The 115,343-nt window shown below is 40.0% G+C and carries 98 protein-coding genes, 1 tRNA gene, 1 rRNA gene and 1 other RNA gene (1 of these 101 running past the window's edge); 51 read left to right on the plus strand and 50 right to left on the minus strand.

All coding sequences use genetic code 11. From position 1 onward, the window contains the following. Both rrf and ACOI22_RS15240 read left to right on the plus strand, forming a co-directional pair. A 5S ribosomal RNA gene (rrf, locus tag ACOI22_RS15235) occupies positions 1-113 on the plus strand; the annotation flags it as partial. A gap of 193 nt (positions 114-306) precedes the next feature. Beyond that, positions 307-1,377 (plus strand): hypothetical protein, encoded by a 1,071-nt coding sequence (locus ACOI22_RS15240; RefSeq protein WP_420672995.1) that lies wholly within the window; start codon positions 307-309, stop codon positions 1,375-1,377. Positions 1,378-1,392: 15 nt separating this feature from the next. Here ACOI22_RS15240 and ACOI22_RS15245 read toward each other — a convergent pair whose 3' ends face one another. From ACOI22_RS15245 to ACOI22_RS15255, 3 genes are all read right to left on the minus strand, one after another. Then, positions 1,393-3,804, minus strand: coding sequence for an efflux RND transporter permease subunit (locus tag ACOI22_RS15245; protein WP_420672996.1), 2,412 nt, complete (start codon positions 3,802-3,804; stop codon positions 1,393-1,395). Then, entirely contained in the window at positions 3,797-4,702 is a 906-nt protein-coding gene (locus ACOI22_RS15250; RefSeq protein ID WP_420672997.1) for a VacJ family lipoprotein, read from the minus strand. Before ACOI22_RS15250 ends, ACOI22_RS15245 begins: the two co-directional genes overlap by 8 nt. Positions 4,703-4,799: 97 nt before the next feature. Beyond that, positions 4,800-5,441, minus strand: coding sequence for an OmpA family protein (locus tag ACOI22_RS15255; protein WP_420672998.1), 642 nt, complete (start codon positions 5,439-5,441; stop codon positions 4,800-4,802). A 222-nt stretch (positions 5,442-5,663) separates the two neighbouring features. Here ACOI22_RS15255 and ACOI22_RS15260 point away from each other — a divergent pair, with 222 nt between their 5' ends. After that, positions 5,664-5,864 (plus strand): hypothetical protein, encoded by a 201-nt coding sequence (locus tag ACOI22_RS15260; RefSeq protein WP_420672999.1) that lies wholly within the window; start codon positions 5,664-5,666, stop codon positions 5,862-5,864. Between the two features lie 15 nt (positions 5,865-5,879). On the opposite strand, the gene ACOI22_RS15265 is transcribed toward ACOI22_RS15260, so the two are convergent. Continuing rightward, positions 5,880-6,326 (minus strand): DUF3010 family protein, encoded by a 447-nt coding sequence (locus ACOI22_RS15265; RefSeq protein ID WP_420673000.1) that lies wholly within the window; start codon positions 6,324-6,326, stop codon positions 5,880-5,882. 166 nt (positions 6,327-6,492) lie between these two features. Here ACOI22_RS15265 and ACOI22_RS15270 point away from each other — a divergent pair, with 166 nt between their 5' ends. From ACOI22_RS15270 to ACOI22_RS15280, 3 genes are all read left to right on the plus strand, one after another. Then, complete coding sequence (locus ACOI22_RS15270) at positions 6,493-7,335, plus strand: DUF2797 domain-containing protein (RefSeq protein ID WP_420673001.1); 843 nt, start codon at positions 6,493-6,495, stop codon at positions 7,333-7,335. Positions 7,336-7,497: 162 nt separating this feature from the next. After that, positions 7,498-9,954 carry an EAL domain-containing protein gene (locus tag ACOI22_RS15275; protein WP_420673002.1) on the plus strand — a complete coding sequence of 819 codons (2,457 nt, stop codon included), beginning with the start codon at positions 7,498-7,500 and terminating at the stop codon, positions 9,952-9,954. A gap of 95 nt (positions 9,955-10,049) precedes the next feature. Next, positions 10,050-11,171, plus strand: coding sequence for a patatin-like phospholipase family protein (locus tag ACOI22_RS15280; protein ID WP_420673003.1), 1,122 nt, complete (start codon positions 10,050-10,052; stop codon positions 11,169-11,171). 27 nt (positions 11,172-11,198) lie between these two features. Here the strand turns inward: ACOI22_RS15280 and ACOI22_RS15285 are convergent, their stop codons facing one another. After that, on the minus strand, positions 11,199-12,371 hold the full coding sequence (locus ACOI22_RS15285; protein WP_420673004.1) for an aminotransferase class I/II-fold pyridoxal phosphate-dependent enzyme: 1,173 nt from the start codon (positions 12,369-12,371) through the stop codon (positions 11,199-11,201). Positions 12,372-12,489: 118 nt separating this feature from the next. Next, positions 12,490-12,576, minus strand: a tRNA-Leu gene (locus ACOI22_RS15290). 184 nt (positions 12,577-12,760) lie between these two features. Between ACOI22_RS15290 and ACOI22_RS15295 the strand changes: the two genes are divergently transcribed. Next, a complete protein-coding gene (locus tag ACOI22_RS15295) occupies positions 12,761-13,264 on the plus strand; it encodes an RDD family protein (RefSeq protein WP_420673005.1) in 504 nt (167 codons plus the stop codon). Positions 13,265-13,269: 5 nt separating this feature from the next. On the opposite strand, the gene lptG is transcribed toward ACOI22_RS15295, so the two are convergent. Then, the gene (gene lptG / locus ACOI22_RS15300) at positions 13,270-14,334 is read right to left on the minus strand and encodes an LPS export ABC transporter permease LptG (protein WP_420673006.1); all 1,065 of its coding nucleotides are present in this window, start codon (positions 14,332-14,334) and stop codon (positions 13,270-13,272) included. Then, the gene (gene lptF / locus ACOI22_RS15305; RefSeq protein WP_420673007.1) at positions 14,327-15,430 is read right to left on the minus strand and encodes an LPS export ABC transporter permease LptF; all 1,104 of its coding nucleotides are present in this window, start codon (positions 15,428-15,430) and stop codon (positions 14,327-14,329) included. The genes lptG and lptF overlap by 8 nt, the downstream gene beginning before the upstream one ends. A gap of 269 nt (positions 15,431-15,699) precedes the next feature. On the opposite strand from lptF, the gene pepA reads away from it, so the two are divergent. The 3 genes from pepA to ACOI22_RS15320 all read left to right on the plus strand — a co-directional run bounded on the left by pepA (position 15,700) and on the right by ACOI22_RS15320 (position 20,577). Beyond that, the gene (gene pepA / locus ACOI22_RS15310) at positions 15,700-17,205 is read left to right on the plus strand and encodes a leucyl aminopeptidase (RefSeq protein WP_420673008.1); all 1,506 of its coding nucleotides are present in this window, start codon (positions 15,700-15,702) and stop codon (positions 17,203-17,205) included. Between the two features lie 17 nt (positions 17,206-17,222). After that, the gene (locus ACOI22_RS15315) at positions 17,223-17,702 is read left to right on the plus strand and encodes a DNA polymerase III subunit chi (RefSeq protein WP_420673009.1); all 480 of its coding nucleotides are present in this window, start codon (positions 17,223-17,225) and stop codon (positions 17,700-17,702) included. A gap of 106 nt (positions 17,703-17,808) precedes the next feature. Continuing rightward, a complete protein-coding gene (locus ACOI22_RS15320; protein ID WP_420673010.1) occupies positions 17,809-20,577 on the plus strand; it encodes a valine--tRNA ligase in 2,769 nt (922 codons plus the stop codon). A 260-nt stretch (positions 20,578-20,837) separates the two neighbouring features. Here ACOI22_RS15320 and ACOI22_RS15325 read toward each other — a convergent pair whose 3' ends face one another. After that, the gene (locus ACOI22_RS15325; protein WP_420673011.1) at positions 20,838-22,109 is read right to left on the minus strand and encodes a hypothetical protein; all 1,272 of its coding nucleotides are present in this window, start codon (positions 22,107-22,109) and stop codon (positions 20,838-20,840) included. Between the two features lie 263 nt (positions 22,110-22,372). Here ACOI22_RS15325 and ACOI22_RS15330 point away from each other — a divergent pair, with 263 nt between their 5' ends. Beyond that, a complete protein-coding gene (locus ACOI22_RS15330) occupies positions 22,373-22,531 on the plus strand; it encodes a hypothetical protein (protein ID WP_420673012.1) in 159 nt (52 codons plus the stop codon). A gap of 15 nt (positions 22,532-22,546) precedes the next feature. On the opposite strand, the gene rraB is transcribed toward ACOI22_RS15330, so the two are convergent. Next, on the minus strand, positions 22,547-22,939 hold the full coding sequence (gene rraB / locus ACOI22_RS15335) for a ribonuclease E inhibitor RraB (protein WP_420673013.1): 393 nt from the start codon (positions 22,937-22,939) through the stop codon (positions 22,547-22,549). A 10-nt stretch (positions 22,940-22,949) separates the two neighbouring features. Beyond that, positions 22,950-23,546, minus strand: coding sequence for a 1-acylglycerol-3-phosphate O-acyltransferase (locus tag ACOI22_RS15340; protein WP_420673014.1), 597 nt, complete (start codon positions 23,544-23,546; stop codon positions 22,950-22,952). Positions 23,547-23,838: 292 nt separating this feature from the next. On the opposite strand from ACOI22_RS15340, the gene ACOI22_RS15345 reads away from it, so the two are divergent. Beyond that, the gene (locus tag ACOI22_RS15345) at positions 23,839-24,951 is read left to right on the plus strand and encodes an HD domain-containing phosphohydrolase (protein WP_420673015.1); all 1,113 of its coding nucleotides are present in this window, start codon (positions 23,839-23,841) and stop codon (positions 24,949-24,951) included. Positions 24,952-25,100: 149 nt separating this feature from the next. Then, on the plus strand, positions 25,101-25,556 hold the full coding sequence (locus tag ACOI22_RS15350; RefSeq protein ID WP_420673016.1) for an SRPBCC family protein: 456 nt from the start codon (positions 25,101-25,103) through the stop codon (positions 25,554-25,556). A 36-nt stretch (positions 25,557-25,592) separates the two neighbouring features. Here ACOI22_RS15350 and ACOI22_RS15355 read toward each other — a convergent pair whose 3' ends face one another. From ACOI22_RS15355 to ACOI22_RS15365, 3 genes are all read right to left on the minus strand, one after another. Continuing rightward, positions 25,593-26,111, minus strand: coding sequence for an NUDIX hydrolase (locus tag ACOI22_RS15355; protein ID WP_420673017.1), 519 nt, complete (start codon positions 26,109-26,111; stop codon positions 25,593-25,595). A gap of 2 nt (positions 26,112-26,113) precedes the next feature. After that, entirely contained in the window at positions 26,114-26,308 is a 195-nt protein-coding gene (locus tag ACOI22_RS15360; RefSeq protein WP_420673018.1) for a YwbE family protein, read from the minus strand. Between the two features lie 182 nt (positions 26,309-26,490). Continuing rightward, the gene (locus ACOI22_RS15365; protein WP_420673019.1) at positions 26,491-27,816 is read right to left on the minus strand and encodes an OapA family protein; all 1,326 of its coding nucleotides are present in this window, start codon (positions 27,814-27,816) and stop codon (positions 26,491-26,493) included. Between the two features lie 224 nt (positions 27,817-28,040). On the opposite strand from ACOI22_RS15365, the gene tyrS reads away from it, so the two are divergent. Beyond that, the gene (gene tyrS, locus ACOI22_RS15370; RefSeq protein ID WP_420673020.1) at positions 28,041-29,240 is read left to right on the plus strand and encodes a tyrosine--tRNA ligase; all 1,200 of its coding nucleotides are present in this window, start codon (positions 28,041-28,043) and stop codon (positions 29,238-29,240) included. Positions 29,241-29,281: 41 nt separating this feature from the next. Here the strand turns inward: tyrS and ACOI22_RS15375 are convergent, their stop codons facing one another. From ACOI22_RS15375 to gltB, 6 genes are all read right to left on the minus strand, one after another. Next, positions 29,282-31,057: a helical backbone metal receptor gene (locus ACOI22_RS15375; RefSeq protein WP_420673279.1), complete on the minus strand. Its 1,776-nt coding sequence runs from the start codon at positions 31,055-31,057 to the stop codon at positions 29,282-29,284. Between the two features lie 17 nt (positions 31,058-31,074). After that, positions 31,075-31,767: a 5'-methylthioadenosine/adenosylhomocysteine nucleosidase gene (locus ACOI22_RS15380; RefSeq protein ID WP_420673021.1), complete on the minus strand. Its 693-nt coding sequence runs from the start codon at positions 31,765-31,767 to the stop codon at positions 31,075-31,077. A gap of 130 nt (positions 31,768-31,897) precedes the next feature. Beyond that, positions 31,898-32,515 (minus strand): DUF2726 domain-containing protein, encoded by a 618-nt coding sequence (locus ACOI22_RS15385; protein WP_420673022.1) that lies wholly within the window; start codon positions 32,513-32,515, stop codon positions 31,898-31,900. 173 nt (positions 32,516-32,688) lie between these two features. Continuing rightward, positions 32,689-33,099, minus strand: a complete 411-nt coding sequence (locus ACOI22_RS15390) for a hypothetical protein (protein ID WP_420673023.1) — start codon at positions 33,097-33,099, stop codon at positions 32,689-32,691. 227 nt (positions 33,100-33,326) lie between these two features. Further along, a complete protein-coding gene (locus tag ACOI22_RS15395; protein ID WP_420673024.1) occupies positions 33,327-34,742 on the minus strand; it encodes an FAD-dependent oxidoreductase in 1,416 nt (471 codons plus the stop codon). 31 nt (positions 34,743-34,773) lie between these two features. Next, positions 34,774-39,237, minus strand: coding sequence for a glutamate synthase large subunit (gltB, locus tag ACOI22_RS15400; RefSeq protein ID WP_420673025.1), 4,464 nt, complete (start codon positions 39,235-39,237; stop codon positions 34,774-34,776). Positions 39,238-39,841: 604 nt separating this feature from the next. On the opposite strand from gltB, the gene arcB reads away from it, so the two are divergent. Next, the gene (arcB, locus tag ACOI22_RS15405; protein ID WP_420673026.1) at positions 39,842-42,202 is read left to right on the plus strand and encodes an aerobic respiration two-component sensor histidine kinase ArcB; all 2,361 of its coding nucleotides are present in this window, start codon (positions 39,842-39,844) and stop codon (positions 42,200-42,202) included. A 6-nt stretch (positions 42,203-42,208) separates the two neighbouring features. Here the strand turns inward: arcB and mgtE are convergent, their stop codons facing one another. From mgtE to ACOI22_RS15465, 12 genes are all read right to left on the minus strand, one after another. Beyond that, positions 42,209-43,567, minus strand: a complete 1,359-nt coding sequence (gene mgtE / locus ACOI22_RS15410; RefSeq protein ID WP_420673027.1) for a magnesium transporter — start codon at positions 43,565-43,567, stop codon at positions 42,209-42,211. Positions 43,568-43,656: 89 nt separating this feature from the next. Next, positions 43,657-43,929: an HPr family phosphocarrier protein gene (locus ACOI22_RS15415; RefSeq protein WP_420673028.1), complete on the minus strand. Its 273-nt coding sequence runs from the start codon at positions 43,927-43,929 to the stop codon at positions 43,657-43,659. 14 nt (positions 43,930-43,943) lie between these two features. After that, on the minus strand, positions 43,944-44,867 hold the full coding sequence (gene rapZ / locus ACOI22_RS15420) for an RNase adapter RapZ (RefSeq protein WP_420673029.1): 924 nt from the start codon (positions 44,865-44,867) through the stop codon (positions 43,944-43,946). A gap of 97 nt (positions 44,868-44,964) precedes the next feature. Further along, positions 44,965-45,408, minus strand: coding sequence for a PTS IIA-like nitrogen regulatory protein PtsN (gene ptsN, locus ACOI22_RS15425; RefSeq protein ID WP_420673030.1), 444 nt, complete (start codon positions 45,406-45,408; stop codon positions 44,965-44,967). Positions 45,409-45,419: 11 nt separating this feature from the next. Continuing rightward, the gene (hpf, locus tag ACOI22_RS15430) at positions 45,420-45,707 is read right to left on the minus strand and encodes a ribosome hibernation promoting factor (RefSeq protein ID WP_420673031.1); all 288 of its coding nucleotides are present in this window, start codon (positions 45,705-45,707) and stop codon (positions 45,420-45,422) included. Between the two features lie 21 nt (positions 45,708-45,728). After that, the gene (locus tag ACOI22_RS15435; RefSeq protein ID WP_420673032.1) at positions 45,729-47,255 is read right to left on the minus strand and encodes an RNA polymerase factor sigma-54; all 1,527 of its coding nucleotides are present in this window, start codon (positions 47,253-47,255) and stop codon (positions 45,729-45,731) included. A gap of 108 nt (positions 47,256-47,363) precedes the next feature. Beyond that, positions 47,364-48,092, minus strand: a complete 729-nt coding sequence (gene lptB, locus ACOI22_RS15440) for an LPS export ABC transporter ATP-binding protein (protein ID WP_420673033.1) — start codon at positions 48,090-48,092, stop codon at positions 47,364-47,366. 25 nt (positions 48,093-48,117) lie between these two features. Beyond that, positions 48,118-48,720 (minus strand): lipopolysaccharide transport periplasmic protein LptA, encoded by a 603-nt coding sequence (gene lptA, locus ACOI22_RS15445; RefSeq protein WP_420673034.1) that lies wholly within the window; start codon positions 48,718-48,720, stop codon positions 48,118-48,120. Beyond that, complete coding sequence (gene lptC / locus ACOI22_RS15450; RefSeq protein WP_420673035.1) at positions 48,689-49,249, minus strand: LPS export ABC transporter periplasmic protein LptC; 561 nt, start codon at positions 49,247-49,249, stop codon at positions 48,689-48,691. Before lptC ends, lptA begins: the two co-directional genes overlap by 32 nt. Beyond that, positions 49,246-49,854, minus strand: a complete 609-nt coding sequence (gene kdsC / locus ACOI22_RS15455; RefSeq protein ID WP_420673036.1) for a 3-deoxy-manno-octulosonate-8-phosphatase KdsC — start codon at positions 49,852-49,854, stop codon at positions 49,246-49,248. Before kdsC ends, lptC begins: the two co-directional genes overlap by 4 nt. A gap of 1 nt (position 49,855) precedes the next feature. After that, complete coding sequence (locus tag ACOI22_RS15460) at positions 49,856-50,818, minus strand: KpsF/GutQ family sugar-phosphate isomerase (RefSeq protein ID WP_420673037.1); 963 nt, start codon at positions 50,816-50,818, stop codon at positions 49,856-49,858. A 3-nt stretch (positions 50,819-50,821) separates the two neighbouring features. After that, positions 50,822-51,778 (minus strand): calcium/sodium antiporter, encoded by a 957-nt coding sequence (locus tag ACOI22_RS15465; RefSeq protein WP_420673038.1) that lies wholly within the window; start codon positions 51,776-51,778, stop codon positions 50,822-50,824. Between the two features lie 499 nt (positions 51,779-52,277). On the opposite strand from ACOI22_RS15465, the gene ACOI22_RS15470 reads away from it, so the two are divergent. From ACOI22_RS15470 to rnpB, 14 genes are all read left to right on the plus strand, one after another. Continuing rightward, positions 52,278-53,099, plus strand: coding sequence for an ATP-binding cassette domain-containing protein (locus tag ACOI22_RS15470; RefSeq protein ID WP_420673039.1), 822 nt, complete (start codon positions 52,278-52,280; stop codon positions 53,097-53,099). A 2-nt stretch (positions 53,100-53,101) separates the two neighbouring features. Continuing rightward, the gene (gene mlaE / locus ACOI22_RS15475) at positions 53,102-53,884 is read left to right on the plus strand and encodes a lipid asymmetry maintenance ABC transporter permease subunit MlaE (RefSeq protein WP_420673280.1); all 783 of its coding nucleotides are present in this window, start codon (positions 53,102-53,104) and stop codon (positions 53,882-53,884) included. Between the two features lie 7 nt (positions 53,885-53,891). Then, positions 53,892-54,416: an outer membrane lipid asymmetry maintenance protein MlaD gene (mlaD, locus tag ACOI22_RS15480; RefSeq protein ID WP_420673040.1), complete on the plus strand. Its 525-nt coding sequence runs from the start codon at positions 53,892-53,894 to the stop codon at positions 54,414-54,416. Between the two features lie 54 nt (positions 54,417-54,470). Beyond that, a complete protein-coding gene (locus tag ACOI22_RS15485; protein WP_420673281.1) occupies positions 54,471-55,145 on the plus strand; it encodes an MlaC/ttg2D family ABC transporter substrate-binding protein in 675 nt (224 codons plus the stop codon). A gap of 2 nt (positions 55,146-55,147) precedes the next feature. Then, positions 55,148-55,462: an STAS domain-containing protein gene (locus ACOI22_RS15490; RefSeq protein ID WP_420673041.1), complete on the plus strand. Its 315-nt coding sequence runs from the start codon at positions 55,148-55,150 to the stop codon at positions 55,460-55,462. A gap of 2 nt (positions 55,463-55,464) precedes the next feature. Further along, a complete protein-coding gene (locus tag ACOI22_RS15495; RefSeq protein ID WP_420673042.1) occupies positions 55,465-55,713 on the plus strand; it encodes a BolA family protein in 249 nt (82 codons plus the stop codon). Positions 55,714-55,739: 26 nt separating this feature from the next. Beyond that, a complete protein-coding gene (gene murA, locus ACOI22_RS15500) occupies positions 55,740-57,002 on the plus strand; it encodes a UDP-N-acetylglucosamine 1-carboxyvinyltransferase (protein WP_420673043.1) in 1,263 nt (420 codons plus the stop codon). Positions 57,003-57,085: 83 nt separating this feature from the next. Continuing rightward, positions 57,086-57,541 carry a ZapG family protein gene (locus tag ACOI22_RS15505; RefSeq protein ID WP_420673044.1) on the plus strand — a complete coding sequence of 152 codons (456 nt, stop codon included), beginning with the start codon at positions 57,086-57,088 and terminating at the stop codon, positions 57,539-57,541. A gap of 86 nt (positions 57,542-57,627) precedes the next feature. Beyond that, positions 57,628-58,989 carry a DegQ family serine endoprotease gene (locus ACOI22_RS15510; protein WP_420673045.1) on the plus strand — a complete coding sequence of 454 codons (1,362 nt, stop codon included), beginning with the start codon at positions 57,628-57,630 and terminating at the stop codon, positions 58,987-58,989. A 173-nt stretch (positions 58,990-59,162) separates the two neighbouring features. Next, positions 59,163-60,500 carry a glycerophosphodiester phosphodiesterase family protein gene (locus tag ACOI22_RS15515; protein ID WP_420673046.1) on the plus strand — a complete coding sequence of 446 codons (1,338 nt, stop codon included), beginning with the start codon at positions 59,163-59,165 and terminating at the stop codon, positions 60,498-60,500. A gap of 210 nt (positions 60,501-60,710) precedes the next feature. Next, complete coding sequence (locus ACOI22_RS15520; protein ID WP_420673047.1) at positions 60,711-61,796, plus strand: trypsin-like peptidase domain-containing protein; 1,086 nt, start codon at positions 60,711-60,713, stop codon at positions 61,794-61,796. Between the two features lie 71 nt (positions 61,797-61,867). Further along, on the plus strand, positions 61,868-62,965 hold the full coding sequence (gene zapE / locus ACOI22_RS15525; RefSeq protein ID WP_420673048.1) for a cell division protein ZapE: 1,098 nt from the start codon (positions 61,868-61,870) through the stop codon (positions 62,963-62,965). 104 nt (positions 62,966-63,069) lie between these two features. Beyond that, positions 63,070-63,786 (plus strand): YebC/PmpR family DNA-binding transcriptional regulator, encoded by a 717-nt coding sequence (locus ACOI22_RS15530; protein ID WP_420673049.1) that lies wholly within the window; start codon positions 63,070-63,072, stop codon positions 63,784-63,786. Between the two features lie 14 nt (positions 63,787-63,800). Next, an RNA gene (gene rnpB / locus ACOI22_RS15535) (RNase P RNA component class A) lies at positions 63,801-64,184 on the plus strand. A gap of 3 nt (positions 64,185-64,187) precedes the next feature. Here rnpB and ACOI22_RS15540 read toward each other — a convergent pair. Beyond that, positions 64,188-65,186: a LysR family transcriptional regulator gene (locus ACOI22_RS15540; protein ID WP_420673050.1), complete on the minus strand. Its 999-nt coding sequence runs from the start codon at positions 65,184-65,186 to the stop codon at positions 64,188-64,190. Between the two features lie 358 nt (positions 65,187-65,544). On the opposite strand from ACOI22_RS15540, the gene ACOI22_RS15545 reads away from it, so the two are divergent. From ACOI22_RS15545 to ACOI22_RS15560, 4 genes are all read left to right on the plus strand, one after another. Beyond that, complete coding sequence (locus ACOI22_RS15545; RefSeq protein ID WP_420673051.1) at positions 65,545-67,158, plus strand: FAD-dependent oxidoreductase; 1,614 nt, start codon at positions 65,545-65,547, stop codon at positions 67,156-67,158. Then, positions 67,148-67,762, plus strand: a complete 615-nt coding sequence (locus tag ACOI22_RS15550) for a c-type cytochrome (protein WP_420673052.1) — start codon at positions 67,148-67,150, stop codon at positions 67,760-67,762. Before ACOI22_RS15545 ends, ACOI22_RS15550 begins: the two co-directional genes overlap by 11 nt. A gap of 42 nt (positions 67,763-67,804) precedes the next feature. Further along, positions 67,805-68,332: a RidA family protein gene (locus ACOI22_RS15555; protein WP_420673053.1), complete on the plus strand. Its 528-nt coding sequence runs from the start codon at positions 67,805-67,807 to the stop codon at positions 68,330-68,332. A 106-nt stretch (positions 68,333-68,438) separates the two neighbouring features. Beyond that, positions 68,439-71,078, plus strand: a complete 2,640-nt coding sequence (locus ACOI22_RS15560; RefSeq protein ID WP_420673054.1) for a TonB-dependent receptor plug domain-containing protein — start codon at positions 68,439-68,441, stop codon at positions 71,076-71,078. A 67-nt stretch (positions 71,079-71,145) separates the two neighbouring features. Here ACOI22_RS15560 and ACOI22_RS15565 read toward each other — a convergent pair whose 3' ends face one another. From ACOI22_RS15565 to ACOI22_RS15575, 3 genes are all read right to left on the minus strand, one after another. Next, positions 71,146-73,683: an EAL domain-containing protein gene (locus ACOI22_RS15565; protein ID WP_420673055.1), complete on the minus strand. Its 2,538-nt coding sequence runs from the start codon at positions 73,681-73,683 to the stop codon at positions 71,146-71,148. 139 nt (positions 73,684-73,822) lie between these two features. Beyond that, positions 73,823-74,470 (minus strand): response regulator, encoded by a 648-nt coding sequence (locus ACOI22_RS15570; protein ID WP_420673056.1) that lies wholly within the window; start codon positions 74,468-74,470, stop codon positions 73,823-73,825. After that, the gene (locus ACOI22_RS15575) at positions 74,463-75,704 is read right to left on the minus strand and encodes a sensor histidine kinase (protein ID WP_420673057.1); all 1,242 of its coding nucleotides are present in this window, start codon (positions 75,702-75,704) and stop codon (positions 74,463-74,465) included. The genes ACOI22_RS15570 and ACOI22_RS15575 overlap by 8 nt, the downstream gene beginning before the upstream one ends. A 176-nt stretch (positions 75,705-75,880) precedes the next feature. Here ACOI22_RS15575 and ACOI22_RS15580 point away from each other — a divergent pair, with 176 nt between their 5' ends. Further along, on the plus strand, positions 75,881-76,609 hold the full coding sequence (locus ACOI22_RS15580; protein ID WP_420673058.1) for a hypothetical protein: 729 nt from the start codon (positions 75,881-75,883) through the stop codon (positions 76,607-76,609). Positions 76,610-76,652: 43 nt separating this feature from the next. Here the strand turns inward: ACOI22_RS15580 and ACOI22_RS15585 are convergent, their stop codons facing one another. The 3 genes from ACOI22_RS15585 to ACOI22_RS15595 all read right to left on the minus strand — a co-directional run bounded on the left by ACOI22_RS15585 (position 76,653) and on the right by ACOI22_RS15595 (position 79,738). Continuing rightward, a complete protein-coding gene (locus ACOI22_RS15585) occupies positions 76,653-77,093 on the minus strand; it encodes a TerB family tellurite resistance protein (RefSeq protein WP_420673059.1) in 441 nt (146 codons plus the stop codon). A 130-nt stretch (positions 77,094-77,223) separates the two neighbouring features. Next, positions 77,224-78,129: a WYL domain-containing protein gene (locus ACOI22_RS15590; protein WP_420673060.1), complete on the minus strand. Its 906-nt coding sequence runs from the start codon at positions 78,127-78,129 to the stop codon at positions 77,224-77,226. Between the two features lie 181 nt (positions 78,130-78,310). Further along, positions 78,311-79,738 carry an undecaprenyl-phosphate glucose phosphotransferase gene (locus ACOI22_RS15595; RefSeq protein ID WP_420673061.1) on the minus strand — a complete coding sequence of 476 codons (1,428 nt, stop codon included), beginning with the start codon at positions 79,736-79,738 and terminating at the stop codon, positions 78,311-78,313. A gap of 752 nt (positions 79,739-80,490) precedes the next feature. Here ACOI22_RS15595 and ACOI22_RS15600 point away from each other — a divergent pair. Genes ACOI22_RS15600 through ACOI22_RS15620 form a run of 5 tightly spaced genes read left to right on the plus strand, consistent with a single transcriptional unit; the run spans position 80,491 to position 86,131 of the window. Then, complete coding sequence (locus ACOI22_RS15600) at positions 80,491-81,708, plus strand: outer membrane beta-barrel protein (protein WP_420673062.1); 1,218 nt, start codon at positions 80,491-80,493, stop codon at positions 81,706-81,708. A 26-nt stretch (positions 81,709-81,734) separates the two neighbouring features. Beyond that, positions 81,735-82,307 carry a polysaccharide biosynthesis/export family protein gene (locus ACOI22_RS15605; protein WP_420673063.1) on the plus strand — a complete coding sequence of 191 codons (573 nt, stop codon included), beginning with the start codon at positions 81,735-81,737 and terminating at the stop codon, positions 82,305-82,307. A gap of 15 nt (positions 82,308-82,322) precedes the next feature. Further along, positions 82,323-84,593, plus strand: a complete 2,271-nt coding sequence (locus ACOI22_RS15610) for a GumC family protein (protein ID WP_420673064.1) — start codon at positions 82,323-82,325, stop codon at positions 84,591-84,593. Beyond that, a complete protein-coding gene (locus ACOI22_RS15615) occupies positions 84,590-85,318 on the plus strand; it encodes a tyrosine-protein phosphatase (RefSeq protein WP_420673065.1) in 729 nt (242 codons plus the stop codon). Before ACOI22_RS15610 ends, ACOI22_RS15615 begins: the two co-directional genes overlap by 4 nt. 15 nt (positions 85,319-85,333) lie before the next feature. After that, positions 85,334-86,131, plus strand: coding sequence for a VpsP family polysaccharide biosynthesis protein (locus ACOI22_RS15620; protein ID WP_420673066.1), 798 nt, complete (start codon positions 85,334-85,336; stop codon positions 86,129-86,131). 25 nt (positions 86,132-86,156) lie between these two features. On the opposite strand, the gene ACOI22_RS15625 is transcribed toward ACOI22_RS15620, so the two are convergent. The 4 genes from ACOI22_RS15625 to ACOI22_RS15640 form a co-directional block, all read right to left on the minus strand. Continuing rightward, a complete protein-coding gene (locus tag ACOI22_RS15625) occupies positions 86,157-87,554 on the minus strand; it encodes an O-antigen ligase family protein (RefSeq protein WP_420673067.1) in 1,398 nt (465 codons plus the stop codon). Positions 87,555-87,653: 99 nt separating this feature from the next. Continuing rightward, positions 87,654-88,259 carry a hypothetical protein gene (locus ACOI22_RS15630; RefSeq protein WP_420673068.1) on the minus strand — a complete coding sequence of 202 codons (606 nt, stop codon included), beginning with the start codon at positions 88,257-88,259 and terminating at the stop codon, positions 87,654-87,656. Between the two features lie 162 nt (positions 88,260-88,421). Next, positions 88,422-90,362 (minus strand): EAL domain-containing protein, encoded by a 1,941-nt coding sequence (locus tag ACOI22_RS15635; RefSeq protein WP_420673069.1) that lies wholly within the window; start codon positions 90,360-90,362, stop codon positions 88,422-88,424. Positions 90,363-90,471: 109 nt separating this feature from the next. Further along, a complete protein-coding gene (locus ACOI22_RS15640; protein ID WP_420673070.1) occupies positions 90,472-91,125 on the minus strand; it encodes a transglutaminase-like cysteine peptidase in 654 nt (217 codons plus the stop codon). Between the two features lie 235 nt (positions 91,126-91,360). Between ACOI22_RS15640 and ACOI22_RS15645 the strand changes: the two genes are divergently transcribed. The 5 genes from ACOI22_RS15645 to ACOI22_RS15665 are packed head-to-tail and all read left to right on the plus strand — an operon-like array spanning position 91,361 to position 97,366. Next, positions 91,361-92,203: a glycosyltransferase gene (locus ACOI22_RS15645; protein ID WP_420673071.1), complete on the plus strand. Its 843-nt coding sequence runs from the start codon at positions 91,361-91,363 to the stop codon at positions 92,201-92,203. Between the two features lie 50 nt (positions 92,204-92,253). Beyond that, positions 92,254-93,468, plus strand: a complete 1,215-nt coding sequence (locus ACOI22_RS15650) for a glycosyltransferase family 4 protein (protein WP_420673072.1) — start codon at positions 92,254-92,256, stop codon at positions 93,466-93,468. Then, positions 93,465-94,667, plus strand: a complete 1,203-nt coding sequence (locus ACOI22_RS15655; RefSeq protein ID WP_420673073.1) for a glycosyltransferase family 2 protein — start codon at positions 93,465-93,467, stop codon at positions 94,665-94,667. Before ACOI22_RS15650 ends, ACOI22_RS15655 begins: the two co-directional genes overlap by 4 nt. Then, positions 94,648-95,367, plus strand: coding sequence for a WecB/TagA/CpsF family glycosyltransferase (locus ACOI22_RS15660; protein WP_420673074.1), 720 nt, complete (start codon positions 94,648-94,650; stop codon positions 95,365-95,367). The genes ACOI22_RS15655 and ACOI22_RS15660 overlap by 20 nt, the downstream gene beginning before the upstream one ends. A 22-nt stretch (positions 95,368-95,389) precedes the next feature. Beyond that, complete coding sequence (locus ACOI22_RS15665; protein ID WP_420673075.1) at positions 95,390-97,366, plus strand: hypothetical protein; 1,977 nt, start codon at positions 95,390-95,392, stop codon at positions 97,364-97,366. 19 nt (positions 97,367-97,385) lie between these two features. Here ACOI22_RS15665 and ACOI22_RS15670 read toward each other — a convergent pair whose 3' ends face one another. From ACOI22_RS15670 to ACOI22_RS15685, 4 genes are all read right to left on the minus strand, one after another. Then, positions 97,386-98,420, minus strand: a complete 1,035-nt coding sequence (locus tag ACOI22_RS15670; RefSeq protein WP_420673076.1) for an acyltransferase family protein — start codon at positions 98,418-98,420, stop codon at positions 97,386-97,388. A 134-nt stretch (positions 98,421-98,554) separates the two neighbouring features. Next, positions 98,555-99,598 carry an acyltransferase family protein gene (locus ACOI22_RS15675; protein ID WP_420673077.1) on the minus strand — a complete coding sequence of 348 codons (1,044 nt, stop codon included), beginning with the start codon at positions 99,596-99,598 and terminating at the stop codon, positions 98,555-98,557. A 42-nt stretch (positions 99,599-99,640) separates the two neighbouring features. Next, on the minus strand, positions 99,641-100,645 hold the full coding sequence (locus ACOI22_RS15680) for an O-antigen ligase family protein (protein ID WP_420673078.1): 1,005 nt from the start codon (positions 100,643-100,645) through the stop codon (positions 99,641-99,643). A gap of 256 nt (positions 100,646-100,901) precedes the next feature. Then, positions 100,902-101,840 (minus strand): capsular polysaccharide synthesis protein, encoded by a 939-nt coding sequence (locus ACOI22_RS15685; RefSeq protein WP_420673079.1) that lies wholly within the window; start codon positions 101,838-101,840, stop codon positions 100,902-100,904. Between the two features lie 365 nt (positions 101,841-102,205). Between ACOI22_RS15685 and ACOI22_RS15690 the strand changes: the two genes are divergently transcribed. The 6 genes from ACOI22_RS15690 to ACOI22_RS15715 all read left to right on the plus strand — a co-directional run bounded on the left by ACOI22_RS15690 (position 102,206) and on the right by ACOI22_RS15715 (position 110,352). Further along, positions 102,206-103,186 (plus strand): acyltransferase family protein, encoded by a 981-nt coding sequence (locus ACOI22_RS15690; protein ID WP_420673080.1) that lies wholly within the window; start codon positions 102,206-102,208, stop codon positions 103,184-103,186. Between the two features lie 266 nt (positions 103,187-103,452). Next, the gene (locus ACOI22_RS15695; RefSeq protein WP_420673081.1) at positions 103,453-104,442 is read left to right on the plus strand and encodes a glycosyltransferase family 2 protein; all 990 of its coding nucleotides are present in this window, start codon (positions 103,453-103,455) and stop codon (positions 104,440-104,442) included. 243 nt (positions 104,443-104,685) lie between these two features. After that, positions 104,686-105,831 (plus strand): polysaccharide pyruvyl transferase family protein, encoded by a 1,146-nt coding sequence (locus ACOI22_RS15700; RefSeq protein WP_420673082.1) that lies wholly within the window; start codon positions 104,686-104,688, stop codon positions 105,829-105,831. Between the two features lie 96 nt (positions 105,832-105,927). Beyond that, a complete protein-coding gene (locus ACOI22_RS15705; RefSeq protein WP_420673083.1) occupies positions 105,928-107,028 on the plus strand; it encodes an NAD(P)H-binding protein in 1,101 nt (366 codons plus the stop codon). Between the two features lie 8 nt (positions 107,029-107,036). Continuing rightward, positions 107,037-108,602, plus strand: a complete 1,566-nt coding sequence (locus ACOI22_RS15710; RefSeq protein WP_420673084.1) for an oligosaccharide flippase family protein — start codon at positions 107,037-107,039, stop codon at positions 108,600-108,602. After that, positions 108,595-110,352: a thiamine pyrophosphate-binding protein gene (locus tag ACOI22_RS15715; RefSeq protein WP_420673085.1), complete on the plus strand. Its 1,758-nt coding sequence runs from the start codon at positions 108,595-108,597 to the stop codon at positions 110,350-110,352. The genes ACOI22_RS15710 and ACOI22_RS15715 overlap by 8 nt, the downstream gene beginning before the upstream one ends. A 317-nt stretch (positions 110,353-110,669) precedes the next feature. On the opposite strand, the gene ACOI22_RS15720 is transcribed toward ACOI22_RS15715, so the two are convergent. From ACOI22_RS15720 to ACOI22_RS15730, 3 genes are all read right to left on the minus strand, one after another. Then, a complete protein-coding gene (locus tag ACOI22_RS15720) occupies positions 110,670-111,878 on the minus strand; it encodes a glycosyltransferase (protein ID WP_420673086.1) in 1,209 nt (402 codons plus the stop codon). Between the two features lie 212 nt (positions 111,879-112,090). Continuing rightward, a complete protein-coding gene (locus ACOI22_RS15725; RefSeq protein WP_420673087.1) occupies positions 112,091-113,551 on the minus strand; it encodes an oligosaccharide flippase family protein in 1,461 nt (486 codons plus the stop codon). A gap of 318 nt (positions 113,552-113,869) precedes the next feature. Further along, entirely contained in the window at positions 113,870-114,571 is a 702-nt protein-coding gene (locus ACOI22_RS15730; protein ID WP_420673088.1) for a hypothetical protein, read from the minus strand. Between the two features lie 259 nt (positions 114,572-114,830). On the opposite strand from ACOI22_RS15730, the gene ACOI22_RS15735 reads away from it, so the two are divergent. Then, positions 114,831-115,343, plus strand: the 5' portion of a protein-coding gene (locus ACOI22_RS15735) for a sulfotransferase family 2 domain-containing protein (protein ID WP_420673089.1). Its footprint extends 225 nt past the window's final position; only the first 513 of its 738 coding nucleotides appear in the window; the start codon lies at positions 114,831-114,833; its stop codon lies off the right edge, out of view.

Here is a 115,343-nt window from a genome sequence, read left to right on the forward strand (position 1 = left end):
GGCGACAATAGCGATACGGTCCCACCTGACTCCATCTCGAACTCAGAAGTGAAACGTATTAGCGGCGATGGTAGTGTGGGGTTTCCCCATGCGAGAGTAGCACATCGCCAGACTCCTATTTAAAGAAACCCGCATAGCATACGCTAGCGGGTTTTTTTACGTCTGATGAAAAGTGACACGCATTAGCAGCGACTCATTCGGGGCATAAATAACAAATACACATTCGCTTACGATCTTAGGCATTTACCTTTGTTTATTAAACGCGTATCTTAACTACATAAATAATTATAAAAATACGGAAATTTTATGTCAAAGCACAAAAGGCAAATAAGCTATTTGTTATTAGCACTTTTATTCACCAAGGTCGTTATTGCTAATGAACAAGAATCTCAGACGCTTGCCAATGTAAACGCTCTAATGAAGCAGGAGCAACACGAAGAAGTTATTTCCATAATGGAGGAACTGCCAAGTGCTAGCTTAAGCTTTGATCATTACAAAGTATATGTAGCGGCAGCGGCCTCAATTGACCTAGACGACGCAGAAGACATTGCGATTCAAGCTGTTGAAAATCTTCCTGATGATCCCGACATCTATTTGTTACATGCTAGTATTATGGGACAGCAAGCACAGACTAGTGTATTTAGTGCTTTATCATATGCGAGCAAAGCACTCAAAAGCCTTAAAAAGGCAGTGACGCTAGCACCTTCTGAGCCTAAGTATCGCTTAGCATTAATGGGTTTCTATTTAGCAGCACCTTCCATTGCTGGAGGTGACGAAGAACTTGCCTACCAAGAAGCACAATCTATTGCTCAACTAGATAAAATATACGGCCATGTAGCATTAGCACGATACTACCAAGCTACCGGCGATTCTCAAAAAGCCATTGAAAAGTTACAAGTAGCTTCCGAATCAAATCCAGACAACGTAAATATTCTTGATACTTATGCGTCAGTGTTAGTACAAAGTGAAAAATATAGTAAAGCCATAGAAATTTACCAAAAGATTATTAACCTCCCTTTGCCTCAAATTACCGAAAATCTAGAGGAACTGAAGCCAGAGGCGCTTGAAAATGAAAAGCAACTTCGATTAAACAGTCAATACCAAATAGGACGAGTAGCACTACTTGGGGATGTGAAACACAGCGAAGGAATAACAAGCCTGCAGCAATACCTAGAGACTTTACAAGCAACAAGTGTAGACGTACGCGGCCTGCCGTCATCAAATTGGGCGCATTTACGTATGGCGGGTTTATTATTCGCCACTAAACAGTACAAAGCGAGCAAAGAAAAGCTTGATGCTCTAATTGTTGATAAGAATGATGATCAAATGAAGTCAGCCTTTAAAGAATTAAGAAAAAAATTAAAAAGCGCCTTATAGGCGCTATTTATTCAATTACGCCTTTTGCTTGTTCCCAACAAATGATTTTAAAAGTGCGGGTAAAATGGTGAGGTCGGTAATAAACGCGAACAACATTGCACAGGCAGTCAATATGCCGAAGTATACACTTGGCATAAAGTCTGAAAATACGAACATACCAAAACCCACTGCAATGAGCGTTGATGTATAAGTAATTGCCAAGCCAGTATGAGCAAATGCACTATCGAGTTTTTGTTCACTTTTACTCGTTCTATAGGCATCAATGAAGTGAATGGTATCATCTATTGCTATTCCCATAGCAATAGCCGCTATTGTGATGGTCATTAAATCCAAAGGTATCCCCAACAGTCCAATCAAGCCTAATACTGTTGTAGTGGTTAATACATTAGGTACCAAAGCGATTAAGGCTAATTTGATTGACCTAAAAATAACGAGTAACACAATCGCTAAGGCGCCATACACAATGCCTAAAGTCGCAACTTGTGAATCAAATAATTTAGATAATATATCTTGGTAAAGTACAAAAAGGTTCGTAAGTTGGTAGCTATCTTGCGTTAAGCCTGTTGCGGCTAAATCAGCCCGAAGATTTTCTAACAGTTCAGCCCTGTTCAAATCGGGTAAGGTGTCTTCAATACGAGTAGAGATTCGCATGGTGTTTGTTTCAGTATCAATATAAGCGCCTATCATCTGATTCACAATTGCTTTATCAAGCAAAGAATAAATCACATCAAGTTCATACTCAGTAAGCGGTTTATTATCGTTTAGTTGCTGCGCTAAGCTTGTGAAGTTAATAAGTGAGGTCACATTTCCCGTTGCGTCAAATGCATCAACTACGGCGTGGCCTAAGTGCAGTTTATTTACATCATCGGCGCGCATAAACAGATCACTCAGTCCTACGCTAGGGCTCATGTCTATTATTATATCAAGGGGAGTTGAGCCACCAAATTCTTGGTCAATGAAACTTAGTTCTTTATAAATAGTGGTGTCTTGGTGAAAGTAATCAATAAAACTATTTTCAACATTTAGTTTTGTAATACCCACGCTAATTGCTAACATCGCCACAAGGGGGACAAATATATACGTTTTGGTTCGTTTAATAACGCTTGCTTTCAAGCCAAGTAAAAATTTGCTAACAAAACTAAGTTCAGTGCTTTCATCTTTCTCTTTAAAAAAGCTTAACAAACTTGGAAAAACGAGCAGTGCAATAAGTAGAGTGACGCCGTTGGCAATTAACATCATTAAACCAAAGTCCATTACCGGTTGAATGCCGCTAGCCATTAGTGATGCAAAACCAATAGAGGTGGTAATTGCTGCAAAGAAGCAGGGGGCTATTTTGAGTTTCAAGGTTTCAAGTACACGCTCACCTTGTAGCATACTGGGCTTGTCGCGGCTCACTTCCCTATAGCAGGTTATAAGGTGCAACATAATAGCTAAAGTTAAAATGAGCTGAAGCGCAATAAAGTTAGCTGATATTACCGTTGCAGGAATATTTAGCAGGGCTAATAAGCCAAGTGTTATCACAACACTGGACACACATGCGAATAACGGAAATAACAACCATTTGGCCGAACGAAACAATAAGAGCAGTAAAGCACTAATTAACAAGCTTATGCCAGCTCCAAAATAGAATAAATCTTGAGTAACAATCTCAATTAAACGAATGCCAACTACGTAACTTCCCCCAATATATAAATTTGCATCTAAGTTCGCCTCTTGAATAATACTTTCTATGCTGAGCACTTCTTGCTGGCGAACTTTAGCTATCTTATCTTGAATAGTCTTAGCTTCTAATTTTAAGCTTTCCAGTTCCGTTTGCTGCGCCTCACTAAGCTCTCCATCTATCAACTTCGCCTGAATCGCTACTATCTTATTATTGAGGGAATCTAGGGCTGGGTTTTCTTTGAAAACTAATTGGATGGCCGTGGCGGTTTGTTGTTTGTTAACCAGCAAATCAGTAAAAATGGGATGATCACTTAATAAACGCTCCATGTCCGAGGGGCTATAGTTTTGCTTATAATAATTAAGTTCATCTACGGCTACATTTCCCATTAACTGATTTTTACTTTCAATCAAGGGAACTGACAACATCGAGTTAACCGTTTCTACTCTCTCTAATTGGCTAAATTTTTTGCTTAGTAATTCAATATCATTAATTGCACCTTGGCTAAATACCTTTTTACTATTTGGCTGGTAGGCGACTAATATAAACTCGGCCGGCGAGAATTTTTTATTGGCCAGTTGTGTTTTTATAAATAGTTCGTTGTTCTGCGTAAGCAAGGTGTCGGCTGAAGCATCTATTTTAAATTGCGGTGCAAATATGCCAAAACCACATAAGGCGATAGCGAATAAAGCTAATATAAACCAACGAGCCGCCAATATGGCTTTAGCAACAAAGGTAACAATACTGCTCGATTTGTTACTATTCATTTGGTCTTTCTCCAACAATGTTTACTTCGCTTTTTGCCGCTTCTCGCGCCATATCATCACGATTCATGGTTTGAATATACTGGTTACGAAAATAAACGTATGGGTCTTCAGCCTGTTCAAATAAGGTAATGTACAAATCTGATTGGCGTGAAAAATCATCCACGCCATCTACAACACGTACGGCGGTATCTTCGGGGCTGTTAAATACGTAGGTAACCGGATGAATTAGGCTTTCAGAAACAACTGAGGTGGTGCCGCGTAAGTCAGATTGCCCCAATATTGGCAATACGATATAAGCACCGCTTCCAACATCGTACTTCATTAAAGTTTGCGCAATAGTTTGAGGATGCTCTTCAATGCCAAACCAATCGCTGGCAGGATCGAACAATCCAAGTAAACCTACTGTAGAGTTAATCAAGAATCGTCCCAAATTATTTCCTGCTTCTGAAAATTCTCCGCTGAGTCCATTATTAAGCAAATTTAAAGGTTCACGTAAATTATCAAACGCATTAGCAATAGAATTTCTAGCAGGCTCTGGAATAACTGCCTTGTAGCCTTTAGCTACAGGTATTAGCACGTATTTATACGTGTAATGATTAAAGCTAAATAAGGGCCTGTTTATGAATTCCAATGGGTCATAATACTCGGTAGATGCTATTTCTAAACTTTCATTTAGCTCATCGGTAGGGGCGACTACTGTTGGTTGAACGGTAATAACACCGTTACTCGTTTGAATTTGCGTAGCTTTGTAATTGCTGAGTTCTTGCGCTTTGCTTGGTTCAGGTTTTACCGTTGGGGTTTGTTCAGCTGCTATTTCTTCATGACTGGGGGCGCTAGAACAAGCTATTACACTACTTAAACTACCGGCTATTATTATAATTCGAAAGATAGACTTCATTTTCAGGGGCCTTTGGGGGTAATAGCGTTCGCCAAATATCTTGACGAACGCGGGTATGCGCTATTTACTATAAGTACCATAGCAAATAAGTTATTAATTAACTGTTACTTACTGGGATTATATTTAGCTCAACTCTACGATTCTTTTGTCTTGATTCTTCAGAGGCATTACTTGCAATTGGTTGAGATTCCCCTAAACCCAGCGTTTGTAAACGATCAGGTGATATGTTCTGCTGGCTAAGGTAGGCGGCAACGCTATTAGCACGAGCCATTGACAAATCTTGGTTGTACATGTCACTACCGGTTGAATCAGTATGCCCTTCAATGCTTAGTTTCGTTTTTTCAAATTCTGCTAGCACTATGGCTACGTCATTTAACACGGGGTAAAAGTTAGATTGAACTTGAGTACCATCAGACGCAAATGTTAACTCACCAGGAATAATTAATCTGAGCTGTTCCCCATCTCTAATAACCTGTACACCGGTATCTGCGAGCTCAGATTTAAGTGCCGCTTCTTGTTTGTCCATATAATTACCAATTGCAGAGCCCGCCAAAGCACCTATTGCCGCACCCCAAACGTAACGACTCTTGTCATTGTCACCAGTGCCTTTACCTATAAGTGCGCCAACGGCCGCACCTATGCCTGCGCCTTTTTGTGTATTAGATGAATTTGCACAACCTGTAAATATTAGGGTAGAGGCAAGGGCAGCGATAATGTGGATAGATAATGGTTGTTTCATGTTTGACTCCAAACTTTTGGGTAATTGTTATAATTTCGTTTTTATCGGTATAGCAATTGGTATTCCACCTATTTACGAAACGGGTAAAATTTAATGCGGTACCTAATTTATAAAGGATTGAAAGGGATTTTACTAAGCCAGCAGTAGCTGCATGATGCAATTATAAAAGTAAGTGTATGTAATAATTTCCGAGTGCTTGTGTTAAAAATACATGTTGTTTTCATGATTATGATTTACACGGAAGCGGAATTTTTAGATATGTGGCTAGACCCAAACATTCAAACCCATCCACGAATAGATTTCGTGTTGAATCATCCAATGCTTTATCCTAGCGTAGAAGTACAAAGAGAAAAAACTTATAAAGACAAGGTGCCAATGAAATCACCAGCATCGGCTGTGCTGGTATTTCATATATTAGCTTAGCGGCTAAAAGCCAATTTAATTTTCGTCATGCCCATATACAATATTCATATGAATAGCATAAGCGATTTCGAACGCGCTCTTTTGGAATATTTTCAATCCGGTTTCTTCAAAGGCCACTGTAACTGGATTTCGTTTAATGGCTTCTTTAAATTCAACCGCAGTAATGACTTGTGTATCCACATCTTTAATTAACTGAATGGCCGCTTCCATTTTGAAACCTAAAGCGCCGCCTGCAAACTTACCTTTTAAAGGGCGCTCTTTTATTACCACTTTATCAATTTTATAATCTTCAATTAATTTGGCGAAGGTAGCTTGAAAATATTGGATATCACCAGTACGGTTTTGCTTATTAAATTCTACTTTTCTTACTCGGCATTCAGGTATAGAAAACAAACCGTCTTGATAAGACAATAAGCATATAATCGCCTCGCTACCTTTTAACTCTACGCCACATATTCTCATTGTCATTTCCTCATAATAATTAGTGGATTAATTTTACATGCTGGATGCATTGAATACTATCTTTGTATTGTTATTCATAAAAGTATTTAAAAAAGATGATGATTGCAGCGAGCCATCCTCAAAATTTTGTTACAATTCGCAAAAATTTTTATAAAGCGGGTAATAAATGACAACCCTTTTTGGCAACATTAAAAAGATGAAAGTGTCGGTAGACGAAAACGCACAAGCACAGTATCAACTGCCTATTGGCGAATCGCTTGTAAATATGAACGAAGCAATTGGTAAACACATAAAAGTGAGCTTTGCAGGTATTATTAACTGCGTTAATTGCAACAGGCAAACAAAGAAAAGTTTTAACCAAGGTTACTGTTTTGTATGCCTACGAAAATTAGCGCAATGTGACACCTGCATTATTAAACCAGAGCAATGCCATTATGACCAAGGTACTTGCCGCGAGCCCCAATGGGGTGAGGCCAACTGCCTCCAAGATCACTTTGTTTATCTTTCAAATACTGGCCAAATAAAAATTGGTATTACCAAGTTCATCGGCGAGGAAGTGTCTTCTCGTTGGATAGATCAGGGTGCTAATCAAGCGATTGCCATTTATAGAGTGAAAGAACGCTTACACAGCGGCTTGTTGGAAACCCACATTGCACAATCTGTTGGTGATAAAACAAATTGGCGTACTATGTTGAAAGGTACTGCAGACAAACTTGATTTGCTTAGCATGAAACAAAAAGTATATGAGTTAGCCGCTGATAAGGTAAGGGAAATGCAAGCCGAATTTGGTATTCAGGCCGTGCAAGAATTAGATACTCCTCCCGTTGAGATTAATTATCCGGTAAACCAATACCCAGTAAAAATAAAGTCTATTAACCTTGATAAAGAGGGCGAATTTGAAGGGCAACTTTTAGGTATCAAGGGGCAGTACTTGATGTTAGATGGTGATCGCGTCATTAATATTCGTAAGTATACTGGCTATGAATGGGAACTAAACATAGCCTCTTAAATGTGTAAATTAACAATCAAGGCTGTATGTAATTTTACGCGTAATTGGATTAATTACTTACAACTAATTAACTATACTAAAGTTTTGAATTACCATTTTTAGCCCTTTTAAGAACGCAATAAATGTGTTAAAAATTAACCACCGCGAAGTAAAAGGGCTAAGATGGAATTAAAGTCTGAAATAAATAAAGCTAAAGTGCTAATTGTGGAAGACTGTATAACCACAAGCGTAATTATTGCGCGCGCTATTTCTGATATGGCGCAAATAAGTGTTGCCTCTACCGTATCAGAGGGCTTGCGCCTTGCGCGTAGCATTCTTCCCGAAATCATACTTTTAGATATACAGTTGGGCACAGAATCAGGCTTAGATTTGTGTAAAATTTTAAAGCAAGACCCAATTACTGCTAATACAGTAGTTATTTTCATTACTGCATCGGGCGATGATGAAGTTGAAATAGAAGCCTTTGAAAGAGGCGGCTCAGACTTTGTTAGAAAGCCTATTAACACCAAAGTTTTGCGAGCCCGAATAGGTACGCAAATAACATTGTTTCGCAAGCATCAATCACTTAAAACGGCTACACGTTTATATAATCAGATTATAAGTAAATTGCCAAATTATGTGTCTTATTGGAATTCTGAGTTAGAAAATTATTATCACAATGATGAGCAGATGCAGTGGTTTGATTACCCGCCTAACAAGCAAAACTTGCGTTTACAAAATTTAGTCTCGGGCAAAGAATTTGGCACTCTTCAAAGGCGTATTGAAAACCTGAAAGAACGTGGTAATGATCATTTTGAGTTGAGCCTCACACGTTCTAATACGCATCGAGCAAGGCATGTCATGGTGTCGCTTATAAGCGGTAAAATGTACCAAAATAGTACCGGCTTTATTATGGTGTTGACTGATATAACTGAGCGCAAGCAACATGAACTATTGCTGGAAGAAGAAAAAGATAAATATCAAATTGCGCTGCAGTCAATTGGTGAAGGTGTAATAGCGACCAATAATCAAGCCCTGGTTACTTATATCAATCCCATTGCAGAAAAAATATTAGGCACGACATCAGAACAATGCCTAGGAAAGGGTATTGACGATGTTATGCAAGTTCTTGATGCTATTACCGGCGAGAAACTAGTTAACCCAATCCACTATGCACTGCAAGAAGACCGAGTTGTAGGCGTATCACCCGAAACATGTATACAAAGCCCTGATTATGGGCGTATTGATATAGAAGAATCATCATCCCCCATAAAAGATACACACGGTAAATCAATTGGTGCCATAACGGTTTTTCAAGATATAACTGCCGCTAAAAAGACGCAAGAAGAGCTTGCTTACGTCACCAATCATGACGTGTTAACCAAACTTCCAAACAGAGTACTGTTAATTGACCGAGCAGAGCAGGCCTTAAAAAGAACCAGCCGTTCACAGCTTAAAACAGCATTTATTGTGATTAATATTGATGATTTTCAAAAAATTAATGATATTCATGGTTATGTAATTGGCGATAGAATTTTAGTCGATATAGCGCAGTTTTTAAGCTCGTTCATTAGAGACAGCGATACTTTATCTAGAAACAGCGGAGACGAGTTTGTATTGTTATTCTCTGAAGTTAACAATTCTACGCAAGTCCGGGATTTTTGTGCAAGGCTGTTAAGTAGCTTCGGTAAAAAATGGAGTATTGGTAAACTAGAATTTAATTTAAGTATTACTATGGGTATAGCCATAAGCCCCACTGATGCAAATGATGCGCAGTCCTTATATAGGCGAGCCGATGCAGCGATGCACGAAGCTAAACGGGGAGGGCGAAATAATTATCGGTTCTATTCTCAGAAAATTGAAGAAACGTTAACTCAAACTTACGTTTCAGCAAATGAATTGCGAAAAGCCATATCTGAAAATAAAATAGAAGTGTTTTACCAAGCTAAAATTAATGATGCACAAAGTCGCCATATTTCTGGAGTGGAAGCCCTTGTTAGGTGGCGAAGGGATAATGGCGAACTCATCCCTCCAAATGCATTTATTGGATTAGCTGAAGAAACTCGCTTAATTATTCCTCTTGGTGAAAGTGTACTGCGCCAAGCCTGTACAGAAGTAAAAAAATGGTTGAAAATTCAAAAGGATCTTACACTTGCTGTAAATATTTCACCGGTACAATTTAATCCTGGTTTTATAAACACACTGTCAAAAATCTTGGAAGAAACTTCGTTCCCACCCGCTAATTTAGAAATAGAAGTAACAGAAAGTGTATTAATAAATGATTCACATGCAATTGAGAATTTTGGCATGTTGAAGGACTTAGGAGTGAAGTTATCGCTAGATGATTTTGGCACCGGTTATTCAAGTTTATCCTATGTAAAAAATTTCCCCATAGATGTATTAAAGATAGATCAGTCGTTTGTGCTTGGAATGCTAAACAACAAAAAAGATTCAAGCATAGTGAAAACTATCATAAACTTTGCTAAAGACCTGCATCTAGAGCCTGTGGCAGAAGGGGTTGAATCGCTGGAACATGTTGAACTGTTGACTAGCTTAGGCTGCAATATATTTCAGGGATTTTACTTTAGCCGCCCAGTACCAGCATCTGATATGGAAGCATTAATTAGCGAATCTCGCTAGTGAATGTTTTCCTTGTAAACATTAGCTCATAAATAATCTACAAATACTCACAATGATCCTATAGAGTAGGGTATCTTTATTTTGACGCTACTAATATGAAAACAGCTCTAATTTTATCAGGCGGCGGTGCGCGCGCTGCGTATCAGGTTGGCGTATTAAAAGCTTTAGCCGAGCTTGTGCCTGAAAGTGAGGCGAATCCTTTTCAAATCATTTGTGGTACATCAGCTGGCGCTATTAATGCGGCCAAACTGGCAACCGAAGCTGATAATTTTCATGAAGCCGTTAATGGATTAGAAGAAATTTGGAGCACTTTAAGCTCAGAGCATATTCACCAAGTGGGCTATGCTACCGTTGTTAAAAGCTTTCTGAAAATTTTGGTGTCGTTTTTTCACAGCGGGGTAGCGAAGGGGCAGCCCCTTTCACTTTTTGATAACCGCCCTTTATTTTACCTCTTAAAACGTAGCATCAATATGGCACGGCTTAATACTATGATTGCCAAGAATTATATTCATGGTTTGAGCATAAATGCCCTTGGCTATACCTCAGGACAAAATATCGCTTTTTTCCAAGGAAACGCCTCTATTAATAATTGGAATAAAGCTAGACGCTTAGGCCTACGCACACAATTACAACACAAACATTTAATGGCATCTTCTGCAATACCTGCAGTGTTTCCTTCCGTTCGAATTAATCGTGAATTTTTTGGTGACGGCGCATTGCGCCAATCCGCGCCGTTGAGCGTTCCGCTAAAAATGGGAGCAGATAAAATAATGGTAGTAGGGGTGAGCGGAAATAAACCTAAAATGGACAGGCTAAAAACCCATAGCTCACCTTCAATAGCGCAGGTGTTTGGCAATATGTTAAACAGCGCTTTTATTGATGCTATGGACGAAGACATAGCTATTTTAGAGCGTATAAACAATGTTGTGAAGTGTATCTCACCGGAACAACAAACACAGTTGGGGGTCAAGCCTGTACAAACCCTTGTAATTAAGCCAAGCGTAAAGTTTGATATCTTAGCAAGCGAGTACGAGCATCACCTGCCTAACTCAATGCGTTTATTATTGTCTATAGTAGGGGCTAACAAAAGTGGCAACGGCAGTAGTTTTGCCAGTTATTTATTGTTTGAAAAAGCTTACTGTAAAAAGCTTATTGAGATTGGTTATCAAGATGCCATGGCACAAATTGATGACATTAAACAGTTTATGGCGAGCTAAATAACGCTGATGTAGCACGCCACTACTCTAAGCTATTGAACGCATAAATGCCGCCAAACGCTCCATTCCTAAGCGTAAATCCTTTTCACTTGAAGCAAATGACAATCTTACAAAATGTTGATTGCCACACTCGCCAAAATCATTGCTAGGGGTTAATGCCACGTGAGCCTCTTGCAATACGCGCTCACAAAAATCCATAGCAGTTAAGCCTGTATGCGAAACATCTATATACACATAAAACGCGCTATCAGGCACAACCTGCACATTTAAACCGCATTGCTGTAAGCCATTAAGCACAATGTCTTTGCGTTTCACCAATGTCATTCTTCTTGATTCGCATACCGCTAAAGAGTTACTGGTAAAGCATTTGAGCGCTGCTTTTTGTGCAATACTTGACGGGCAAATATAGTAATTTTGAGCTAGATTTTCTAATACGTTTACACATGATTCAGGCACCACGCACCACCCTAAGCGCCAACCCGTCATACCAAAATATTTAGAAAAACTATTTACTACAAAAGCATCGTCATCAAACGATAATGCACTAACGGGCTTTGCGTTTGCATCCCCATGATGTAAATTTAAGTAAATTTCATCAATTATACGCCACGCACCATGGCTTTTTGCGAATTCGCACATGGCTTTGAGTTCATCAATTGGAACAGAAGTGCCGGTTGGATTTGACGGTGTAGCTAACATTAGGCCTTGAGTGTTGCTATGCCAGTGTTTTTTCAGTAAATCCATATTTAGCTGAAAGCGAGTACTCGCTTGAGTAGAGACTAGGTCTACCTGGCCGCCAAAACTTCTTATAAATTGCCTATTACATGGGTACGATGGGTCACCCATTACTACTTTGCTGCCTTCATCAACAAAAGCCGCTGAAAGTAATAACAGCGCCGCCGATGCGCCAGCCGTAACCACTATTCTATTGGGGCTTATATTTACATCATGCTGGGTTTTGTAAAAGTGGGCAATAGCGGCTCTAAGTTCAGGTAAACCTAAAGCGGATGTATAAGGTAAAGGCGCACCATTTTGTAATTCACCCAAGGCCTTTAGTACATCGGGAGTTGCCCCAAAGTCAGGCTCACCAATATTAAGTTTAACTACGTGATGGCCTTGAGCCTCTAATTTGGCGGCTTTTTCGCCAAATGCCATAGCATAAAAGGGGGCAATAGCTTGCGCGCGTTTAGAAAATTTCAATAGGGGTAAACTCAACAGCTAACAAAAACGTAATAATGCGTTAATTTGTTGAATTTTAATAGAGTTAAACACGTAATTTTAGGCTGATTGCCTTAAAGAATATTATCAAAAAGATAAATGGTACCAGAGGCCGGACTTGAACCGGCACAGTATTACTACCGGCGGATTTTGAATCCGCTGCGTCTACCAATTTCGCCACTCTGGCATTGAGGATCTTGCTGTATTGGTATTCCTCTTTCGAGGAGGGTGTGCATTATAGCGATTTGACTTTGGGTATCAAGTGTTATTTACAGCTTTATTAACAAATTTTGTGATTTTGCTAAGAAACTGATTTGTAAGCACATAGAGAATGTTATGATACAAGCATAGTGAAGAAAGATATAGTTAGTATGAGCGAATCAAATTTTAAGCGGGCGGGTTTTATAAGGCGTTTAGCCGCTATGGTATACGATGCATTAATTGCAGTGGCGGTTGGCATGTTGGCTGCGCTAATTCTTATAGGTGTACTAACAGCCTTACTTGAAAACGGCGTGTTATCTAAGCAAGGCTATGAGCATGTAAATGATCTTATTCAAGGCTCAGTGGTTTATAAAGGTGTTATTCAAGCTTGGGTAGTGCTATGGGTAAGTTGTTTTTTCTTATGGTTTTGGAAGCATGGTGGCCAAACTTTGGGTATGCGTGCTTGGCGACTGCGCTTATTCAATCTTCATTCTGATACTGAAAAGCCCATAGGTTACGGCAAGCTTATACTTCGATTACTTGCCTCATTAGGCGGGCTGGGTACCTTGTTGGTATTACTTGATTTTAAAAGTAAACTAGCGCTTCAAGATCGCGTTGCAGGTACACAAATGTTAGTGCTTAGCAAAGAAGAAAATCATCATAAAAATTGGTAATTCAACTAGTTTCGCTTCAATAACACAGCCGCAATTAACGCAAACAATACACTAGGTACTACAGCTCCTAAGACTGGCGGGAGTTGAAATACTAAGGCTACTTGGCCGAATATTTCGCTACTTACAAAAAATCCAATCCCAGCAAGTACGCCCATTCCCGTTCTTGCTCCCATGGTTACCGAACGCAAGGGGCCAAATATAAACGAGAGTGCAAGCAAAAGCATTACCGCGACTGACACAGGCTGCAAAATTTTGCGCCAAAAGGCTAGTTCATACCTTGATGAATCTTGGCCGTTGTTCTGTAAATAATCAATGTATTCGTATATACCGCCAATTGATAAGGCTTCGGGCTTTACTGCCACAATGCCTAGCTTGTCGGGCGTTATTGAGGTTTCCCACTGGCGCTCATTTATCTGACTGCTTTGAATACCTTGCTCGTTAATTAGCACTTGTTTTACATCAGATAACTGCCAGGTTGGTGAATTAAATTGAGCTGTTTTTGCACTGGTTACACGGCTTAATTTTAATGCGTCGTTAAACTCATAAACGCTCACATCTTGTAAGGTATTTTGGTCTAGCACATCACCAATACTTACAAAATTATCACCGTCTTTTGCCCATGTTAATGAGTTGGATGAAAGTAAACTCCCGCCTGACAGCGCCTCTGTTCGAATTTGTTTCGCTTTAGCTTCGCTTTGCGGGGTTACCCATTCAGCCAGCGCCATCACCGCCAATATAACTAATACTACTGATTTCATTGCACTGGTTGTAATTTTAGCTTTTGACATACCCGATGCTTGCATCACAATAAGCTCGCTACTTTGTGCGAGTAAGCCCATACCAATTAAGCCGCCTAACAATGTGGCCATGGGTAAAAATAACTCAACTTCACGGGGTAAACTAAGTAGTACGTATAAACCTGCTATGGTCATGTCGTAATCACCACGGCCAATTAATCGCAATTGCTCAACAAATTTTATTAATGCACTTAGCCCAATCAAGACTGACAAAGACATTACAATAGTACTTAATAGCGTACGGGCAATATATAAATCTATAAGTTTAAACATGTTTGTTACCCGTAAAAGCTCGCCTTATGGCTGCTCCTAAACGCCTATCTCGTACAATCAACCCCGTACCTACTAATAACATCGTTGCGTGTACCCACCACAGGCCTATAGAACTCGGCAAACGGCCATCTTCCATAATTCGCCTGCTTGCTAAGAGTAAAAGGAAGTATCCTAAATATAATAAAAGCGCCGGTAACATTTTACCAAAACGGCCTTGGCGTGGATCAACCGCGCTTAAGGGCACGGCAATAAGCACTAAGAAGGGGAGTGAAAGTGGGATAGCTATACGCCATTGTAATTCAGCTTTCGCTTCAATAGTGTCCATATTCCATAATGCTAAGGTTGGAATAGCGGCTACTTTTATGCGTTTTTCTTCTTTATCTGCTTCTTGGATAGTTACCGAGTATTCGTCAAACTGAACTATTTGATAGTCATTCGCTACAGTGGTTCCTTCGTATTGGGTTCCCTTTTCAAGCACAAGTTGTTTCGCACCTAATTCACCTTGTTGAATACGTCCGCTGTTGGCGTAAATTAGGTGGACGCCATTATCTTCAACGCTAGGCTGTGCTAAGAATACTTTTTGCAAACGTTTATTGTCAGAATCAATATCATGTACAAATATTATTGAACCGTCAGTCCCCGTTTCTTGGAAGCGACCTGATATAACAGCCGCTAAGCCTGACTTAGCGGCGGCTTCTTCCCGCAAATGATACTCTTGCTCAAGCGAAATAGGGGCTAAATAAAGCGTAACCAAACCGGTTATCAAGCCAATTAATACCGCTACAAATAGCGTAACTCGGGTGACATACCATTCACTTATTCCACAAGCTTTAAGTACTGTCATTTCGCTGTCAACGTACATGCGGCCGTGCGCAAGCATAACGCCTAAAAATAGGCTAATGGGGAGAATTAATGAGGCCAGTACGGGGCTGTATAAAGTAATAAAACCAAGTACTAGATCAGCGGGCACATCGCCATCAGTGGCGTCGCCTAAAATGCGCACAAACCGAAGCATTATAAAGATAGACATTAGGATGAAAAACACCGCTAATTGCGATTTAAATGTTTCGCGCAGTAAGTATCGAAAAATCAACATGAATAATTGATGTCTTTTTTAACCAAAATAGTGTTTTATGATGAAAACCTAGCAATATTTAAGTAAACTTCGTATTTATGACAGTTAAGTCCGCTTACTTATCTCAAAATGCCTTAGCTTTTTTGTAAGTTTAGCATAATCCTATTTGGCAGAAACAGCTATTTTAGGAATTAAGGGGTAAGGACGGCTCGTTACTTAATGAAATCTAACAGTCTTATAATAACAATAACGACAGAAAACGTGTTGGCTAGCAGCACAAAGGGGTAATAATGGAATTTGGTGTAAAGAGCGGTAGTCCAGAGAAGCAGCGCAGTGCATGTATTGTAGTGGGAGTATTTGAACCACGCCGATTGAGCACAGTTGCGGAACAACTTGATACCATTAGTGAAGGCTATATAAGCAATTTACTTCGCCGCGGTGACCTTGAAGGCAAGGCCGGCCAAATGTTGTTGCTACATCACGTTCCAAATGTATTGAGTGAACGAGTGCTATTAGTTGGCTGCGGAAAAGAGCGCGAACTTAACGAGCGTCAGTACAAGCAAATAGTGGCTAAAACTATTCAGACCTTAAATGAAACTGGCTCTATGGAAGCGGTTAGTTTCCTTACTGAGTTACATGTTAAAGGGCGTGATTCATATTGGAAAGTGCGCCAAGCGGTTGAAGCAGCAAGCGAATCGGTTTATTCCTTTTTGCAATTAAAAACCAAAAAAGGCGAGCCGCGCCGTCCTTTACGTAAAATGGTGTTTAATTTACCTACCCGCAAAGATTTGCCTCTAGGTGAACGCGCAATAGTACACGCACAAGCGATCAGCAAGGGCGTAACGGTTGCTAAAGATGTAAGCAACATGCCGCCAAATATTTGTAACCCATTGTACTTAAATCAACAAGCGGCTGAACTGGTTGAAAGCTATCCTAGTTTAAGCCTTGATACCGTTGGCGAAGCGCAAATGGAAGAACTAGGTATGCATACATACCTAGCGGTGGGCCGCGGTTCTGAAAATGAATCTATTATGAGCGTTATTCACCATAAAGGTGGAAATGCAGACGATGCACCTGTGGTACTAGTAGGCAAAGGACTAACCTTTGATTCAGGCGGTATTTCGATCAAACCAGGCGAAGCTATGGATGAGATGAAGTACGATATGTGTGGTGCGGCATCAGTTTTGGGGGTTATGCACACTGTTGCTGAATTAAACTTACCCCTTAATATCATTGGTATAATAGCTGGGTGTGAAAACATGCCCGACGCAAACGCATATCGCCCGGGTGATATTTTAACCACTATGTCAGGGCAAACCGTGGAAGTGCTAAATACTGACGCCGAAGGACGCTTAGTATTATGCGACGCGTTAACCTACGTTGAGCGATTTGACCCTGACTGCGTTATTGATATTGCTACACTTACAGGTGCATGTGTTATTGCCTTAGGTAAACATGCAACAGCGGTACTTAGCCAGCACAATCCCCTGGCGCATGAAATCATTAATGCATCAGAGCAAAGTGCTGATAAAGCATGGCGCTTACCTTTATGGGATGAGTACCAAGACCAAATTGAAAGCCCGTTTGCTGATATGTCAAACCTAGGTGGAAGACCAGCGGGTACAATTACCGCTGCATGTTTCTTGTCGCGTTTTACGCGCAAGTATAACTGGGCGCATTTAGACATTGCAGGAACGGCTTGGGTGAGCGGTGCAAATAAAGGCGCAACGGGCCGCCCTGTACCAATGCTTACGCAGTTCTTAATGAACAAAGCTAATGTGTCTATTGATGAATAATGCAATAAAGAGAAATTATGCCAACTAAGGTGATTTTTTATGCTTTGTCAGATGACAAGGCCTCTGAAGATGCAAAAAATGTAGTAGAAAATGTAGAACAGCAGGCTTTGCAAAAAGCCGCTGAACTTACCCTTGAAAGCGTATCTAGAAAAGCGCGCGTTACCGTACTTTGTGATACACAAAAACAAGCCGAAGCATTTGACGAATTTATTTGGCAGTATCCACCTGAGCGTTTTATTCCGCATAATTTATACGGAGAAGGACCTGACATGGGAACGCCGGTGGAAATCCTGTGGCAAAGTGCTTATCAGAGTATGCGGCAACTCAGAAACAAAGCCGTTTTAATCAATTTGTCGCAAGCATATATTGAGCAGCAATCAGGCATTCAGCAAATAATTGATTTTGTTCCCCACGATGAAGAATTAAAAGTGTTGGCCCGCGAACGCTATAAGCGATACAAGCAAGCGGGCTGCCAACTTGACTATCAAACGGTGTAAGGCATTGGCCTAATAATAAACACGGTTATTTATCACGCATTAAACCTTTAAATGCCGTTCAGATAAAATAAGTGCTGAACGGCATGATTATATAAAGAGCAAAGAAATGGAAAAAACATTTAATCCACACAAAATTGAACAAGCCTGTTACCAGCACTGGGAAGAGCAGGGGCTTTTTAAGCCTAGCGGTTCTGGTGACCCTTACTGTATTTTATTGCCGCCGCCGAATGTAACCGGTAGCTTGCATATGGGACATGCTTTTCAACACACTGTTATGGATGCGCTCATTCGATATAACCGTATGAAAGGCAACAATACCCTGTGGCAATGCGGAACTGATCACGCAGGAATTGCCACACAAATGGTGGTTGAACGTAAGTTAAATGCCGAAGGTAAAACGCGCCATGATTTAGGCCGCGAAAACTTTGTAGAACGCATATGGGATTGGAAAGAAGAGTCGGGCGGCAATATTACCCAACAAATGCGCCGCTTAGGTACCTCTCCTGACTGGTCACGTGAAGTATTTACCATGGATGACAATTTGTCAGAAGCGGTTCAAGAAGTATTCATTACTTTACATGAAGAAGGCTTAATTTACCGCGGTAAGCGCCTTGTAAATTGGGATCCGGCTTTATTAACAGCGGTGTCTGATCTTGAAGTAATAAGTGAAGAAGAAGACGGCTTCATGTGGCACATGCGCTACCCTTTAACTGATAACAGCGGTTCACTTGTTGTGGCAACTACGCGCCCAGAAACCATGTTAGGAGATGCAGCGGTAGCGGTTCACCCTGATGATGAACGCTATCAACATTTAATTGGTAAGACCATAACGCTGCCAATTACGGGCCGTGAAATTCCTATTATTGCAGATGATTACGTTGATCAAGAATTTGGTACTGGCTGCGTTAAAATTACGCCAGCCCATGATTTCAACGATTACGACATGGGTAAGCGTCATAACTTACCTTTGATCAATATTTTTACTGATCATGCAAACATAAATGATGAAGCGCCTGAAGAATTTAGAGGCTTAGAGCGTTTTGAAGCGCGTAAGCAAATAATTGCGAAGTTAGAACAAGATGGTTTCTTAGTAGAAGTAAAACCGCATAAGCTTAAAGTACCTCGTGGTGATAGAAGCGGTGTGGTAATTGAACCCTACCTAACAGACCAATGGTACGTAGCGGTTGAGTCACTAGCGAAACCAGCCATTGAAGCCGTTGAGTCAGGTGAAATACGTTTTGTGCCTGAGAATTGGAATAAAACCTATTTCCAATGGATGAACAACATTCAAGATTGGTGTATTTCACGCCAACTATGGTGGGGCCATAGAATACCTGCATGGTTTGATGAGAGCGGAAAAGTCTATGTAGGGCGCAGCGAAGCAGAAGTGCGCGCTAAAAACTCACTAGATGATTCAGTAAAGCTTAAACAAGATGATGACGTACTTGATACGTGGTTTTCATCAGCCTTGTGGCCATTCGCTACTATGGGCTGGCCAAAAGAAACACCAGAGCTAGATACTTTTGTACCGAGTTCTGTACTTGTAACAGGCTTTGACATCATATTTTTCTGGGTAGCCAGAATGATCATGATGACGAAAAAGTTCACAGGAAAAATTCCGTTTAAAGATATTTATATTACCGGCCTAGTGCGTGACGAAAACGGTGACAAAATGTCTAAATCAAAAGGGAACGTGCTTGACCCAATTGATGTAATAGACGGCATAGATTTAGATGCCCTAGTTGAAAAACGAACTCAAGGTATGATGCAGCCTAAAATGGCCGCCAAAATTACCAAAGCTACACGTAAACAATTTGCTGAAGGTATTGATGCTTACGGTACTGACGCACTGCGTTTTACCTTTGCTGCTATGGCCTCAACTAGCCGTGATATAAACTTTGATATGAGCCGCGTTGAGGGCTACCGTAATTTCTGTAACAAGATATGGAATGCCACGCGCTTTGTACTAATGAATACCGAAGAGTTTGACACAGGTAACAAAGGTGGCGAATTAAACTTAAGTGTATTTGATAAATGGATATGGTCACGTTTTCAAGACACCCTACAAAGCTTTGAAACCGCGGTGTCGCAGTATCGTTTTGATTTAGCTGCACAAAACTTGTATGAATTCACTTGGAATCAATTCTGTGATTGGTATTTAGAGCTTTCCAAAGCGGTACTAAACTCTGATACCACAACTGAAGCTGAAAAGCGCGGTACACGCCATACGCTTATTAATGTGCTAGAGCACATGATGCGTTTGCTTCATCCAATTATGCCATTTATTACTGACGAAATTTGGCAAAAAATTAAGCCGCTTTCAGTGAACGGTGCCACATGCAATAGCATAATGTCTGATGCGTTCCCTGTGTTTGATGCAAGTAAAAAAGATGCGGCCGCCGAAGCTGATATTGAATGGGTGAAATCATTTGTAATTGGTATTCGCAATATTCGCGGTGAAATGGATATAGCACCTTCTAAAAAGTTAGATGTATTACTAGATAACGTGAGCGAAATTGATAAACGCCAATTAGCGCAAAACCAAGTGTACTTGCTTAATTTAGCGAAGTTGTCATCAATCACTGAGTTGTTAGGTGAAGAAGCGCCAGCCTGTGCAACTGCACTAGTGGGTGAAATGGAAATTATGATACCCATGGCAGGCTTAATTGACAAAGACGCAGAATTAGCGCGTTTAAGTAAAGCGGCTGACAAGCTAAATCAAGACTTAAAACGCACCGAAGGTAAACTTAATAATGAAAGCTTTGTTAGCAAAGCACCAGCAGCCGTAATTGACAAAGAGAAAGCAAAAATGGCAGATGCAAAAATGCAGTTAGCCAAAATTGAAGAACAGGCTGCGGCCATCCGCGCCATGTAAATACCCGTAATCCTTGTAAATTCCCGCGATACAGATGTTATCGCGGGGACCTCACAAAGCGATATTCATAGTTAACATTGTGTTACTCAGCAGACAGCGAGACGCAACATACGCAATGTATACAACTTACGTATTTCAACTTCAGACTAATTTGATTTCCCGAATAGGAAATCACATATGCATTTACTGTAGCGATAGGGAAAATAAATTAAACATCGTCAACGAGTAACGATCAAAATAATTAACGCGTAAAAAGCAAGCTACTTTAGAGCCCAAAACTTTCTTACTTTTTTATAAATTTCTGAATTATTATCGACAGAAATTTGCTTGAGTTGATATAAAAGGTACTCTAATGACACACCAATTTTTAGTTTGTTGTTTAAATAGCTATCACAAACTTCGGACAAATCAGCCATAGAGTTTATTAACGGATGCTCAGTCAATTTTCCCTCAAGTTGATTGTTCACCTCTGTAGTGTTCGGGTGGAACATTGCAGTAGACACTGGAATATTGCAAATGCCTACAAACTCAGGTTTTCCACCTCTTTCCACCCACCTGAAGAAACCAGTCACCATAATATCTTGCTTGCATAATTCACTAATTAAATTTGGATTAAGATTTGACTCTTCAACTAATTCTCGTGCCATACCATATTTAACTACGTCCAATAAATTATCTGACCGCGCATTATTTACATCTAACCAATCTAAAGACCCAGAACCGGTTGCAACTAATCTATTTACGCTTACTTGAGCATTTGCATTTTGGGTCCAAAAAACTAAATGCTTATCTTTGGTTAGACCTAATAACGTAACACCAATATGGTTTGACAATTTAGAAGCTGCTAAATCTAACAAATTTCCATTTTTAATAGGCAGCATATTATTAAAGTTTATAGAACTATCTCTACAACTACTTATCAAAGATTTTCCTGCTGCTTCATTTGTAATCAAGGAAGTAAAATAAGAGGTTTTCCCTATATCCACAGCGTTTTTCCCATGGGTAAGACTGCTCAATAAAGCAACTTTTTTTTCATTAAAAAGGTAACCAGGCTCTTGTGATTTGAACACAAGAAATTTACTTAACTTTTGCTTACTGTCTTGCCAGTTTCCAAGCAAAACGGACTCAAATTCTTCTAGCTTATGAAATGTAATTTTGCTGTCTGACAAAAAATTATTATTTAATGACTCTGAGTAAGATATTTTAGAGTTGCTTGGCAGTGAAACAATTGAAAATCCTTCGGTGTTGTCGTTTACAAGGCGGTTGAATTCTTTCTTGGCTTGGGGCGTTACTAAGACTTTGTCAAACGAGGTTTGTATTTGTTCTTTATAGCTTTTTAAAAGTTGGAAGATTAAAAGCAATCCACTAAAAACCGATATCGGCGTCGCCCAAAAAGAGGAGCTAGGTAAGTGAAAAGATATGAACGCAAAAGTAATGGTTAGCAATATTAATACGATAGCCAATTTACCATATGCATTCAGATAAACATTTTTATAAAATATTACCCCTATATTTTCTTTAAAGTGACGCAATAGCTAAATCTCCTTTTTAGTATAAACATTTGTACTATCAGTCAAAATGTCATGTTCTCTGAACGGGTTTTTATTATTAAATCGTAATACCTTACAACAAGCGATGGTTCAAATAAAGCTTCAGTGAGCAAGCTTCTTTCATCACATTATGCGAAACTAAATTTGCTATGTGTAAACCTTTGCCGCAGCGCTTAGATGATACCCGTAATTCTTTCTATGTTGTAGGCAATACACCATGTATATAGTGCAAAGCCCTAAGGCAAATGCAAGTAGCTTTAGATGATTTGAGAGGTCGCGGCCTTAGTCACGATAACGAACATTTGTGCGCATTTGGCTGTGGTTTAAATGATGAGCAGATTACCGCTTTCACGGTAATGACCAATTTAGCGCCTGTGATGGCAACGACTGAGGAGGTAATGTAGAGGAGAGGTAGGCTACTACTTCTCGTCATCATCAAACTGGTCGGTATCATCTATAGCATCGTTACCTACATAGTAGGTGCCCCATCCATCGTAATGAACCTTGTGCTTATCAGCTATGGCAAGTAGCTTATCTACATCTTTATTAAATGCTTCGGCATCTAGCTTTTTTTCTAATATTGCGTCAAAGCAAAATACAGTTCCGCCGTCATCCAAAATTAATTCTTCTGCATCAGTTACTTCAAACCCAGCTTTAAAAGCATCAACCGCTGCTTTTTCAAGTACGTCAAAGTCTTTACTAGCTAAGTGATGTTCTATTATGTGATTTTGGCTTAAGTCAGTTCCATCTGCAGTAAGTGCTTCTATTGTTTCTTCGTTAAACTCGTACCATTGCAAGGCTTCTTCATTCATATTGCTGTTCCTATTTTTTTTCGCTCAAGCGCTCGGCTTCTTCGCTAATTCTTTTAAATGTAATTTCCATATCTTGCTTAAATTGTTCAGCAAGATGTTTGGCGTGTGCTTGTGGGTCAATCGATACTGGATCTAATGTTTCAATAATAACGATTCCATTATTCCAGCGATTAAACTTAATTTTTCCGTTTGTAATATCGCTACATACTACAGGTACAATCTTTTTCTTTTCCGATAAGGCAAGCCTAAAAGCGCCAGTTTTGAAAGGCTGTATGCCTTTTCCACGGCTTCGGGTACCCTCGGGGAATATCCAAATCGACAAATTTCGCTTTTTCATCGTTTTGCCAGTGGCACTAAGGGTATCGCGAGCTCTGCCTGTATTTTTACGGTCAATCAGTATGTTGCCTGATAGCCAATAAATGAGCCCGAAAATGGGGATCCATTTCAGGCTTTTTTTGCCCATGGTTACTACCCCAGGCTCAGCCGCATGGCTTACGGTCATTAAATCATACGAATTTTGATGGTTCGCAATATATACATACGATTCATTGGGCTTAATATTTTTTGAACAGCGGTATACCAATTTTACGCCTACAATGCGTGACATGGTTGAATACACTTTACCCGCTAAATTTACATTATTTCGATGTAAAGGCCTGATAATAAAAACTATTAGAAGAAAAGTATTTATCAGAATGAAATACCCTAACAAGACCACAAAACGTATAATTGCTAACACACCATTTCCTTAATAAACCTAAGGTGACCAATTATACCTACTAAGCTTTAAATACAAAGCGTTAAATATAATCAAAAGGTCGCGAAGTCCTCAGAATACCTAAGTTAGTGCCGATAACATGACATTACTCTGAACCTCACTACGGTTAAAGCAAACAACTATGGCGCTATTTAAACCAGAAGATGCTTACGATGACATTCTTCAAGACCTAAAAGAAGAAATTGTTGAGTTGTATGAAGCGAGCGAACAAACGCTAATTGAACTTGAAATAAAGCCCTCTGACAACGAATTGCAACGAAGTTTGTTTCGCAACGTGCATACTATTAAAGGTGACCTTGGCTTGGTTAGCTTTGTGCCAATGATTTTGGTTTTACAATCATTGGAAGATATTCTAGATATGCTTCGCAAAGGCGAACTGCCATATTCAAGTCTGATGAGCGACCTAGTTCTGTTGCTTTTAGACAAAGTATCAGTATTTGTAGACACCTGCATTAAAGATGGGCAGGTTGAATATGACGATGTTGCGATTGAAAATACTATTGTTGTGATTAAACAATTAACGCCACACAATGTTGAAGAGCACGATGGATTATTTCAGGACGCTATTTCAGCGCTTAGTGGGGAAGAGCCACAAGCCCGCGTAAATAGCGGTACTAAAGTGGGTTTAGGTAAAACGGGTATTCCAAAAAATATACCTGAAAATCAACAAACTGATTTGCTTTTTTTCAGAGACCTTATGCGGCCAATAGAAAAGCGCGCCGGATACAATGAGGGGCGCGGTGACAAAATAGCGGCCTTAGCTTTATACATTAATAGCTTACATGAAAACCCTATTGATGAATCTCAATTAGCGGTGGCGTGTTATGTACATGATTTTGGTATGGCATTCATGCCTGATGAATTAGTCAATAAATCAGAAGCGTTGAGCTCTATTGAGCAAAACCTTATACGCTCCCACGTGTACAAAAGCACTCGTTTAATTGAGCATTTAACCGTGTGGGACGAAGCAAGAAAGATTATTATGCAACATCATGAAAATATGGATGGTAGTGGCTACCCGCTGGGAATTAAAGGGCCTGAGATTTGTGAGGGAGCCAAGCTTCTCTCTATTTTAGACCGTTATTTAGACTTAATTAGTTCCGCTAGCGATAGTAGTGAGCCATTGAGTGAAGTTGAGGCTGTTATTGCGATCAATAAAAATTACAAAGGACAGCTTAGTGGGCCTTGGTTACGATTGTTTAACCAAGGGATGACTGAGTTTTTAAATGCCTAAGGTGTGAAAGCCATAGCGGGATTTTTTTCCTTTAAGCTTCAAGGAATTGAGCTTTAAGTTGCGCCTAAAGTATAAAAATCTGTCATGAAGTTTGGGCCAGTGCCGATAGATAATATTCAACGAAGTAAAAAGAAAAAAGGCTGATAAGTATGTATGACTTCACATTAAAAGGTTATTTAAACTCAGATGTAGCTACGGTTTATCAAGCCTTTAGTGAACCCGACATACTGTCTAAATGGTTTGCTCCAGGAAACTTGATGGTCTCTCAAATGATGTTAAGTTTTACAGAAGGCGGGCAATACAGAACGGTATTGGTTGGCCCTGATGGATTTCAACAAACTATTATGGGTACTTACCAAGAAATTGTACCCAACGAGCGCTTGAGCTTTACATGGCGCTGGGATGATACCAATGATATTACGAAGGTCGATGTGACCTTTAATACACTTCCTAACAGCACTACAAGCATTCATTTATGCCAGTCGGGATTTGCGCAAGAGCAAGATATGCTGAGTCAGCAATATGCGTGGCTTGCATGCTTAGAAAAGTTAAGCTTAGCCACACGCAATTTTTCGCCCGTTCAACACCAAGCCTACGCAGCATAGTACAAACGCTTTCAAGCTTTTACACAAATCAGCGGGCTATAAACCAAACTCTTTTACTATCCGTTTTAACAAAAAGGTTTCGCGCTCAATAGACATGCCTTTTTTGTGGCTATTCGCTATTGTGTGTTCGTTGTGAGCAATGGCCTGATGAATATCCATCCACTTTGCCACCATACCGTTTTGAACTTCGTATGACTCTAATTCCGGCTCAGACAAGTGTTCGTCAATATCGCATACATAACAATATGACTTCATATAAAGAACATCGGCATTATCTTTATACCAAGGCCGGTATTCTTCGTACAAACCAAACTCTTTTATATTCCTCACGTTTTGCGCGCCGGTTTCTTCTTTTAGTTCTCGTTTTAGCGCACAAATAAAATCTTCACCTGCATCAACACCTCCGCCGGGAAGGCTATAATCGTGATATCGCTGAGTATAAAGCAGTAAAATATGGCTACCTCTAACCACAATGCCGCGAGTAGCTATTCGAGTAATACAATGAGAAAAGTTGTTTTTTACGTCGGGGTGTTTTGTTGAATCTAATAAACGCATGTTTATTCGTGAATTTCTTTTACGCGACCCACTTGGCCATCTTCTAATTTAACTTTAATGCCATGAGGATGATTCGGAGAATTAGTTAAGATTTTAGCCACTACGCCTTCGGTTAACCTGCCGCTTCGTTGGTCTTGCTTTAAGACAATACTGACATTTAATCCAACAGAAATGTTACTTCTTAGCTTGCCGCTCATAATAAAAACTCGAGTGTATTAAAAGCTGGGCATTATATCGCGGTAAAAATATAGTGCGACCACTAAATGAATTCACTACGCAGCACCACACGAGTCATTGTAGCCATACCCGTCATTGCAGCGAAGGCTGCAAACTCCGCTACACCCGTCATTGCAGCGAAGGCTGCAAACGCCAGCTTTACCTAGTTCATGGCCAACATTATGCGTTTGTGGTTACCCAAAAGAGCCACTTGTTGTTCAGCAATCAGCATAAAAGCGGCTTTGTCAGATGAATCAATAGGCTCAGCTTTAGGCAATGAAACCGTTCGAGGGTTTCTATGTACGCCATCTACTAAAAATTCATAATGCAAGTGTGCGCCGGTAACCATGCCGCTAGAGCCTAAGTAACCTAAGGTTTGCCCTTGTTTTACGGTTTGCCCTTTGCGTACAGCTCGCTTGGTAAAATGCAGGTATTTGGTAGTATAACGCTCGCCATGTTGCACAAATACATGATGGCCATTGTATTTATCATAACCCGCTTTAATTACTTTACCGTCACCCGCAGCCATTACTGGCGTACCTACACGAGCAACATAATCCACGCCACGGTGGGGCTTAATTCGCTTTTGCACGGGGTGAAAGCGCCTAGGGTTAAAGCTAGAACTTACATATTTGAAGTTAATAGGCGCACGCAAAAAGCTTTTACGCATACTGGTGCCATCGGGGGTGTAGTAGCGGCCGTCAGTGTAACGTACGGCCGTGAATACTTCTTTTTGGTTAACAAATTCAGCTGAAATAATATTGCCAAAGCCAATGAATTCGCCGTCAGCGTATAGGGCTTCATAAACCATGTTGAATGTATCGCCACTTCGTATCTCTTGGGCGAAGTCAATATCCCAACCGAATATTCCGGCCAATTCCATAATTTGATTGTCGCTCAAGCCTGCTTCAACACCTGCGTTCCAAAAACTTGATTGGATTTCGCCTTGCGCATATCGAAGAGTTGACTCAATTTGTTTTGTATCGATGCTACTTATGTAGTTTTCATCTTGGGCAGAAATCAATAAGGTTTCTGTTGAGCTAATAGGATATTGAAGGCTAACTAATTGCTTGTTTTCATTTATATGTAAATAAAGCGTATCGCCAGGCTTCATTTTGAGTAAACGTTTTGCAAACTCTCCTGCTTTACTGACTTTTAAAGTAGTAATAGGGCTTAAATTAAAACGCTTAAAAATAAGGGCAAGATTGTCACCTGATTTAACTTTGTGGGTAACAAAATCGATTGCGTCGCTATCATCAATATCAATGGCGGCATCAAACGAGAAATCGGGCATGGGGGCGCTGTATTTTACGCCGGGCACTAGCTCGACAGGATTAGCGCTTCGTGAAGCTTTCACGCTATCCATTGGCCAAAATAACACGGTAAACAACAAAAAGGCGATGCCCACTACAATAATGCGGTGTTGTTTAGGTAAACTTTTTATGCTTTTCTTCACTCTTGCGTTCATGTTTCTTGTATTAACTACCATACACTCGTAAAATAATCGGGCAAAAATATTTGCTTATCAAATAGCAGAATATAACGATTTTAGTCAGTATTCCAGTTAAAAGGTTCACTTTAGTTCTTTATACTAAAGTTGTAGCAAAGTAATATATTCATCATAGCGCTGTTCTGACATAAAAAAATATTACAAAATTAAGTATTTATCTTACTCACGCGGTAAGGTGGGTCGACGTTCATTAAGGTGTAAAAATGACAAGTTGGGAATCAGCATTTGCTGAGATTAAACGCGGTTCAGATGAAATTCTAATAGAAGAAGAACTCATTGAACGACTTAAAAAGGGCAAAGCGCTAAAAATTAAAGCGGGCTTTGATCCAACCGCACCAGACCTACACTTAGGCCATACAGTTTTAATAAATAAACTAAGAACCTTTCAGCAATTAGGCCACGAGGTTATTTTCTTGATAGGGGACTTTACCGGATTAATTGGTGATCCAACGGGTAAAAATGTTACGCGAAAGCCTCTTACTAAAGAGCAAGTGCTCGAAAACGCACAAACATACCAAGATCAAGTATTTAAAATATTAGACCCTGCAAAAACCACCATTCGCTTTAACAGTGAATGGATGAATGAGTTGGGCGCTGCTGGCATGATAAAACTTGCGGCAAGCCAAACAGTAGCGCGTATGTTAGAGCGTGATGACTTCAAAAAGCGTTATGCTAATGGCCAACCCATTGCTATTCATGAGTTTTTATATCCACTTGTGCAAGGTTGGGATTCAGTTGCTTTGGAGTCAGACGTTGAGCTAGGAGGCACAGACCAACGCTTTAACTTATTAATGGGCCGTGAGTTACAAAAATCACAAGGGCAAGCGCAACAAACCGTACTAATGATGCCCTTGCTTGAAGGTTTAGATGGCGTGCAAAAAATGTCTAAATCATTAAACAACTACATAGGCATAACTGACGCACCAAATGAGATGTTTGGTAAAATTATGTCTATTTCTGATGACTTAATGTGGCGCTACTATGACTTACTTAGCTTTAAGCCTATAGATACCATTGCTGAATTAAAAGCTTCGGTTGATGATGGCGCAAACCCGCGCGATGTTAAGATTCTTCTAGCCAAAGAAATTATTGCTCGCTTCCATAGTGAAGCCGATGCCGAAGCAGCGCATCAAGATTTTATTCAGCGCTTCCAGAAGAACGCAATACCCGATGACATGCCTGAACTTGAAATTGAATTGCCAAGTGAAGGCGTTGCGATTGGTAACTTACTTAAGCAAGCGGAGTTAGTGGGTTCTACTTCCGACGCTATGCGTATGATTAAGCAAGGTGCGGTTAAAATTGATGGTGAAAAGGTAGCTGATACGCGCATGTTAATTTCACAAGCGGGTGAAGCGGTTTATCAAGTAGGTAAACGTAAATTTGCTCGCATTACTTTAAAATAGAAAACCAAGGCCCTTCTTAACGTTTTTTGAGTAGGGCTATTTTATTTGTACGCTTCTTCACATACTCTTTCCATTTCATTTAAGGCCCTGATCGTAAATCGATGCAAAGCATCGGGGTTAGCACTTATATACTTTCCTTCGAACACACTCGCATGCTTCCCCCAAAATGTGTTTATCTGCGCTTGGTTTGAGCCATCAGCGGCTATAAGCAGGGCCGGTTGCTTACGTAATATGTCGCTTACTTGTAATTGTGGGTAGGCTGATAAACTATCCTCATAAATATTATGTAAGCCGCATAATTGCAATAAGCTATTTAACCAAGGGTCATTGCCTAGGCCCATTAAAGGATACTGGTTTAAATAATATAAGGTAGTCAAACTACGCTGCGAATAAGCTTGTTTAATTTGTGTTATTTTGGCGCTAAGTTGATTTGCAAGTTGATTAGCACGTTCAGTTGCATCTAGAAATTTGCCAATATTGCTAATTTCACTTACAAGATCGCTTGGATGCTTAATGCTTGATTGATAAACATTAAACCCCATTGCAATCAGTTTTTGGATGTCAGCATCTTTGTTGCCGCCGCGCCAAACTAATACGTGGCTTGGCTTTAAGCGCGCAATTTGGGCTAAATTTGCACCTTGATAACTGGCTACTCTAGGCAACGACAATGCCGCTTTGGGGTAGTCACTGTAGTCACTCACGCCAACAATCGCTTGGCCTTTGTTAAGTGAATATACCAGTTCGGTTAAATGCGGGCTCAATGTAATAATGCGCTGTTCATGAGCCGTCCTACTCTTTGATGGGCCAAGCTCAGGCGTATTAGCTAAAACCGAAAAGCTAAGTGAAACTAGCACCAGCATCACGCTAGTACAAATAATAATATGGCGGAATATTAAATTCATAAGTGTATTGTATGTTTTTGCAGAAGGTTCCTTTGCTTCAAAATTACCATGCTTAGCTTTTGTGCCTTCCAGTCGCTGCCGCCTTACTTTTTGTTGAGAATACATAACCGGCCCAGCGGTTTTCACTTGCATAACTTGCGCCACAGAAAACAACAACAAGAGCTGAACACTGCGCAAATAGAGTGTCCAGTATTGTGAACTCACTAAGGCTTTTAAAGCTAAGAAAGGTGAAGTTGTTAGCATAAAACTAATGCTTAATAATGCCGACGGAATAAATTGAAACAAGGAACAAACATAACTGGCAAGTTTTCCAAAATTTGAGAAGCCTTTAAGCTTTGGACTCCAAGCATGATTTGCCTCATAACAAAGCCTATAGCTCAAGGCCAATATAGGCCCGCCTAAAAAATAGCAAAAGATAACCGTTACATATTGGTAGGCATATCTTAAAAATAAACCTTCAATACATGCTTTAAATATCCCAATTTCCGATAGTAATTGCGTGTCTCGTAGCATTACGCTTTGCAGTAAAGACTTTGCCAACAAGGTTTTGTTACTGGCTGCCGCTTTAATAGTTGCGCTAAATATTTTGGTTTGGGTGGTAAATTGCAGCAAAATCCATAAAACAAACACATCTAATAACCACTGATAACTTGCAAACTCATATATTAAAAAGCTAATAAGTACAGTGGGCGTAACTAATACAATAAGCCCTAAACTACCCGATATAAGCGCTTGTTGCTTTGAATAGTTTGTTTTAAGCACTTTATTTGCCATACGCTGGCAAATAAAACGGTACATTGAAAGAGGATTAACGCCACTGGATATAGGAATGAAACGTTCAAGTAGAAGAGCCACTAAAACGGCTAAAATGCTAGCTAATGGCTCATTAACTGAAATCGTGTTAATCCATGTCATCACAGTTTTATTAAAGCCTACAGTTGTTTAATGATATCAAGTACTAAATTTGCTGAGTTTTTCGCGGCAATATCCAAATAGGCGTCAAATGACATAGTTGAGGTTTTGCCTGCAATGTCTGACAAACTGCGAATTACAACAAAAGGGGTGTTCATTAAATGGCATACTTGGCCAATAGCTGCACCTTCCATTTCAACAGCCTTCATTTCAGGGAATAGCGTTTTAATTTCTTGCGCTGCTTCATCACTGCCAATAAAGCTATCACCACTGCATACTAATCCGCTTTTTACTTTTACGCCGTCAAGCTTGCCAATAGCGGCCTGGGCTAGCTTAACTAACTTTTCGTCACTGTTATAGTAATGAGGCATTTGAGGCACTTGGCCTAGTTCGTAGCCAAAATGCGTTACGTTTACGTCATGATGTAAAAGCTCTGTTGCTATAACCACATCGCCAATTTCTAGTTCAGGATCAAACCCACCTGCAGAGCCGGTGTTAATAACGGCATCAGGCGAAAAGGCTTGAATAAGTAATGCAGTTGCTGCAGCCGAGGCCACTTTACCAATTCCGCACTGCACTAGTTGAATTTGATGAGGGCCTATATTGCCGCAAAATACGCTTAGGTGAGCAACTTGTTGAGTGCTTAAGTCTGAAATTTGTGCTTTTAGAAGAGTTATCTCTTCTTCCATAGCGCCAATAATAACAATATTCATAGTTTGGCCTTTTAATTATTTAATTTTATTGAGGGATAAAACAAGATGAGCGCCATTTTAGGCGCTCATCTAATAAAATCAAAGTTTTAGCGTAAATTAGCTTGGTTTAGCTAGTTTGCAGCCTAGGCATTTACGCAGCAGCGTGATTATTAGGAATATTTCGTGCTGCACTCAATGGGCGAGTAGGGCGCTTAGTGTGCTTGATAATGCTTGGACGCGGCGCTTGGTTGGCAGCAAAAGGGGTTTTACCTTGGCGGCGACGCAGTGGCACAAGCTTAGACTCTATACACTCTTGTATTTCGGCAACGGTATAGCCCGAACGCGCTTTAATTCTAACGTGGGGAATAGAAGCCGTTTCAAGAGCTCCATTTACAAAGAAATCACGCTGAGTGTTGTGGCCATTCTTACCACTGCCATATACTAAATCAATTGCCATAATAGGTGTCATGTCATCTTTGTTACATAATACAAAATCTAACTGCTTGGCACCGGCTCGTATTATGGCACTTTTAGCTATTTTGCCGTCGGTATCTTTACGCAGGCTCAATATGTCTGACAATCTTACACGGCATAATACTCTAAATTCCCCTGCCACAGCATGTTCAATAAGCCCCAAAAACTGGCGCTCTGCAGCCGTAAACATTTGGGTTTTAACATGAAACGGAAACTCTATTTTGTCTTGGTTAAATTTAATAGCAATAACTGATATACAAATTAACAGGGCCATTAATATAATCGCGATTTCCATACTTACTCCACATCTAATTGGTAACAAACAATCTATTTGAAAAAGGTTTGCTAGATTGTTTAAAGATTAAACATTGCCGCTAGGGCTTGTGAAGGGAGTTTTGCAAAGGCTGTGCCAAACAAAGGATTGGCACAATGTAATTTATAAAATTACTTCTTAATACTATGACTTTATTAGCTTTTATGTAACGAAGTTACCAATATATCTACTTGGCTGCCTTGTCCATCCTTAGAAATAATTAACGTAGTGCTACTATCAATAGAGCGCAGCACATAGCGCTTTTTAATTTGCTCGCTACTGGTGAATTGCTTGGTGCCTTGCGTGTAATAGCTCAATACTTCGGTAGGAGCTTGCGGTACAAAAAGGGTAAGTGATGCTGGCAAATCAGCGGCAAACACCTGACAAAGTTTGCCGTTTTCAGGTAGCGACACGTCATAAAATTTGGCGGGGCAAGCGTCGGATTTTTTGTAAGTGCTAATACTTTGACTCTTTGGCGCAGCAATAAGCTGTGTGCTTGTAAATGTGGCTACTACTGTAAGTAATGCTAAATGTTTAGTTTGTAGCGCTTTGAACAATGGCAACATGTGAAATCTCCGGCCAGCTAATTAGGTATAAAGTAAGTAGTAACTAGTTTATTTTTAAAGTGTGAAAATACACTGGATAATGGGTGGGAAGGGTTTGTAAATTAGCTATCAAGTATTGTTAAAAATACCTTTAAGAGTGATTGCTGCAAAAAAAAAGCCACTACCTAGGGTAGTGGCTTTTTTATGTACTAAGTTAACCCTGCCTTGATGCAGAGTTAATGTATACTTTAAACATTAAGGTAGTCTAAAATACCTTCTGCAGCGCGGCGGCCTTCATCAATGGCGGTTACCACCAAGTCAGATCCTCTTACCATATCACCGCCCGAGAACACTTTTGGGTTGCTCGTTTGGAAAGGGTAAGCGCCTTGCGACGGTGCACGAACGCGGCCTTTTTCGTCAAGCATAATGCCAAACTCACCAAACCATGGCGCTGGGCTAGGCTGGAATCCAAAGGCAATAATTACCGCATCGGCAGGCATAACATGCTCTGATCCAGCTATTTCAACAGGGCGGCGGCGGCCAGCCAAGTCAGGCTCACCCATTTCTGTTCGCACCATGCGAATACCAATCGTTTTACCGTTTTCATCAACTGCAATATCTATAGGCTGAATGTTAAATTCAAACTCAACGCCTTCTTCACGCGCATTAACTACTTCGCGGCGTGAACCCGGCATGCTTTCTTCATCTCTACGATACGCACAAACCACGCTTTCTGCGCCTTGGCGAATAGAGGTACGTACGCAATCCATGGTGGTATCACCACCACCGAGTACAACCACCTTTTTGCCTTTCATATCAATAAAGTCGTCAGCCGATTTCTCAAGGCCCATTACGCGGTTAGTATTCGCCACTAAAAACGGAAGTGCTTCATATACACCTGGAGCATCTTCGTGTGCGAACCCACCTTGCATAGCCTTGTACGTGCCCATTCCTAAGAAAACACACTCGTAATCATCTAGCACTTTTTGAAAAGGGATATCCTTACCAATATCAGTATTAAGCTTAAACTCAATACCCATTTCAGTGAATATTTTACGACGCAATCGAATTACATCTTTTTCTAACTTAAATGATGGGATCCCAAATGTAAGTAAGCCGCCAATTTCTTCGTATTTATCAAAAACAACAGGCTTAACGCCATTTCTCACTAGAATATCAGCACAGGCTAAACCCGCTGGGCCGGCACCTATAATGGCTACTTTTTTATCATTCCAAACCACGTCCGACATATCTGGACGCCATCCCATTTCAAATGCGGTATCGGTAATGTATTTTTCAATACTACCAATGGTTACCGCACCAAAGTCATCATTTAGCGTACAAGCGCCTTCACATAGCCTGTCTTGTGGGCACACGCGGCCGCACACTTCTGGCAAACTATTGGTTTTATGGGATAGCTCGGCTGCTTCTAAAATTTTGCCTTCATTAGCAAGGGCTAACCATTGCGGAATAAAGTTATGTACAGGACATTTCCATTCACAATAAGGGTTACCGCAATCTAAACAACGATCGGCTTGCCCTTCCGCTTGCGAATCAGTCATGGGTTGGTAAATTTCACCAAACTCTTCTGTTCGCATAATTATTGGCTTTTTAGGCGGGTCAATGCGTTCTACGTCAACAAATTGATATACATTCTTTGCCATTTTTCTATATTCTCCTAGACCTTATACGCCTTTATTGTGCTTGAACGCGCAATTCTGCGCTTGAACGGCTTATATGGCCTAACAAATTTTTCACGTCACTGGTTTTTGGTTTAACTAAGCGGAAGCGTTTAAGCTCTTCAGCAAAGTTAGTCAGTAAATTCAGCGAGTGTGCACTACCGGTTAATTCATAATGCGAGTTGATTAAACCGCGCAAATGCTCAGACAATATTACTTTATCTGTAATATCTAACGCTTCAACAAGTTCGCCATTAATGCGTTCAGCAATATCACCAAACTCATCATATAAGTATGCGAAACCGCCTGTCATACCTGCACCAAAGTTAACGCCTACACTACCTAAAATAGCAACAATACCGCCAGTCATGTATTCACAAGCGTTATCGCCAGCGCCTTCAATAACGGCAATGGCACCCGAGTTTCTTACAGCGAAACGTTCGCCTGCGCGGCCTGCGGCGTAAAGTTTACCGCCGGTGGCACCGTATAAACAGGTGTTACCCATTATGGCACTGTTGTGAGTATCAAAGCTAACGCCACGCGGAGGATGAATCACTAAACGTCCGCCTGTCATGCCTTTACCCACATAATCGTTTGCGTCACCTATTAAGGTCATTTCCAAACCACCTGCGTTCCACACACCAAAGCTTTGGCCAACTGTTCCTGTAAGCTTCACTTTAATTGGGCTGTGTTCAAAACCATGGTTGCCATAACGCTGGGCAATAAAGCCCGATAAGGTTGCACCTACTGAACGGTCAGTGTTGCGCACCGAGTAGCTTAATTGCTTGCTCTTACGTGCCATAACAGCACCTTCGCAGTCAGTTACCATGCGTTGGTTTAGCTCGCCTTTATCAATTGGCGCATTAGTTGTTTCTGAGCAGAATAACTGAGTGTGTGACCCAGCTGATGACTTCTCAAGCAATGGAGATAAGTCTAATTTATTCTGCTTGGCAGTTTGGCCGTCAAGTAAGGTAAGTAGTTCCGTGCGGCCTACTAAATCTTGGAAACGGCTTATGCCCATACTGGCCATAATTTCGCGAACTTCTTGGGCCACAAACTTAAAGTAGTTCATTACCATTTCAGGTAAACCAATGAAGTAGTTATCGCGTAAGCTTTCATCTTGAGTTGCTACGCCTGTTGCACAGTTATTTAAGTGACAAATACGTAAGTATTTACAACCAAGTGCCACCATAGGACCTGTACCAAAGCCAAAGCTTTCTGCGCCCAAAATACCGGCTTTTACAACATCTAAGCCTGTTTTTAAGCCACCATCGGTTTGTACACGTACTTTGTGACGCAAACCATTTTCAACTAGGGCTTGTTGCGTTTCTGCCAAACCTAATTCAAAAGGGCTACCTGCGTACTTAACTGAAGTAAGTGGGCTAGCGCCGGTTCCGCCATCGTAACCTGACACGGTAATTAAATCAGCATAAGCTTTTGCTACACCCGTAGCAATGGTACCTACACCAGGTTCTGATACTAATTTTACTGAAATTAGCGCAGTAGGGTTAACTTGTTTTAAGTCAAAAATTAGCTGAGCCAAATCTTCAATTGAATAAATATCATGATGCGGCGGTGGTGAAATTAGCGTTACACCAGGCACTGAGAAGCGCAACTCAGCAATATACTGATTTACCTTATCACCCGGTAACTGGCCACCTTCACCGGGCTTCGCACCTTGTGCAACTTTTATCTGAATTACGTTAGCATTTACTAAGTAGTGTGGTGTTACGCCAAATCTACCTGAAGCAACCTGCTTAATTTTAGAATTCTTTTCAGTGTTAAAGCGTTTAGGATCTTCACCGCCTTCACCTGAATTTGATTGCCCACCTAAGCGGTTCATAGCAATCGCTAGGGCTTCGTGCGCTTCCGGGCTTAATGCTCCAATTGACATAGCTGCGGTATCAAAGCGAGGGAATAAGGTTTCTTCGCCTTCAACTTCGTCAATACTTATGGCATCACCGGTTTTAATTTGCATCAAATCACGCAAATGGCTTGGGTTTCTACCATTAACTAAATCAGAAAATACTTTGTAATCGGTGTAATCCCCGCTTACTACTGCCCGTTGTAATGAACTCACTACATCAGGGTTGTAAGCATGATACTCGCCGCCATGTACGTATTTTAGTAAGCCACCATGTGACATAGACTTACGAGCTAGCCACGCTACTCGAGCCGAGTTAATGATGTCTTGTTCGAAATCTTCAAAACTTGTACCTTGAATGCGGCTAGGAATGCCAGCAAAACAAGTATCCATTACGGCGCTGTTTATGCCAACGGCTTCAAATAGTTTAGAGCTTCTGTAACTAGCAACGGTGCTTATGCCCATTTTCGACATAATTTTAAACAAGCCTTTGTTAATTCCTTTACGGTAATTAACCATGGCTTCCATAGGCGTAAGGTCAAGGTCGCTCTTATCAACCAGTTGCTCTATTGTTTCGTAAGCTAAAAATGGATAAATAGCCGTTGCGCCTAAACCAATGAGTACGGCAAAGTGATGCGGGTCACGTGCCGATGCTGTCTCTACTACAATGTTTGCATCACAACGAAGCTGTTCATTCACAAGGCGTTTTTGTACCGCGCCTACTGCCATAGCAGCTGGAATAGGCAAGGTTTCGGGCGTAATGTTGCGATCAGATAAAATCACAAACGCTGCGTTTCTGTTGCGAACCGCATCAACCGCTTCTTCACATATACGCGCAATGGCCGCTTCTAAGCCTTCTGATGGCGAATAGTTAATATCTATTTGCTCATTGTGATACCACTTCTGATTAAACTCTTTTAGCTGTTTTAAATCGGTATACACTAATACTGGTGATTCAAATAACACGCGGTGAGCATAACCACTGGTTTCATTAAATACGTTTTGTTCGCGGCCAATACAGGTCGCCAATGACATAACATGATTTTCACGAAGCGAATCTATAGGGGGGTTAGTTACCTGTGCAAACTGCTGGCGGAAATAATCGTAAACAGTGCGAAGTTTAGATGACATAACCGCCATAGGCGTATCATCACCCATGGAGCCCACTGCTTCTTGGCCGTCTTTTGCCAGCACTTTTACAACTTGTTGAATTTCTTCATAACTATAGTTAAATAGCTTGTGGTAAGTTGCCATACGTTTGTCATCAAAAGCACGCTTACCTACAAATTCAGCATCGCATTCTTGAATAGGTTTTAATCGCGCAATATGGGATTTTAACCATTCGGCATATGGATGTTGTGATTTCAGTTCTTCATCAATTTCGGTTGAACGCCAAATTTTGCCAGTATGTGTATCTACTGCCAGCATTTCACCGGGGCCTACTCGGCCTTTTTCAATTACGTCTTGCTCAGAATAATCCCAAATACCTATTTCAGAAGCGAGTGTAATAAAACCATTTTTGGTAATTACGTAGCGTGCAGGGCGCAAACCGTTTCTATCAAGGTTACATGCTACATGGCGGCCGTTGGTCATAACAATGCCTGCAGGGCCATCCCACGGTTCCATGTGCATTGAGTTGAACTCATAAAATGCACGTAAATTAGGATCCATCGTATTGTTGTTTTGATACGCAGGCGGAACAAGCAATCGCATTGCTCTGAATAGATCCATGCCACCAGCTAAGAATAGCTCTAGCATGTTATCAAGTGAACTTGAGTCAGAGCCATGGGTATTTACAAATGGTGCCGCTTGCATCAAATCAGGAATAAGCGGAGTCGCAAATTTAGAGGTACGGGCAATTGCCCACTCACGGTTTGCTTTAATGGTGTTTATTTCACCATTATGAGCTAAAAATCTAAATGGCTGAGCTAATGGCCATTTAGGTAATGTATTGGTTGAGAAACGTTGGTGAAATACACAAATAGATGACGTTAAGTCTTCGTTTGCCAAATCAAGATAAAACTTAGTTAAATCTCGTGGCATTACCAAGCCTTTATATATAGTTACGTAGTTTGACAAACACGCTACGTAAAAATCTTCATCTTCCATAGTGCGTTTTTCAGCACGGCGACGAGCCATATATAAGCGGCGCTCAATATCAGGTGAAATCCAACCTTTAGGTGCATTTACAAACACCTGTTCAATTTGAGGGACGCCAGTTTTTGCTAAGTCACCTAATACGCTGTGGTCAACCGGCACTTCGCGCCAGCCAACAACGGTTAAGGTTTCTTTTTCTAATTCTTCATTAAGTACCTTACGAGAGGCTTCGGCTTTAACTGGGTCTTGTGACAAAAATATCATGCCCACAGCGTAGTTAGTATTTAACTGCCAGCCTTTATCTTGCGCTACTTTGCGAAAAAACGAATCAGGTTTTTGCAGTAATAAACCACAACCGTCACCGGTTTTACCATCAGAAGCCACACCACCGCGGTGTTGCATGCGATCCAAACCTTCAATTGCGGTAATCACTAATTGGTGGCTTGATTCGCCTTCTGTGTGAGCAATTAAGCCAAAACCACAGTTGTCTTTTGAATCAGATGAATGATACAAACCCATACATTACTCCTTGGCGAGTGTTGTGAAACAACTCGCACATTGCGCCCTATTAATGTAATAAGAACATAACTTCAATAGTGTGAAGCATTGATTAAACGAAATTGTGTTTCTAGCCCAACTTTTTAATTATTGTATGTGTTGGTACTATACTCGGTGCCACCTTTATACCTCTATTGGGTATTAAGAGGAGACACACTAAATTCTGCTTTCTGTCGTTGGTAAACTGAGGATACTGTTGCGTATCGAATTTTTATTCATTCCACTAAGCGGGAGGGTGAAAATACCTATTTATCACGTAAAAATCAATTATCACTTAGAATAATATGTGTATTCATCAAATCAATAATAGTTAAGCTGTTGTTTTCTATCTAAATATAAATTACGTCTTTTACCCATTGTACGCCTATTTTTTGACGCTGAAAGTTAATTATTTGTGAATAAAGGTTGTTGTGGCAACTTTATTCCACAAACTATTGAAATTTTAAACGTATTTAGCGCATAACTATTGTTGTTTATAGATATTTCTTTGTTACTACTGTTACCCCATTTGCATTCTTGCTAGTATCTTGCGTCTACCTTTTGTCATTTCTATTATGGTCATTGCATGTTAATCAAAACACCGCCCGAGTCGTGGGCCATTAAGTTCGCTCAGTTTGTTGATAAAATTGGGCCAATTAAAGTCAGTATCTTATTCGTTATATTTACGCTTCTGTTTACTATTAGCGGCTCTTACGTTGTGCGTTTAAGCCTAGGTAAAGATATTGAACTTGATGACCTCATAAGCGCTGTAGTGCTTACCATGATTAGCGCACCTTGGGTGTTATACTTTTTCAGTGAACTTATTAAACAGCTTGAGCATAGCCGAATTAACCTAGAAGAAGCCGTTAGCCAGCTAGAAAGGCTTCGTCGCCATGACGTAATTCTTAACCGCGAATTACAAAATAACATTCGCCAGCTTAATTATGAAATAGATCAGCGTAAAAATGCACAGCTAGAGCGTGAAGCAATGTTTGCAAAGCTTGAACAAGAAATGAAAGAAAAGTCAGAGCAAGAACTGCAAGCACGAAGGCTATCTACCTTAACGCGCTCTATTATTGATGCCTCTCCAGACCTTATTTATTATCGCAACGAAGAAGGGCGCTTTGCGGGTTGTAATAAGGTTGCAGAAGCACTTACGGGTAAAACCGAAGAAGAATTGTTAGGTTTGACCGCGCACGAAGTTTACGACGAAGAGTTAGCAAGGCAAGTAGCTGCGTCTGACTTAGAAATTCTTGAAACGAACGTTTCTATTACTGAAGACTTATGGTTAAAGTTTGCTGATGGTAGCCGTAAATATTTTGAAATGCGTAAAGTTCCATTCTTTGATCATGAGGGGAATCGCTTAGGAATATTGGCATTTGGCCGTGATATGACTGAGCGTAAGCAATCGCAATTAAGCATTGAGCAAGCCAGTAAAGATAAGACTAAATTTATTGCTACCATAAGCCACGAACTAAGAACGCCACTAAACGGTATAGTGGGTTTATCAAGAATGCTGCGCGATACAAAGCTTAATGCTGAGCAGTTTGAATGGGTAAGCACCATATATGCAAGTGCTATTACCTTGGGCAACATTTTTAACGACATAATAGACTTAGACAAGCTTGATCGTAATAAAGTTGAAATTCAGTATAAAACCGTAAATACCACAAACTTCGTAAATGAAATTGGCAGTATTATTAAATTACTGGCGGCAGATAAAGGCTTAGCATTTAACTGCCAAATTGTTGAACCAGTGCCAGTGGCCTTTGAAGCTGACGGCACGCGCTTACGCCAAGTACTTTGGAATATGTTATTTAATGCGGTAAAGTTTACGCAAGAAGGCTCGGTGTCATTAACTATGTCATCAAAAATTCATAGCACTACTCAAGCTGATATTATCTTCACCATCCAAGATACCGGAATAGGGATTGATAAAGACCAACTCGACAAGATTTTTGCGATGTACTACCAAGTTCAGCGTAGTGATTTTCAATCAGCTACTGGAACAGGCATTGGTTTGGCTATTTGTAAGCAAATGGTTGATAAAATGAAAGGTGATATTAAGGTTAACAGTGAGCTACATCAAGGCACCTGTTTTGAAATTACCTTGCCAGTTAACATTACTCATCAAGCTCCTGATGTGGAAGAGTTGCGTGTTAAAGACCTAAACATATTGTTAGTAGAAGACATTGAGCTAAACGTAATGGTAGCCAAAGCGCTACTTGAGAAGTTAGGACAGCATGTTTCAGTTGCTATGACGGGACAAGAAGCCATAGATATGGCGACCGAGTACAACTACGATCTGATACTGCTTGATATTCAATTGCCCGATATGACCGGTTTTGATGTAGCACGAACTTTGCTAGAGCAAGATTTAGTGCTAGGAACACCTATAGTGGCGCTTACCGCCAATGTAATTAAAAAGCGTGAAGAATACTTACAAAACGGCATGGACGATGTTATTGCTAAACCGGTTAAAAAAAGCCGCATCATTCAAGTATTCAACGAGCTTTTTGCGAATGACAACCTAGTGGAAGAAGAAAAGCCCAAAAAGCAGACTTCTGCAATTGTCATAGAAGAGACTACGCAAAAAGTGCTCGATATGGACTTGCTGTCTATGTTGATAGAAACTATTGGTGAGGGCATGGTTGAAGCAAGCTTAAGAGTCTTTGAAGAGAAAATCCCTGAGTACATGGAAGCGCTTAAAGTATCGTTAGCGGCAGATGATAAAGACGATGTTTGCTCACAAGCGCACAAAATTAAAGGGGCTGCAGGCAGCGTAGGTTTAACAAGAGTACAAAGCACCGCTAATATGATGCAACAGGGTGATCACCCAGCGTGGTGGGAAAACGTTCACGATTGGCTAGAGCAACTCGAAATGGCGATTGAACAAGACGTAAGCCATTTGCATGACTGGCTCAAGCGCCAACAAATAGAAGACTAAGCAATGTTAAATTAGGAACAGCGTTGCTGTTCCTAAAAATGCAAATATACCCACCACGTCGGTAATAGTGGTTAATATCACACTACCGGCTAGCGCTGGGTCAATCTTCAGCTTCTTCATAATAATAGGCAAGGTTGCACCCGCTAAACCTGCGGCAATCATATTTATCATCATGGCGAACGCAATTACGCCGCCAAGCACGTAATCTTGTTTCCAAATTGCTATTACTGAGGCAATTAAAAACGCCCAAATAAGCCCGTTTAAAAAGCCAATAAATAATTCTTTTCTGACTAACCATAGGGCATTAGTGGTAGCAACATGGCCCAGAGCCATACCACGAATAACCAAGGTTAGTGTTTGGTTTCCCGCAACGCCTCCCATACTCGGTACAATGGTATTTAAAATAGCAAGCACCGCCAATTGGCTTAACGTTGCTTCAAACATGTCACTTACAGCGGCGGCTAATAAGGCGGTGATTAAATTTACACCTAACCATACTGAACGGCGTTTAGTTGATTGCCCAACGGGGGCGAAAGTATCTTCTTCATCATCCAAACCGGCCATGCTCATCATTGAGTGTTCAGCGTCTTCACGAATAATATCGACCACGTCATCAATGGTAATTCGCCCCACTAGGGTCCCGTCTTCGCTTATAACCGGTGCTGATAACCAGTCGTAGCGTTCAAACATACTTGCCACTTCGCGTTCTTGGGTATCAACTAAAATGGCCTCAGGCTCATCATTCATTATTTCCGCAACGGTAACATCGGGTTTGGAGGTTAGTAGTTTTGATAGTGAAACGGTGCCTATTAAGGCATCTTGTTTGTTTACCACATAAAGGGTGTCAGTGTTTTCTGGTAATTCTAGCTTTAAGCGCAAATAGCGTATTACTACGTCAACCGATACATCATCTCGCAGAGTGATGGTGTCGGTATTCATAATAAAGCCAGCGGTTTCTTCCCCGTATGACAACGCTTTTTCTGCTCGTAAGCGGTCTTGGGCGTCCATCGATTTTAAAATTTTATTTAAAACGTTTTCGGGCAGCGTACTTAAGGTTTCGGCTAAATCATCAGTATCCATGTCTTCAAGCGCGTCTACTACGCTTGCTGGAACCATGTTGCTTATTATACCGTTTCTTACATCTTCACTGAGCTCTTCTAACACATCACCATGAAAATCTGCATCAAGCATTTTCCATAAGTCAGTACGCGTTTTGGCGGGAGATGATTCAAGTAAAAGGGCGGTATCACCGGGGGGGATGTCATGCAATAGCTTGCGTACACGCACGAATGCGCCGGCGTTTAGTGATTTACTAATTGACGCTAGTCTGTCTTGTGTTGTCTTGTTTTCAATGGTTTCCGACATGCTCGTATCCAAGTGTTTCTGCTAGCGAGTTAGCAAAAGTATAGCATTATCTTAGTATTAAATGTATGAATTGTTGTAAATTCAGAGGCTTATTCGCCTTCATCAAACTTATTCGCAATTAGGTTTTCTATGTCGTCCATTGCCGCTTGGGCATCATCTCCTTTGCACTTTACGGTAACTTCTTTGCCCATTCCGCTTCCTAACATAAGCAAAGCAAGCACGCTATTTGCTGGCGCTGACTGCTCATCTTGCTCTATAAGTATTTCACTTTCGTATTGATTCGCCAATTCTACTAATTTAGTTGCGGCGCGCGCGTGTAAGCCCAATTTATTAATAATGGTTAGGGTTTTAACTAATTCCATTTGCACGCTCCGGTTTATTCATTGTTTTGAGCCTGCTTAACTTTTTCAATAGCGGCCTCTTCTATAGCCTCTTTTTCAGCTTGGGCTTTCTTGATTCGCTTAAGCTCTCGATGTTTAACTTGAACATCACCGTGGCTTTTTTTGAATGCTTCACTTAAGGCTTGAGAAACAAACACCGAGCGATGCTGGCCGCCCGTGCAACCAATAGCTACCGTTACATAACTTCTGTTATTCCTTTCCAAATGTGGCAGCCAGGTGGTAATGAAATTTTGGATTTGCCAAATAAGCTTCATCACTAAAGGTTGGCCTGACAAAAACAATTCAACTGGGCTATCTAAACCCGTATAAGGGCGTAAATCTGGGTCCCAATGAGGATTGGGTAAAAACCTTACATCAAATACGTAGTCGGCGTCTTTAGGTAAGCCATATTTAAAGCCAAATGATTCGAACACAATCACCAAATCAGAACTCTTCTTGCCTAGCACTCGTTCACGAATAGTTTCTGCTAAATCATGTACTGACAAATTATCGGTATTTATATGGAGGTCGGCTTTTTCGGCCACTGGCACTAAAATGTCACGTTCAGCTGCAATGGCGTCAACTAGTGAATTGTTAAGTTTGAAAAGGGGATGTAAGCGGCGAGTTTCGCTATAACGCTTTATTAATACATCATCGCTAGCATCAATAAATATAATGGTAATGTCCCAAAACTCGGGCAAATATTCTAGCAATTCGGTGATTTCATTTTCCGAATCGGGCATGTTACGCACATCTATACTTACGGCAACAAGTTCGTGTTGTTCGACTACCGTATTGGTAAGTGTGGGCAGCAGTGAAACAGGAATGTTATCTACGCAGTAATAGCCTAAATCTTCAAGTGCGCGAAGTGCAATTGATTTACCTGAACCTGAACGCCCGCTAATGATCAATAATTTCATAGTGTAAAACTCGCGTTAAATAAAAGGTGTTGCAGAGTGAGAAATTACGTGTTTTCAGTATAGAGTGCTTTTTGCAGGTAGTGAATCAATTTCACTCTTAAGCTAGGGCAGCCACTATTTCGTTTTTGTTTTCAGCTTTTCTTATTGCTTTTACAATGTCTTTATTGCTTAATTTTTTTGCTATGCCTGATAAAGCCTCAAGGTGCTGGCTAGTTTGTTCTTCGGGCACTAAAATCGCAAAGAATATATCAACGGCTTGACTATCAATTGCGTCAAAATCTATTGGAGAATTGGTTGTGAGTATTACTGCAATCATATGACTCAGACCTTTTATTCGGCCATGTGGAATAGCAATGCCATTTCCAATACCAGTACTGCCCATTTTTTCTCGACCTAATAGACTTGAAAGCACTTCTACTTGGTCAAGCTCAGGTGACTGCAATACAGCAATTTCAGAAATTTTTTCAAAAATTCGTTTTTTGCTATGGCACTCAACCGAACATTGAGTTCGGTCAAGTGAAATTATGTCATTTATGATCATAGTTAGTTAGCTTAGTGACGCTTAAGTTTTTCTTTGTGTTTAATAACTTGGCGATCTAGCTTATCAATTAAGCCATCAATAGCCGCATACATATCGGTGTGTTCTGAGTTAGCAAATACTTCACCACCACTCATGTGTACAGTGGCTTCCGCTTTTTGGTTAAGTTTTTCAACGTTAAGTATTACATGCACATTATTGATATGGTCGAAATGTCGTTCGAGTTTTTCAAACTTAGTGTCAACATAAGTGCGCAATGAGTCGGTGATTTCGACGTGATGACCGGTAAGGTTAATTTGCATATTGATGGTCCTCTTTGCCTTTTAGACAAGGCTTTTTCGTTGATTAGAAGGGGGAATGTTTAACGATTCCCGGTATTTTGCAATTGTTCGCCGGGCCACATTAATGCCCTGATCGGCAAGCAATTGCGCAATCTTGCTATCACTTAACGGCTTGTTCGATGGTTCATCAGCAACTAATTTTTTGATGAACGCACGAATAGCAGTAGAAGAACAATTTTCGCCAGACTCTGTAGATACGTGTGACGAAAAGAAATACTTAAGCTCAAATATGCCTCTTGGGGTGTGCATGTACTTTTGTGTTGTAACACGTGAAATAGTTGATTCGTGCATGTCTACCATTTCAGCCACATCGTTTAATACCATGGGCTGCATTTTTTCAGGACCTTGCTCAAAAAATTCACGTTGTTTAGCAACAATACAATGCGACACCTTCAAAAGGGTTTCATTTCTGCTTTCCAAACTTTTAATAAACCATTTTGCTTCTTGTAAATGAGACTTTATATATTGCGAATCGTTCGAATTACTGGTTTTCGATAGTTTCGCGTAGGTTTCATTTACGGTAAGGGCGGGTAGGGCTTCGTTGTTTAATTCAACTGTCCACACGCCTTTATTTTTGTAAACATTAACATCGGGGATAACATATTCAGGCTCTCTTGATGAAACTGCGCTACCCGGGCGAGGATTCAAGGTTTTCAATAAGCGCATGACTTCACGCAGTTGATCTTCCTTTAAACGCGTTTTACGCATAAGTGTACGGTAGTCTTTGCTGCTTAATAAGTCAGCGTGTTCTTCAATCAGTGAGCGGGCTTGCTCAAGCCATGGTGTATCGTTATCAAATTGTTGCAATTGCACCAATAAGCATTCTTGTACTGAACGTGCGCCTGCACCAATAGGGTCAAAACGTTGAATACGTTTAAGTACGCATTCTACTTCGTCTAAATCAATGTCTTCGTTATCTAAGCTATCTAATATGTTTTCACACGAACTGGTTAAATAGCCTGATTCGTCAATTGAATCAATTATGGCAATCGCTATTGACATGTCATTATCGCTAAAATGCGTCATTTCAGCTTGCCATAGCAAATGGTCTTGAATGTTTTCGGTAGTTTCGCCTTGGAATATGTAGTCGTCGTCAGGGCTTGAGCCGGTCATTTTAGTGGGGGCTGATGTAGAACCTAGGTAATCTTCCCATGAACTATCAAGCGGTAAATCATTGGGTAAATCGCGGTTTTCAAGTGCTTCATGTGCATCCATAGGATCAGGAACATCTTTTTCGCCACTACTTAAAGATGCATTCGCTTCGTTTACGCCTTCTATATTCGCTGAAGCTTGTTCTTTGTCAGTTCGGGAATCGAGCGTTTCGCCTCGGTCAGCGTTTTCATTGCTATAGTCTAATTCTACCGTCTCCAAAAGGGGATTGGATTCAATGGCTTCTTGAATTTCTTGTTGCAGATCAAGTGTTGACAGTTGCAGCAGCTTAATAGCTTGTTGCAATTGGGGGGTCATAGTCAATTGTTGACTGAACTTCAGTTGTAACGAGGGTTTCATTACTATCCTTCTACTGCGCCTATCTCAAGTATGTAAAACATCTACCTTACCTAGCGATTCCTATCATTAATGCTTATCATACTCCCTAATTAGGAAAAAAAAAGAGGTTTATAATGCAAATTGTTCGCCAAGATAAACATCTCTTACCGTTTGATTAGCAAGAACTTCTTCAGACGTGCCGCTAGCTATCAATTCTCCATGGCTCACAATGTACGCAAGCTCACATACATCAAGGGTTTCCTTTACATTATGGTCAGTAATCAAAACCCCAATGCCACGTTCTTTTAATTGGTAAATTATTTTTTTAATGTCATTTACTGATATTGGATCAACCCCTGCAAAGGGTTCATCAAGCAAAATAAACTTGGGATCAGCTGATAATGCCCGCGCAATTTCAACGCGGCGTCTTTCGCCACCTGATAAACTCATGCCAAGGCTGTTACGAATATGATTAATATTAAAATCATCAAGCAGTTCATCAGCTATGACTTCGCGCTGGTCTTTTGAAATATCTTTGCGAGTTTGCAATATGGCCATTAAATTTTCATACACAGTGAGTTTTCTGAAAATAGAGGCTTCTTGAGGTAAATAACCAATGCCATTTCTTGCACGCTCGTGCATAGGAAGGTGGCTTAAGTTCATTTGATCAATAAAAATATCGCCTTTATCTAGTGGTACTAAACCCACTATCATATAAAAAGTAGTGGTTTTACCTGCACCATTGGGGCCTAACAGACCAACAATTTGTCCTGTTGATACTTCAATGCTTACATCGCGCACAACTTGGCGAGATTTATACGATTTAGCTAAGTTTCTGGCGCACAGCGTACTGGTCACAAATACAATCCTTCAATAGCGTTGTTTATTGTTGTTCTGAATCAGACTTTTCTTGCGAAAATGCACCAGGGCTTATTACTGTAGTAACGGGGCCACTGCTGTTTTCATCAGATTCAGCTAAGATTTGCTCTTTCGCCATATCAAACAAAATAGAATCACCATCTACTTTCACATCGTTTTGCACAATAACGGCTTGGCCGCGAAGCGAAAGCGTTCTAGACGCTACGGTATATACAATTTTGTTAGCTCGTGCTTCTACTATAGTACCGTCTTCTAAGCGCTGCTTGTAACTGGCGGGGCTGCCGCTTGCTATAATGACTTCTTGGCGCTTGCCATTGGTAGCATCAAGTTCAACGCGGTCAGCAAGTAATTCTAGACTGCCTTGGCGAATAACCACATTTTCAGTAAAAATAGACGTTTTTTTCTTGCCATCAATTGCTTGGTGATTTGACGTAAGCGTAACCGGCAAATCAAAATCTTGTGCAATGGTTGATGTAGCACTGCTATCTTCTGCAGTTTGTGCCGCCATAGCGGGTAGGGCATGTGCGTGAAAAGTCAGCGCACAGGCTGCTGATATAAAAAGTAGCCCTAGGTGCTTAAAACTGGGGGTTAACTTGCGTTTTAACATGTTCTTTTAACTCGTATTGTTGGGTAACTAAATCACCAAATAAACCCACACTGGTAACTAAATAATCTTGCCCTTTAATTTCTACCACTTGGTCAGAAAACAGGGTCTTACTCTCTAAATCAATTTCAATAAATTCGGTAGCAATGGCTTTAACATACTCTTCACTGCGCAAATTAACAATTTTTACGTTTTTCTCAAGTTGTATTCTATTGTTGTTATGCAAGGTGCCTTCTTGAGCCGTAATTTGCCACGGTTGTCCATCATCTAAAAATAGCGTGTATACAGGGTTTTCAAAAATTGCAAAGCCAAGTTCTTCGTAATGCTCCATTTTATCAGCCGCTACTTGGTGACTTAATTTGCCGTTTTTATCGTATAACTTACTGTTTAAGTTTAGGGCACTATAATTTGGAATAAGTTCACGGTCGCCTTTTTCGCTGCTTTGTTCTTTGGGATCTTGAAACAAAATAGACACGTACAAAGCTACCACGGCTGCAAATATGAATAACACACTCCAGCCGGTTCTATTCATACGCTGGCACCATGTTGCATATTTAATTTACCGTGTGCTTGCAAAAGCAAATCGCAAAACTCGCGAACCGCACCTTTGCCACCACCAAGGGTCGTTATAAAGTTAGCTTGTTGTTTTACATATGGGTGCGCATCATTTACCGCTACTTTAATAGCCGACAACCTATACATACCTACATCAGGCATATCATCACCCATGCTCGCCACTTGGCTAGTTTCAAGCTTAAGTTGATTTAGTAAGTCAGTTAACGCCGTGTGTTTGTCTTCACGTCCTTGCACTAAATGTTTAACGCCTAAGGCGCTCATTCTGTTTTTCACAATAGCTGAATCGCGCCCAGTTATAACAGCCACATCAATGCCACAGCTTTTGAGTGCTTTCACCCCATAACCATCTTTAGTATTGAAGGCTTTATATTCTTCGCCATTGTTACCTAGGTAAATACTGCCGTCACTGAATACGCCATCTACATCAAACACCACTAATTTAATTTGCTTGCATGCATCAAAAATTTTAGAAGGAACTGCTTGGTATAAAGTCGCTACACTATGAGCGGCGCCTTCTTGGTTAGCACTAGGTATGTTTTCATCAATAATGGGTTGAGCCATGTTATACCACTCCTGCTTTTAACAGCATGTACATATTAAGTGCGCCGACCGCTTGGTTTTCTTCGTTAACTACAAACAGGGCACTAATACGCTTACTTTGCATTAAGTTAAGGGCGTCTATTGCTAACGCGTTAGCGTTAATATGAACGCCGCCTTTGGTCATTACACTTTGTATTGACGTGGTTTGAATATCAATCGGTGAGTTAAGGGTTCTGCGCAAATCACCGTCACTAAATATCCCTACTAAGGTATTTTGCTCATTTGTTATGCCGGTAATACCTAAACCCTTTGATGAAATTTCAAGTAAGGCTTGTTTTAATGAATCATTTTGCGATACAAGAGGAATGTCATCGCCACTAGCCATTATGTCATTTACGGTAAGTAACAAACGCTTACCTAAAGCACCGCCCGGATGAGAAAACGCAAAATCTTCTGCGGTAAATCCTTTCGCTTCTAAAAGCGCAACGGCTATAGCATCTCCTAGTACTAGGGTAGCAGTAGTGCTGGTTGTGGGAGCCAAGCCTAAAGAACACGCTTCTTTGGTTACGCCAAGCAACAAACTAACCGCTGAGGCTTGCGCTAAACTACTTTTCGCATTGTTGGTAATAGCCACAATGGGTACACCAATTCTTTTTATTGACGGGAGTAAACCTACTAGTTCGGCGGTTTCGCCTGAATTAGAAATACCAATCAAAACGTCATTTGGGCTTAACATGCCAAAATCACCATGATTCGCTTCACCCGGGTGCATAAAAAATGAGGGAGTGCCAGTGCTTGCGAGCGTAGCTGCAATTTTGTTGCCTATGTGGCCCGATTTACCCATGCCACATACCACAACCTTGCCTTTGCATTGCAATAGCAAATCACAGGCTTCGGTAAAGCTACTGTCTAAATTGTTGGCTAGCGATTGAAGCGCATCGGTTTGAATCGAAAAAGTTTGTTTAGCAGAGCTTAAATAAGTCATAAATTATGAAAACAACACGTATTGATAGCCTAAAAATATGAGTATAAAGATACCCGCTTCGGTTCTGTTAATTTGCCGTGTGCCGCGAAAGTTAAAACAAAAAACAAATAACAACACTGACAAGCCTAACATAACCAATGAGTCTCTGTTTGCGGCAGCACCATCTATCACTGAAGGATGAATTAAGCCTGGCATCGCTAATACGGCCAGTAAATTAAATATGTTTGAACCAATAATATTACCTAGCGCTAAGTCGTCTTCACCTTTTAATACGCCTGCCACACTCGCGGCAAGCTCGGGCAAACTGGTACCAATGGCAATAATAGTTAAGCCAATGACTAAGTCACTAATGCCGTAGTAGCGAGCAATGTAAACGGCTGAATCAACTAGGAAGTGGGCGCTTAATGGCAGTAATATTAAGCCAACAATGACCCAAAATACTGCATTAGTGGTCGGTACGTTACTCGGGACTTCCGTTTCAGTTTCGGCAACTAGTGGGTCATTCTTTTCTACTTTAAATGACAACACCGCCATACCCGCAATAACAAAAACAAATAGGGAAATAAGAATAATCCCTTCGATTCTTGTTAGTTCGCTATCAGACAAAAAATACACGGCAATAAGGGTAATAAGCAGCATCACTGGCAACTCGCGGCGCAGCGTAGTAGATGATACCAATAAGGGTTTTATCATTGCAGTAATACCTAACACCAAAGCAATGTTAGTAATGTTAGAACCTAAGGCATTGCCGACAGCGGTATCGGAGCTACCAGAGAGTGAGGCAGTCGCAGCCACAACAATTTCAGGCGCAGATGAGCCCATTGCCACAATTGTTAAACCAATCATCATAGGCGCAACGCCTATATTTTTTGCTAAGGCCGATGCACCATAAACGAAACGGTCAGCGCTCCAACTAAGTACCACTAAACCCACTAAGAAAATTACTAAATTTATAATCACTAATGATTCTTCTTGCAATTGACAACAACTTTATTGTCTCAAATTGTAGCGATTTCAGCTAACGAAATCACATAAAATCAAAAATAAATAAGATATATAATTAAAATGTACGTTTTGTTACGATTTTTTAGGGCGCGAAAGCTTGAAAAACGCTACAATGTACCAATATTGAAAGGCTTAACAGAATATGAGCACAAGTGTTTATAAAACAAGCTGTTAAGCAAAAAAGTGAGCGCATTAGATTCAAGCTGAAATTTCTTTGTAAAGATAGAGGTCTACTAATTTGCGTTTATATGGTAATTACGTAAGCCATAATGCTAGTTCGTTGCTTTATTGAGCACTATGATCAAAAGCCGTGAGCGAGCGTATTCATTACGTTAATAGTACGGATGGAGGCAAGGATGAAGTTAAATAATATGAACTTTGTGACTTTTAGTTGCGTCTCAATCAGGTACAACAAAAAATTAGAAATATCATTCCTCAACATGGCCAACTGTTAATGTCTGAAAACCACACCACTTCCGATCTCGTAGTCAGCATAAATGATATGCTGTTTTCTCGTGGCGATCGTGAAATATACAAAGACATCTCTTTATCGGTCAAAAAAGGTGGCATCACTGCCATTATGGGGCCAAGCGGGATTGGTAAAACTACCTTGCTAAAAATCATTGGCGGGCAATTAAGGCCTAGTTCAGGCGAAGTGTTGTTTCAAGGCGAAAATGTTCATGAAGTATCACGCACCCGCTTATATGAAATGCGCCGCAAAATGAGCATGTTATTCCAAAGCGGTGCCTTATTTACCAATATGTCGGTATTTGACAACGTGGCATTCCCCCTACGTGAACATACTCAACTAAGTGAAAGCGTTATAGAAACCATTGTTACCTTGAAACTTGAAGCAGTTGGCCTTCGTGGTGCAGCGCAGCTTATGCCAAGTGAGTTGTCAGGCGGAATGGCGAGAAGAGCTGCTCTTGCAAGGGCAATCGCCCTTGACCCTGATTTAATTATGTATGACGAACCATTTGCAGGCCAAGACCCAATATCTATGGGCGTACTTGTTACGCTTATTAAAGCCTTAAACAAAGCCTTGGATTTAACGTCTATTGTGGTAACTCATGACGTAACAGAAGTGCTCGAAATTGCTGATTACGCATATATTTTAGCGAATAAATCTATTATTGGTGAAGGCACTCCTGAGCAAATCAAAAATTCTGATTCTCCCTTAGTACAGCAATTTTTGCAGGGCAACGCTGATGGCCCAGTGCCATTTCATTTTCCTGCTAAATCAATTGCTAGCCAGCTATTAGGGGAATCATCATGAATATGATAATCAATTATTTTGCTGGGCTTGGCCGAACTACCATCAATACGATGTCGTCAATTGGGCAAGCGTCGTTAATGTTATTTGGCGCATTATTCGCTTTTCCAACGTTTAAAAATATACGTTTAACTATTTTACAAATGTATGTGGTAGGCGTGCAGTCGTTACTTATTATTTTAGTGTCAGGTTTGTTTATTGGCATGGTTATGGCTCTACAAGGCTATACTATACTAGTAAGTTATGGCGCTGAGGGTAGCTTAGGCCCCATGGTTGCGTTGTCTATATTGCGCGAGTTAGGCCCTGTTGTTACGGCCTTGTTATTTGCCGGTCGCGCAGGTTCCGCATTAACGGCTGAAATTGGCTTAATGAAGGCCACCGAGCAATTGAGCAGTTTAGAAATGATGGCTATAGACCCACTGCGCCGCGTAGTATCACCGCGCTTTTGGGCTGGTGTAATCAGTATGCCTATGCTCGCACTTATCTTTTCTGCTATTGGTATATTAGGCGGGCACTTAGTGGGCGTTGATTGGCTTGGCGTAGATTCGGGAAGTTATTGGTCTATTATGCAAGCTACTGTGGAATGGGACAAAGACATTCTAAATGGCATTATTAAATCAGTAGTGTTCGCTTTAGTCGTGGTATGGATTGCATTGTTTAAGGGGTATTCGTGTATCCCTACCTCTGAAGGTATTAGTTTAGCAACCACTCAAACCGTGGTGTATTCATCCCTTGCTATTTTGGGTTTAGATTTCGTATTAACAGCGTTAATGTTTGGCATAAGTTAGGATCATCATGACATCAAGAAAAACAGAAATTTTAGTTGGTTTATTTGTAGCGTTAGCAATTGCTGCAACCTTACTTTTAGCCTTGCGAGTTGCCAATCAAGGTATGAGCGGTAGCGGCGAAACCTACACGCTCACCGCACGCTTTGACAACATTGGCGGTTTAAAAGCGCGTTCTTCTGTAAAAGTAGGGGGCGTGAATGTAGGCCGTGTTGAGCGTATTTATTTACATAATACTGACTTAGTGCCGGTGGTAGAGCTTACCATATCAAGCGAATACCTTGATACATTTCCTGATACAAGTACCTTGTCTATTTTAACCTCTGGCTTATTAGGTGAGCAGTACATTGGTCTTCAACCTGGTTTTATATTTCCAGAAGATATTGTACGCATTGAAGAAGATAAAGTGTGCGAAACAGCCAGCTTGAACGATTGCCCATACTTAACCGATGGCGAAGAAATTATAGATACTAAATCAGCTCTTGTATTAGAAGATTTGATTGGTCAATTTTTATTTAATAAAGGAAGCGAATAATCAATGAATAACTATTTTGCAACCGCAGCTTGTGCCGCGTTTGTTTCTTGCACAATGTTATTAGGAACAAGCACTTCGGTGAATGCAGCGCAAGAACAAGCCGCGATTTCGGTAAGCGCTATACAAGGCCAAGCCGAGCGTGAAAGGGTAGCTCAAGATGACCCATATCAAATGGTGCAAGAAGCCGCATCTTTAACCTTCGCTCGCATTAAAGCTGAACAAAAAAACTTAGTTCAAGACCCTGAAATTTTACGCGTGATCATGGAAGAAGAATTAATGCCTTACATTGATTACCGTTTTTCAGCATTTAAAGTGCTTGGTAAATATGCAAGGCGCGTGGAAAAGAAAGAGCTGCTAGAATTTGTAACGGTATTTAGAGAGTATTTAATTACCAGCTATGCGGTGGCCATGGGATATTATGATAATCAGACCGTTGAGTTTGAGCCGGAACGTGATTTTTCTGACCGTAATGACGTAACGGTTAGAGCCGTAATTAAAGACAACGTACGCCCTGACATAAAAGTCGCTTTTAAAGTGCGCAAAGATCCACGCTCAGGTGAATGGCAGGCTTATGACATGATTGCTGAAGGCATTAGTTTACTTTCAAGCAAGCAAAGCGAATTCGAAAGCATACTACGTAAAGATGGCATTGCTAAGGTTATTGAGTCTATGCGTGCTAGCATTCGCCAACCTATTGTGTTGCAAAATGCTGACAAAGAGGCTTCATAGTAGTGGAACAAAACCTAGTAGTAGACGCTAGCGGTAACGCTAGCCTTAACTTATCAGGAAATTTGGATCGCGATTCATTAAGCAAAGATTTTTTTCAAGGCTTAGCTAAATCTAGCGTGCATTCCATGGCTAGCGCTAAGCAGCTATTAGTAAACCTTAAAAACGTTGAACGGGTAGACACCGCTGGCTTAGCTTGGTTAATAAATATTGTACGCGATGGCAAAGCAAAAAATATAAACGTGACCTTTGCAGACGTACCCGATAAACTACTGCACCTTGCCGACTTGAGCGGCGCGAAAGAAATTTTACAGGCGTAACTATGACCAACGAAGACATTGCCAACATGCTTACTGAAAAGCTCGCTTTAAGTGATGTGAAAGTAAAAAGCGAAGGCACCCATTTTCAAATTATTGCAATTGACGATAGATTTTCTGACATGAGCAGAGTAAAAAAACAACAATTAGTTTATGCTCCGTTGTCTGAGCTTATTGCAGATGGCACAATTCATGCCGTAAGCATAAAAACCTTTTCCGAGCAGCAATGGCAGCGCGAAAAGCTTTTCAATTGATCAACCCTCTTATTTAAGGACGCTTAGTGGACAAACTCAGCATAAAACAAAGTCCGCCTTTGTCGGGCACTGTGGTTATTTCCGGTGCGAAAAACGCGGCTTTGCCAGTATTAATCTCTAGTTTGCTTGCTAGTAGTGCGTGTACTTTTACCAATGTTCCGAACTTACGCGATATTAACACCACCCTTTTGTTACTAAAAGATTTAGGTGCAAAAGTGAATCAACTAGCCACCGATACGGTAGAGCTAGATGCAAGTAAGCTTAATAGCGTAACCGCTTCATACGAACTTGTTAGAACCATGCGCGCTTCTATATTAGTGCTTGGCCCTTTATTGGCGAAGTATGGTAGAGCAAACGTTTCATTACCTGGTGGGTGTGCCATTGGTGCTCGCCCTGTAAATCTTCATTTAACTGGCCTAGAAAAAATGGGTGCTAAAGTAGATGTTGAAGAGGGGTACGTGCGTGCTTCTGTAAATGGCCGCTTAAAAGGCGCGTTTATATTTATGGATATGGTAAGCGTGGGTGCAACAGAAAACCTTATGATGGCAGCAGCCTTAGCTGATGGCGAAACTATTTTAGAAAACGCCGCGCGCGAACCTGAAATTGTTGACCTAGCAAATTGCTTAAACGCAATGGGCGCGAATGTGAGCGGTGCAGGTACCGACAAAATTACCATTCAGGGCGTTGAAACACTGCAAGGCTGTAATTACGACATTTTACCTGATCGCATTGAAACGGGCACATTTTTAGTGGCCGCCGCTGTAACTAAAGGTAAGATTCGCTGCGAAAAGGCAGCCCCTGATACGCTTGATGCAGTCATTAGCAAATTAGAGCAAGCCGGTGCCCATATTGAAACAGGTGAAGATTGGATTTCATTAGATATGAAAGGCCAAGCGCCTAAAGCGGTGAGTTTAAAAACAATGCCGCATCCAGGCTTTCCAACTGATATGCAAGCGCAGTTTGTAACCATGAATGCTGTAGCCGAAGGCCCGGGTGTAATTACCGAAACCATTTTTGAAAACCGCTTTATGCATGTGCCCGAACTACATAGAATGGGCGCCAAAATTGAACTAGAAGGTAATAGTGCAGTAACCAATGGTTCATCTAAGCTTAAAGGTGCGCAGGTAATGGCAACCGATTTACGTGCATCCGCTAGTTTGGTAATAGCTGGGCTTGTAGCCAACGGCGAAACTATAGTCGATAGAATTTATCATTTAGATAGAGGCTATGAAGCAATAGAAGCTAAGTTGGGTGGGCTGGGTGCAAATATTCAGCGCATAAGCGAATAGCCTTACAGGTGAAAATAGATCTTGCAACTTACTTTGGCTTGGTCAAAAATTCACCCATACGCAACAGTACAAAGGAGCATTAAATGGACATAGTTACATTATTAGTAGGTTTAGGCATAGGCGCTCTAATTGGTTTTATTGTTGCTTGGTTTTGGTCTAGCTCTGTAACAAAGGCGCGCTCAAAAGCCAATACACACACTGAAGTTGAGCTTAAATCGCTACTAGAGCAACAAGCACAAGGCCATATTCAAAGCAGCAAGGGTAGCCTTAATAATATAGAAAACGAGTTAAACGCATTGCGTCAGTCTATTGCACAATATGAACAGTCATTACAGCCGTCTGAAAGTGACGGTAACAGCACGCCTTTCTTTGGCGAGCATGCTAGTTTGTTTTTGCGTAATACTGGTGAAAACGATGTGCCAGTTCACAACGACAGTAGCGAAGCGCAACCTAAGGACTTCGCGAATAACAGTTCGGGTTTATTTGCTGGAAACCCCACAGCAATAGACTCTGCAGCTGCCGCCAAATCAGGAAAATAAAAAGCAAACATTTAACTTGATTTGTGAACTAATGCCCCTAAGTTAGAGTCTATAACAGGTATTCTAATTTAGGAGTAAGTTGCTACATGAATCAAATTATACGCCAAACCTCAATTGCGCTGGTAAGCGCCGTTTTTATTGCGGCTTCATCGGCCAGTGCAGTTGCAGGTATTCCCTTTTTCTCAAAAGAAGAACTGCCCTCGCTAGCCCCTATGCTAGAAGAGACAACACCTGCAATTGTTAGTATAGCTGTGTCGGGAACGCAAACCACTAGGTCACAGCAAGTGCCTGAAATGTTTAAGTACTTTTTTGGTGAGCAAAACCAACAAGCACAAGAACGCCCATTTCGTGGTTTGGGTTCAGGTGTAATTATTGATGCTGAAAATGGCTATGTGGTTACCAATAATCATGTGGTTGATAACGCTGACAAAATTATTGTTAAGCTAACTGATGGCCGCGAACTTGAAGCTGAAAAACTAGGTGCAGACGAACAAAGCGATATTGCCTTGTTAAAAATAGCGCCTGACAACCTTGTTCAAGTTGACCTAGCAAATTCTGATAAATTACGTGTAGGTGATTTTGTAGTGGCTATTGGTAATCCATTTGGTTTAAACCAAACTGTTACCTCAGGCATTGTGAGTGCTTTAGGGCGCTCGGGCTTAAATATTGGTGGCTATGAAGATTTCATTCAAACCGATGCGGCTATAAACCGCGGTAACTCAGGTGGCGCTTTGGTAAACCTGCGTGGTGAATTAGTGGGTATAAACACCGCTATTTTTGGGCCAAACGGTGGCAATGTAGGCATAGGCTTTGCTATTCCGAGCAATATGATGAAAAGCTTGGTTGATCAAATCGCCGAATTTGGTGAGGTTCGCCGTGGCTTGTTAGGTATTTTAGGCCAAGACGTTGATTCAGCATTAGCTGAGGCGCTTGACTCTGATATAAATATTGGTGCCTTTGTACGTGAAGTAGTGGAAGATTCTGCCGCTGATGACGCCGGTATTGAAGCGGGTGACATCATCACCGAAATTAACGGTAACGAAGTAAACGGCTTTAACGAACTGCGCGCAAAAATTGGTAGTTTAGTCGCGGGCACGAAAGTTGAGCTTACCTTGGTTCGAAGCGGTGACACGAAAACCGTTATGGTGACCTTAGGTTCAGCCAGTGTAGCTAACATTGAAGCTAAAGACTTACATCCACTTCTTGATGGCGCAGAGCTTGAAAATGGCGTTGACAACCAAAGCCGTGCAGCCGTTGTTGTAGCCGAGGTAGCTAAAGGCTCTCCTGCTGCTAGAGTGGGTTTCAGAGTGGGTGACGTTATTATTGGTGCAAATAGAAACCGTGTAACAAACTTATCTGATTTAACGCGTTTAATTGAAGAAAGCAAAGGTGTAGTGGCAGTTACCGTACAACGCGGTAACACACAGCTAATGACCATACTTCGCTAGTAAGTTATTACACATACGAATATAAAGGCCGGCTTATTGCCGGCCTTTTTTTTGCGAATAATTTGTAACACACTGTCATATAAATCCCATAAAGCGTTCATTAAAAATCAAAAAAAACGTCATATTCTACGGTTACTCTTTATTTTGACTTACACTAATTAGGCAAAATAAAAATGAATAAAATGATAAAACTCGCATTATTAGGTGTAGTAGCTACTGCACTTTATGGTTGTGATGGTGACACCGACGTTATTGAAATAGAAAAAGATGTAATTGTTGAAAATACCGTTACCGTGATTGAACAAGTTGAAGTTCCGGTAATAGTGCCTGTTCCCCAGGGTACCGGTACTGATATTCAAGTGGGCACTCGGCCTTATTTTTTAGTAGATGATATGGATGAGGGAAGCCTTAAAACGGCCTTACAAGCATGTTCAGAAGGCCCGTTTTATAAAACAGACTTTTCAATAGGCCACCGCGGTGCTCCTTTGCAGTATCCAGAGCACACAAAAGAAGCATACGAAGCCGCAGCTAGAATGGGCGCAGGAATTCTAGAGTGTGATACTACTTTTACTCAAGACAAAGAGCTTGTTTGCCGTCACTCACAATGTGATTTGCATACAACCACGAATATTCTTGAAACGGATTTAGCTGCCAAATGCTCGGTACCTTTTATACCAGCGGATCCTGAAAACGGTGTTGCTGCTCAAGCACGTTGTTGTACAAGTGATATTACCTTAGCAGAATTTAAAACCTTAAAAGGTAAAATGGATGCGGCCAACCCTAATGGCACCACGGTAGAAGAATATTTAGATGGCACAGCTACTTGGCGCACTGACCTATACGACAGCCGCGGTACTTTACTTACCCACGCTGAAAGTATTGAGCTGTTTAAAGAGTTAGGCACCAAAATGACACCAGAGCTTAAATCAGCAAGCGTCACTATGCCATTTGACGGCATGACCCAATCAGACTACGCACAAAAGATGGTTGATGACTACATTGCCGCCAACGTGCCTGCTGACCAAGTTTGGCTACAATCTTTTGATTTAACTGACGTACGTTATTGGATTGCTAATGCACCTGAGTTTGCTCCGCAGGTAGTTTACCTAGATGGCCGCTACGGCGACAGCGGGTTTGATATTAACGATAGCAGCAGCTGGGTACCAAGCATGCAAGCACTAGCCGATGAAGGGCTAACCACCATTGCACCACCTACGTGGATGCTAGTAACAGAAGATAGCGCCGGCAATATTATCCCTTCTGATTATGCGATTGCTGCAAAAGATGCGGGCTTAAACATTATTACCTGGTCCTTAGAACGCTCAGGCCCTCTTGACCAAGGCGGCGATTGGTACTATCAAACCATAAGCAATGCCGTAAATAATGACGGTGACCAAATGAAGTTACTTGATGTACTGGCAAAAGATGTGGGGGTAATTGGTGTATTTTCAGACTGGCCAGCCACTACCACTTATTATGCAAGCTGCATGGGCATGGCACCAAGTATTTAGTTATTAACTTAAACCTAAAAGGCCGGCTCCGAATATTGCATCGGTTTCAGGCCTTTTTATGACATATAATATATATTTACTCATATTTAAAAAAATGTAAGCCACAAAACTATTCACATATCTCCTAATTAACATAAACACTTGGCTAACACCTATGCGAGTACTGTGCTTTTTGCTATGATCAGTGCTTAACTAGGAATTTAAAATACCATGTCAATGTTGTCTCGAATCTTATTAGCTCTATTCAAACCTATTATGCTAGGTGTTGTTGTGGCGGCTATATTACTACTATTTTTCCCTGAATTTAGAAAGGGTGAAGGTTTAGACATTACCTGGCTCAATAAAGAAGAAAAGCTTCCCCCTAGGCTCAGTTACTATGACGCCCTTGCTAGAAGCGCGCCCGCTGTTGCCAATATTTACAGTATAGAAATTGAAGAAAGTAACCGCAGATTGTTTCGCAACCGCACAACCGAGCGCACTAGCTTAGGTTCTGGCGTGGTTATGCGTGAAGACGGCTACCTACTTACCTGTTACCACGTAATCAAAAACGCTGACAGCATATATGCGGCCTTGCAAGACAGCCGCGTAGTACCCGCACAATTAATTGGGTTTGATGAAGTCACTGATTTAGCCGTATTAAAAGTAGAAGCTGAAGGTTTGCACGTTATTCCGCAGTTTCCCGACCCTGACCTACGCGTAGGGGATGTAGTAATGGCAATAGGAAATCCCTTGGATTTAGGTCAAACTATCACCTCTGGTATTGTTAGTAGAACAGGGCACACAGGTTTAGCCAATTATTTTGATTTTGTACAAACCGATGCCGTGTTAAATCAAGGTAATTCAGGCGGCGCGCTAGTTGATTCAAACGGCTACTTAGTGGGCATTACCAACGCCAACTTTAAAACAATAGATAACCGCCGCCGCATTCAAGATGTAGTGGGTGTTAACTTTGCTGTGCCATATCCTTTAGCAAAGCGCGTAATGGATGAAATAATAGAGAACGGCACTGTTCGCCGCGGCCAGTTGGGTTTTAGCGGTAAAGGCTACAATGACACGCAAGGCATATTGGTAGAAGAAGTTGCCGTAAATGGGCCTGCCCACACAGCCGGCTTGCGAGTCAATGACGTACTGTTATCTATAAACGGCGTACAACTTGACAACACCAACAAAGCGCTCGATTTAATCGCAGAAACCCAACCGGGTTCTGAAATGATAATAGTGGTGAGCCGCGACCAGCAAATGATCACCATGACGGTAATTGTAGGTGAACTACGGCCGCAAATGCTAGCGGGTTAAGCGGCAAGCATTTACGCGCTTTACAATAATTAGAATAATTTAAAAGTAGTTTTAACGAGAAAGAGAAGTTGATGGGTCCTTGGGAAAAGTATCAAGACGATTTATCGTTAATTGATTTTCAATATGACGAAGCACAAGAAAACGCAGTAAAAGAATTGCAGCGCTTGTTTGACGAAATTACTCAGCCTAAAAAGAAAAGAACTTGGCGAGTAACGCTTAAAGCTACCTTCGGTAAAAAAATGACGCGCCCAGAAATCCAAGGCATTTATTTTTGGGGCGGTGTGGGGCGCGGTAAAACCTACCTAGTTGATACGTTCTACGAGTGCCTTCCTTTTGAAGATAAAATGCGCGTGCATTTTCATCGCTTTATGCATCGTATTCACAATGAAATGAAGCAGCTTGATAAACAACAAGACCCACTTAAAATTATTGCTAAAAAGCTAGCCAGCGAAACTAAAATCATATGTTTTGATGAATTTTTTGTATCAGATATTACCGATGCCATGATTTTAGGCACGCTAATGGAAGAGTTGTTTGAACACGGTATAGTGCTTGTTGCTACATCAAACATAGTACCTGATGGCCTGTATAAGAATGGCCTGCAGCGCGCACGATTTTTACCTGCTATAGCTCTTATAAACGAGCATTGCCGGGTGGTAAACGTTGACAGCGGCACTGACTACCGCATGCGCACCCTTGAGCAAGCCGAAATTTATCATTCCCCCTTAGATGATGAAGCCCAGCAAAACCTAGATTTATATTTTAATAAGCTAGCGGCTGAAACTTTTGAAAGTAATACATTTATTGAAATTGAAGGGCGCGAAATCCCTTGCCTGAAAAAGGCTGAGAGTGTGGTAATGTTTGAATTTGAGGCCTTATGTGATGGGCCGCGCAGCCATACTGACTACATTGAGCTGAGCCGCTTGTATCAAACGGTTTTGCTAGCAAACGTTAAACAAATGAATGAAAGCAGTGATGACATTGCAAGGCGCTTCATAGCAATGGTTGACGAATTTTACGAGCGCAATGTGAAGTTGATTATGTCGGGGGAAGTTGCGGTTGAACAATTATATACCTCGGGTAGGTTGTCATTTGAATTTCAGCGTTGCTTAAGCCGTTTACAAGAAATGCAGTCAAGAGAATATTTACAACGCCCACATTTAGCCTAAAGCCTACAGGCTATAGGCGGTAACGAAAATATTCGTTACAATATACGCATAATGTTGAATTAAAAATAACAAAGCACCTATTACGGTGAAGAAATGAGAGTGTTATGGGAAGAAAATTTGAAGTAAGAAAAGTATCGATGGCAAAAACGGCCGCGGTGAAAACTAAAGTATATTCAAAGTACGGTAAAGAAATTTACGTAGTAGCTAAAAACGGTGGCACAGACCCTGATGCTAACTTGTCTTTGCGCCGCTTAATTGATAAAGCCAAAAAAGACCAAGTACCCGCCCATGTTATAGACAAAGCCATTGATAAAGCTGCCGGTGGCGCAGGCGAAGATTTTGCGCCAGCGCGTTATGAAGGTTTCGGCCCAGGTGGTTGCATGGTAATAGTGGATTGCCTAACTGACAACGTTAACCGCACCATTACTGACGTACGTAATTGCTTTACTAAAACTGACAGCAAGCTAGGTGCGCAAAACTCATCAGCATTTATGTTTGATCACCTCGCTATATTTGGTTTCAAGGGCAGTGATGATGAAGTAGTACTTGAAGCGCTAATGGAAGACGACGTAGACGTAAGTGATGTAGAAGTAGAAGATGGCGCAGTTACCGTATTTGTTCCACACACTGAATTTTTCAAAGCAAAAACGGCTTTATTAGCTGCGTTTCCTGATATTGAATTTGATGTTGAAGAAATTAGCTGGGTACCACAAGACACCAAAGATATTGACGAAGCCGACATGCCCATGTTTGAAAAATTCATGGATATGCTAAATGACTGCGACGACGTGCAAAATATCTACCACAACGCTAACGCATAGTTTATACTCCCGCCCGAGTTGGCCAGACAATCGCTGCTTCATACTTGTTATGAAGGGGAGGAAAGTCCGGGCTCCACAGGGCAGGGTGCCAGATAACGTCTGGGCGGCGTGAGCCGACGACAAGTGCAGCAGAGAGAAGACCGCCTAATATGCTTGCATATTGGGTAAGGGTGAAAGGGTGCGGTAAGAGCGCACCGCATTGCTGGCAACAGTATATGGCAAGGTAAACTCCACCCGGAGCAAGACCAAATAGGTTCCCTTACGGCGCGGCCCGCGTTGGGAACGGGTAGGTTGCTTGAGCTATTGAGCGATTAATAGCCTAGACGAATGATTGTCATTCTTTTTATGAGTAATTGTAGAAAGAAAACAGAACCCGGCTTACATGGCCAACTCACATTTTCTTATTCTTGCACAAATTTACTCACTTCTATTACTGAGGTTTGTGCATATTTTTCATCTAGCAACTCACCACGCCAGTTGTTTTGTGCGTGTGCATTTGCAGTTATTTCCCTAATTAATTCATATACTACGTTTACGGCTTTTTCTCGTGATTTATTACTCGCAATTTGTAAGTAAACCTCACGCTGTAGCTTAGGCTTCACAATATTGATTGCCCGAATTTGCTTGCTACTTTCTAGATGAAATACCCCTGAAGAGGGAAGCACGACTAAGCCAAAGCCTTGCGTTACATAGTATAGGGTAGTCATGAGTTGGCCAAAAGCAGGCTTAGGTTTAAGCGGTATTTTATTCTTTTTAGCTTGGTTAAATAGCATTTTACACAAGGCATCTTGCTTGCCCGGTAAAAATATATCGTAATGCTGTAGGTCATTAAATTCTACCGAACCAAACACCGCCAGTTCACTATATGCTGGGTTTTTAGGTTGGCTCGATATATATAAATATAAGTTTTCTTTGATCAAAGGAATAGCACGTACCGCTGAAGAATGTACCGGTGCATCGAAGGTAAGCGCAATATCTATTTTCTCTTCGCTTAGCCATTTTTCAACTGAATTAGACAGCGCAATTTTAAATGTAAGTTCAATATTGGGAAAGCGATGTTCTAATTCGGTGAGTAAATCAATCGATAATACATTGCAGCATGACTGGCTCAAACCAACCACCACTTTACCTTGATACACGTCTTTACTGCCTAATAACGCCGCTTTAGCGCCATCCATTTTATCAAGAATGTCGCGGGCATATTCTTCAAACATACGCCCTGCATCATTTAACTCTACGCCCCTAAAATCACGTTCAAATAACTTTGTTTTTAGTTCATGCTCTAAATTAGCCAACTGCAAGCTTACCGCGGGCTGCGCAACATCAAGCTCGCGCGCTGCAGCAGTAATACTGCCTTGATCAGCCGTGGCTAAAAAGTATTTGAGTTGTTTAGTATTCATTGTGTAAAGGCTGCTGAAATATAAATGTAAAATTTCCTTGGCGTTTAAAATTGGTGCATTTTTTTAGAATGTTTCCATACAAACAAAAATGCTAATAAGTGAATAAGGCAAATTTAATGCCACAAAAAATTTACCGTCTTATTTGAAAATGTGAAGGCTGTAAAATAATTTTTACGATGTCTAATTTAGTCGAACATATACCGATTTTGCTACAGGGTTTTAAGGGGTATATAAAAAATATCGTTCCCCCTCTATATTTTATTGCGTTCTGTATTGCCCTAAGTATCGCTAGCATAAAGCCATAATTAAATAAGCCTGAAAACAGGCAATGGTAATTTGGGATTCGCGTTAAATACCTATGTTGAATATTACAAGAAGGCAGTTTTTATCGTACGTTGGCATAGCTGGCGGTTCATCAGCCATTATGAAAGCCAGTGTAGCTATGGGAATGATGGGGCACGACACTTACGCCGGCCCTGTAAACGTAGCACCCGCAAACAAAAAAGATAAGCAAAGCGTGGTAATACTCGGGGCAGGAATAGCAGGCCTAGCCACCGCGATTGAATTAGAAAAAGCGGGCTATCATTGCACTATATTAGAAGCATCACACCGAGCAGGTGGGCGCAACCTCACGGTTCGCCATGGTGACAAAATTGACGAAATGGGGCAGCCACAAACCTGTCGTTTTGATAACCAAGAAAACTTGTTTTTCAACTGCGGCCCGGCACGTATTCCAGGGCATCATCGCCGCATTTTGCACTATTGTAGAGCGCTTGGTGTGCCATTACAGGTCAAAGCGAATAGCTGTAAGTTAGCCTACTTTCAAGATGATGAATCATTTGGCGGCAAACCTATTCGCCAAATTGAATACAATACCGATGCTCGTGGTTTATTGTCTGAATTACTGTGGAAGTCAGCCGATGCAAGCACGTTTGACCAACTACTTAGTGAAGAAGATTTGGCCAAACTCATGCAGTTTGCTAAGTCATACGGTGACTTAAGTGAAACCGGTAAATATATAGGTTCAGAGCGCGCAGGTTCAACCACTGATCGCATGTTGCAATACCCTGAAGTCAACACGCCCATTGAGTTAAAAGCCATGCTAAATAGTAATTTTTGGCGGGGCGGTTTACTAGGTGCAGAAGTGTACGATTGGTGTGAGCCATTGCTTGAACCAGTTGGCGGAATGGATGCCGTGGTAAAAGGTTTTGAGCGCCATTTAACGTCAAAGCCAGTGTTGGGCGCGCAAGTTAAAAAGATTTACAACCATGAAGACGGCGTAGAAATAACCTACGAGCAAAATGGCCAGTTCCACACCATTAAAGCCGACTACTGCTTTAACAATATTCCTGCTTACTTCATGGCAGGCATAGAAAACAACTTTTCAGAAACGTATCAAGCAGGCTTGAACAGCATTAAGCGTGGTCATTTATTTAAAATTGCTTATCAAATGAAAGAACGTTTCTGGGAAAAAGAAGGCATTTACGGCGGTATTTCCTACACCGCTGACCCAATCGCCCAAGTTTGGTATCCCTCACATGATATTCACGCCAACAAAGGCATATTACTTGGTGCATACACTTGGGATCCAAAAGCCAGTGCCGCCTTTGAAGCCATGACGCCAAGCGAGCGCTTAGTGGTGGGAGCTAAATCAGGCGAAAAGATTCACCCTGGGTATTCTAAATATATTGAGAACGGAATAAGTATTCCTTGGGCTCGCATGAACCATCAAATGGGTTGCGGCATGCGCATGGGTAAAGAAGACTTTGATAAATACTATCACGTTTTACAAAAGCCAGAGGGGCGTCATTTTATGATAGGTGACCAAATTAGCCATCACAGTGGCTGGCAAGAAGGGGCGCTAGCTTCGAGTGATCAAGCGCTTGAGCAATTAAATAAAATGCTAAATGCCAGTGTAAAAACTCGCGTAAGCACGGGTAAAGATGCACAAGGAGCGCAGTATGTTAGTTAAATCACTAATATTAACCGCCAGTTTATTACTAACGGCCTTTACTAGCACGGCGTTAGATAAAGCCACTCCCGCTGGCCTTGAATATTGTACCGTTTGCCATGGTAGCCAACTAAAAGGCAATCCTAATATTGGTGCACCCCGCTTAAGTGATTTGTCAAAAAGCTATGTTGAGCGCCAGTTACATAATTTTAAAAGTGGCATTCGTGGCGCACATAGTGAAGATGATCGCGGTGGTGAAATGCGCCCTATGGTAAGCGCCTTAAGCGATGAAGAACTCAGTTCAATTGCACAATGGGTGGCCAACACTAATTCAAGTAAACCTAAACCCACCTTAAAAGCAAATACCTCAAAAGGTGAAGCCTTGTATCAAACCTGCGTTGCCTGCCATGGCGCTAACGCACAAGGTAATGATGCACTAGGCGCTCCAAAACTCAGTGGCTTAAATGACTGGTATTTAGCGACGCAGTTGAACCACTTTCGCCTAGATATTCGAGGCAATAAACAAAGCGATACTTATGGCCAGCAAATGAAGGCGGCTAGCAAGGTAATAGCTTCTGAGCAAGATGTAGCAAATTTAGCGGCCTATATAAGCCAGCTAAATTAACGTAAACAATTAATAAATAAAACAAACGTAGGAAACAACGCAATGAAAAAATTCAGCATGATAACTAGCACCGCATTATTAGTGGGCAGCACACTAGTTAGCACCGCATTAATGAGCGCACCTAGCGAAGCTGGCGTAAAGCGCCATGCATTATTTAACAACAGCACATTCCCTATTGCACGCGCAGTAGAAGTAACACCTGATACCACTATTGTTTATCACAGTGGTTTGGTTCCTGGCCCGGTTAACCCAGAAGCAGAACGTGGAAGCCGTGAATACTACGGCGATACCGAAACCCAAGCGCTTAGCGTGTTTAAACGTGCAGAAGAGTCTTTTAAAGAGCTAGGCCTTAGCTTTAGTGACGTCATCAAAATGCAGGTTTTCATGGTGGGTGACCCTGCTATGGATGGAAAAATGGATTTTTCAGGCTTCATGAAAGCTTACACGCAGTACTTTGGTACTGAAGAACAACCCAACAAACCTGCGCGTTCAGCTTTTCAAATTGCTGGCCTAGCCGGTGGCCCAAACATGCTAATAGAAATTGAAATGGTACTTGCTCGCCCTGAGTAAGCAAGTGCATTAAGTACTAGGAAAGTACTAGCGACAGAAGACCATAATAATAAGACCAAAAAGCATAAAAACTTACAAAAAAATCAACACGATATAGGGTAATACTATGATACAGCAAACTAAGCTAAACAAAGCTATCAAAATGGGCTTGATGACATGGGCAATTAGCTCGGTTGCGGTGTCAGCTGCTTATGCACAAGAAACAAGCGAAGCCGGTGCCGATGAATCTTACGAGAAAATTGCGGTAATTGGTTCACGTGGCGCGCCACGTTCATTGTCAGACTCACCGGTACCTGTAGATGTACTAAGTGAAGAAGATATTGCCGGCGTACCATATACTGATACAAACGACGTACTAAAAACCTTAGTGCCGTCATACTCTTTAGAAAGGCAACCAATTTCTGATGGTGCGTCATTCATTCGCCCTGCGTCATTGCGCGGCATGCCTACCGACAAAACCTTAGTGTTAGTCAATTCGAAGCGCCGCCATCGTTCTGCCTTAGTACAAATTGGTGGTTCTGGTACACAAGGGCCTGATATAGCCACTATTCCTACTTCTGCCTTAAAAGGTGTTGAGGTACTTCGTGACGGCGCTGCGGCGCAGTATGGTTCTGATGCAATTGCGGGTGTTATCAACTTTGTATTAAAAGACAACGAAGAAGGTGGCTCATTCTCGTTAGATACAGGCCAATACTATGAAGGTGACGGCACGCAGTACACGGTGTCAGGTAACTTAGGTTTTGCCTTAGGCGATGCCGGCTTTTTAAGTATTTCAGCACAGCACTCTGATTCAGATTCAACCAACCGCGGTGAGCAATACTGTGAAGATTGGTGGTGTTTAACAGACGAAAGCAACCCTTATTTAAGTGATCCGTCATTTGTAGCTGGTTTAGAAGATGCCAACTTAGGTGGCGAGAACATTGTTCAGCCTTGGGGCCAGCCAAATACATCAGGTACGCGTTTATTCTTTAACAGTGGTTACGAAATTAGCGACACTATGAAGTTTTACGCTTTTGGTAACTATTCAAAAAGTGAAGGCGACGGTAGCTTCTATTATCGTTACCCTGGCAACGGCACAATTGAAGACTTACGTGAAGAAGACGGTTCAATATATAACCCGCTAGAAAAGTTCCCAGGTGGTTTCACACCGCGTTTCTTTGGTGACATTACAGACTACTCGTTTGTAGGTGGCTTAGAAGGCGAATTTGCGAACGGTATGACCTACGACTTTAGCGGCCGTTATGGTTCAAACGAAATTTCGTACACACTTAAAAATACTATTAACCCATCAATGGGGGCAGATTCACCTACTTCTTTTAACCCAGGTGATTTAGTTAACGAAGAAATGCAGCTTTCTGCTGACTTCACTAAATATGCTGATTTAGGCGGCTACTCTGAGGTATTGTTTGCACTTGGTGTAACGTATATGGAAGAAAGCTACGAATTAGTAGAAGGTGATGTAGATTCTTACACTGCAGGCATTTATGCCGGAGCTGATCCATTCGGATTTTGTGACGATGGCGCAGCCACTGCGGCGGGTCAGGCGGTAATTACAGGCGGCTCTACATTAGATTGTGCTGACAGCAGTGACCCTGTTTATACTGTTGTAGGCGTAGGCTCTAACGGCTTCCCAGGTTATTCGCCTGAGTATTCGGGTACTTACGAACGTGACATGTTTGGTATTTACGGTGATGCCAGTACTGACCTAAGCGAAGAGCTATACGTACAAGGTGCAGTTCGCTATGAAGACTACTCTGATTTCGGTTCTGAGCTAGTAGGTAAGGTAGCCTTTAGATACACGCTAAATGATGACTTTAATTTACGTGGTTCAATTGGTAACGGATTTAGAGCACCAACCCCAGGCCAGCAAGGTACAACCAATGTAAGTACTCGCTTACCTGATGGCTTACCAGTAGCAACGGGCTTATTCCCAGCTATTAGTCCAGTAGGGCAAGCACTAGGTGCAGAAGCGCTTTCACCTGAAAAATCAATTAACTATACCTTGGGTATAACAGGTGATATTGATGACTTAAACATTACCTTAGATTTCTATCAAATTGATTTAGAAGATCGCTTCTACGCCGTATCTACTTTAGATGTTAGTGCTACTGAGCCTACAGATCCAACTGCCGATGGTTATGCGTCTGATCTAGCCGCTTACAACAACTACTTAAGCTTAGCTGCGGCAGGTGTTGAAGGTGCAAACTCTATTGGTGGTGTAAACTACTTCCAAAACGCGTTTGATACTAAAACTAGCGGTATGGACTTTGTGGCGACTTATAAAATGGATGACACCATTTTCACGGCGTCTCTTAACTATAACAGCACAAGCATCGAATCAGACGCTTCTGAGTACCTAAACGAAGAAGACCAATTTGACCTTGAAAACGCAAGCCCAGAATGGCGCGGCGTGTTGTCAGCTAAGCACAGCTTTGATGACCTTACCTTATTGGTACGTGCAAACTTTTATGGTTCATACGAAAACGCCATTGATTCATCGGCAGAAGTTATTCAAGAATACGATCCATCAGTATTCTTTGATCTAGAAGCGAAGTATCAATTAACTGATAACCTAAGCCTAGCGGCCGGTGCGCGTAACTTGTTTGACGAATACCCTGACAAAGACGGCGTGTTAGTTGATGGCGGCGTATCAAGCGATGATTGCTGTGGCGCGGTGTATTGGTCTGCTAACCAAGTTGATTGGCAAGGCGGTTACTACTACGCACGCTTAAACTACGTGTTTTAATCTTGAAGATTAAGCAGCTAGCGTAAAAAAAAGCGTAAGCAAATAAAAACCTGAAGACATAATAGCTTCAGGTTTTTTTATTTTCAGCCCACTGTTTAAATTCATCTGCTGGCATAGGGCGGCCAAAATAATAACCTTGAAATATATTACATCCCATTTCATGCAATGTTTCTACTTGCTGTTTATGCTCAACACCTTCGGCCACTACACACATTGACATATGATGCCCAATTGAAATAATTGAGCGAGCAAGTTCAGAGGTGTTCTTTTGGTCAAGCTCATTTACGAACGCACGATCTACTTTAAGGACATCAAGAGGTAAGTCTTTTAAATAAGACAACGACGAATATCCGGTGCCAAAATCATCAAGCGCTATAGTAAAGCCAGCCGCTTTTAACTGTATAAGCTTATCAATACTTTCTTCAATATTGGTCAGTAAGCCTGATTCTGTTAACTCAATTTCAATTTGCGACGAACTCACGTTAAATGTATTCACTAAGTTAATAATTTCTGGCACAAACTTGGCGTCTGCAAGTTGCAGGGGGCTTACATTAATTGCGATTCTACCAGGAACGGCAAAGCCCTGTTTTTTCCATTCGTTAATTTGTTCACACACTAGTGAAATCATGTAATTGCCAAGTAAGCCTATACTGCCTGATTTCTCAGCGCATTTAATAAACTCATCGGGTGATACATAACCAAGCTCTTTGTTGGCCCAACGTGCTAAGGCCTCGGCGCCAATCAAATTACCGTTTATATCTACTTTGGGCTGAAAAACCGCGAATAGCTCGGTTTTGTGTTCAATCGCGTAATCAAGTTGCTTTTGCACAAAAATGTGGCGGTCAGTTTCTTTCAAAATACTAATATTAAACAAAGACAAATTATTGCGTAAAGACTGCTTGCTTTGGGCCAGTGCCATTTCAGCGCAGCGCATGGGGTCAAGTGCAGTGTCTGATTTAATAGGGAACACCGCCGCGCCGCCATTACAGCTTAAACTTAAGTATTTTTTGTCTATAGGGACTGGAATGCGCACTAAGCTCTCTATTGCTTCCCAGTGCAAAGCTATAAGGCCATTGCTAGCGCTTTGGATGTTATTGATCAACACCGCAAACTTATTGCCACCCACTCTTGCGGTAATAATTTCGTTATCAGTATAGCCGCGAAGCCTAAGTGCCAACTCGTATATTGCTTTTTCGGCATTCGCAAAACCAAAGTGGCGATTTACATTAGTAAAGCCTTTTAGGTCGAGTAAAAACAATATGGATTGCGTATTGTTGTTTCTATTATATTTTTCGGCTTTTTCTATATGATCATGCAAGCAACTCAAATTTGGCAAGCCTGTTTGATAATCATAGTAGGCCATTTGGTGCAACTGGGTGTTTAAGCGTTCACGATTAAGTTCAGAGGCAATGCGCGAGGTAAATATGGTTAGGGCCTTAATGAGCATTTCATCATCTTCAATAACTTGCTTAAATATAAGCACAATGCTCCCTTCAAGCTCCCCATTTTCGTTTATCATGGGGCTGTTAATAACGCCTTGTGCTTTTATGTTAGTAAATAAAGGCACACTTGGAAAATCAACATAGGCATTGCTTTTTATAAGCACTACGTCATTTAAAGATATGAGCTCAACTGGCGTCGTTTTGGCTGGGTAAGAAAAATTTTTCGCTAGAACGCCGTCTACCAATACTACTTTTGTATGAATGAGTTTTTCTAAATACTCTTTTTCATACAAGCAAATATAAGCAATATCTGCTTTTGATAACTTTTGCAGTTCGCGTAAGGCATTTATATAGAATTCATCATTATTTTCACCCGAAACGCCTTTCGCTAGGCGAGAAAACACGGCTTCTAGTTTCTGCCTTTTATCAATCTCATCACTTAACGATTTTGTTTTTAGTTCAAGTGAAATAGCCACCGTTATACAAGCTAAAAAATTCAAAATAGTAATGGGTAGCCCGCCCAAGTATACAAAATTAAATAAGCCGGCATCCATTAACACCGCTTCTACAGAAGCCCCTATGGTGGCTAAAAGAGTTACAATAAGAATTGCGGCTTTGGTGAGTTGATTTTGTTTAAATAAGCGTGAGGCGATAATAATTAACACAACAAATAAAATAGATGCGTAGGCAAAGAAAACCGGCATGTAAAAGCTTTTATCACCTAACAGGCGCGTGGCTGATTCGCCTGAAAACATGGTGTAATGTATAAGCTCTACGTTACCAAAATAGCGCACGGTATATTCTGAATATAAGTTAATGGCGAAAAATACTAGGCTTACGGCAATTAATATTGCTACAAACCAAAACGGGTAGGCTTGCCTACTCCATTGAAGAATCACAACCGCCATTAAGGGGACTGATAGAATCACTATTGATGTTTGAATTTTAAGCCAATCTAGCGATGTGCTTACATCACCTGACGAATGGTATTGCCACGTAACGTATTGATACGCAATGGTAACTAAGCAACCCACTAACATAGTACCGAATTGGTTTTGCTTTTTATTCAACGACGGCAGCAACAAAACAGCTGCGCACAACAGATTTATGCCAATAGTGGCTGCAAAATAAATAGGAATAAACGCGAAAGTAGTGTTATCCAATACAGTAACCAGTCAATTAGAGAAGTTTGCGACCAAAATCTTCTAATCGCGCTTATGAAACTACTATTGATAAAATAAGTTTACTTGTATTGTATCTTACAAATTGCGTAAAACTTGAGCTGTTAACGCCTTGTTTGTATTAAATAATGCTCATTTCTATGGCTTTTAATACAGCTCGTGTTCTGTCTCGCACGCCAAGCTTGCTCAAAATGCTCGACACTTGGTTTTTTATAGTGCCTTCAGACTTAAACAAGCTGTCAGCCATTTCCTTGTTTGAACAGCCCGCAGCCATTAAGCGCAAAATTTCTGTTTCACGTTGCGAAAGCGGTTCAGGCATGTCAGCGGCTTCAAATTCACCGGTTTTGCCTTGTAGCCCTTGGATTAGTCGCTCGGTAATAGCCGGTTGAATCAAGGTTTCACCTTTGTGAACGGTATCAATCGTTTCAACCAAGGTTTCTAATGACACATCTTTAAGCAAATACCCTTTTGCACCGGCTTTAATAGCCTGCATTAATGATTCATGATCATCAAACGTGGTGAGCATTACTACGGGCACTTGAATATTCGCTTCTTGCATCGCAACTAAGGCTTGAATGCCCGTCATTACCGGCATTCTTATATCCAATAATACTACGTCTATGTTCGCATCATTATTGCTAAGCATATTTATGGCAACTTGCCCATTTTCAGCTTCGCCGCATACATGAATGTTATCAGATAACGCTAATAAGCTTTTAATACCGTGGCGAACAAGTGTTTGGTCATCAACCAATAAAACGTTAATCATGTTGGGGTACCGGAATAAGTATTCGAGTTAAGAATTTGCCTGATTCTAAAGCAAAATCAGCGCTTCCTTGCAAGGCGAACAAACGTTCTTTAATGCCTGTTAGGCCGTTTCCTAAAGTGATGTTGCTTGGCATTTTGCCATCATTCTGAATAGTGAGTTCAATTTGTTTGGCTTGTGTGTTTTCACTTGAGTTTGCATACTTTAAAGCAATTTCAAGGTGCTTACCATTAGCATGGCGCAAGGTATTTGTAATACTTTCTTGCACGCATTTTATAATGGTGTCGGCTACGTGCATGTCACTTACATTTACGTTTTCGTCAACATCAACGTGGGCATGCAATGTTGGAATAGCCACAAGAATATTTTGAATACTGGCGGCTAAGTCTAGTTTGCCTTTATCACGAATATCACTCACCGCTTCACGTACGTCACTGAGTAAAAGTTTTGATAACTGATGGCATTGTTCAATGTTGTCTTTTACAGTGCCTTCACTTTGCCTAGAGGCCACTTGCAAGTTAATAGTTAGCGCGGTTAAGTGATGGCCTAGCAAATCATGAATGTTGCGGGCTATTCTAATACGTTCGTTCTGTTTAACTGCCTCGTTAAGCAATGACTGCGTAGCCACCAACTTACTGTTAATCATTTCGGTTTGCATGCGCGCTTCACGTTCACGTAAATTGGAGTTAATCATTACAAGGCCAAACACGTTAAATGTCCAAAACAAGAAAGAAGATATAGCCACACTTATTAGCCCATGATCCCAGTAAAATACATGCACAAAAAATAGAGCTGAAGAGTAAACTGGCGAAAACAAAAAAGCGCGCTTTATGCTCATGTAGTAGGGCGTTATTGCCCCAAATAAGACCATAAAAATAGCAACGAATATAAAGGGGATATAAAAGTATATGGCTACTACTAATAAGAATAATACGCCGGCTGCTATTAACTTAGGTGAATATTTTGTTGTTTGCTCGTGCTCGCTTTCAGTAGTTGCATACAACCAAACAAATAAAAACAGTACACACAATACCCCAGCAATTCCTATATTTAGGTTTGACTGCTCACCTTCGCTAATCATTAAGCCTATAGAAAAACCGGAAACTACTAACCAAGTAATAATGGCTGATGCGCGTTCAAGTAACAAAGAACTGGCTTGTTGCGCGTATTTACTTTTATTCACATCAGAAACAGCAGATGCATTTGGTGGTGTAGACGAGGCAGGCGTTATAGGCATAAGAGCACAACAAGTTAGGTAATTTATAAAACGATACTAACATTACTATAGCAAGGGCACATATAGGCCAAAAGTAATATTTTACATTATGACTATAGGCACTATTTTAACACTGGCGTTGCGCTGCATAATTGGCTCTATGCTTTGACGCACTTACTCGTACAGGACGAACTAACATGAGCCAAATTCACAGTATATTATTAATATTACACATTGTTGTCGGGAGCCTAGCTATTATATTGTTTTGGGTACCCATGCTGACCCAAAAAGGCCGTTTAAATCACATAAAGTTTGGTAAATACTACACATTTGCTATGTACACCGTGGCTGCCAGCGGTGCGCTTATGGCAATATTAGTGATTGCGGCTCCGCTGCTTGTGAAACACGAATATGCCAACCATGAGCACGGCGAGCAAATAGCGTTTAATTTACGTGTGTTTTGGACGTTTTTACTTTACTTAGCGCTATTAACCTACACAAATACTAAACAAGGAGTGGTAATGCTACGAGTGAAAGAAAACCGGCACTTACTACGCACATTTGGGCATGTTGCACCATTAGTGGCCTTAGTATTAGGTGGGGTTGCATTAGTAGGTTTGGGCGTGGCGTTTAATAAGCCTTTGCATATAGTATTTGGTATATTAGGCTTTGTAATTGCAGTAGGCTCACTACGTTATATTTTCGCGGCTAAAGTAGGGGCTAAGCATTATATAAAACAACATATTGGCCATATGCTTGGCTCGGGTATAGGCGCTTATACCGCGTTTGTTACTTTTGGTGGCCGCCAGTTACTAGAATTGCCGGGTGGATTTCAGTTCGCATTGTGGCTTGCCCCCGGCCTTATTGGCGGCATAGCAAGCTATGTACTTACTAAAAAATATTCAAAAGTGTTTAACATTGCTTAATAAGCTCGCCGGTGGTGCAAGTAAAAAGCTTGCGCCACCTAGCTTACGCTACCAAGCCTTTCGCTAGCACTCTGTTTGACAATAACGACAGCAATTCTAATTCTTCTTCGTTGCGTACGCCATCAATCGCAGTAATATCCATAGCAACTTCAAGTGCGGTGGCAGGGTCTAAGTTAAGGCTAGTGCCTAAAGTAAACAAATATTCACGGGTTTGGTCAGTATCAATAGCTACACGGGCCTCATGAATAGCGCTGTTTACAAACGCTGGCAAGGCTACACCGCTTTGCCAAGGTAGCGATTCGCACAAACTTTCAAAATAGTCTTGTTCTGTTAGGGTTACAATGCCGTCAATTTGGTACAGCAACACACATAACTTGATAATTGATTCACTAAACGCTTGTTCCTGAGTTATTACTTGGCTTGGGTCATACTCAACAGCAGTGTTTTGATCATTGGTATTTTGTGCGGTGTAGTTACTATTCATGTTTTTATTCTCTGTTGCTTCTGTCACTAAGTTTGTGGCTACTGATTCGTAGCAATATGCTACATTAATATTGAGCTACACAAACATACTGCTTTAAGACCCATTCGGCTCACAACAGTTCACATTTTTGTTAAGACTTTTTAACACCTGGCGCCAATTGTGGATTTTCAATACTGGCCAATACTTCATGGTTTTTAAGTGCTAGCTGGCAGCCTTGATTCAAAATTCTATGCTCAAATGAGCAATCAACCTGCCATTGGCGAAGCACATAGGCTGCCAAGGCGGCGCGTACTTGCATTATTTTTTCACCGTTTTGCATATCAAAATCCATTTCAATGGCTTGGCGATGCTTTATGTCAGGATGAACCATTAGCACAAGGCTTACTAAGCGGTTAAATTGCTCATCAGCAATGCTTAGTTGGTTTCGCTCCGCTTTTTCTTCACCTGCGCTTACTTGGGTAAAGCGTGTACACACAAAGTCGCGAAAGCTAGCTGACTTTTCATCAAAAGCGCGTACATGCCATCTATGCCCATTGTTAATAATGGCATGGGGTACAATAATGCGCTGGCTTTCGCCCGAACTAATAGATACATACTTAACCGTGCATTTTACTTTGTTATGTATACCGCGCATAAGCGCTGCAATTATATGTACATTGGGGTGAATAAGCTGAATGGCATCAAAGCAGTGTTCTGATGGCTGCTCAGTGGCAGTAATACCATCACTAAAGCCCTTGCTTACTGACTGCAAAATAGCATCGGCCGAAAATTGAAATAATGGCTCAAAATTATGTTTGCGCAGGTACTGTTTGGTAGAATGATCAAGCGCTAAGTTATTTTGCGCTATTTCACGATAGGCTGCAAAATCACGAGTACTTGCAGCAAGGCCGGTTTTAAAACGGCTAATTAAATCGCTTCTTGATACCTTGCCAAAAAATTGTAAATTAAAGTCAATAAAGGCCAAGCGTTCGCGCTGGGCTAACGATAAACCTTCAATTAGGTCACTAGATTTTTGAAAAGCCGGGCTTATTTTCATATTGTGCACACACCAACCACTGTATTTATATACAGAGTATAATCAATACAGTAAAAGATGCAATCAATTTGATTTGAAATAACAGCCGCTTGCAACTAGTAATTAGTAACTAGTGCAGGTGTAGCGGCTAGAAGTAGTTAAACACAGTTATGAAGAACAAATGCCATGTAAAAGAGAGTGCTTAGTAAGCGTTTTTATCTAAAAAGCCTTTAAATACGGTCGCAATAATAATTTTAATATCTAACCATACTGACCAACGGTGAATATAATCTAAATCATATTCTACGCGCTTAACCATTTTATTTACGGTTTCGGTTTCGCCTCTAAAACCATTTACCTGTGCCCAGCCTGTAATGCCTGGCTTAACTTTGTGGCGAAGCATATAGCCTTCAATTAATTTGCGGTATTGCTCATTGTGGGCAACAGCATGTGGGCGCGGCCCAACAATCGACATTCTACCCTGTAGCACATTAATAAACTGCGGAAGTTCATCTAAAGATGTACGGCGTAAAAATCCACCAAATGGTGTTATGCGTGCATCGCCTTTGGTAGCTTGTTTTACACTTGGGCCGTTGTCTTGCGTAGTCATTGACCTAAACTTATACACCATAATTTTTTTGCCATCTAAGCCGTATCTAAATTGCTTAAATATTATGGGGCCTTTTGAGGTTACTTTTACCCCAATGGCAATAAACAGCATGGGAATGCTGATAAGCGCTAGTATCATTGAGCCAATAACAATGTCTTCAATGCGTTTTATTACATTGTTAGCGCCCTGAAACGGCGTATCAAACACGCTTAGTGTTTGTACAGAACCTACAGACTGCCAGCGGGCATTCAATAAGTTATAAATAAAGAAGTTAGGAATAATGTAAACGTTACAGGTGGTGTCACTGCATTGGTTAAGTATATCCATAATACGCGCTTCTGCGCTCATGGGCATAGCTACGTATATGTAGTCAATTTTACCTTCGCGGGCAGCTTCAATAACATCGGCAATGTTACCTGCTATTTGGTTTTGAAATTCATGTGGTAAACGGCTAGGGGTGCGGTCATCAAACAAACCATACAGGTTTATACCAAGCTGGCCGTTGTCTATAATTTGCATGGCCAAATTATAACCGCCGGGTGTGGCACCAATTATAGCTGCAGAACGGCTGTTGTGGCCGCGCTTGCGTTGAAAAAACAATACTTCGCGAAAACCCATGCGCCAAAGCAAAATAGCTGGGCTAACCGCTAGCAAATACAGCCATAATGTGCGGTCATCAAAGGTAACTAAGTTGGGAAAGAAGTAAACACACAAAAGCAAAAATATGGATGAAATACTCCAGCACATAAGTGCTGATTTCAATAATACGGTAGTGCTTTGCGTTCGCCATGAACGATATAAATCAAGGCCTTCTGCAATTATATTGAAACTTACAATGCTTACTAACAAGGGAAGTAATAACGACTCTTGAATAGGAATGTCACGGAAGGTAAGCACTAAAAAGAAAATAAGAGTAATAGTGATTAAATCGGCAAGCCTATAAAGCGTAGCAAAACTACTCTTGTTTGACTGAATTATACCACCACGGTTATTTTGGTTAACCTTGCTTTTCTTCGCCACGAGGCACTTCCTTTAAGTTTAATACTTTAATAACTTTTTGCCGCTGTCCCTAATTAAGCTGAGCGCATTTACGTGGGCGCATTTATTTCGATATTACGAATAATAAACACATGCAAAATACGCAAATATCAATTGTAGCATTTTGACATAATGAATAGGCTAATTAGAACTGTAGCATATAAATTTAAACTATGGCTAAATTTATATTTTTAAAATTAATAAAAGCTCTTTAGCCCCTATAATAGAAAACTTTTTATGCTTGGTCAGCTTTAATTTTGTGTTTTTAGTAAGTTTAATATTTCTTTAACATTAAACACGTAAAAACAGGCTTGTAAGTCGTTAAAATGTAACAAAATTGCTAACTACATTTGTGTAGCCTAAGAGCCTTTGTTTATTAAAGTGCCTAGTGTATAATGCTTCACCTAAAGTTTGAGTTTTTAAATGAGTTTAAAACTGGCGAAAACATGGTTTATGCACAAGGTTTAGTTGAAACGTTGTTATATAGTGGGTTACTCAAAATTTTTTAAGTAAAGTTTTGTGCATGTAACAACTAACTGTGTAAGCATGGCATAACATGTGCAAATTAAAGCAATTGTGGCAAACGTTGTTTTACGCCGTATTTTACAAATTGTACAAAGGGTATGGTTAACTAAGCTTAAAGATGCAACATATAAGCTACTGCAACTCGCTACAAATTATTTATAACTTAATCATCATTTGGTGTAACCGTACAAGGCATGTTGGAATATAAAATGGAAAATAAACGAACTAAATTAGCTGTATTAGTAGGCTTAACTCTTTCAGGTAGCGTGGCGTTTGGCCAACAATTTGAAGACGCAGCATCACTCGAATTCGGCAGTTTTGATGTAACCCCAACGCTTGACTTAGGCCTACATTTTGATGACAACATAACCAAAACTGCCACCAATGAAATTGAAAGTTGGTCACGCATTGTTGCACCACAAATAAGCATGGTGAGTAGCCTTGGTGCAAGCCAAGTAAACTTTGGCTACCGCTTAGTAGATGAAACCTTCTTTTCAAGCGATGCTGACAGCTACACTGATCACTTCTTTTTAGCCGGTGTTGACTTAGAACTGAATGCCCGCAACAGAATAAGCGCCAGCCTAGAATTTGAAGACGGCCATGAAGAGCGTGGTTCTGGCTATTCAATAGGCACGGGCACTACGCTAAGCTCACCGGATTTATACAAACAAACTGAATTAGACGTACTATATTCTTATGGTGCTTACAACGCGGAAGGCCGTTTTGATGTAAATGCCAATATTCGCACTCTAGATTATGATTTAGATACTGTTGGTTATATTACTCGTGACAGAACACTATCAGAATTAGGCGGTACATTTTACTATCGCGTAGGCGCCACTACTGACATGACCTTCGATGCATCGTTTACTGATGTGTCATACAAAGTGGCGGCTGATGAAAACAACCCGCTTGATAGCACTGACAGTTCATATTTGGTGGGTTTACAATGGGAAGCTACGGCACAAACCTCAGGTTTTGCGAAAATAGGTTACCAAGAAAAAGATTTTAAGTCTGCACAACGTGAAGATTTCAGCGGGTTTGATTGGGCTGCCGGTGTGTTATGGCAACCGGTTGATTACGCAAGCTTAGAATACACAACAGGTACTGATACCAACGAAACAAACGGTGAAGGTAACTTTATCAAAGAGAAAAACCACACGGTAAGATGGCGCCATACTTGGCTTGAACGTGTTCGTTCATCAGCCAGTATTACGTGGAATAACAACGAATACGAAGGCCAGTTAATTGATGGTTTTGATATAAGATCAGATGACAACCTACGTTTTAATGCCTCAGTGTATTATCAGTTTAGACGCTGGGTAAACTTTGAAGTAGGATACAGATTCGCCGAACGTGACAGTAACCGTGCAGGTATTGATTATGACCAAAATCAGTTCATAATAAACGCCTTAATAACTCTGTAGCGTACGTATAAAAAAGGCAGTAAAAAATGAAAATTGCAAATAATGGTGTAGCCAAGTGCTACACTGCTTGGATGAAGTACTGTTTATTTGCTTTACTTAGTTTTAATTTATTAGGCCTAAGCCACGCGCAAGTAAGCGAAAGCGAATACACGCTTGGCGCGGGTGACTTAATAAAAATAAGCGTATTTGGCCAAAGTGATCTTAGTTTAGAAACTAGGTTGTCAAACGTTGGTTATATACGCTATCCATTCTTAGGTGATATTGGCCTTGTAGGTAAAACCGTTAACGAGGTTGAGCAACTTATTGACTCAGGCCTACGGGGTGACTACCTTGTAAATCCTTCTGTATCGGTAACTGTTGAAGAATACAGGCCTTTCTTTATAGACGGCGAAGTTAAACGCCCCGGCGGTTACCCGTATCAACCTGGTTTAAATATCGATAAAGCAGCCGCTTTGGCGGGGGGCTATACAGAGCGCGCCGCAAAAGGTCAAGTTATTATCCGCCGCACCATTGGTGGCGTTGAACAAAATTTTGAATTTAATTCAAACGAAATAATTATGCCCGGTGACATTGTTACCGTTAAAGGCCGCTTTTTCTAAGGACTTCCTAGATTTATGGACAACACAAATTCGAACTCGCCTCAGCAGGCAAAGCTGTTTGATACTGACGTAATAGATTTTACCCAATATTTTAATACCATAATGCGCTATTTCTGGCGCATTCTTGGTTTATCGGTATTTTTAACTATATTGGCTATGTTATTTGCATATAGCATTACACCAAAATACAACTCAACTGTGTCGTTATTGATAGAGTCGGAACAAGCGAATGTGTTGTCAATTGAAGAAGTCTACGGCCTTGATTCAAGCCGAAAAGAATATTTTCAAACTCAGTATGAAATACTTCGTTCAAAGCAAATTGCGCGCAGAGTAGTTGAGCGTTTAGATTTGCACAATAATGAGTTTTTCAATCGTGATGTAATTCTAGAAAACAAAAGTGCTTTAGCAAGCTCGGTTGACAGCATTAAAGCCGGCGTAAAAAGCCTACTGCCTTTTCTTCCACAAAAAGAAGTAAAAGAATACACTGAAGAACAACTGCTAGAAGGGCGAATTAAATACGCTACTTCGTTGTTAAAGCGCAGCATAACAGTAAGCCCCGTTAAAAGTACGCAAGTAGTTAATATTACGGTTCAAACCCCAAGCGCCGGTTTGAGTGCCAAATTAGCTAATACCGTTGCTGATGTTTATATTGAAAGCTACTTGCAAGCCAAATTAGATATGACCGAAAAAGCCACTACTTGGTTAAATCAAAGTTTGCAGGGCCTGCGTAGTAAATTAGATGCTTCAGAAAGAAGCTTAGCGCTTTTTTATGAAACTGAAAAAGTAGTAGATATTGACGGCGTAGTAGGCTTAGCGTCTGACAAAGTTCAGCAACTAAGCAACCAGTTAATATCTTCACAAGTTGTATTGCAACGTAACCAAGCTATTTATGAGCAAGTAAATACACCTGGTGTTAGTATGCAAGACTTAGCCACTATTCCTGAAGTGCTTAATCATCCGTCTATTCAGTCAGTTAAGCGTGACGAAGTACTCGCTGAAAGCCGTATTTCAGAACTTAAAGAAACCTACGGCCCGAAACACCCTAATATGATTGCGGCCAATGCTGAACTTAGTTCAATTCGTACCAGTTTAATGAACCAAATAAATAATTTGGTTTCAGGTATCACCAACGAATACCGCACTGCAAGGCAAAAAGTGGCGTCATTAACACAAGAAGTTGAAGAGGCGAAAGCCAGCTTTAGAAGCTTGTCGGCCCTTGATAACCGCCGCAAAACGCTTCAACGTGATGTTGATACTAACCAGCAACTATATAATTCATTTTTTACTCGTTTAAAAGAAACTGACCAGCTAGGTGGCTTTGAATCAGCTAATGCTAGAGTGCTTGATGCTGCAACACCACCTGGTAGCGCAGCAAAGCCACGCAAGGGGATGATTATTGCTGCAGCATTTGTGGTCAGTTTTGGTTTTGGTTGCTTTTTAGCACTAATGCTTGAGGCACTTAATAGCGGCATTCGCTCAGTTGACGATGTAGAACGAAAGCTTTCACAACGCATGTTAGGCATAATTCCGTGGCAGCCGCACAAGAAAAAGCAAGACTTAGCCTTGCGCCACTTCTTTGATCCTAAGCACCATATGTTCAGCGAATCGGTACGTACCCTACGTACCAGCTTACAGCTACTTAATATTGATAAGCCATCACAAACCATATTGGTTACCTCAAGTGTGCCTAAAGAAGGCAAAAGTACCGTTGCCGTAAACTTAGCGTTTGCTTTAGGCCAGCTTAACAAAGTACTGCTAATTGATGCTGATTTACGTAGGCCAGCAATTGCTAAGCGTTTTGGTTTACCGGGTTTTCAACCGGGTTTAGCTAATGCGGTGTCAGGCACGCATTCATTAAACGAATGCATAGTGAAAGATGAAGAGTCAAATGTTGATATTTTGGGTGCAGGTACTTTACCACCTACACCACAAGAATTACTGGCGTCTAGTAAGTTTGCTGAGCTTATGCTTAAATTACGCGGTGAATATGACCATATTATTGTTGATAGCGCACCCACCCAAGCGGTGAGTGACGCAATAGTGGTATCTAAATTATGTGACTCTTTGGTGTATGTAGTGCGTTCTGACAGCACAAGCGCCAAAGTTATTAAAAATGGGCTTAGCCGCTTTATACAAATTGGCCACCGAATTGATGGCATAGTTCTGAACCAGGTTGATTTGAAAAAAGCGAAAAAGTCAGGCGGGTATGAAGGGTTTTATGACCAATACGGTTATAACAGTTACGACGCTACCCAGGGCGAGGCTAACTCCAGCGGAAAAGCGTGATAGATTTACACAGCCATATATTGCCGAGCATAGATGACGGCGCACAAACTATAAGTGACACGCTAGCCATAGCGCAAAATACAGTAGATAACGGCGTTACACATATGATGTGTACGCCGCATATTAATTACGGTACGTTTAACAATAGCCCCAGCACTATTGAGCCCGCATTTAAACAAGCCGTAGAAGCTATTCAAAATGCCAACATTCCGCTTAAAATTGCCATGGCCTGCGAAATGCGAATATGCCCTGAGGTAATAACTTTAGTTAAACAAACTAATTTACCCTTTATAGGCCAATGGAAAAATCGCTCAGCGGTGCTGTTAGAGCTACCGCATAGCCATATTCCCCCAGGTGCTGAAAACCTCATCAGGTGGCTTGTACAAAACAATATTCAGCCTGTTATTCCGCATCCAGAAAGAAACCGCGATATATTGGCTAACTATGCAAAAGCAAAATGGCTTAAGCAGCAAGGCTGTTTGTTTCAGGTAACGGCGGGTGCCTTTGTTAATCGTTTTTCTGATAAAGTCATGAAAACGGTATGGCAACTACTTAATGACGAACTTATTGATTACGTAGCCTCGGATACTCATAACGTAACGCGCAGGCCAAATGATATGCTAGCGGCATATAAGGCCGTTGAGCAAAAGCATGGCCGCGCTGTGGCGCAGCAGTTATTTGTTGAAGTGCCTCAACAAATAACTGCTGATGTACAGTGGCAATAATAAGGAGAGGGAAGCATGGACCAAGGGCAAAGTAGCCAGCGACGCAGGCGCCGTTCTAAAAAAGAGCCTAAACCCCAATTCAATTTAGGCAAATACTTTACTGTGCCCACATTTTTGCATGAAGAAGTTGGCAGAAAGCGCTTGTTACCTTTGTTTATTTTATTTATCGCTTTTATAGGTATTGTTAATGCGTTTCGTTTTGGCGGTGCCAGCCTTGATTACTACAGTGTAAAAAACTCAATAAGCTTATGGATTAATAAGGGCACTGCCCAGTCGCAAACTAGTTATGAAAGCGCTAAAGCGTCTATTAATACTGCCAATGTATTGCATCATTCAAATCCGCTGTATCTTGAGCTAGACGCCCAAATTAAAGAATGGGGCGTGTTGTCAGGCTTTGAAGCTGATATGGGCTTACAAGCGGCGCAAGCTAGCTATTTGTTGGCGAGTAAAAGCCGACCACTATGGCCGGTTACTTGGGCTAACTTAGCTATGCTTAAATGGCGCAAACAAGAATTTGATGATGAAATGCTAAGTTACTTAAATAGAGCACATACTTTAGGTTTGCAAAAGGCTGAAGTACACATTCTATTTACACAGTTAGGATTGAGCTTGTATCAAGCAAATCATCCGTTTTACCGAAGCATACGTGAGCAAACACAAACTCACATTAAAAAGGGCATACAGGCTAATCCTAGCCGAAATCAAATTGTGGCTTTTATTAAAGATAATGGCCATCATAGAACGGTTTGCCGTTGGCTAGACGTAAATGCCGACGAATTTGCTATTAGCATGCTAGGTTGCCAAAAGGCTTAAAAGAGAATTCCTTAAAGCCTTGCTGTTATTCAGTAGCGGGCTTAGAAGCACTTTTTCTGGGTATATGAATTTTTAAGCTGTTTATGATCATACTTAGCGCTAAAAACACCACAAAATAAGCACTATTTGCATAAGCCTGCAGCGGAAAATCAACCGTTGCATGTAAGCCCATGCCAATAATCGCCATTAAACAGGCAAAGCCCGCACCTTTAAATATAGAGTTTTTACGTTTGTATAAAGCCCTTATAGACTTGTACATACAAAACCCGACTAATACTAATAATATAAAGAAACCAATAACACCGTATTCAATGGCGAATTGCAGGTAGTCATTATGTAGATGATCATAAAAGTCACCTACTTCGGTAACTTGATAGCTAGGGAAGGTTGAGTAAAATGAGCCCGCACCTGAGCCAAACAGGGGGAAGTCAACCAGCATAGGAAATGCATCACTTAGTACTTCGTCACGGGTTTCTTGCTGTACCGATGTTTGGGCTAAACGCTCTTTTACGCGTTCAAGGCCAAAATAAGCGCTTACTATGAATAGGTCAATTATAAACATACTTATAATAAGCACCGATAAACCCCTACTGCGATTTTTAATAAGCACCAAAGCAAGTAAGCCAACCACTGCCATTGATACAAAAAACGCGGTATTGCCCATTCTAGAGCGTGACATAACCAAGCCAATTACCATAACTGCTATGCATATTCTTACAATAGCTTTACTGCCAAGCAGGGTAGTGGCTATTGAACGCATAAAGTCTTTTGGGGTCGACATTTTGCCTTTTTCGAGTGAGGTAACTAACAAGCCAATACCCGCGGCTAAACATAACATTAAAAAGTTAGCGTAATGGTTTTTATATACAAAGCTGCCTGTGGCAACTTCGCCTACGGGTAGGCCAAATACAGCACTGTTTGTAGCGCCCAATAAAATTTCAAAACTGCCATAAAGGGCTTGAAAAGTACCACTGGCTAACATGGTGAGTAAAAGCAAACGTATGCGTTTTTCAGTATTTACTAACACCAGTACACATATGAATAGGCAAAAATAGCTAAGTAACTTAATAAAGCTGATCATGCTTTGGCCGGGATCAACCGACAAATAAAAGCTACTGGCATTTACGTCAGCGAAGGCTAAATATGAACTTGGTGAAAGCATGGCTACTAACGAACTAGGAAATGGAATAATTTGCAGCGATGCAAATGCTATAAATCCAAGCCATATACATATAGCTTTAAAATAACTATTGGTGCCAAGAGCATAAATTCTTCGGTGCTTTAACACCACAATAAAGGTTAAGGCAAATATGCATATTTCAAAAAAGCTCCATGCCCAAGGGCGGTTCGCACCTAAAGGGATGGGTAATAAAAACAATATAGCGAGTAGTGTATAGAAACTCTTATTGGTTGTGATGTTCACAGAATGTTTGATCTCTATTAGTTATTAAGTATGCTGCTAGCTCAATAATCAGGTACAAAAAAGCCCCAATATATGGGGCTACTATAACAGAGTTATTTCTTAGTTGTTAGATGCTGTGGTATCACCACCGCCAGTACCACCAGCGCCAATGCCTGCGCCTAATGGAACTGTTCCAGCACCTGGGCCTGCACCCGGGCCAGCAGCCGTTGCATCAGAAACTGTAGTTGGGTCAACACCCGCCTGCAGTACAGCTACTAAAATATCTTCAGGCGACATAACGCCAGTTAGCGCTGCGCCATCAAACACTTCTTGAGCGAAGTCAGGGTAAAGTACCGAGCCTAAGGTAATTACGTGTACTGCTTTGTCAGGGTTTGACTCAACCAATACTTTTGTTACTTCAATTAAGCTGTTTGCGTTAATCATTTCATCATAAAATGAGGTAGCAATAGCTACATCAAAAGCAACGGCTGACTTAGATTCACCGTCAAGGGTGGTGTCAGACTCAGTTAACGCGCTCTGAATAGCTTCAATAGTTGCTTCGCTAGGGCGAATGCCAGCATCCACTTTTGCAATAATATTGTTATGAAGGCGTGTGCCAGGTTGGTCAGAGTCACCAAACACTGTGCCTGCACCGTCCTGTGCATAAACACTGAACGCCGATACAACTAATAGCAATGAGGCTGCTACAACGCGGCGAATACTCATATTTTTGAATCCTTCTTCAATTAGGTTTAAACGTATAAAACAAAACTTTATACAATTGCCCATATTTTAATGGTTGTTCGCTTCTTAAGCAACTTTTTATCTTTATAAATAACAAACGCTTATTTATAAGTGCTTATAATTACCGTGCTATTAGGTTAACAACTAAGGTTTAACAACGCTTTTAGGCGGGGCTATGTAATAGCCTTGTACTAAATCAACGCCGGCTTCTAGCAGCCACGTCATCTCGCTTTCGGTTTCTACCATTTCAGCAATTACTTGTATGTTAAAACCTTTTGCAATACTAATTAATGACTGTAAAAACAATTGGTTATCAAGCTCAGTATGAATGTTACGTGTAAACCTGCCGTCTAATTTTATAAAATGCGGTTGAAGCTTACGTATATGAGTTATGCCAGCAAGTTGTGCGCCAAAGTGCTCAATAGCTATTTTAACGCCTAGCGACTTCAAGGTTTCTACGTGCTTAAGCAAATTGTTGGTATCGTGAATAAGGGCGCGTTCGGGTATTTCAAGCACTAGCTTGGTGCTTAATGAACCTACATTGTGCAGTTGAGTTGTAAACCATTGCATAAACTCGGCATCAAATAACGACATACGTGACACATTTAAACCTACATCGTGTTCGGCATCTACCAAGTGCTCAAGCAAGTTTTTCACAATGAGTTTATCTATGCTTTGGGCATAATCTAAGCGAATACTGGCCGGTATAAGTTGTGCCATAGGGGCACTCGCGCTGTTTTTTTCACTGGGTAAGCGGGCAAACCACTCGCTGTAAGCTAATTCGTTGTTTTTATTTACAATATCTTGGCTGGCAAAGTCAGCTGTGCCTTCACTTAAAATATGTTGAATTTTATTGCGCCATGTTTCATTACTGTGGCTTACAGTCAAACTGCTCGCAAAGGCCCATTTTTGTTCGTTTGTATTGGCAACCGCTAGGGCGCTGTCAGCTTTTTCTAATATATCAACGGCACTTGAACCAACGCTAAACTCAGCTACGCCAATGTGCGCCATCCCGTTTTTATGCTCGGTTTTTTCTTGGCGTTTGTAGCCTTCACTTAGTTCTTTCACTAATAATTTAATTTGGGCTTCGTTAGAATATTCTACCCAAATGGCAAAATCAGCGCCTGCAATACGGTATAAGGCAAAATCAGGTAAGTGCTTAGCCGCAACAGTATTGGCTATAGTACACACGCTGCGCAGGTAGGTGTCACCTAATTCACCGCCTTGTTCTTTATGTACCGCGGCCAAGCTACTGGCGCGCACAATAAGAAGGTGGCCGTTGGGGTGGTCAACTTCATTGCGTAAGGTTCGCTCTACTGCTAATTCAAAGGCTCGGCGGTTTCCTACTTGGGTGAGTTGGTCAGAATAGGCAAACAAGCGATACTTTTCTGACTGCTCGCCTAAGTGTTTAAACATACTCTGTAGTTTTTCGCTCATTACATTAATAGCTAGCACAATGCTTTTTAATTCGCGGGTTTTGGGAATATGTTGAATAGGCGCAAATTGCTTTTGAGTAATGGCTTCGGTGTGTTCAATTACCGTGTTAATAGGTTCGCTAATTACGCGCTTAACTAGTACCCATACAAACACTAAAGCCAGTAAAAATACGGCTAGCGCAACCCAAAAGCCACTCACCGCATTATTCCATAGTTGCGAGTAAGCAAAACCCGGGTGCGTTACCACAACTAAATTGCCATAACGGTTCCAGCCGTCAGTAATTTCACTTGATGCAGCCGGCGCTTTAATACTAAACACATTACTAAACCATGCTGGTACGCTTTCAAGTTCTTCCGGATTAATGCGGGTAACAAGTGCGTTTCCGTTTAGGTCTTGCAGTTCAATTGACAAATAATACCCACGATCAAAAATTGCGTTTGTCATGGTTTCAATAATGGGGAGGTCTTCAGTGTTGCCCACATAGGGAGTTATAGACAAACCCAAAGAGGTGGCGGTGTCTTGTGCGTGCGAGCTAAGTTGTTGCTCAATAAAGTACCGTGTGTTGTTTACATTGGTATATAGGGTGCCTGCAAATACCAGAAATAACACACAGAAAAAGCCAAAGCCGAGTTGTTTCGATAATGTCATGCTATTGCCTTATTAACTTTGTTATTTAAAAATTGCCAAATACACGCAGTGCAAGGCCTATGTATTTGCTTTATATACAAGTTTACCCATTTATTCGTTAGTTTATACATTAAAAACCTTCTTTCATACGGTTTAATACATCTAGCCATAATTTATTATTATTGCCTGACTGCATTTGCCTGCCGCGCCCTTGCGCTTTGGCTAGCCAAAGGCCTTCACCATTAAAGCTATATACAGGAATAAGATCACGGCGTTTTGAAGCGGGTAAAATTCGCTTGTTTATGTTGTCAAGCACCAAGGGGACTGAGGTAGGCGTTTCGTAATATGCCAACACCATATGCGCTTGGCGAGTAGGGCGAGTAGCCGTTACGTACATAAGCCTAAGTTTTGCGTCGGGTACACCTAGTTCAAGTAGGGTTACGTATTTGGCTATGGTGAAGTCTTCGCAGTCACCCGCGTTGGTGCCTAAAAACTCAAGGGGCGTGGCCCAGTAGTCTTTTTTGCCCCAGTGGGCTTGGTCACTTTTAAATTCTATATTGTTAAAAAAGCGATTGGTTTCAAACAGTTGGTCTTCAATACTTTGGTTTGTGTTACTGGTAATTAATTGCTGCCAGTTGCGGGTGCGTTCAACAGCGCTGTTTTGGTATTTGCTGCGCATAAAATTAAATAGGGCGTCGTTAAATACCACTTGTGAATAAGCAACAGGCAATAGGCTAAATAGTATAAACCACACCAACAATTGTTTTGTTTTGTGTTTTAGCATTAGCGCGAAAGAAGCCCGTAAAAAAAGAGTATTATTAAGTAATCGCGCTATTGTCATTAAACCTTAGTTATTTAATTATAATATTTACTAATAATTGGTTTATTTAAATTAGCTTATTCTGAAACAACCTTACAAAAGTAGCTAAAACAAAATTAAATCTTAAGCCTTAAATTATTCTGGTATTATACTTGCTGAGTTAAGGTACCCATTGTTGGCGAAGGAAAAAGGAAGCAATTTGTTAGTTACCGTTTATATAACAACTTATAATCGTAGAGAGTTCTTAGAAAGAGCTATTAACTCGGTTTTGAATCAAACCCACACAAATTTAGAACTAATAGTTGCTGATGACGGCTCTACCGACGGTTCGCAACAATACCTACAAGAACTTCAAAATAATGGTGTGTTAACCGCAGTACTTAATACTACAGGTGCATCACGGGGTGCTTGCTTTGGCCGAAACAAAGCAATTGAATTAGCCAAAGGCGAATTTATAACCGGATTAGACGATGATGACTATTTTGAACCTTGGCGAGTGGCCAAATTTATTGAACGCTGGCAAGCATTAACACATGAGCAAGTAACTTTTTCAGCGCTGTTTGATAGCGTAGTCGAGCACAGAAAAGACGGAAAAGTGGCTTGCTATGATACTCCGGTTGTTTCTTACCAAACCTTGCGCACAGGCAATTTTGTTGGTAATCAAGTTTTCTCAACAACGGCACGATTTCGTGAAGTAAACGGCTTTGACGAAAAAATGCCTGCCCTGCAAGACTGGGACACATGGCTAAGGTTGTCAGACAAATTTGGTGATATGGTCAACATAAACACTTGTTCTTACATACAAATTCAAGATCATGGCGGCACACGTATAACTGACAAACCAGTAGAGAAAATTCGCTATGCGTTTGAACGCATTATGGGTAAGTTAGCGCCATTAACCTTTAAAGAAAAATCAAGATTGCTATTTATAATGTACGGGTACCATCAAATGAATATTAAATTTAATGAGGTAGTCTATTTAATTTTAGGTGGGCATGTAAGGCGCTTGGCACAAGCGGTAAAGCGCGCACTACTTAGATAATAATGATTCAAGGCTGAATTTGCCTGTAGAAGTAAATTTTAAGGAAAAAAATGATAATTACTTATTTTGTAAATCATTACCCCAAGGTTAGCCACACCTTTATTCGCCGCGAAATACAAGCGTTAGAATCGCAAGGTGTAACGGTAAACCGAATTGCCATTCATGCTGATGAAATACATGATGCAAACAACCCTGATTACGCTGAAATTCCAAAAACAAAATACATATTAGAGCCAAACTTGAGTGTGCTAATTAAAGCGTTCGGAAAGCTTTTAGTATCAGACTTTGGCAAAGTGCTTTCGGGCTTAGGGCTGTGCTTTAAAATGGCCAGAGTTTCTGACAGGTCAGCACTTAAGAATCTAGTTTACTTCTTAGAAGGCCTTCGTTTAGCGCAATTGTGTAGGGCAAACGGTTCTGAGCATATTCATGCGCACTTTGGTACTAACTCAACTGACGTAGTTATGTACTGCTCACACATTACGGGCATTCCTTATAGTTTTACCGTACATGGCCCTGAAGAATTTGATAGGCCGTTGTCTATAAACTTGGGTGAAAAAATTAACCGCTCAAGTATGGTGTTTGCCATTACTAAATTTTGTAAAAGCCAATTACAACGTTGGGTAATGCATGACCAGTGGTCAAAAGTAAGAATTATTAAATGTGGTTTAGATGAAAGCTTTTTTGATGAAAGTTTGGCTATAAGGCCGTTAGACAAAACCCAAGTAAAAGCGCTATTTATTGGTAGGCTTTGCGAGCAAAAAGGGCCATTAGTGTTAATGGAAGCTTTAAATGCGCTGCGCAACAAAGGTGTTAATTTGCACGTAACGTTTGTGGGTGATGGCGAATTGCGTGAAGAAATTGAGCGATACTCCGCGCAGCACAAACTAAATGATTCAATAACAATTACGGGCTGGGTCGATTCACCTAAAATTCGTGAGTTACTGCTACAGAGTGACGTAATGGTATTACCTAGCTTTGCTGAAGGCTTACCCGTTGCCATTATGGAAGCTATGGCAAGCAAGGTTCCTGTTGTTTCAACAAGAATTGCAGGCATTCCTGAGCTAGTAGTAAACGATGATACTGGCTTTATAGTTTCACCCGGATGCCACGAAGAACTCGCGCACGCCATTGAACGATTCATTGATTTAGACGAAAACGAACGCCAAGCCCTAATTGAACGAGCTTATCAAGCGGTTTACAAAGAGCATAATGCCAGCGAAGAAGGCAAAAAAATAAAAGCGTTTATTGAAGAGTCGTTAATATGATTATTAGCACCTTAGAAATAATATTAGCTTGCATATTGGGGGCCCTTTCAACTCTTTTGTGTATTGAATTGCTGCTTGGTGCTTTGTTTTTTTCACAAAAGCAAAAAAAACAAAGCAAAACAACATCAGTTGCCAATGTAATTTTGATACCCGCGCACAACGAGGCGCAGGTAATTGAGAAAACCTTAATTAATTTAAAAGAAAATATTAGCCCGCAAGATACAATAGTAGTAGTGGCTGATAATTGTTCTGACAACACAAACCAATTATGTGAAGCACATGGTGCAACGGTGCTTGAACGGTTTTCAGATACAGAGAAAGGAAAAGGCTATGCCCTTGATTACGGTACAAAGTGGATATTAAACAATTTAAAGTTTGATAACTTAATTTTGTTTGATGCCGATTGTGTTTTCACACCAGGCAGTTATGACCAGCTGGTGTTAAGCGTAACAAGCAGTAATAAAATTTGCCAGTCAGTTTACTTAATGCAGGCTAATGAAGGCAACACAAAAGCTAAAATTGGCGAGTTTACCTGGTGGCTAAAAAATGCAATAAGAGCTACTGGCTTAAACATGTTACATATTGGCTGCCATATTCAAGGTTCGGGTATTGCTTTCCCTAAAGCAAGTTTAGCTTCCGTTGATTTTGCTTCGGGCTCAATTGTTGAAGATCTTGAATTGGGTTTAAAGTTAAGTATTAATAAAAATAGAGTGTTATTTTGTGCAAACTCCACTGTATTAAGCACTTTTCCTGAAAATGAAGAGGGCTTAAACGAACAGCGTAAAAGGTGGGAGCACGGTCATTTAGATACAGTCATGAAGTCACCTCAATTTATATTCAAAGCAATTGAGAAAAGAACGCCTAGGGCAATTTTATTAATATTAGATGCTACCATTCCACCGTTGTTCGCATATTTAAGCTTGTTAGTTGGCTTGTTAGGCCTTGGGTTTGTATTAAGCTTTTTTGACCATTACATTTTGTTCAATGCGATGCTAACTAACCTTTTTGCTCTTGTCTTTTCCTTAATAGTAATTTGGTTAATTAAAGGCCGGCAAATACTCCAGATTGGCGACATTCCTAAAATAATGCAGTTTGTTAGAGATAAATTTAGTATTTATTTTTCATTTGCAACAAGTAAACAAACCACTTGGGTTAAAACCACCAGAGACGAAAATAAAGATGAAAAAAATAAAGACTAATCTTGTTGAATTTCACGACTTAACATTAGAAGAAAGCGCTGAATGGGTGGCAAACAACTCAATTGAAGATGGTTTTAAATATGTTGTAACGCCCAACGTTGATCATTTGGCGCGGCTTTTAGATAACACAACTGACTTAATGCCTATTTATGAGTCAGCCGATTTATGCCTATGCGACAGCCGAATATTAAAAATAATGTTTCATAAAAAAGGGTATCCGTTGGAGTCGGTAGTGCCGGGTAGTGACTTAACCGCAACATTGTTTAGCAAAGGCTATTTAGAAAACAAGAAAACACTGGTGTTTGGTGGTGACAACGAAATTTTTAACACATTAAAAGGTAGAAACCCTACGCTAGATTTACATCATATTAATCCTTCAATGGGCTTTATTAAGCGTGCTAATGAGGTAGAAGCATTAATAGATGAAGTTAAGCAGCTAAATCCTGACGTACTATTTTTGGCTGTTGGGTCACCGCAACAAGAAAAATTTGCCTACGCCCTGCAAACAAAGCTAAACCATGGTGTTGCACTTTGTATTGGCGCATCTATATTGTTTATAACGGGGGAAGAAAAACGTGCCCCTGTTATTTTCCAAAAATTGCATATAGAGTGGCTATTTCGAATGATAGTAGCGCCAAGATTAATAAAACGTTATTGGCAAAACTTTTTAACCTTAGGGCGTTTGTACAAGTCAATTTAAGTAAACAAGGCGCACTAATTATATGGCCCACAGCTTCTTAAAGTTCTTATTAACCTTACTTACTTTGCTAGCCTTATGTGGTTCAAATAAGGTAATGAGTGCAGATGCCAAAAAGCCCGAGGCCATAGTGTGGGGTGGTGGTGGAGCTTATACTAGCGTTCAGGAATACAAAGGCGATTTGTATTTGTCGTCTGACGTGGCTGGCGTTTGGAAGCAGGTAAGCGGAAGCTGGCAGCCTTATGTAAAAGGCTTGAGTAACTATAACGTAACTTCTTTAGCCATTTTTAATAATTTACTTTTTGCCATAACCACTAACGAGTTACTTTATAGCAATGGTGATGGGAACTGGATAACAGCGAATATTTCGCTAAACACATATAGGGGGGTTACTGACTCCCCTTACGCAATATCAGGTGATGGAAGTTTACTGTGTATTGCTGGTAGAAAAGCGCATATTGACTGCATTAATAAACAATTAGAGCACAACAGGATTAATACTCAGGGTGAAGTAATAACAGGCGTGTGGTTTTCAAATACGGCAAACCAACAGCTTCATTATTATTCAGGCAACAAACTCTTTCTATTAGATGTAAGTACTCAAAAAAGCAAACTGCTTCATACTTTTAACAACAAAGTGGTGAGCATGTTTGAAGTAAACAGCCGCAAATTACTAGCCACTAGTAAAAGTGTATTTGAACTTAATAATTTAGACGCCCCCATTTACAAAGTTCATTTTTCAAAAATAATAACTGCGTTTGCAGCAAAAATTGATTCGCAAAATAGAGTGTTTTTAAGCTTAGGTAAAAATAAGTGGAACACTTCGCTTAGGCAATATACGTTTGTTGACGAAGAATTTAGTGATGAACTAAAAATAAAGCCGAGTTTTGATACAACTTTGCCCCACAGAAGCACTCAAGCAAGCCTCACCAAGTTTTTAGGTATTAATCAAGCCTTTGGTAGCATTTACCTAACTGACTACTGGGGGGTGTTTGAGTTAAGCCTAGGCGCAAAGGCCGATTTGCTTGAGGTATCAAACAATGCGTACAACCTAGTAAGCACTGATTTAGTAATAGGAAATGAGCATATATACATTAGCGCCATGGACACTGGCGTGTTCAAAATAGCTAAACAAGCTGATGAAAATGGGAATAGGGAAATTGAAGCTATAAGTTCAAAACATGTAAAGGGACATGCGTGGTCAATGCTTTATGCAAACAATACCTTAAATGCGGTTATAGCACCGTGGAACAGCGCAAATGATCACCTATTTACATACTCAGAATTAGATAACACTTCACAGAGTACAGCATTAAATTCTTATAAAAGCAGGAAAGCTCGCGGTACTTTTTGGGGGCAAGCCTACGCTCGAAAACTAGCGTATTTTCATGGGATAGTTTCGTTTCGTGATGGACACAACGGCGGACTACTACTTTATGAGGCTGATGAAAAAGAAAGCTTTAGCTTTGGTGAATTTAACAAGGTGTATAAGGCGGTAGAAGAGTTTAAAGGTAAGCTTTATGCAGCAACCTGCGAATGGCCTGCCACAGTTATGGTATTTGGGGCAAACGCTGAGGCCGAGTACACTATAAGGTTGCCTAAGTCATTTTGCGCTTACACCTCATATAAACATAAAGATGATTTGTACTTTTTGGGCTCAGAGAAAAAACGCTCAGTAATATATAAGTTGAAGGGGCGCCGTGTAAGAAAGGTGTTTTCAACAGATGTAGGGAGCGCTTTTTATGCCATGGGTATAAACCCATACAATAATGACCAAATTATTGCAGCCACTATTACCTTTTCAAATAAAGCCACAAGCGGCATTTTTGTTTCTAATGACGGTGGGAATAACTTTATTGACCATAGCTGCTTGCTGACTCATAAAAATGGCGTGGTGGCTGTAAAGTTAGATGAAACTGATAGTACAGCCTATATTCTGCATAAAGTAGGCGGGCTTATTCAGGTCCCTTTAGAAACGTTATTTGATGGAAATAGTTGTTAGTACCTTAACAATGCCCGATTTAATCGGGCTTAATATTTAATGATTTTCTAGTTAAAGGAGTAAGGTATTTGCTTATTAGTGCTGAAAAAACAAACGGAATTTTTAGTTTGTTAATGATTGTAAGTGCGAGTAAAGGCAGCAATACGCCTGTAAAACATCCAATAACTAAGTGAGTTATTGCAGAATCAACAGACAGCACCTTACTTAAGATGATTCTAGCACCACTACCAACGAGTATATGCATCAAATATATAGCCATTGAAGAAGCGCCTACATACGCAAACAAGCGGTTAGGTGATTTTGCCATTGCGATTGATAAAGAAACGATAAAAAATATTGATATGATAGCTAAAAGAAGGGTATCAACTCCTTTGTTTTCATATAACTTACCTAAGTAGCCATGAAATAAAAATTGAGCCAAAATAAAGCTTATCATAGTTATTAATAGAGCAGCATTGGATGATAATTTTTTGCTAGCGTTGTACCTTGTAAAAACAATGCCCAAAGAAAAGAACACTAAGTTATTTGTTATAAAAGGAAATAGTTTAACTTCTACTGACAAAGAGCTTGCTAAATATAATACGCACGAGCCTGCGAGAACCAAACTAGCACGTTTCTCCGAAACAACAGTGAAGATAATAGAGCTGACAATGAATACAAGAAATAATGCATAAAGAAACCAGAAGTGAGCCCTAGGCTCCCATAAAGAAAATACCTCTATGAATGTTACATTCCCATTTGTATAATTTGACAGTGCAACCTCAACGGAGCCTTGCAATATTGACCAAATCAAATATGGATATATTATAGTATCGACTTTATTAAAGGTTAGCTTAACGCCGCCTTTTTTCGTAAATGAACTATAAAAAAAGAGTCCAGATAAAAAGAAAAATAATGGCATGTGAAAACTGTAAACAATACTGTCTGCTAATGTATATGCGTTTTCAGGTATGCTAATTCCAGCGTTAAATAACCCTCGGGCGACATGGCCATAAACAACTAGGATAATCCCTATAGCTTTTGCATAATCTACCCAATCTGTTCTGCTTTGCATTTACTTCCTTTTAAAATTCGGTTAATTATGTTCGTATCAAGTATATTTACACTCAATTAGGGTAAATAATTTTTAAAGCTAGGTTGCTTTATAGCTAAATTTAAATCAGTGTTGCTCACCCTACATCAATACTGTTACTTCTTACTTGCTTTATGTTTATCCCAAGCTTTAATGCCGAAGTAACTTAGTAAGCATATAATTATTAGGAATAGGGCTTCGAGTATTGCTCCCCCTCCGAAAAACGCCGCGATAGGAACGCACGCAAAAAATGTGTAGTGAACAACGTACGACACCAAGGTGTTACGTCCTAACAAGCTAAGTATATTATTAATAAATGATGGTGTTTTACTGCTAAGCAGTGCAACCAAAGTAATTACTATAAAAACTTCCCCTAAATAAAATATCATGTAACCCGGGTGAGGTGGTGCCTTGAAGTCGGCTCTTGATAATGCCGGCCATATTTCGGTTGTTAGGCTGTTTAATAGCGCAAAACCAGCCATAAAACAAATTAGCCCCAAAACTAAGCCGAACACCAGAAAACGATTTCTGTCTAAAGTATTTAAAAAATGCTTTGAAACTAACATAGCTGTAGCAACAACTATTAAGAATGGGAAAAAGGCGTAAATATCAAAAAACAAAAAACGCATTGCATTGCTGCTAGAGCGGTCAACATAGTTAGAACCAATGTAAACCGCAATAAAGTAAATAACTAACCAAAATGCAACGTACAACACTATATTGAATCGTTTCAAAAAGACAACATTTAAAGGTGCAAGAAGAAAAGCAAAAAAGTAAAATATTAGTATTTCGCCGCCAGGCGCAAATTTTTCAAACAGCAATATACTTATTAAATTATCTGCTACATGTGGGTAATGAAATGCCAATATAATAACAATAATTTCCCTTGCACATAGGATATACAGCATACGTTTAAAAACATTATGCTTGTAATAATTTAGAAGGCCATTGCGCTCTATTTTCTTTGATGCCGTTATATAAAAAGCGAGTCCGAAGGTAAACATAAAGAAAGGAGTAGCCAGTCTTAACAAGCCATAAAATACGTCTAGGGTGTGTGCAGAAATGAAGCTTCTGGATTCGAGCCCGCCAACATAATGCATTGCCACTAATAAAAGTACTGCTAAGCCTCTGCTTGCATCTAGCCAACCTATTCGATTCATTTTTCGTCCTTGCTATTATTAAATTTAGTTATTTATTGCTAGTTATACCACTGCTTTTTTATGTTCATTTGCGCGCTCTACTTTGTTATAGGCGAGAAACGCGCCAATAAAGAACCAGAAGTACCAGTTGTAAATTAGATAATCGAATACATTGTCAGAGTAATGTATTAAACAATAGGAAAGAAACAGAGCAAACACGATAATATTTCCACCTGCAAGATTTCGCAGACGCCATAATCGAATAAATGTTGGAACTAAAAGCCAAATAAGAGCAGCAAATCCAAGGGCACCAAGCTCAAATAAAAATTGAACATATGTGTTGTGTGCACCATTACCTACCTCAGTTTCAATTAAAAAGAAGGCGCCAGAATAATAGGTAAAGCTCTCGGTACCAAATCCCCATATTGGGCTGTCCCAATATTTAATCATAGCATTAGCCCAAATTATTTTTCGCCAAGCGTACGAGTTTAACTGTTCATAGTCATCAAGGAACGCATCTGGGTCATTTCCTTCAAACAAGTCAAAAACTCGATCTTGTATACTAGGTATACAGAGGGCTACAGCAGCAGCAATGGCCAAATAAACTAAATATTTCTTGTCTTTAAATAAGCCATATACAAGCACTAATAAAGCAACGGCAGCCCAAGCTGACCGTGTTTTAGTGCCCAAAATGCAAACCAAGCTAAACAGTAATACCATCCAACATTGTTTTCGGAACAATTGTTCATTATTGAACAATTCATTCTTAATAGCGTAGAAACATACGCTGACAACTGTAAGCAGGTAAAATGCAAATACATTGGGGTGGCTGAATGTTGAAAACAGGCGGAACCCGTTTCTATTTGTGCTACTTTCTGGAAACGCTATATCATAAGATACCGCAAGCAAGGGTAGAAATGATGAATATACTATTATTTTAATGCATTCTTTATAATCATACTTTGTTTTAATAAAATGAAATGGAAACAAAAAAACTGCCACGTATGTAATCATCACCAAAAAGCTTCGAAAGCCTTTCATAGGGTAAGGCGAATAAAATACCGCCACTAGCATAATTGCTAATAGAGGTAGCCATTGAATTGATGCAGAGTTTAACTTGAAGTTAAAGTGTTTAAGTAGCGCTAACAAAACTACTAGCATAAATATGTTGGGTAACGCACCTAAGCTTAAGCCACCAACGTTTAGTACTGCAAATACAGGATCTAATACTGGCCTTATAAAAAGTAATATCATCAATAAGGGACTGTATAAGTACAAACGGGGTAATTTAGACATTTCTTATGTGTTCTCTATTGCTTTCATTCTAACTCTGTAATTGGTTATTAGCCAATTCAGTTGGCAACTTTGAATTCAATACATGTGACAAATAAGTATGTTCACGCAAATTATTAGTGTTTGAACGCCAATTTAGCTTAAATAACTTAGTGTTTTGTACAACATTTTTAAATGTAAATTCATTATACTCAGTTGCCCTGTTACGCTCTAAAAAGTAAATATCGGGGTTGTTAACGGGGAGGGCATTAATATCTTGTTTCACGCAAGGTATGTTTTCGTAAGCTAAAGATATTAAATAGTCCATTAGAAAATAATCGATTAATGAATCATATTTTTCAAAATATTGATTTAGTGAATCAGACAAAAATTCAAACAAAGGATGGTTTTGTCTTCCACCAATACAAAATACTGACCAAGCACCATTAGACACGAACTCTGATGTTTGCCCATGCTTTACTGTATAAAGTTTGCCAAACATTTCATTGGTTAAATCAGATGCTAAAAGTATTGTAGCGTCTAACCACAATCCACCATGTTTTTTAAGCAATTCAACCCTTAATATATCGGAAAATTGTTGAATTGGTATTGAACCGGCTTCAAATTTTGACTTAATAGTAGGTGATAAAGAAACAAATTCTGTAAAGTTCGTTTTATCGATAATATTAACATTCTTTTCACCAACATTCTCTTTAACAGACTCTAAACATTTATTGCAAATTGCAGGCATATTTTCTACGCCGTCCCACCAAAAATACCACACCTTGTTTGAAGGTTTTGCTGTACTAAATGTTTTGTAGTTGTCAAAGTTTAGTTCAAGCATATTTAACAAAGCTTCTTTAACTGCTTTATGCTTTTGCCTAACTACAAAACGTTGCAGAAACTCTAGTTTATACTTAGAGCGGTAGTTGAACAAAAACTTCCAAAACAAAGCTTTAAATCCGAAAGATTTTAATTTGTGTAAATTCATAACCTACGCTCCATTCTTACAACATTCCAAAGTGATTTTACTAGCCAGAGAGTAATTCTACTAAAGTCCACTTAAGATAGTAAGTGAAACCACGCTTTTGTCAAAAAAATTTAATTGTATAAAAATAGCGTTGTAACCCTCCCCTAAAAGGGGAATTAGAACCTAGCGGTAATTCGAGCAAAATTTTTATGTTCTATAGAGCTTGTTTTATTCCAGCTCATAGATACTTTTTAACTATTTTGTTGCTATAATCATTAGTACTATAAGTAATCAATTCTTTTAAACATATAATAAATGTTTATATTTAGCGGTTGTATCACTACTTCTGTTTATATCCGGAATTCAACCTACAATGGAGACATGACGTGGATGCACGCAGAGTAACTGAGTTAGATGGCTTGCGCGGGATTGCAGCGATAGCTGTTGTTTTATATCATTACTTTTATTACTACGATGTTCTTTACTCTCACTCTTTTACCATCCCTGAAGCTTTTCGGTTTGGTATGTTTGGGGTACATTTGTTTTTTATGATAAGCGGATTCGTTATATTTTGGAGCATTTCGAGTTCAAATAAAGTTAGTGACTTTATCAAATCAAGGTTTAAGCGGCTTTACCCTACATTTTGGGCTGCCGCTATACTTACTTTTGTAGTATTGAGTATGTTTCCGCTTCCCAATGTAACATTAGACGCAGTAACATTACTGGTCAATTTAAGTATGCTGCATCAATACTTTGGCTTTAAACACATTGACGGTGTTTATTGGACACTTACTTTGGAGCTCAGTTTTTACTTTTGGATAGTATGCATTGTTATAGTTAATCAATTAAAGCGTATTGACCAAATTTTAATAGTTTGGCTTGTGGTTTCAATATCGCTAGCTTATTCAAATTTTGAAGTAGATAGATTAGTTTCTATATTTTTTCTTCTCGATTATATTTCTTTTTTCGCGGCTGGTATCTGTTTTTACAAATTAAAAAATAAAATACACAATAATTATACGTTAGCACTTATGTTGTTAACTATATTTGCGATATTTCAAGGATATTCATTAAAACAGGCTTTGGGATTAACTTTTTTCTATGTCGTTTTCTTTTTAATCATTAAAGGGAAGGCAATACTTTTAAATCACAAGGTTTTAGTTTATTTCGGTTCAATCTCTTATGCACTTTATTTAATACACCAAAATATTGGTTATGTAATAATTAGTAAGTTTTACGAGTATAAGTACGATCCTTTTTGGGGAATAGCTGTTGCAATAATTATTTCCATTGTTTTAGCACATGCATTATGCCGCTGGGTCGAAAAACCTAGTGCACTATATTTGAAAAAATTGTTTGCGAAATAGCGATAGTTTTACATTTGACAACACCAATGATACCTATCATTTTGTTGGCGTTACTTTATGGCAGTTGCAGCCATATATTTATGCTCAAGCTAAGAAAACAGCCGTCACAAAAGGGTAGTAAATAGTCTCTATACTCCATATACTTGTACTCATTGTCCAATATCACTTATCAGACAATGAAAAAAGCTTTAAAAAACAATAAATATACCAGAAAGCATCATAGCGTATTCAAATAACAACTGCGCCAATCAAGAGAACAATTATTCATGACTAGTACCCACATTGTTTCCGGCTTTACCGTCAGTGCCGTAATCCCAATGTACAATGGTGAACAATTTATAGCGTTAGCTATAGCCTCAATTCTTGCGCAAACACACCCTGTAAATGAGATAATTGTAATAGATGATGGCTCGACCGACAACGGCGTTAGCATAGTAAACGATTTAGCGAACAGCGGTGCGGTGCCAATTAAAATCTATAAGCAATCAAACACAGGAGTGTCGGGTGCGCGAAACCTCGGTTTAATTAAAAGCTCATGTGACCTAATTGCGTTTTTAGATGTGGACGACACATGGGCGCCGACGAAAATTGAGACTCAAATAGCTGTTTATAAACAACGCAATGATGCCACTTTGTTTACGTTTACCGATTATTATATTGATGATGAGTTAGAGAAGGCTCGAAAGTTTGTAAACAGCAAAAATAAGAAGTTTCTGGAAAATAGCTATGGTAAAAAAGAATTTCAAATAGCGTTTATTCAAGAAAACTTTGTTGGAACAGCTTCTACGGTGATTTTTAATAGAGAATTAGCTCTTAAAATTAATGGATTTAATATTCATATGAATCACTCAGAGGACTTTGACTTTATATTAAGGTATTCAAACTACGCCGACGTAGTGTGTGTAAATCAAGCTTTAGCCACAAAAGTCTTTCACGGTGATAATTTAACAGGTGACTTATTTTTGCATTACTGGAGCCATATGTTTGCTTTGCAAAATAATATCATTTTTAATTCAAAGTATACTAGATACAACTATTCAAAAGACGTTGTAAATGAAATGAGGTATTCCTACGACGAATATTTAATTCGTTATTGTAATGAAGTATTTGAAAAGTCTTCGCTTAACGGAATTAAAGAGTATTTCCTGTCAATTTCAAAATTGAAGAGCGGAAAAGGCGCTTGGCGTTTTTCAATGGCCTTTGGTCGAAAATTACTTAGATTTATAACAGCAGGGTATATCAAAAGAAAATGGTAGCGTTTTTAGTTAGACTTACTAAGCAATAGGCGTTTAGTACGATAAAGGCGATTCATTTTGCATAATGAAAATTTGTTTAATTAGTTTGGTGAGTTGTCGTATACTGTTATTGGCGCATTAGGTAAGTCATTAGGTTTACAAAAAGATGGATTGAACAAACTTATTAGTGTGCTAGCAGTTCTTGATTATTCGCAAACAATAACCCACCACTTCTGATAATCTTAATAAATAGAGAGAACACTTGTGATTAAAAAAAACATCGCCACATTGACGTTACCCCTCACGAATAATTATGGGGGTATTCTTCAAGCCTTTGCACTACAAGAAACGCTATTACAGTTGGGGCATGAAACGATGTTGATTAATATTAAGTCGCCAACGCATTCCAATTTAAAAAAACGATTGGAACATATGAAGCAGCGAGTTCGTAATATTATTAAAAACACGCCAGTTTTTGAGCCTGATTTCACAAGTGAATCTGATAAGACATACATAAATCGCCACGTTCAGCAGTTTATAGATAAATACATAGCAACCACTAAAGAAGTATCGCCATATTTTAAATTTGATGACTTAAACCAATATAAGTTTGAAAGTTTTGTAGTTGGTAGTGATCAAGTTTGGAGGCCTGATTACTCTTTTTATTTAGCTAATTATTTCTTTGAATTTTTAGAAAATGTACCAGCTGTTAAAAAATTATCATACGCTGCCTCATTTGGCGTCGAAAATTGGAAGTTGACTGAGGATGAAACGTCTAAATGCAAACAACTTATCAAGTCTTTTGATGCTGTTTCAGTTCGAGAAGTAGCGGCAGCATCGTTATGTGAAAAGCACTTAGCCACCAATGCGACTATGGTTTTAGACCCAACTTTACTTGTTCCAAAAGAGACATATTGTGAATTAGTTGAAAAAGCGTCGTTAGACAAACCAAAAGGAAATTTGTTTTGTTACATTTTAGACCGTTCAGAGGAAAATGAAGCCTTCGAAAAGGATGTGGCGAAATCTTTAAATGCTCAAGCATTTGGAGTGATGCCGCGCAAAGATTTGAAAAACCTAGCGCAACACAATGTTGAGGAATTTGTTTTTCCACCTATTGAAGAGTGGCTTAACGGCTTTATCCATGCAGATTTTGTAATTACTGACTCATTTCACGGTACCGTTTTCGCTATTCTTTTTAATAAACCCTTTTTATCGATAGGAAATACTAAGCGAGGCCTTTCAAGATTTTCTTCCTTGCTTGACAATTTCAAACTTAACGAACGACTAATATTGGAACCTAAGAAATTTGAAGTGCAAAAACTTACTGATGAAATAAATTGGGAATATGTTAATAACAGGCTTGTTCAAGAACGAGAACGCTCTTTAGCTTTCTTAAGTGATAATGTATAAGCTCGTTAACTGTAAGTAAGAAAAAAATTTTGTAGTTTTAAGGTCCATGGATGGGAACATCAAAGTGGAACAATTAAATAAAGGGATAAATAAAATATGAATGTTCTACTTTTAGGCGGCACGGGCGCTATGGGAGTGCCTTTAAGTAAAATTTTATTAAAAAAAGGATTTTCGGTTTACGTAACTTCACGTAAACAAAATGGGCCTATATCAGGCATTGAATATTTGCAAGGAAATGCCCAAGACGACGGTTTTTTTTATGAAGTTTTAGAACGAAAGTGGGATGTTATTATAGACTTTATGGCATATCCTTCTGCACAGTTTTCAAAAAGAATGCCGAGCATACTCGATGCAACACAACAATACATCTTTATAAGCTCGGCACGCGTCTATTCTGAATCCTTAACTCCTATTACTGAAGAAACACCCCGCTTATTGGAAACAACAACCGACAGCGTTTACTTGAATACAGATGAATATGCTTTATCAAAAGCAAGGCAGGAAAATTCGCTGCGTGATTCTGGTAAAAACAACTGGACGATAATTCGGCCGAGTATTACATTCAACGAATCGCGCTTGCAATTGGGTGTATTGGAAAAAGAATCGTGGCTGTACCGAGCTTTAAAAGGCCGAAGCATTGTCTTTTCAGAAGATATTGCCAATAAGGTAACGGCAATGACTCATGGCGATGATGTTTCTATTGGGATAGCGAATATTGTTGGAGAACAAAAAGCCTTAGGTGAGGCGTTTCATATAACCTCAGAAGAAGCGATAACTTGGCAAGAGGTATTAAATATTTATCTTCAGGTACTCTACGAAGAGTTAGGAACAGAACCTAAGGTTATAATGACAGAAAAATCACTAAATCTTAATATAAATAAATACCAAGTCATTTATAGCCGCTACTTTAATCGTAGGTTTGACAATAAAAAAATAAAGCCGTTTGTTGATATCGACTCATTTCAGAAAACTGAAGAAGCGATAAGGGCTTGTTTAAAGACATTTTTAAATGACAAAGCGTTTAATCCTATTAATTGGAGGTTGGAGGCAATGAACGATAAAGCTTCTCGCGAATTCACTCCTTTAGAGGAAATACCAAGCTTACACGATAAAATAGTCTATTTAGCTGAGCGATTTAGTGTGACTTTTGCTTTAGAATTTGCTTATAAAGTCAATCGTTTCTTACGGAACAAATAGCGTTACTTATGGAAAAAAATAAATCTTCAAGCTCTCAAAAAAACTCGCGAATCGCTAAAAATACAATATTTCTATTTGTTCGCTCAATTATAACAATTGCCGTTGCTCTTTATACAAGTAGAGTCGTATTGGCTGCCTTAGGCGTAGAGGATTTCGGAACTTTCGTGGCTGTGGGTAGTGTAGTCGCTATGTTCTCCAGTATTTCTGGATCTCTATCATCTGCTGTTAGCCGATTTATAACTTATGAGCTAGGTCGTGGCTCAGAGAGCAAGCTCAGCTCTGTTTTCTCTTCAAGTGTGTTACTGCAAATCATGCTTTCCATATGCCTGTTCTTTTTGATACTTTTTGCTGGCGGTTGGTTTCTAAATTCAAAGATGAATATTCCTGAAGGTAGCTTGTCTGCTGCAAATTGGGTTTTAGTGAGTACAGCGGTAACGTTTGCTGTTGGGATGATCACCGTGTCGTACCAAGCCATGATTATCGCGCATGAGCGTATGAAGGCATTTGCTTACATTGGTTTAGCAGAGGTGTTCCTCAAACTTGGTGTCGCACTTTTATTAACCGTATCTACAATTGATAAGTTGAAATTATACTCTGTACTGTTGATGCTGATATCGGTAGTTATTTTTACAATTTACTTTTTTTATTGTCGATACAATTTTGCGTCAAGTCGCTTTAAGTTTGTATGGGATACAAACCTATTGAAAAAAATGTTTGGCTTTACCGGGTGGGCTTTTTTTAGTTCCTCGGTAGGAATTATTAATACACAAGGCATCAATATTTTAATGAATCTGCATTTTGGAGTATTGACGAATGCCGCGCGAGGCGTTTCCACGCAAGTAGAAAATGCATTAAATCAGCTCATAAGTAACCTTACCGTAGCAATGAACCCGCAAATAATTAAGTCTTATGCTGCAGACGAAAAAAGTTATATGCACCAACTCATTTGTAGTGGAAGTAAATTTTCTTACTTTCTCGCGCTTTTTTTCATTGTTCCTCTTTTCATTGAAGCTGAGACTGTACTAAACCTTTGGTTAAAAGATGTACCCGAATATGCTACGATTTTTCTGCGCTTAACATTGCTAACCATGCTACCTCAAGTGATGGCTGGAATTTTATTTACTGCAGCAATGGCAACCGGAAATATTCGAAAGTACGCACTGATCGTAAATGGCGTGAGTGTGTCTGTATTTTTCTTTGCGTGGGCGTTATACTTGTATGGTTATCCGCCAGAAACCGCATACTTAGTCCACTTGGTGATTAGAATAGTGCTAATAGCAATACGCTTGCAGTTGCTTAAAAGTATGATTGGTCTTAATCCATATCAATATTTTAAAAGCGTAATCTTAATAATAATTCCTGTTACCATTATCGCTTTTGCAATCCCCTTATCAGCTCTTCTGTTATCCATGCCTGAGTCGTTCTGGCGAGTTGTATTAATTGCTTTAATAAGTGCATCTACAACAGCATTTGCAGTTGCGGTAATTGGATTAACAGCGCAAGAAAAAGTATTCGTGCGGGAAAAAATAGCCCTACTTAGGAACAAATTTATGAGGTTGCAGAAAGATGCATAAACATTACTCAAACGATAAAAACGCTCAAATTTTAGTCGTTTTATTGAAGGCACATGGAATTCGAAAAATCGTAGCATCACCCGGTACCACAAACATGGCGTTAGTGGGGAGTTGCCAGTACGATCCTTGGTTTGAGGTTTATTCTTGTGTAGATGAGCGCTCGGCTGCGTATATGGCATGTGGTTTAGCTGACGAGTCTGGTGAACCAGTAGTAATTACGTGCACGGGCGCCTCTGCCTCACGTAATTATTTACCCGGCTTAACAGAAGCCTATTACCGTAAGTTACCAGTACTAGCTATCACATTTTTTGTAGGTTATTACGGTATAGGGAACCTTGTACCGCAAGTTATTGACCGCAGTGTTTGGCCTAAAGATACATTTAAGTACAAAGTTGAATTGCCCCATATCAAAGACGAAGCAGATTTTCAGTTTGCTGAATTAAAAGTAAACACTGCAATTTTAGAGTTAACCCGCAATGGTGGCGGCCCAGCTCATATAAATTTAGCGACAACGAAAGGTGACTTCTCAGTAAAAACGTTGCCTAAAGTTAGAGTGTTAAAAAGAATTAACTATAATGATCAATTTCCAGTTTTACCGAAGCCGGTTAAACGAGTAGCTATTTATATATGTTCGCATGCGGTATTCACAGAAGCGCAAACAGAAGCCATTGACGAATTTTGCAGGGCAAATGATGCGGTCGTGTTCTGCGATCATACTAGTCGTTATCAGGGTAAGTATAGAACGATGCTTGCCTTAATAGCAGGACAAGAAAAGTATGATTCTCCTCTTTGTTTTCCTGATTTGTTAATCCACATTGGTGAGTTATCAGGTGACTACATGACCTATGGTGTGATGAAGGGCGCAAAAAACGTTTGGAGACTTAGCCCTGATGGAGAGGTCAGAGATACATTCCACAGGCTAAGTCATATATTCGATATGGAAGAGCAGACTTTCTTTGAACATTATACTAAACATCCGTTAAGAGACACTGTGAACGAAGATGCGTACTTAAACGCATGTATTGCCGAATACAAAGATCTCTACAATAGAATACCCGAGCTACCATTTTCTAATAATTGGGTAGCGCAGAATGTGGCGCCTAACATTCCAGAAAAAAGTGTGTTGCATTTAGGGTTGAGTAATACTTTACGCGCATGGACCTTCTTTGATTTACCAAAGAGCGTAAGCACTAGTTCAAATGTGGGGTGTCGAGGAATTGACGGTGTTTTATCTACATTTCTTGGTGCTTCTTTAGTTCAACCTAAGGTATTACACTTTTGCGTTTTAGGCGATCTTACCTTCTTTTATGATATGAACGCGATTGGTAATAGACACGTAGGTAACAACTTAAGAATAATACTTGTTAACAACGGAAGAGGCATGGAGTTCAGGTTACACTCACATCCGGGCCAAAAACTTATGGGTGAGGACGCTGACGCCTATGTAGCGGCAGCTGGGCATTTTGGAGAAAAATCACCTGAACTCGCAAAAGGATACAGCCAAGCCTTGGGTTTTGAGTACCTAAGTGCGAATAATAAGGACGAATTTAATATAGCTATAAAGCGTTTTTTAACACCCCAGATAACTAATAAGCCTATGCTGTTAGAAGTTTTTACAGACTCAGAGAGTGAACGTCAATCATTACAAACGCTTGTTACCTTGAAATCTGAAGTGAATAAAAAAGAGTTAGTTAAGGCCGTAGTTGGAAAATCTGGTGTTAGATTGGCGAAGAGGCTATTAAATAAATAGAAAAGAATTCTGCTAAATAGCCAAACATAAGTTAAAAAAGGTTGGGGAGAAGCGACTAAACTAATTCGTCGTATCTCCTCTGTATCAGCAGTGACTTTGTAGTGACATTAGAGCTTGTTACACAAACGCTTCTAGCCGCGGTTTGGCAGCAAAAGCTCATGAGTAGCTTATGTTGATGCACTAAGATAAAGGTAGCCAATGTCTATTCTAAGAAAGGGGTGAGGTATTAGCTGAACACCATCTGAGGGTTATGATGATCTGTATAGGAAACTGCTATGATAATGCGGTAGTTTAAGCACTTAGTAGCTTTATTAATGTTAGTTGGCAGTTTCAGTTTCGATTATATTAGAGAGCTGAATATTTATTTTTGCTTGATTAAATTCATCATTCACTTTTGCGAAAGCCTGTTTTCGGATTAATTCTAAATTTGGGTGATTTACGATATTTTCTATCATAATACCAATAGCTTGCGCATCACGCTCATCAACTAAAAATCCGGTTTTACCATTTTCAATCAATTCAGGGATACCGCTGTGATAGGTTGAAAGGACTATAACTCCTGATGCCATGGCCTCCATAAGTGACACAGGAATACCTTCCATATCGCCTGTTTCGCTAGTAACAGAGGTAAGGACGAAGATATCGGAAGCCTTTAGTTGCTGCGCTACAAATTGCGAACTTTTGGGGCCATGAAACACAAAATTGTTTTTATTCTTATAGTTTGAAATTTGTTTTTCTAAATTTGGAGTTAAAGGACCGCCACCAATAATATTATAGGTAAACGAGGTGTTGCTTAACTCAGCGCCTTCCAATGAGTAAGTAAGGCCTTTTTTCTCTACTGCCCTAGCCACTGACAACAAGTTAAATGTTTCAGTTTGATTTGTGTGGGGGTCAAATGTGAAGTCGTTAAGGTTAATCCCCATGTGCACTACTTCAATTTTACTGCTTGCTATCCCTAATTCTCTCAACTTACTAGCCCATAACTCACTTATGGGAAGTAGTTTAGTACTATGCTGCGCCAACCACACATACCATAACGTCCATTCTTTAAGCGCTTTGAATTCGCTTATTTCGTAACCATGAAAAACGGTAAATATGTTATTTGAAATAGCTTTAGTTTTAGCCAGAAGGCCAGCTAATACACCAATATCACCAAAATGCGCAATTATTGATGTTGAATTATCAATGCTCTTATTAGTTTTTGTAATTGATATTAATTCGTTTAAAAATAGCAAACCGCCAGAAGCGACAACTTTATAAACGTTGAACAGAATAAACATAAAAGCTGAGGGGCGAGTAAATAAAAGTTTAATCATCCCAAGCATTATTTGAATTATATGTTTGATTTTATTGTTGGTGCGAATTTCGTTGGGTAATAAAAAGTTAGTTTTATTTTTTAAATTGTTTTTTGCTAATAAGGCATTATCCCAAAGGCTAAGGTCACCTTCATACATTGAAGCTACGCTTACATCGTGCCCCTCGGCGATTAATCCATTCACTTGTTGAATAACAAATGTTTGTGACAAAACAGGGAACTCCCTAACGAAAAAACACACCCTTTTTTTCATTCTAACCATTTTAACAAGCTCAAGTTTATAAATTAAAACAACTTTACGAAATATACTACAAATTAACGTTTGTGATTTATGGTTTTTTAATAAAAGGTATATTTTTATAGTGTGTATTTCTGATTTAGTAACCACCCTCAACTTTGAGCGATTTAATTTATCTATTTAGCCTATTTTTGCTTAAACTGTTTAACATCAGAAATTAATCTTCGTGCGAAAGTCTTAAATAAAATGTATGTAAGGCCATAGTGAATTATTAGCGAAACAATAGCTAAACTTGATATAAAGGCTAAATCTAAAATATTATTCATTTTAAAAGTATCAAAAATCGAAACTTTTAGTGCGTAAGTAATTATCGCAAATGAGACAGTGCTTAATACCACTGGGGCATAATAGGCTTTTATGTCACTAATAGAAATTAAACGTTTTTCGTGCAAATAGTAAATCTTTAACAGGCCAATTAGGTTAAATATTACAACTTGTACAAAAATATAATTTTCAAATGCTAATTGATAACTTAATAACCCTCCTATTATCGATATAATGAAGAAAAGTACATTTAAGTAAAACACTTGTTTAGTTTTTCCATGTACTATTAAAAGGAGAGGGAAATACCACGTAATGGTTTGCGCTAAAGCAGCGAATCCCAAAAATTGAATAATTGGAATTGCTTCTAACCACTGCTCACCAAAAATCAAAGATACATACCCATCTGCGTATATGCTCAACAAAATTAAGATGGGGATAACTAAAAACGTGATATTGACCGAAAATTCACTGTGCCTAGATCCTTTTGACGTTTCATTTGGTTGTGAAATAAAAGATAAGCAAACAGGTCGAAGAGCTGTAAGAGATACTTGCGTAATAATTTTGGTAAATTTTCTTGCAATATCGAGTAACGCAAAACTAGCAGGCCCGTAGAAAAAGCTAACGAAAATTTCCATAATTCTTGACGAACAAAAGTTGAATATTTCCGAAAAAATTAATGGCAAGCTAAATTTGTAACAGTCTTTACAAATAGATTTGTTAAAAGCCAAACAGGGGATGAATTTAGCCTTGATTGTTAGCAATAAAGTGATAACTACAACTTGAATGTATCTGTAAGCAACAAGAGCCCAAGCACCGAAGCCGTTGTACGCCATATAAGCCGCTATTACTCCGCTCACGCTTGTTGAAACAAAGTTGTTTAGCGCTATGGCTTTAAAAGCAAAATCGCGTTGTAGAATAGAAAGTTGGATCATATTGAAAGATGAAACAAGGGGTAAAAATACGATTACCTGCAATATAAGGGTAAGTAATTCAGAGTTTTCAGTTGAATGTGATATTAATAATGGCGTTACCAAGTAGCCGGCAACGGCAAAAATTAGTGACAAACCAAATACAACAAGAAAACAAGTGTTAATGAACAACTTTGATGTCTTTTCTCTTGTTACTATATATTCCCTAACGCCAGAAGTTACTATCATTGTCATAAAATCTAGAATAAATAGACTGAAAGCCACAATTCCAAATTCAACAATGTCTAAAAATCTTGCTAGTATTATGTATATACCTAATGCAAATATTTTTTCACCAATACTAACACCCATCATCCACATTGATGACTTTGACGCGCTGGGATTTTTTGTCATATTCAACTTCTAATTTAAAACATTTTAATGTAAAGACTATACAAATAAGAGTTCGGCGCTCTTCGCGCAACTACTTGATGTGCTATTAAGTCATGCCGAGAAAAAGCATCGTAATTTTATAATTGTAAATCTTACTTAATTAATAGAAGAGTTATCAAGTTATTCGGTGAGTAATATTGTATATGTTGTGCGTTAAATTATATACGAAAATAAAAAGGCTTGTAATTGTAATGTGAGAATCATTTAACGGCTTTGAGTGTAAGAAATTAGGCAAAAAAAAGCTGCATTTAATGCAGCTTTTCAGAATTTTATAGCAAATTATGCACTTTTCTTTCTAAGGTAAAGACCTGCAATAACCATTGTAAACAAAGCAGCCATTGAAGGTGCAGAAACGTTTACTGCATTGTTTTGACCAACAGTACCTGTTAGTGAAAGGTTGTCGATACCAGCATTGTTGCCAACAGTATCATCTGAAGATGCCATTATTCTTAATACGTAGTTAGTATTAGCAAGAAGGCTTAAAGATGAAAAGTCAAAACTAACAGTAGTACCTGGAACATATACGCCACTGCTTGGGTATACGTTGTTAGCAACTTGAGAGCCCAATACGTTAGCATTAAAGTCTAAAATTGTAGCTGTGAAATCTACATCTCTAGACGTACCGTTCGTTGCTTGGAACGAACCGCCACCATTAAAGATGAAAGCATCAAAAGAAAGCATGTCTAACGCGATCTCATCAGCTAACACGTTAAGTGCGATATCAGCAGTCCAAGGACCAACTGTTTGAATGTTGTTATTAACAGCAAAAAGATCCTGTGAATCAGCGCTATCAAATAGGTCTGCAGAAGCAGTAAGCGAAAGAAGTGGTGACACCCCATTCGTAGTCCAGTCAGAAGTAGCAACACCGCCAGCGGTGATGTCTCTACCATCGAAATCTGTTGCAGCAATAATGTCAGCCTGAGCTGTGAAACTAAATGCACTAACTAATGCAATTGAAGTAACTAGTTTTTTAAAAATCATATTAAACCTTTGTATGTTTGAATTTCACTAAACCAACTAAAGCAAATGTTGTGCCAACTAATAAAGTTGTATTTTTACAGTTAGTTACGAGGAAATTGGTGTTGTGCGTAATTGAAGTGTAAAAAAAGGTGACACTCTTTACAAGGAAAGTAAATCACGAAGTAAATAATAGACCATACATAAAAGAAGTTCAGTTTTATTTTCTTTGGTATAGTGTAAATATACAACATGTTTATGGAAGCTCAGAGTAGGATTAGTTATGCCAATATACGTAAAAGAAAATGCAAGTGTGTTGTTCATGCACATTCCGAAAACAGGTGGAACATCTATTGAAGAGTGGTTTAAGTCGAAGCCACAGTTTAAAGAATATTTGTTTATGCAAGAACCCGTTCAAGATTTGAAGTGTACACCACAGCACTTTACGTTAAAAACTATAAACCTTATGTTTGATGGTGTTTTTCCACCATTTAACTACAAGTTTGCAATTGTTCGAGATCCATATCAACGATTAGAAAGTGAGTTCTTTTATCGCCATAAATTACACCAAATTCAACTAGGTAAGAAGCCTGAGAAACATTTCTCAGCATGGGTGTGTAAAACATTAAAAACAGCTGAGTTTAATTCTCAGATACTTGATAACCATATTCAGCCACAAAGTGAATTTGTTTCCAAAGAGCTTAAAGTGTTCTATTTTGAAAATGGTATTTCTAATATTTTGAACGAGATAGCCGAAGATTTAGGTTTTCCTCCTTCATCTCAAAGCATTCACAAA

Source organism: Glaciecola sp. 2405UD65-10, assembly GCF_048820975.1.
Classification (GTDB): Bacteria; Pseudomonadota; Gammaproteobacteria; order Enterobacterales; family Alteromonadaceae; genus Glaciecola.

Coding starts and splice junctions, on each gene's coding strand:
- ACOI22_RS15495 (WP_420673042.1), top strand. CDS start 55,465: ATGACCAACGAAGACATTGCCAACATGCTTACTGAAAAGCTCGCTTTA.
- ACOI22_RS15550 (WP_420673052.1), top strand. CDS start 67,148: ATGTTAGTTAAATCACTAATATTAACCGCCAGTTTATTACTAACGGCC.
- ACOI22_RS15620 (WP_420673066.1), top strand. CDS start 85,334: ATGGACCAAGGGCAAAGTAGCCAGCGACGCAGGCGCCGTTCTAAAAAA.
- ACOI22_RS15505 (WP_420673044.1), top strand. CDS start 57,086: ATGGACATAGTTACATTATTAGTAGGTTTAGGCATAGGCGCTCTAATT.
- ACOI22_RS15265 (WP_420673000.1), bottom strand. CDS start 6,326: ATGAGAATATGTGGCGTAGAGTTAAAAGGTAGCGAGGCGATTATATGC.
- ACOI22_RS15245 (WP_420672996.1), bottom strand. CDS start 3,804: ATGAATAGTAACAAATCGAGCAGTATTGTTACCTTTGTTGCTAAAGCC.
- mlaE (WP_420673280.1), top strand. CDS start 53,102: ATGATAATCAATTATTTTGCTGGGCTTGGCCGAACTACCATCAATACG.
- ACOI22_RS15460 (WP_420673037.1), bottom strand. CDS start 50,818: ATGACTTATTTAAGCTCTGCTAAACAAACTTTTTCGATTCAAACCGAT.
- rapZ (WP_420673029.1), bottom strand. CDS start 44,867: ATGAAATTATTGATCATTAGCGGGCGTTCAGGTTCAGGTAAATCAATT.
- ACOI22_RS15435 (WP_420673032.1), bottom strand. CDS start 47,255: ATGAAACCCTCGTTACAACTGAAGTTCAGTCAACAATTGACTATGACC.
- ACOI22_RS15570 (WP_420673056.1), bottom strand. CDS start 74,470: ATGATTAACGTTTTATTGGTTGATGACCAAACACTTGTTCGCCACGGT.
- ACOI22_RS15560 (WP_420673054.1), top strand. CDS start 68,439: ATGATACAGCAAACTAAGCTAAACAAAGCTATCAAAATGGGCTTGATG.
- ACOI22_RS15380 (WP_420673021.1), bottom strand. CDS start 31,767: ATGAATATTGTTATTATTGGCGCTATGGAAGAAGAGATAACTCTTCTA.
- ACOI22_RS15510 (WP_420673045.1), top strand. CDS start 57,628: ATGAATCAAATTATACGCCAAACCTCAATTGCGCTGGTAAGCGCCGTT.
- ACOI22_RS15255 (WP_420672998.1), bottom strand. CDS start 5,441: ATGAAACAACCATTATCTATCCACATTATCGCTGCCCTTGCCTCTACC.
- ACOI22_RS15585 (WP_420673059.1), bottom strand. CDS start 77,093: ATGAATAGTAACTACACCGCACAAAATACCAATGATCAAAACACTGCT.
- ACOI22_RS15665 (WP_420673075.1), top strand. CDS start 95,390: ATGGCCCACAGCTTCTTAAAGTTCTTATTAACCTTACTTACTTTGCTA.
- ACOI22_RS15250 (WP_420672997.1), bottom strand. CDS start 4,702: ATGAAGTCTATCTTTCGAATTATAATAATAGCCGGTAGTTTAAGTAGT.
- ACOI22_RS15320 (WP_420673010.1), top strand. CDS start 17,809: ATGGAAAAAACATTTAATCCACACAAAATTGAACAAGCCTGTTACCAG.
- ACOI22_RS15330 (WP_420673012.1), top strand. CDS start 22,373: ATGCAAGTAGCTTTAGATGATTTGAGAGGTCGCGGCCTTAGTCACGAT.
- ACOI22_RS15710 (WP_420673084.1), top strand. CDS start 107,037: ATGGAAAAAAATAAATCTTCAAGCTCTCAAAAAAACTCGCGAATCGCT.
- ACOI22_RS15670 (WP_420673076.1), bottom strand. CDS start 98,420: ATGCAAAGCAGAACAGATTGGGTAGATTATGCAAAAGCTATAGGGATT.
- ACOI22_RS15345 (WP_420673015.1), top strand. CDS start 23,839: ATGGCGCTATTTAAACCAGAAGATGCTTACGATGACATTCTTCAAGAC.
- ACOI22_RS15600 (WP_420673062.1), top strand. CDS start 80,491: ATGGAAAATAAACGAACTAAATTAGCTGTATTAGTAGGCTTAACTCTT.
- lptG (WP_420673006.1), bottom strand. CDS start 14,334: ATGTTTAAACTTATAGATTTATATATTGCCCGTACGCTATTAAGTACT.
- hpf (WP_420673031.1), bottom strand. CDS start 45,707: ATGCAAATTAACCTTACCGGTCATCACGTCGAAATCACCGACTCATTG.
- lptF (WP_420673007.1), bottom strand. CDS start 15,430: ATGTTGATTTTTCGATACTTACTGCGCGAAACATTTAAATCGCAATTA.
- kdsC (WP_420673036.1), bottom strand. CDS start 49,854: ATGGCTCAACCCATTATTGATGAAAACATACCTAGTGCTAACCAAGAA.
- ACOI22_RS15650 (WP_420673072.1), top strand. CDS start 92,254: ATGATAATTACTTATTTTGTAAATCATTACCCCAAGGTTAGCCACACC.
- ACOI22_RS15730 (WP_420673088.1), bottom strand. CDS start 114,571: ATGATTTTTAAAAAACTAGTTACTTCAATTGCATTAGTTAGTGCATTT.
- ACOI22_RS15340 (WP_420673014.1), bottom strand. CDS start 23,546: ATGTCACGCATTGTAGGCGTAAAATTGGTATACCGCTGTTCAAAAAAT.
- ACOI22_RS15415 (WP_420673028.1), bottom strand. CDS start 43,929: ATGGAATTAGTTAAAACCCTAACCATTATTAATAAATTGGGCTTACAC.
- ACOI22_RS15260 (WP_420672999.1), top strand. CDS start 5,664: ATGATTATGATTTACACGGAAGCGGAATTTTTAGATATGTGGCTAGAC.
- ACOI22_RS15580 (WP_420673058.1), top strand. CDS start 75,881: ATGAGCCAAATTCACAGTATATTATTAATATTACACATTGTTGTCGGG.
- ACOI22_RS15575 (WP_420673057.1), bottom strand. CDS start 75,704: ATGCCTATAACGCCTGCCTCGTCTACACCACCAAATGCATCTGCTGTT.
- ACOI22_RS15315 (WP_420673009.1), top strand. CDS start 17,223: ATGCCAACTAAGGTGATTTTTTATGCTTTGTCAGATGACAAGGCCTCT.
- ACOI22_RS15350 (WP_420673016.1), top strand. CDS start 25,101: ATGTATGACTTCACATTAAAAGGTTATTTAAACTCAGATGTAGCTACG.
- ACOI22_RS15675 (WP_420673077.1), bottom strand. CDS start 99,598: ATGAATCGAATAGGTTGGCTAGATGCAAGCAGAGGCTTAGCAGTACTT.
- ACOI22_RS15630 (WP_420673068.1), bottom strand. CDS start 88,259: ATGAGTATTCGCCGCGTTGTAGCAGCCTCATTGCTATTAGTTGTATCG.
- ACOI22_RS15545 (WP_420673051.1), top strand. CDS start 65,545: ATGTTGAATATTACAAGAAGGCAGTTTTTATCGTACGTTGGCATAGCT.
- lptA (WP_420673034.1), bottom strand. CDS start 48,720: ATGTTAAAACGCAAGTTAACCCCCAGTTTTAAGCACCTAGGGCTACTT.
- mgtE (WP_420673027.1), bottom strand. CDS start 43,567: ATGTCGGAAACCATTGAAAACAAGACAACACAAGACAGACTAGCGTCA.
- ACOI22_RS15520 (WP_420673047.1), top strand. CDS start 60,711: ATGTCAATGTTGTCTCGAATCTTATTAGCTCTATTCAAACCTATTATG.
- ACOI22_RS15715 (WP_420673085.1), top strand. CDS start 108,595: ATGCATAAACATTACTCAAACGATAAAAACGCTCAAATTTTAGTCGTT.
- ACOI22_RS15540 (WP_420673050.1), bottom strand. CDS start 65,186: ATGAATACTAAACAACTCAAATACTTTTTAGCCACGGCTGATCAAGGC.
- ACOI22_RS15685 (WP_420673079.1), bottom strand. CDS start 101,840: ATGAATTTACACAAATTAAAATCTTTCGGATTTAAAGCTTTGTTTTGG.
- ACOI22_RS15280 (WP_420673003.1), top strand. CDS start 10,050: ATGAAAACAGCTCTAATTTTATCAGGCGGCGGTGCGCGCGCTGCGTAT.
- ACOI22_RS15240 (WP_420672995.1), top strand. CDS start 307: ATGTCAAAGCACAAAAGGCAAATAAGCTATTTGTTATTAGCACTTTTA.
- ACOI22_RS15375 (WP_420673279.1), bottom strand. CDS start 31,057: ATGACATGGATTAACACGATTTCAGTTAATGAGCCATTAGCTAGCATT.
- ACOI22_RS15275 (WP_420673002.1), top strand. CDS start 7,498: ATGGAATTAAAGTCTGAAATAAATAAAGCTAAAGTGCTAATTGTGGAA.
- lptC (WP_420673035.1), bottom strand. CDS start 49,249: ATGAATAGAACCGGCTGGAGTGTGTTATTCATATTTGCAGCCGTGGTA.
- ACOI22_RS15660 (WP_420673074.1), top strand. CDS start 94,648: ATGAAAAAAATAAAGACTAATCTTGTTGAATTTCACGACTTAACATTA.
- mlaD (WP_420673040.1), top strand. CDS start 53,892: ATGACATCAAGAAAAACAGAAATTTTAGTTGGTTTATTTGTAGCGTTA.
- ACOI22_RS15365 (WP_420673019.1), bottom strand. CDS start 27,816: ATGGTAGTTAATACAAGAAACATGAACGCAAGAGTGAAGAAAAGCATA.
- ACOI22_RS15640 (WP_420673070.1), bottom strand. CDS start 91,125: ATGCTAAAACACAAAACAAAACAATTGTTGGTGTGGTTTATACTATTT.
- ACOI22_RS15515 (WP_420673046.1), top strand. CDS start 59,163: ATGAATAAAATGATAAAACTCGCATTATTAGGTGTAGTAGCTACTGCA.
- rraB (WP_420673013.1), bottom strand. CDS start 22,939: ATGAATGAAGAAGCCTTGCAATGGTACGAGTTTAACGAAGAAACAATA.
- ACOI22_RS15705 (WP_420673083.1), top strand. CDS start 105,928: ATGAATGTTCTACTTTTAGGCGGCACGGGCGCTATGGGAGTGCCTTTA.
- ACOI22_RS15530 (WP_420673049.1), top strand. CDS start 63,070: ATGGGAAGAAAATTTGAAGTAAGAAAAGTATCGATGGCAAAAACGGCC.
- ACOI22_RS15360 (WP_420673018.1), bottom strand. CDS start 26,308: ATGAGCGGCAAGCTAAGAAGTAACATTTCTGTTGGATTAAATGTCAGT.
- ptsN (WP_420673030.1), bottom strand. CDS start 45,408: ATGATCATAAATGACATAATTTCACTTGACCGAACTCAATGTTCGGTT.
- ACOI22_RS15295 (WP_420673005.1), top strand. CDS start 12,761: ATGAGCGAATCAAATTTTAAGCGGGCGGGTTTTATAAGGCGTTTAGCC.
- pepA (WP_420673008.1), top strand. CDS start 15,700: ATGGAATTTGGTGTAAAGAGCGGTAGTCCAGAGAAGCAGCGCAGTGCA.
- ACOI22_RS15590 (WP_420673060.1), bottom strand. CDS start 78,129: ATGAAAATAAGCCCGGCTTTTCAAAAATCTAGTGACCTAATTGAAGGT.
- ACOI22_RS15555 (WP_420673053.1), top strand. CDS start 67,805: ATGAAAAAATTCAGCATGATAACTAGCACCGCATTATTAGTGGGCAGC.
- ACOI22_RS15605 (WP_420673063.1), top strand. CDS start 81,735: ATGAAAATTGCAAATAATGGTGTAGCCAAGTGCTACACTGCTTGGATG.
- ACOI22_RS15355 (WP_420673017.1), bottom strand. CDS start 26,111: ATGCGTTTATTAGATTCAACAAAACACCCCGACGTAAAAAACAACTTT.
- zapE (WP_420673048.1), top strand. CDS start 61,868: ATGGGTCCTTGGGAAAAGTATCAAGACGATTTATCGTTAATTGATTTT.
- ACOI22_RS15655 (WP_420673073.1), top strand. CDS start 93,465: ATGATTATTAGCACCTTAGAAATAATATTAGCTTGCATATTGGGGGCC.
- ACOI22_RS15695 (WP_420673081.1), top strand. CDS start 103,453: ATGACTAGTACCCACATTGTTTCCGGCTTTACCGTCAGTGCCGTAATC.
- ACOI22_RS15725 (WP_420673087.1), bottom strand. CDS start 113,551: ATGACAAAAAATCCCAGCGCGTCAAAGTCATCAATGTGGATGATGGGT.
- ACOI22_RS15385 (WP_420673022.1), bottom strand. CDS start 32,515: ATGGAAATCGCGATTATATTAATGGCCCTGTTAATTTGTATATCAGTT.
- gltB (WP_420673025.1), bottom strand. CDS start 39,237: ATGGGTTTGTATCATTCATCTGATTCAAAAGACAACTGTGGTTTTGGC.
- tyrS (WP_420673020.1), top strand. CDS start 28,041: ATGACAAGTTGGGAATCAGCATTTGCTGAGATTAAACGCGGTTCAGAT.
- ACOI22_RS15485 (WP_420673281.1), top strand. CDS start 54,471: ATGTTATTAGGAACAAGCACTTCGGTGAATGCAGCGCAAGAACAAGCC.
- ACOI22_RS15610 (WP_420673064.1), top strand. CDS start 82,323: ATGGACAACACAAATTCGAACTCGCCTCAGCAGGCAAAGCTGTTTGAT.
- ACOI22_RS15270 (WP_420673001.1), top strand. CDS start 6,493: ATGACAACCCTTTTTGGCAACATTAAAAAGATGAAAGTGTCGGTAGAC.
- arcB (WP_420673026.1), top strand. CDS start 39,842: ATGTTAATCAAAACACCGCCCGAGTCGTGGGCCATTAAGTTCGCTCAG.
- ACOI22_RS15395 (WP_420673024.1), bottom strand. CDS start 34,742: ATGGCAAAGAATGTATATCAATTTGTTGACGTAGAACGCATTGACCCG.
- ACOI22_RS15635 (WP_420673069.1), bottom strand. CDS start 90,362: ATGACATTATCGAAACAACTCGGCTTTGGCTTTTTCTGTGTGTTATTT.
- ACOI22_RS15390 (WP_420673023.1), bottom strand. CDS start 33,099: ATGTTGCCATTGTTCAAAGCGCTACAAACTAAACATTTAGCATTACTT.
- ACOI22_RS15470 (WP_420673039.1), top strand. CDS start 52,278: ATGTCTGAAAACCACACCACTTCCGATCTCGTAGTCAGCATAAATGAT.